We start from the raw sequence: 115,343 nt of genomic DNA, 5'->3' as shown, positions 1-115,343 counted from the left end.
CGGCCGCGGACGACACGAACACCACGTCGCCGTCTCGGACCTGCGCGATCCGGTCGATCCCCACCCAGGCCGTCATCCCCGGGATACCGAGGACACTCAGGTGAAGAGCCGCGGGCAGGTCGTCGTGCCGGAGCCTGCGGCAGTCGGTCACGTCGACGAGACTTTCCGTGCGCCAACCGTATTCGTGGAGAACGAGCGAGCCCACCGGCAGCTCCGGCCGATCCGAGCGGGACACGACGCCGACCGTCGGCGCGAGCATGGGCGCATCGAGCTCGTACGGTTCGGCGTAGGAAGCCCCTCCCCCCATCCGGCCCCGCATGTAGGGCTCGACGGACATGACGAGATTCCGCACGCGGACCTGCCCGGGAGCAGGTTCGCCGAGAGTCGTCTCGACCAGTTCGACGTCGGTGGCGCGGGGGCGCCCGTTCGGACGTGCCCGAAGGACCCACTCGCGCCGGAGGAGTTCGGTGTCGACGGTGTCGGTCACGGCAATGCCTGTTCTCTCCACGATGCGGACGGCGGGGTCATCCTGCGAGGCCGGCGGTGACCTGTTCGACGAGGTCGCGGCGCACGAGTTTGCCGGTCGGGGTACGAGGCAGATCGTCGACGAACACCACGTCGTCGGGAGTCCTCGAGCCGCGCAGGCGCTCGCGGCACCACGTCCGGATCGCGTCGGCGTCGTCGTGGGCGTCCGCCGCCGGGACGATCACCGCGCAGATCCGTTCACCCCACTCGTCGTCGGGGGTGCCGATCACGGCCACCTCCCGCACCTGGGGATGACGCGCCAGCACGTCCTCGATCTCGGCCGGCGCGATGTTCTCACCACCACGGATGATGGTGTCGTCCGCGCGGCCACCGATGTAGAGATAGCCGTCCTCGATCCGGGCGCGGTCCCGGGTGGGGAACCAACCGTCCGCGTCGAGCACCGAACCGTTACCCATGTACTCGCCGCTGACCTGCGCTCCGCGCACCCACAGCAGGCCCGTCTCCCCCTCGGGCAGTACGCGATCGCCGTCCTCCGAACGGATCTGCGCCTCGATACCGGGCACGATCCGGCCGGTCGAGGCGAGCCGGCCGCGCAGTTCCGGATTCGCGAAGGCCTCCCGATGGTCCTCGGGGCCGAGGACCGCGATCGTCGAACTGGTTTCGGTCAGGCCGTAGGCGTTGACGAATCCGGTGTCGCCGAACGCCGCGAGAGCACGTTCGAGGACCGGTTGGGGCATCCGTGCGCCGCCGTAGGCGAGCGACCCGAGCGTGGGGACGTCGGCGGGCGCGCCGTCGAGGTGGTCGACGATGCGGGCGAGCATCGTGGGCACCACCATGGCGCTGGTGACCCCCTCCGTCCGGACGAGGTCGAGCCATCCCTGCGGCGTGAAATCGGGCAGGTAGACCATGCGGCGACCCGAGTAGACGTTGCTCAGGACGGCCCCGAGGCCTGCGATGTGATACGGCGGGGTGCTCACCAGGGTCGCGTGTTCCTCTGCCGCGGAACCGAATTCGACGGTGTTGAGGAGGTACGACAGAAGGTGCCGGTGACGGAGCAGCACGCCCTTCGGAGCCGAGGTGGTACCGGAGGTGAACAGCACGATCGCCGTGCCCTCGTCCTCCGAGCGATCGGCCTCCAACGGCTCCGTCGCGTTCGCCAGTCCGAGAAATTCGTCCGTCGAGACGATGCGGCTCGCGCATCCGTCGAGTTTGGTCACGTACTCGGCGTCCGCCACGACCACCGGATCGTCGAGTCGGTCGATCAGTTCGAGCAATTGCGGGGCCGGAAGCCGGTAGTTCAAGGGAGCCAGGGGGATTCCGGCGCGCCCCGCTGCGAACATCAGCGTGGGGAGCACCGGACTGTTGACGCCGACGAAGACGACGTGGCGGGCTCCGAGCTCGGCGAGCAGGCCCGCACCGCGCGAAGCGAGTTCGTCGAGTTGCCGATAGGTCGTGCCGTTCGCCCGCGGACCCAGAGCGATCCGATCGGGGGTGGCGGCAGACGCCATGTCGAGGACCATCCCGATGCCCATATGACCACCTGTCTGTAGATGCCGTTGCCGTACGAGAGAAGAGACGAGTCGACCGGTGGTCCCGATTCGTCGGAATGCGAAATCACCGATGCGCGCCGGTCGAAAAACCGTGTGACCCACACCATAGCAATTATGCCTATATTTGTGAAGGTATCTGACGATCTTTTCCGATATGGCCTGTGACCTGCGAAAACAACCCGACATGCTCACGCACCCGCAGCCATGACATACTTGACGCCACAACTGAACAGCCACCCGAACCGCGGCGGGAGAGTCCCGCACAGCAGCGGGCGCCGAAGGAGCAACCTCCCCGGGAATCTCTCAGGCCCCCAGACCGCCGTGGCGAGGCTCCTCTGGAAAGCAACCCGTCCGGGTTCACCGAAGGTGTAAGCGGATCACGTCCGCGAAAGCTCTCAGGTCAATGACAGAGCGGGGAAACGACATCACCCGCTGGTGCCGCAGTGCACCCTGGCCTGAGGAATACGTGTGACCGTTTCCCTCGGCGCGCCGCCGCGCGCCCAAGTTTCCGCCGCGCCGCCGCGCGCCCAAGTTTCCGCCGCGCCGCCGCGCGCCCAAGTTTCCGCCGCGCCGCCGCGCGCCCAGCTTCCCGCTCCCGCTCCCCGATCCGCGCCCTCCCGCGACCGGCGATTCGGCGTCGTCGCCATCGTCCTGTCCGCCACGGCGATGGGCGCGGCCGGTCTGTTCGGACGCATGGCCACGCCCGACGGCGCGGTGCTCGGTGAGGCCCTGACCTTCGGGCGCATGGCGGTGGGCGCGGTGGGCATGCTGGTGCTGCTCGCGTTCACCCGCCGTCTCGGGCAGGTGCGGCGAGTCCGCCTGTCCGCGTCGGTCGTCGCAGGTGGGGTCTTCCTCGGCCTGTCGCTGGCCACCTACCTGTCCGCGACCGTCCTGACCGACCTGTCCCGGGCCGTCGTGTTGCACTATCTCGGACCGGTCGTCGCGACCGTCCTCGCCCGCGTGGTGTTGAAGGAATCGATCACGCGCCTCGACGCGTTGTCACTCGGCGCGGCGTTCGTCGGCATGCTGTTCGCGGCCGGTTTCGTCGGCGGGACTTCCGGCGGTGGCGAGCAGGAGACGCTGGGGACCGTGCTCGGGGTCGCGTCGGGGATCTTCTACGGCGCCGCCCTGCTGTGCTACCGCTACCGGAGCGACATGCCGTCCGACGTCCGGTGCTTCTGGAACTTCGCCTTCGGCGCGATCGCGACCGCGGCGATGGTCGTGGTGACGCGGCCCGATCTGTCGGGCATGACGGCGAGCAACTGGGCTTGGGCGGCGGGGTTCTTCGTCGTCTGCGGTCTGTTCGCCCTGGGGTTGCTGGTGGTCGCCGGTAAGCACCTGCGTGCCGCCGAGCTCTCGGGTCTGTCCTATCTCGAAGTGGTGGTGGCCCTGACGATCGGCGTGCTGGCATTCGGCGAGGCCGCGTCCACCCCGGCCGTGTTCGGTTCGGCGCTGATCCTGGTGGCGATGGCGCTGCCGCTGCTCGCCCGGCGATAACCCCTCGTGCGTGGTTTCGGTAGCACCCGCTACCGAAACCACGCACGAGCGGGGGGTCAGTCCTGGCGGTGCCGCGGTTCCTCCGACGCGGGAGGCGCGAGGTCCGGTGCTGCGGGCGGCACCCAGCCGGCCGAGAACTGCTCCGACGCCGGCAGCGCCCCGGGCGTGCCGAACTCCGGTCCTCCGGCCGGTTCCCCGCTCGTGCGCACCGCCGGCTCGACCGGCTTGCGCGCGACGGCCTCGGCCTCGGCGACCGCCTGCGCGACCTCCGGGTCGCGGGCGGTGGTGAACCAGTCGGCGACCTCGGCGGTGTCGTCCTCCGGCCGGGGCAGTTCCTCCTCGACGGCCGTCGGCTCGAAGCGGAAGACCCCGTCGTCGCCGGGCGCGCCGAGGGTCTTCGCGAATCCCTTGAGCGCATCACCGAAGTCGCTGGGCACCAGCCACACCTTGTTCGCGTCACCCTGCGCCATCTGCGGCAGCGTCTGCAGGTACTGGTACGCGAGCAGTTCGGGCGTCGGCCTACCGGACTTGATCGCCGCGAACACCTTCTCGATGGCCTTCGCCTGCCCCTGCGCCTCGAGATACTTCGCGGCCCGATCGCCCTGGGCCCGCAGGATCCGGGACTGGCGGTCGGCCTCGGCCTCGAGAATCGCGGCCTGCTTGGCGCCCTCGGCCGACAGGATCCGCGACTGCTTGTCGCCCTCGGCGGTCTTGATCGCGGCCTCGCGGTGACCCTCGGCGGTGAGGATCATCGCGCGCTTCTCGCGATCGGCCTTCATCTGCTTCTCCATCGATTCCTGGATCGACGGCGGCGGATCGATGCTCTTCAGCTCGACACGGGCGACCCGCAGCCCCCACCGGCCGGTCGCTTCGTCGAGCACGCCCCGAAGCTGACCGTTGATGGAGTCGCGCGAGGTCAGGGTGTCTTCGAGGGTCATCCCACCGACGACGTTGCGCAGCGTCGTCACCGTCAGCTGCTCGACCGCGGCGATGTAGTTGCTGATCTCGTAGACCGCTGCCTGCGGGTTGGTGACCTGGAAGTACACGACGGTGTCGATGCTCAGCGTCAGGTTGTCCTGGGTGATCACCGGCTGCGGCGGGAACGAGACGACCCGTTCGCGCAGGTCGACCTTCGCGCGGATCCGGTCGACGAACGGCACCAGGAAGGTGAGCTGTCCGGACGCGGTCCGGTAGTAGCGACCCAGCCGTTCGATCACCGCGGCCTCGGCCTGCGGCACCAACGCGACCGACTTGACCACGACCAGCACCACGAGTGCCACCAGGACGGCGAGCACGATCAACGCTTCCATCGTCAGACACCCCTCCATACGACGGCCGTCGCGCCGTCGATCTGCATCACCGTCACAGTGGTTCCCGGTTCGTACACCGCGGTTTCGTCGAGCGGGCGCGCCGTCCAGACCTCACCGTCGATCTTCACCCGGCCCGAATGCTCGTCGACCTGCTCGAGAACGAGGGCATGTTTGCCCGGCAGCGCGTCGACACCCGTGGTCAGCGCGGGCGGAGCCGAATAGCGCCGGCGCAGCGCCGGTCGAACCCCGAGCAGCAGCACCAGCGAGGACAGCGCGAACACCACGGCATCGGCCCACACGGGAAAGTCCGTCGCAGCCGAGACGCCCGCGGTCACCAGGGCGGCGCCACCGAGCATGAGCAGCACGAAGTCTCCGGTCAGCGCCTCGGCTGCGGCGAGGGCCACACCCGCGATCAGCCAGATCAATGCCGTCACGTCACCATCGAACCACAAATCGGACACCGGGGCAGACGCCCAGGCAGAGCGGTCCTCGCGGGCACCGTCGGCAGCAACGCCAATTGGCGAATTGCTAAGATTCGCAAATAGCTCTTCCGCATGGCATGATTCCGCCGAGCGTGAGGGTGCACGAATGCGTTCCCACGACGAGGACGAGAACCCCTCGACCGGAAGCCGCCGGCCGACGGAGACCACAGGAGGCGCCATGGCCACGAACGCGCGCCAACCGCTGTACCAGATGAAGGCGGACTTCTTCAAAACACTGGGGCACCCGGCGCGGATCAGGGTGCTCGAACTGCTGAGCGAGCGTGATCACGCCGTCTCGGAGATGCTGCCGGAGGTCGGGATCGAACCGGCGAACCTGTCCCAGCAGCTGTCGATCCTGCGCCGCGCCGGACTGGTGACGGCCAGGCGGGAGGGCCTCTCGGTCTCCTACACGTTGACCTCGCCGCAGGTCGCGGATCTGTTGAAGATCGCCAGGGGGATCCTCACGGGCGTGGTCGCGGGACAGGCCGAGCTGCTCGAGGACCAACCGGAGTCCCCGACACTGGTGGGCAACTCGGCAGGCTGACCGGCCGAGCTTCGGCGCGGCGCAGCCCGCACCCGCTGATTGCGGTTTTTCTAAACTTCATACCTTGCATGATTCCTAAATACACACCTTGCACGAACGGACGATGAGGGTGAGCGACAAGGACCACGACGCGCGCGGATCCACCGGTAGCACGAAACTGCCGCCGCGAAGCCTGACGGCCGCAGCGCCGGGCCCATGACCCAGGCGCGGAACGCATCACGTCGATCTGCCCGCGTTCCGCGCCTTCCCCCGGGCCCCGGCACGGAGGAGAGGGATCGCCTCCTCCCTGCCGGGGCCGCGTCTCCCCCGGCCGGGCCTGTGCCCCTCGACAGGCCCGGCCGGGGGAAACGATCCGCAACACCCGTCCACCACAGTCGACCGAACCGCGCACCACGCATCACCCGGCTTTCCCTCGCCGGAAAGGTTCTCGGCACACTGAGGAAGCTGCACATGTCTGTACTGGGAAGCCCGAACGAGCCCGCGAACACGACCGGCCCCACCGGTAACCGCGTCTCCGGCGTGGTTCGGTCGGTCGCCGCACTCCTGCCCCGATGGAGCGAGTGGAAACCCGCGCTCCGCGCTCCCGGCGCCGATCTGCTCTCCGGCCTGATCGTCGCGCTGGTGGCACTGCCGCTGGCGCTGGGCTTCGGTGTCAGCTCCGGCCTCGGTGCCGCCGCAGGCCTGACCACCGCGGTCATCGCCGGAGCCGTCGCGGCCGTGTTCGGCGGTTCCCGATTCCAGGTGTCGGGCCCCACAGGCGCGATGACGGTGGTCCTGGTGCCGATCGTGGCCCAGTACGGCCCGACGGGTGTGCTCGCGGTCGGGCTGATCGCGGGTGTGGTCCTGGTCGCGCTGGCATTCGCGGGCATCGGCCGAGCCGTCCGCTACATGCCGGCCCCCGTGATCGAAGGGTTCACCGCCGGCATCGCCGTCGTCATCGCTCTCCAGCAGGTCCCGGCCGCCCTGGGCATCTCCGGCGCCGAGGGCGAGAAGGTGTGGCAGTCCGCGTTCGACGCGGTGCACAAGTTCGTCGCGGACCCGTCGATCCTGACACCGTCGATCGCGCTGGTGGTCGCGGTGGCGATTCTCATCGGCGGACGCTTCTTCCCGCGGATTCCGTTCTCCCTCGTCGCGGTCGCCGCCGCGACCGTCGTCGCGCAACTGTTCGGCTGGGACATCGCCCGGATCGGCGCCATTCCGTCCGGGTTCTCCGCACCGACCCTGAGCTTCCTGGACCTGGGGAATCTCACCTCGCTGATCGCACCGGCCCTCGCCGTGGCCGCCTTGGCGGCGCTCGAGTCGCTCCTCTCGGCGACCGCCGCGGATTCGATGGCCGTCGGCACGCGCCACGATCCCGACCGGGAACTGTTCGGGCAGGGCCTGGCGAACATCGCCGCACCGCTGTTCGGCGGTGTCCCGGCGACCGGCGCGATCGCCCGGACCGCGGTCAACGTCCGCTCCGGCGCCCGGACCCGGCTCGCGGCCCTGACCCACGCGCTCATCCTCGCCGCGATCGTGTACCTGGCCGCCGGTCTCGTCGCCGAGATTCCCCTCTCCGCGCTCGCCGGGGTGCTCCTGGCCACCACCGTCCGGATGGTCGAGACCGCCTCCGTCCTCGCCATCGCCCGCGCCGGCCGCGCCGACACCGTGGTGATGATCGCGACGTTCCTCGTCACGGTCGTCTTCGATCTGGTCACCGCGGTCGCCGTCGGCGTCGGATTCGCCGCGCTCCTCGCGCTGCGGGCAGTCGCCAAGTCGGCGCGGATCGAGCAGGTCCCGCTCGAACAGGGCGATCACCTGGCCGAAGAGCACGAACTCCTGCGCGAGCACATCGTCGCCTACCGCATCGAGGGCGCGTTGTTCTTCGCCGCGGCGCACCGATTCCTCCTCGAACTCGCCGAGGTCGCGGACGTGAAGGTGGTGATCCTGCGCATGTCGCGGGTGACCGCCCTCGACGCCACCGGCGCGATCGTCCTCAAGGACGCCATCACCAAACTCGAGCACCGTCACATCACCGTGTTGATCTCCGGTACCAAGCCCGAACACGTACGCCCACTCGAAGCTGTCGGCGTGTTCACCACCAGCGACGGCCAGGAACGACCCGTCTTCGAGACGACCCCGCGCGCGATCGGCTTCGCGCGCATGCTCGTCCTTCCCGACAGCCACTACGCCTCCACCGGCACCGGCACCGGCACCGGCACCGGCACCGAGGACTGACCGACGCCGGAGATCCACTCCGGCACCACCACACCGACGCCGCGCCTCGGGGCCCGGTGCAAACCGACGCTGCCCGACCCCTCGTCGGGGTTCTCGCGGCCCCCGGTGTTCGTCCCGGCCGTGACCGGTCCGCGTCGGGAGCGTCCGCATCGCACCGATCGCGCCCTCGACAACCGCTCGGGCCCGCGGCCGCTCCCGTGCGAGTCCCGTGGTCCATCGGGGGCAGCTGTCGAATGAACTCTGTTTCAGGCCCGGTGGCAAGAGGCCTGCACAAACATAAGTTCGGTTAGCTAGAACTTGTTATTTGCACTCGGTGAGATCGGTGATACCGTTCCCGAACTATGGGTATCACCCCGGTCCGCTCGCTCCTGGTCGGAGCACTCGTCGGCCACAGCACCGACCTCGACCCCACCGACGCCGCCATCCTCGCGGCGACCATGCGGTGCCTGGCTCGTCACGGCCTGGAACGGACCACCGTGACCGACGTGGCGGCCGAAGCCGGCGTGGGACGCGCGACGGTGTTCCGCCGCTTCGACACCAAGGAAGAGCTGCTCTCCCGCGCGTTCGCCTGGGAACTCGATCGCCTCGTCACCGAGTTCCACGCCGCGATCGACTCGATCGAGGACCCCCTCGAAAGGTCGGTCGAGTGGCTCGTCGAAGCCGTGCGCACCGTCCGGAACCATCCGGTGGGCCGGCGCTTCGTCGACGACGGCGCTGCACTCCCCCTCATGCACGACCCGCAGATCGCCACCATGCTGCTCACCTCCGTCCGCGAGGAGCTCGAATCCACGGCGCGGGAGACCGGCATCGAGTTCGACACCGAGACCGCCGCGGAGATCATCTCCCGCTTCTTCGCGAGCGTCTGGCTGGCTCCCGACCTCGGACCCGCCACGGCGACCGACGACGGAGTACGACGCATCGCCAGGACGATGCTGTCGTTCCTCGTCGTGCCGCCCACACCGCCTGCCGGATGACCCCGTCCCGGCCCCCGCTCACCGAACCCGAGGAGATCGCGATGGAAACCACTCCGGCACAACGTGTTTCGGTGGACATCGAGGAGGACGTTCCCGTCGCCGACCGCACCTTCGTCCGCCTGCTGGCGGATCGGCGGATCTGGCCGCTGTTCCTGTTCCGGGCACTGTCGCTGCAGGGCACGCATCCCACCGTCATGGTTGCGCTCGAACAACATTCGAAGTCGTTCAGCCGGCCGTCGGTGCGCGCGGAGAACACCCTGGCCTACACCTACCGGATCTACTTCGGCGAGAACGTGGCCGAATCCGCGCGTGAACTGCGCGAGATGCACCGGCCCATCACCGGACTCGACTACGAGGGGCGCAAGTACCACGCGTGGAACCGCGACGTGTGGACGTGGGTGCACCTCACCACGATCGAGTCCCTGATCTACGCGATCACGGTCTGCTTCGGTCCGCAACCCGAGGCCGAGGTGGAAGCGTTCTACCGGGAGAGCCGCCGCCTCGGCCTGCTCTTCGGGGTGCGCGAGCAGGACATGCCCACCGATGCCGCGGGTCTGCGCACGTACGTCGAGCAGGGGGTCGTGGAGAAACTCGCCATGTCGCCCGGCACCCGGCGGATGCAGCAACTCGTCGACGAGCAGGACGTGATCGCAACTCTCCAACCGAAACTCGCGGCACTGCCCCGTCCGCTGCCGGCGCTGCTGGAGAAGCTGACGGGCCGGCCGGTCGAGACCCTGATGTTCGGTGCCTTCCCCGAGCACGTCCGGCAGATCTGGGGTGTGCCGTGGAGCCCGGCCCGCGAACGCGAGTTCCGGGCACTGATCGCGATCGTGCGCGCCGCCGGCCGCATACTCCCCGCACGTGTGCGGATGATCCCCGAAGCCCGCGCTGCCCTGGAGGTCTGACACCCGGTTCCACCGTTCATCGAACGCGTCCCCGGATTCGTCCCGGACGCGGTACCGACGCTGCGGTCGTCGACGCGGTCCCGCCGGACCCGCCCGCTGCGCGCTCGGCTCTTCACCACCAGTTTTCTCAGGGGGATCAACGTGACTTCACGAACCGTGGACGACGCCGCGCCGGGGGGCCGGCCGTTCGGCGGGGCCGTCGCCGCACGCGGCGCCGAGGCGACACGCACCTTCGGGCGCACGCTCCGGTTGGCCTTCCGCGCCACCGCATACCTCGTCGTCGACATCGCCACCGGCCGCTTCCCGCTGCGGGAGGCGATCGTTCAGGGCTGGTTCTTCATCTCGGTGTCGGCCGTACCCGCGATCCTGGTCGCCCTGCCGCTCGGTGTGGTCATCGCCGTGCAGGTCGGCAGCATGACCGACAACGTCGGCGCCAACTCGATGGCCGGCGCGGTCGGCGGCATGGGCGTCATGCAGCAGATCGCGCCGCTGGCCGCGGCCCTGCTCATCGGCGGGGCGGGCGGGTCGGCGATCTCCGCGGACCTGGCCTCCCGCACCATCCGGGAGGAGATCGACGCGCTGCGCACCCTGGGTATCGACCCGCAACGCCGGCTGGTCTCCCCCCGCATCCTGGCGATGGTCGTCGTCGCCCCCATGCTGTCCGTGCTGATCATCCTGATGAGCATCCTCGCGAGCTTCGCGGTCGCCTCCCTCGGCCAGGGGGTGGCCCCGGGCTCGTACTGGTTGTCCTTCGGCAGCTTCGCCTCGACCACCGACCTGATCGTGTGTCTGCTCAAGGCCGCGGTCTTCGGTTACGTGGTGGCCGTCATCTCGAGCCAGCGCGGGCTCGAGGCCAAGGGCGGCCCGAAGGGCGTGGCCGACAGCGTCAATGCGGCCGTGGTGCTCAGCATCATCGCCTGCATGGTCGTCAACCTCTTCATCACCCAGGTGGTCCTGATGTTCGTTCCGATGAGGTTCCTCTGATGAGCGCCGCACAGAAGACCCCGGTCGCGGCGCCGTCCCCCTATCTGCCCAGGGGCCTGCGGTGGACGCGTCACGCACGCCGGGCCTGGGACCCGATCGAGTCCCTCGGGCTCTACCTGCACTTCGTCGTCGTCTCGTTCCGCGGGATCGGACACGCCCTGCGCCGCAACCGGCGCCAGACCGTCGCGATCTTCACCGACCTGACCTGGGGTAACGGCCGCGCCGTCATCGTCGGCGGCGGCGTCGCCCCGGTCCTGGCCATCCTCGGCATCGTCGCGGGTGCGATGGTCGGTCTCGTCGGGTTCTCGGCGCTGGACATGCTCGGGATGGGACCGCTGACCGGTGCGATGTCGGCGCTGGCCAACCCGCGCGAGCTCGCGCCGCTGATCGCCGCGATCGGTTTCGCCGCGCAGGCCGGGTGCCGGATCACGGCCGAGGTCGGTGCGATGCGGATCTCGGAGGAGATCGACGCGCTCGAGGCCCAGGCCATCGACTCGATTCCGTACGTCGTGTCCACCCGGCTCATCGCCGCGGTCGGTGCCGTCGTCCCGTCCTATCTCATCGCGCTCGCGCTCGGGTTCGCCGCCACCGGCGTGACCGTCACCGTGGTGCAGGGCCAGGGTTCGGGCGCCTACGACCACTACTTCCACATGTTCACCGAGCCGGTCGACCTGATCTACTCGCTGATCAAGGTCGTGGTGTTCGTCCTGGTCGTGACGCTCGTGCACGCCTACCAGGGCTATCACGCGAGCGGCGGTCCCGAGGGGGTCGGGATCGCATCCGGGCGGGCCATCCGCGCGAGCCTCGTCCTGATCGTGACCACCGACATGGTGCTCACGCTCGTGATGTGGGGACTCGACGCGACGATCAGTTTCTCGGGGTGAGGGAGTAAGTGAGCACAGCACAGTATTCGGGCTTCGGGCCCGGTCGCCGGGGGTTACGGATCCGCGGGCTCGCGGTTGTCGTCGCGGCCGCGCTCGTCGTCACCGCGGCCTGGTGGGCGACGGAGCCGGATCGGTCCGGTGAGGTCGAATTCGCGGTCACCGCGACGAATCTCGGTGACGGGGTCTCCACCGACACCGCGGTTCGCCTGCGGGGCATGTCGATCGGCACGGTGATCGACGTCGAGCCCCAGGGGCCTCAGAATCAGATCGTCAGGCTCAGCGTGGACGAGAACCACTTGGACGAACTGTCGACGTCGATGCACACCCGGTTCGTCTCGTCGAACATCTTCGGTTCCACCGCACTCGAACTCATCCCGATGCCGGGCGGAGAGCCGATCGAACCGGGCAGCACCCTCGCCCTCGGCGACGTCGGGGACTTCACCGTGACCACGGTGCTGCGCGATTCCGGCCGGCTGCTGCTGGATGTGGTGACGCCGCAGCTGTCGGACTCGATCGACAGTGCCGCGGAGCTGACGCAGCAGATGGCGCCGTTGCTCGCCTCGTCGCTGCTGGTGATGCGCAACATCGCCCGCACCCAGAACGAGCCGCTGAGCGAGCTGCTGCCGAAGTTCGCCGACGTCTCCGAGGGCATCGCCGTGTTCACCCCGTCGGCCCTGAACACCCTGTCGGCGATCGCGTCCGTCGAGGAACTCGAGGACGATTTCCGCACCCGGCAGGCGAGCGAGACGATCACCGAGGTCTCGCATCTCGTGCTCGCGCTGTCCGGTGAGATCGTCGGCGCCCTGGGCCCGACCTCGGATGCCGTGGACATGCTGCTCGACATCCTGATCCCGATGAACCAGAGCCTGCGCACCGTCTCCCCCGACCAGGTCGCCCGGCTCGTGGACGGCGCCGACGGTGCCCTGCACCAGCAGGGTGACCGGGTGGTCCTGGGGGTGGACGTCCTCGTGGAGACCTTCCCGGCCTTCCGGGTTCCGCTCGAGAACACCGGGGGTGTCCGATGAGAACTCCCCGCCAGGCAGCCGTCCGGCTGGCGCTGCTCGCGACCGTCGTCGCCCTGATCATCGTGCTGATCGTGCAGGCGATCGAACGACCCGTCGGCGGCTCGACCGTCGCCTACCAGGCCCAGTTCGGAGATGTCTTCGGTCTCAAGGAGAACGCCGACGTGCGCCTGCGCGGCGTGCAGATCGGCAAGGTTGTCGACATCTCGGTGTCCGACGGCAACCGCGCGATCGTCGACTTCACCGTGCTCGACGAGTACCGGCTGCGTGACTCGGACCGGCTCCTGGTCAAGTTCCAGAACCTGACGGGCCAGCGCTATCTGGAACTCGATCGCAGCGAGGACGGCGGCCAGGAACTCGACCCGGCCGAGCTGGTGGTGAACACCGTCGACTCGTTCGACATCACCACCGTCTTCAACGGCCTCAAACCGCTTCTCCGCGAAGCGGATCCGGCCGTCTACAACCGGCTGGCGACCAATGTCGCCGCGCTGATCGAGGGCAGCGAATCCAGCCCGACCCCGGTCATGCGCGACATCGCCGAACTCGCGAGCTACGCCGAGGACCGCAGCGCTCTGATGAGCACCCTCCTCGACAACTTCACGGCCCTGAACGAGCAACTCGAAGGCCGGTCCGAGAACCTCGAGAACATCCTCGAGGTGTTCCATTCGATCTTCACCCCGCTGGTGACACGCATGACCGAGTTCCTGTCCCTGACCAAGCTCGGCGCCCTCGAGATGTCGGAGGTCGACCGCACCGTGAATCTGCTCGCCCAGCTCGGTCTCGGTGCCTATCCCGGCCACGAGGACTTCCTCGAGCGCAACGACGACTTCATCATCCGGGTGGACGAGGTGATCCCGGATCCGGAGACGGCCATCAATACCCTGTCGGTGCTGCCCGGGATCTTCGAGGGGATCAATTCCCTCGTCCCGCGCGTCGACGCGGCCCGGCAGTGCAGCAACGGCGCGGTGCAGTTGCCGATCGAGGCCGACGTGCTGCTCGAGGGCCGTCCCCTGACCATCTGCAACGGAGGTGCCTGATGCGCACCCGCATGTTCGGACGCCTCGATTTCGGATCCGAGGATGCCGATCCCCGCACCCAGATGTGGTGGGCGCTGTCCGGTCTGCTCGTCCTCGCCCTGATCGCCGGCCTCGTCCTCGCGCTCTATCTGCGCCCGGTCGGGGCGTCGACCTACCGGCTGCAGCTGCCGGAATCCGCGGGGCTCGCCGCCGGCGACGACGTGCGCATCGCGGGTGTTCCGGTCGGCTCGGTCACCGGGCTGACCCTGGCCGACGACCACGTCGACGTCGAGTTCACCGTCGACTCCGAGCATTTCCTCGGGGACCAGACCTCGGTGTCGGTGCGGATGCTCACCCCCATCGGGGGCCTGTACCTCGCGGTGCACCCGGCGGGCAGGCAGCCGCTGACCGAGCCCATCCCGCAGAATCGCGCGGCCCTCCCGTTCCTGGTGAACGACATGTTCGAGGAGGCCACCGAGGTGGTGGAGGAACTCGACACCGAGGCGTTGCGCACGGCCCTGGACGAGACCGCCGCGATGCTCGGCGAATCCCCGGACGCGGTGCGCATGACGGTCACCGATATCGAAGCCGTCATGGACGTCATGGCGAACCAGAAGGACCAGATCGAAAGTCTGCTCGAACTGTCCAACGAATATCTCCGCACGGCCAACGACAACCAGGAACTCGCGCTCGAGATCATCCGGGGCTACGCCATCCTCGGACCGAAGATCGTCGAAGCCCACCAGGACGTGAAGATCTTCGCCGACGGGCTATCCGGGCTCGCCGGACTCCTGTTCGACTTCCTCAGCGGCCCGTACCAGGAGAAGGTCGAACCCCTCATTCCTCACCTCGTGGAGGCCGCGGACAGCAGCGCGGAACTGTCGGCGTCCGTCGAGGAGATGACGAATTCCATGCGTGCCACGCTGACCGGACTCGCCGCGATCGCGGGTCCCGAAGGGCAGGCACTTCTCGATCAGAGCGGGCTGACGGTCCAGCGACCCGATGTCTGTCTCCCGATGCCGGGAACACGGTGCTGAGATGCGAACACTGACGACGAATTCACGACGACTCGTGCCCGCGGTGACCGTCGTGGCGCTGGCCGTGGCCGGCGCGACCGCCTTCGCCGCGACCTCCCGGGACGACGACGCGATCTGCGCCTATTTCGAGGACTCCTACGGCCTGTATCCCGGCTCTCCCGTCACCATCCGGGGAATCTCCGTCGGGACCGTGGACCGGATCGAACCCGACGGCGCGCGCGTGCGCGTCGACATGACCGTCGGCGACCGGGAGCTTCCCGCCGAGACCGGTGCGGTGATCACCAATGCGTCGATCCTCACCGATCGGCGCGTCGAACTCGTCGATGCCGATCCCCGACCGGGCCCGGCGCTCACCTCGGACATGTGCATCGACACCGCCCGTACCCGCACCCCGGTCAGCGTGTCGGAGGCACTCGGATCGTTCTCCGAGCTCGTGCGGCAGATGACCGAGCGTGGCCCCGACGGAACGGCGCCGCTCGAATCGGCCCTGAAGGACGCCGGACGCGAGTTCGAGGGTCTCGGCCCGACGCTGAACCGCGAACTGCGCGACCTCGCGGAACTGCTGTCGTCGCCGGACAACTTCATGGACCAGCTCGGGCAGATCCTCGACAACTCCGCCGAGATGACCACCTTTCTCACGGGTGACTGGGAGAACGTCAAGTCCACCATCCAGACGTTCGCTCCCGGTCTGGCCGGCATCGAGCAGATGCTCGTCGTGGCGAAGATCCTCGTCGAGAAGCTGTCCCTGGCCGTCGGCCCGCTCGACCGGCTGTTCAACGAGCACTTCCCCTACCTGATGAACGCCTTGAACTCCACGCTGCCCACCCTGACGATGCTGCGGACCGGGGCCGAGAACTCGAGCGAACTGCTCGCGACGATCCCCGGCACCGTGACGATGCTCGCGACGATGGTGCAGACCCGGCCCGGGTCGGTGTCCGTCGAGCTCGATCCGGCCCGAGCCGAGGTGCCGACCCCCGACGCGACGCTGACCTGCGCGGCCCTCGAGCAGATCGCCCCGGACACCTGCTCGGTGGTGTCCTCCCGCTCGGTGTCGGTGCCGCTGCCGCAGCTGGTCCTGTCGACGATCGGAGCAACCCCGTGACCCGTTCGTTCACCCGCTCGCGCCGGCTGGCAGGCGTGGTCCTCGCCGCCGTGGTGGCGTTGTGCGGCTGCAGCTTCGACCCCAGCGACCACGCCCTGCCCGGCTCCGGGGTGCGCGGACCGACCTACCGGCTGAACCTCGAGTTCGAGTCGCTGCTGAGCCTGCCGGCCGGAGCCGACGTCCGCAGCGAGGGCATCTCCGTGGGCACCCTGCGGGCGATCGACCTCGGGCCGCACAGCGCGGTCGCGCGGATCGACGTGCGCGAGTCGGTGGTCGTGCCGGAGGGAACCCGCGCCGAACTGCGGCAGAACACCGTGCTCGGCGACATCTACATCGCCCTGGTGCCGCCGGTGGACGGGAGCGGCGCTCCGTTGCGGGACGGCGACACCATCCCGCTGAGCGACACGGATCCGGGTCCCCAGATCGAGGACATGCTCGAGCGGATCGCGATGTTCGTCAACGGCGGCAGCCTCACCCGGCTGCAGGATTCGATCGCGCGCCTGAACGAGGTGCTGCCCGAGGACCCCGCGGAGACCCGCGAGCTGTCCGCGACGATCTCCACCGATCTGAGCGACGCGGCCGCGAACATCGACCAGATCGATCGCATCGTCGTTGCAACGGACGAGCTGTCCCAGCGTCTCGACGCCGCCCGCGACGAGGTGGGATTCCTGTTCTCCGACACCGCGCGACGCCGACTGGATCGGGTGCCCTACTTCATGGAAGCCGTGCTCAACATCGTCATCGACGTCAACACCATGGTCACGGGCCTGGAGTGGCTGATCCCCCGCCTCCCGCACATCAACGACAATCTCGAGCTGCTCACCCCGTTGCTGCGCGAACCGTCGCCGACCGCCGGTGAGCTGCGGGGCAACGCGGCCGAGCTGGTCGAGCTCGTCGACGAGAAGCTGGTCCCCTTCCTGCTCGAACCCGGCATCGACATTCGTCAGGTGACGATCGCCGGCGACGAGGGAGGCCCGGCGGCCGACGGATTGGTTCTCCTGCGCATGATCGGAGCTCTGCCGTGACCCGTATTCCCGCGTGGATGTCCGCGCTCGCCCTGGTCGTGGTGATGATCCTGGGCACCTGGTATCTCGTGGTCGGCGTGCTGCAGATGGATCCGACGCAGCGCCGCCTGCACGCCGTGGTGGACATGCGCGACGCGGCGGGTCTGCGCACCGGATCGTCGGTGGTCTACCGCGGGGTGAACATCGGGCGTGTCGACGGTTTGGAGAACCTCGACGGGTTCGTGCGCATGAACCTCTCGTACGAGGCCGAGCACCGCATCCCCGTGGACAGCACGATGCGTGTCGAGAACCTGTCGTCGCTGGGCGAACCGGTGTTCTCGTTCCTCCCGGCGTCGACCGAGGGCCCCTATCTCGAGGACGGGGCGCACCTGACCGAGGTCGTCGAACTCCCGACTTCGGTGCCCGATCTCCTCGCGACGACCTCGGAACTGCTCGAGCAGACCGATGCGGAGTCGCTGAACGAACTCGTCGCCACGTTCACCGAGTCGGTGGAAGGACTCGAGGAGACGATGCCCGCGGCGGGTCGCGGTGCCGAACTGCTGCTGTCCACCCTGACCCGGCACGAGGGCTCGCTGGAAACCGTTCTGAGCGACCTGATGTGGATGATGGGCGATGTGGAGTGGGTGCGACCGGCGATGGTCGCCGCTCCTCCCATGCTGGACCAGTTCGGTGAGACCCTCGGCATCTCGTACGAGTACCTGTTCGAAGGATCCTCGGTGCTCAAGGGCGAGGAGATCCTCGGCTCCTGGCGTCAGCAGGAGATCGAACTCGCCGAGTTCCTGTCGAAGATGGCCCCCGAACTCGGCGCGATCGGGGTCGCGCTGCGGCCCGTCACCCAGGCCACCGGATCCGTGGTCGGCCGAATGGACCTCGGTACCCTGCTCGAACAGGCCATCGCGACCATGCCGGGCGACAGTGTTCGTTTCACCGTGAGCGTGCCCCGATGAAGAAGGAAGACAGCGTCATGTCGAAAACCGATGTCACCGAACAGGATCCAGCCGAGGCCGGGCCGAGCACCGGGGAGACCGGCAGCCGCGGCCCGTGGTGGTCGTCGTTCCGCACCGTCGCGATCGTCGCGGTGCTCGCGCTCGTCGCCGCGGTGACCTTCGGGGTGCTGTGGGCGACCGACGACTCGTCCGAGCAATTGCAGGCCCTGCAGAGCCGGCTGGACACCGAGGCCGAAGCCGAGGCCGTCGCCTCGGAATATGCGCTGAACGTCTCGGAGGTCGACTTCCGTGATCTCGACGCCTGGCGGGACGCGCTGACCGACGGTGTCAGTGAACAACTCGTGCCGAAGCTCGAGGGGGCCGTCGACGTCGTCGCGCCGTGGCTGACCCAGATGGAGTACACCTCCACCGCACGTCTGCTCGCCGCCGAGGTGGCGAGCAACGACGGCGACACCTTCGTCGTGCAGGTGTTCGTCGACATGGTGTCCAAGAGCAAGCAGACCCCGGACGGGGTGGCGGCCACCGCGACCTACCGGGTGACCATGGACCGCGCATCGGACTGGACCATCACCGATGTCGGGGGCGTCGGGGCCGGGCTGCCCGGAACGGGCGAGGCCGAACCCGCACCCGAGACCGGCGGCCGCTGACGGATCGCGTCGGGCGGCTCAGCCCTCCTCGGGTTCGGTCACGAAGTCCACGAGCCGTTCGACGGCACCGATCAGCGGCGCCTCGAGATCCCGGAACGACGACACCGCACCGTAGACCCGGCGCCAGCCGTCCTGCGGGCTGCCCCAGCCCAGTTCCCGGCACACCCCGGTCTTCCAGTCCTGCCCGCGCGGCACCTTCGGCCACGCCGCGATGCTCAAGGTCTTGGGCCGCACCGCTTCCCACACGTCGATGTACGGGTGGCCGGTGACCATGACGTACGGGCCGAGGTTCGCGGTCAGCCGTTCCTCCTTGGACCCGGCGACGAGGTGGTCGGCGAGCACCCCGATCCGCCGGCCGGGTCCCGGTTCGAACTCGGCGAGCCGCTCGGCGAGGTTGTCCAGGCCCTCGAGCTGCTCGACGACCACCCCTTCGACGCGCAGGTCGTGACCCCACACCCGTTCGACGAGCGCGGCGTCGTGCACGCCCTCCACCCAGATGCGGCTGCCGCGCGCGACCCGCGCCTTCAGTCCCTCGACGCGGGTCGACCCGGACGCGGACCGCGCCGGTTTCTGCGCGGCCGGACGGGTTTTCGGCCGCACCAGCGTGACCGGTTTGCCGTCGACGAGGAACGCGGCCGGGCGCATCGCGAACAGTCGGGTGCGACCCTGCCCGTCCTCGAGGCGCACGAAGTCCCCGTCGTAGGTGCGTTCGAAGCCCACGACGGCGCCGCACCAGCCCGAGGCGGCGTCCTCGACGACGAGATCCCTCTCGGCCGCCAGTTCCGGGACCGTCGGCTTGCGGGTGCGGGCGTGGCCGGCGTAGATGTCGCCGCCGTACATGTCGCGTGGGCTCACGCCCGACGACGTTAGGACACGGCGTGGTGCCGTTGCGGCTGCCACGCCGGGATGCCGGTGTGACGTGCCGCCGTATGCTGTGCCGGTGAGTTCCCCGAGCCTGACCCTGACCCTGTGGGCGGGCGTGTGGCTGTCCGGCGACGCCGCGCCCGACGAGGTGATCGATGCCCTCAACACCTGGGCCCCGCTGCACCTGGTGTTCGCGGACGACGACGCGGCCGCATCGGCCGCGGGCCTGCCCGGCTCCGGCGCCGGTGCGGCGACGGGGGCCGCGGCGCTGCTGACGGCGGTGCGTCGCGCCGATCCGGCGGACACCGCCGGCATCCGGCTCGTGCTGCCCGCCCCCGGCGACGTCTCCGGGCTGCCGGCCGGGACCGCGTTCGCGACGGCGGCGCTGGCGGCCGGTGAAGGCGTCCTGGTCGGGGCGCCCGGGGCGCCGGGGATCGGGCTGGTCCCGACCGTGGAGGGTCCGGATGTGCTGCGCTGGACCGTGTTCGCGGTGCCGGCCCTGCCGGATGCGCCCGCCCGTCCCGGTCTCGGCGAGGCCGAGTTCACGATGCGCGAGGCGGTGCGCGATGCTGCGGCGACCCTGACCGGTATCCCGACCGTCGGCACGGACGGTCGCCGATCCGACCCGCGCGCGGAGATCGCCGAGGCGATCGCCCAGCAGGCCCGGCACCGCTATCCCGAATCGCTTCCGGTGCGTGCCGTGCGCATCCTCGACTCCGCCGACCAGGTGTCCGCGATCCTGGACGTCGCGGCGCGCGGCGCCGGACTGCAGGCCGGGTCGATGTCCGCGGCGACGAGCCGCGAGGCGGCGCTGCGGCCGCTGTTGACCACCGTGCGGCAGGCCCGGCTGGGCGCGGTCGCCGCGGCGCTCGAAGCCGGTCGTCACAGTCGCCGGACAACCGGCGGCTGACGCCGCCCGTGTGCCTTTGTGGCGGCTGGGACCGCCACAAAGACACACCGCCGAGGACACGGTTGCGTCACGGTCCCGCGGTCGGCCTTCCGCATCTGCTGTCACACGAGTCACATCCGTATACATTTGTCGCACTTCGGGCGGGTTGGGCCGACATCGAGGAGCGACGTGCAGAACCATCGGATCACCGTGCCGCGGGCGCGTCGTACACCCGTCGCCCGACACCGCTCCGGAGGACGGTGGATCGCGGCGGCGATCCTGGGGTTGCTCGCCGCCCTGATCGCACCCGCCCAGGTGGCGCACGCGAATCCGGTCGTCGAACCGGTGGCCGCGGACCCGTCGGTCCTGCGCGCCCCGGACGGCACGTTCTACCTCTACAGCACGGCCGACGACTGGGGTGACGGCCGCGGGATGCACACGATGGGGATGTTCACCTCCCACGACCTCGTGGACTGGATGTACGTCGGTGACGTGTTCGATCAGCCTCCCGCGTGGCACGATCCCGGCAAGCACCCGTGGGCGCCGAGCATCCACGAATTCGACGGGGTGTACCACCTGTACTACTCGCTGAACGACGTCTCGAATCCGTGCATCGGCCTGGCGACCTCCCCCGACCCGGCGGGACCGTGGACGGATCTGGGCCGGCCGGTGTTCTGCGCCGAGGACGTCGGAATCGAGGGCACGATCGATCCGTTCGTCTGGGACGACGGCACCGGGAAGACGATGCTCGTCGGAAACTTCAAGGGCGTCTACGCGATCCCGCTCTCCCCGGACGGCACCGCGCCGGACGGCACCCCCGTGAAGGTCGCCGACGAACGGTTCGAAGGCCCGTTCGTGGTGCACCGCAACGGTTTCTACTATCTGTTCGTCTCGGCCGGGAACTGTTGCAACGGCGGCAACACCGCCTACCGGGTGATCGCCGGCCGGTCCACCTCCCTGACCGGGCCGTATCTCGACCGCAAGGGCCAGGATCTCGGCGACGGGGGCGGCGCACTGATCCTCGCGGGCAGCGACCGCTGGGCCGGACCCGGCCACAACAGCGTCGTCACCGACGACGCCGGGGACGACTGGATCGTCTACCACGCGAGCCCGCGCCGGGACATCAAGCTGCCCAGCGGCGCTCAGCGACGCGAGGCTCTGATCGACCGGATCGTGTGGGCGGACGACTGGCCCGATATCGGGGACGGATCACCGTCGTCCACCCGCCCGCAGGTCCCGGACATCGACCTTCCGGTGGAGGTGTCGCTGGAGATCGAAGCCGTGCCCGCCCCGACCGGGGAGGCCGAGGCCACGGTGGTTCTCACCGCCGGCGACGAGCCGTTCTCCGGCCGGGTGTGGCTCGGTGTCGGTGCGCCCGAGGGCGGACTCGGCGCGACGGTCGCCGACCCGATCGAGGTGACGCTGCAACCCGGCGAGGTGCGCGAGGAGAAGCTGACGTTCACCCCGCCGGCGTCGTCGACGGGCACCTACGATCTCTACGCCCTTGCCGGCACCGACGCTGCGGACGTCGTCGACTTCGGTGCGGTGCACGGCCTCGACGCACCCCCGCAGCCCCTGGCACCCGTCGCGCAGACCGGCTCCGCATTGTGACCTCGCGTCCGGTCAGCCGGCGCGTCGTGCGGTGAGCAGCAGGTATTCCCACTCCATCGCTCCCCCGCCCTGGTCGAAGCTGCGGCCCAGCTCCGCCAGGTCGCGGTCGAGTGCGGCGACGCGGTCGGGTTCGTCGGCGATCGCCCGGTAGACCGCGATGGTCGGCCCGTACGCCGCCTTGAAGAAGTCCCGGAACTCCTCGCCGCTGCCGAAGCATTCCACCCGCAGCTTCTCCTTGTGCGCCTGCACGTCGGTGACCCGGTCCCCCAGCAGCGACCGCACGTGCTGCTCGTCCCCCCACAGCGGCGGCGGCTGGGCACCGGGCGGGGGCGGCGGCGCGTACGGCTTCATGGTCGCGAACATGCGGCCGATGAATCCCTCGGGGGTCCAGCTCAGCAGCCCGATGCGGCCGCCGGGCCGGGTGACGCGGACCAGTTCGTCCGCGGCCGCCTGGTGGTGCGGCGCGAACATGACACCGACGCAGGAGAGCACGACGTCGAAGCTCGCGTCGTCGAACGGGAGCGCCTCGGCGTCGGCCTCCTGCCAGGTGAGGGTCGCGCCCGCGGCGGCGGCGTCGCGGCGGCCCGTCTCGAACAGTTCCGGCGTCAGATCCGTCGCGACCACCGTGGCCCCGGTGAGCGCGGCGGGGATCGCCGCGTTGCCCGACCCTGCCGCGACGTCGAGAACCCGGTCTCCCGCGCCGACTTCGCACGCGGACACCAGAATCGGGCCGAGTGTCGGGATCACCTCGGTGGCGACCGACGGGTAGTCCCCGAGCGCCCACATCGCCCGATGCTTCGCCTTCAACGCGCGGTCGTCGATCGCTGCTGTCGTTGATTCGCTCATCGTGTGTTCCGGCGCGGACCCTCCCGCGTTCGTGCGGGAGGGTGAGTGCGCCGGCCTCCTTTCTCGTGCTTCGGGATACGTCCCGATTCGTGATTCGAGGAGATGATCGGGTCGTGCTTCGACTGTAGGAACGGGCGACGCAGCGCTTCCAGTACAGGATCTGTACCGCGATCGCCGGGTACGGCCGGTCGCGTCGGCCTAACATTCGAGCATGGGCGCGTCCTATCACCAGTTCTGCCCGGTCGCGAAGGCGATGGAGCTGTTCGACGAACGGTGGACGCTGCTGGTGGTGCGCGAGTTGGTGCTCGGCAGCGAACGATTCAACGAACTGCGGCGGGGGCTGCCGCGGATGTCGCCGTCGCTGCTGTCCACCCGGCTGCATCAGCTGACGGCCGCGGGCATCGTGCGTCGGGTCACCGACGGTGGCGACATCCGCTACGTGCTCACCCCCGCCGGCCGGGATCTCGAGGCGGTGGTGGACGCCCTCGGCGCCTGGGGGTCGCGGTGGACCGGGCGGCTCGGCGACGAGGACCTGGATCCGAAGCTGCTGATGTGGGACATGCATCGCAACGTCGACCGCTCCGCGATCCCTCAGGACCGGGTGGTGGTGCGGTTCGCTTTCACCGGTGCACCGCGCGGGTCACGACGGTGGTGGCTGGTCATCACCCCGGACGAGGTCGACGTGTGCGACGTGGATCCCGGTTTCGAGGAGTCGGTGGCGGTCACCGCGGATCTGCGGGCGCTCACCGAGATCTGGCGCGGTGAACGGCAGTGGTCGGAGGCATTGCGCTCGGGTGCCGTCGCGATCGACGGGCCGGTCACCCTGCGCCGCAGCCTGCCGCGCTGGTTCGCCTCCCCGCTCGCCGCGCAGAGCAGCGGGTGACCCGGGATCAGGGAGCCGTCGGTCGAGTCGGCCGAGCCGGCAGCTGACAGCACCCGGCCGCGCACAACGCGCCGTTGCGGCCGGCGCCGAGCAGCGGTTCCGAACCGAGCCGCTCCGGCTCCCGACCGGTCGCCGCTTCCTCGACGAGCACCCGGACGAGCTGCGGGAAGCGGGCGTCGGCCCCGGCGGTCGCGGCCCGCACGAACCCCATGCCGAGCTCGGCGGCCTTCTGCTTCGCCTCGGTGTCGAGGTCCCACACGACCTCGAGGTGGTCGGACACGAAACCGACCGGCACCACGATCACGGCGCTCACGCCGCGCGCGTGCAGGGCGTCGAGGTGATCGACGATGTCCGGCTCGAGCCACGGCACCTGCGGCGGCCCGGAACGGGACTGCCACACGAGGTCGTGGTCGTCGATGCCGACCGCGTCGGCGACGAGCCGGGCCGCCTCGGCGACCTGCCGGCTGTAGAGGTGGCCGCCGCCGTCGGCGGGGCCGCCGGTGCGGTCCGCGGACAGCGGGATCGAGTGCGCGGTGAACACCACCCGGGCGTCCTCGCGCACGTCCGCGGGCAGTTCGGCGCGGGCGGCCCGGACGGCGTCGGCGACCGCTCCGACGAACAGCGGATGGTCGTAGAACTGCCGCAGTTTCGTCAGTGCCGGGCCGTCCGGGACGACGGCGCGGGCCCGCGCGATGTCCTCGTGGTACTGGCGGCAGCCGGAGTATCCGCCCCACGCCGAGGTCGGGAACACCAGGGCGTTGCGGACGCCGTCGTCGCGCATCGCGGCGACGGTGTCCTCGATCATCGGATGCCAGTTCCGGTTGCCGAAGTACACCGGCAGCCCGATCCCCGCCGCGGCGAACTCGGCTTCGATCCGGGTGATCAGCTCCCGGTTCAGGGCGTTGATCGGCGAGACACCCCCGAAGTGCAGGTAGTGCTGCACGACCTCCTCGAGCCGCTCCGGGGGGATGCCGCGACCGCGGGTGACGTTCTCGAGGAACGGACGCACGTCCTCCGGGCGTTCGGGTCCGCCGAACGACAGCAACAGCAGCGCGTCGTAGGGCTCGGGGGTGTTCGTCATGATCGGTGTCCCGCTCAGGCGCCGAAGCCGACCTGGGAGTGGAAGCCGCCGTCGACGTAGACGATCGAACCGGTGGTGCCCGGCAGCCAGTCCGACAGCACGGTGCACACGGTCTTGGCGACCGGGGTCGGGTCGTCGACGTCCCAGCCGATGGGCGAGGCCGCGGACCAGCCCTCGTTGAGCCGGTTCATCTCGGCACCCGGTCCGGTGGCGTCACCGGCGATTGCCTTGGCAGCGAGGGTCTTGATGGGCCCGGCCGCGACCAGGTTGGAGCGGATGCCGCGGCTTCCGACCTCCTTGGCGACATACCGGTTGACGGCCTCGAGGGTCGCCTTGGACACGCCCATCCAGTTGTAGAACGGCACGGCCCGCGCCGGATCGAAGTCCATGCCGACGATCGACGCGTTGTCCTTGAGCACCGGCAGCAGCGCCTTCGCGAGCGCCGAGTACGAGTACGCCGAAACCTCCACGGCCACGGCCACATCGGACCAGGGCGCGTCGAGGAACGGGTTGCCCAGGCACGAACGCGGCGCGAATCCGATGGAGTGCACGACGCCGTCGAGGCCCTCCGGCGCGAGTTCGCGCACCTTGTCGGCGAGCCCGGCGAGGTGCTCGGGATTCTGCACGTCGAGTTCGATCGCCGGCGGCACCGGCTGCGGGAGCCGCTGCGCGATCCGGTCGATCAGCCGCAGCCGGTCGAAACCGGTGATGATCACCTTCGCGCCCTGTTCCTGCGCCACCTTCGCGGTGTGGAACGCGATCGACGAGTCGGTGATGATGCCGGTGACGAGAATGGTCTTGCCCTCGAGCAGTCCGCCCATGAGTGTGTCGGTCCTCCAGTGAGTGTCGGTTACGGTCGCGGCGTTCGCGCCGTCAGTGCCCCATGCCCATGCCGCCGTCGACGGGGATGACCGCGCCGGACACGTATGCGGAGTCCTCTGAGGCGAGGAAGCTGACGACGGCGGCCACGTCCTCCGGTCGGCCGAGGCGCTGCAGCGGGATGAACTTCTTCGCGGTGTCGCGCAGATCGTCGGACAGCTCGGCGGTCATGTCGGTTTCGATGAAGCCGGGGGCCACGACGTTCGCGGTGATCGACCGCGACCCGAGTTCGCGGGTCACCGAGCGGGCGAGGCCGATGACGCCGGCCTTGGAGGAGGCGTAGTTGATCTGGCCGGCCTGCCCGGCCATGCCGACGACGGAACCGAGGAAGATCATCCGGCCCCAGCGGCCGCGCAACATCGCCCGGTTGGCGCGCTTGGCACAGCGGAACGCGCCGGTGAGGTTGGCGTCGAGGACCTTCGTGAACTGTTCCTCGGTCATCCGCATGAGCAGCGTGTCGTCGGTGATGCCGGCATTGGCGACGAGCACCTCCACCGGCCCCTGGTGCTCTTCCACCTGCTTGAAGGCGGCATCGACGGAGTCGCTGTCGGTGACATCGCAGACGACGCCGAACAATCCGTCGGGCACTCCCGAGCCGCGGTGGGTGACGGCGACCTTGTGGCCGTCGGCCTGCAGCCGCCGGGCGACGGCCAGGCCGATGCCGCGGTTGCCGCCGGTGACGAGAACCGAGCGTGGGGTCTCGGCGGGGCGGGACGGGCCGGCGGGAGCGGAAACGTCTGTCGGTGCGTCGGTCATGGTGTCGAACCCTATCTGGTGATCGATCGAGATCCGCCGGGACCTCGAAGGGGAAGGAAGCTGTCAGGGCAGCCGCTGGCGCAGGACCAGCGCCGCACCGAGACCCACCGCGGCGGCGAGCACACCGAGCACCAGCCAGGGCCGGCTGGCGTCACCGCGGGTGGTTTCGAACCCGATCTGTTCCTCGAGCGTGTCGTAGGCGTCCTCGAGTTCCTCGAGGCTGGACGCGGTGAAGAAGGCGCCGCCGGACAGGTTGGCGATCTCCTTGAGCGACGGGTCGTCGACGGGCACCGGGATCCGTTCGTCCTCGATGGTCACGGTGCCGTATTCGGTCCCGAAGGAGATCGTCGACACGGGGATGCCCTTGTCGGCGGCCTGCCGTGCGGCGGTGAAGCCGCCGCGCGGGTCGTCGGGGCTCTCGGGCACGGTCTGCTTGCCGTCGGAGAGCAGCACGATCCGCGCCGGTGGCGCCTGGTCACCGCCGCCGAGCACCGCGGCGAGGGTGTCGATGGACTGCATCGCCGTGAAGATCGCCTCGCCCGTGGCGGTGCGTTCGCTGAGGGTGAGCTGGTCGATGGCCGACTTGGTGGCCTCGCGGTTCGTGGTCGGCGACACCAGCACGGAGGCGGTACCGGAGAACGCGACCAGGCCGAGGTTGATGCCGGGGGTCAGGTCGTCGGCGAACTGTTTGGCGGCCTGCTGCGCGGCGACGAGCCGGTTCGGCGCGACGTCGGTGGCCTCCATCGACAGCGACACGTCGATGACCAGCACCACCGTCGCCCGATTGCGCGGGACGCGCTGCTCGGCGGTCGGGCCCGCCAACGCGACGGTGAGCAGCGCCAGCGCGGACAGCAGCGCGATGACCGGGATGTGCCGGGCGGGGCCGGGCCGGTTCGGCGCGACCTTCTCGAGCATCTCGAGATTGCTGAAGCGCAGCGCGTGCCGCTGCTTGCGGCGCTGGACGAGGACGTAGCCGACGGCGAGCGCCGCGACGACGACGAGGAACAGCAGCCACCACGGTGACGAGAAGTCGGAGAAGCTCATCGGACCCCCTTGGCCGGCGCGCCGAAGCTGTGCCGGCGGGCGGCGACGAACCGGACGATGTCCTCGATCCAGTCCCGGTCGGTGCGCAGCGTCATCTGCGGGGCGCCGCAGCGCCGCAGGGCCTGCTGCACCTCGGTCCGGTGCTCGGCGGCGGCCGCGGCGTAGTCGGCACGCAACCGTTCGGTGGTGGTGAACTCGCGGGTGCGTCCGGTCTCCGGGTCGTGCAGCACCACGTCGCCCAGATCCGGGAGTTCGAGGTCGCGGGGGTCGAGTACCTCGACCGCGAGCAGGTCGTGCCGGCCGGACAGTGCGCGCAGGGAACGTTCCCAGTCGACCGGTCCGAGGAAGTCGCTGACGACGACGACCAGGCCGCGCCGCCGCTGGGGCCGGCGCAGCGCCTCGATCGCGCCGCGCAGGTCGCCGCGGGTGCCGTCCGGCGCGTGCGGGGTGGTCGCGATCGACCGCAGCATCGCCTGGGCGTGCAGGCGGCCGCCGCGCGCCGGGAACCGCGTGATTTCGTGCCCGGTGCTCACGACCGCGCCGATGCGGTTGCCGCCGCCGCTGGTCAGGTGCGCGACGGCCGCGGCCGCCGCGACCGCCAGATCGCGTTTCTCGCAGACGCCGGTGCCGAAATCGAGGCTGGCGGACAGGTCGACGGCCAGCCACGTCTCGAGTTCGCGGTCGGCGACGGACTGCCGCACGTGCGGATGCGTGGTCCGGGCGGTCACCGACCAGTCCATCTGCCGCACGTCGTCGCCGGGCTGGTATTCGCGGGCGTCGCCCGGTTCGGACCCGGGTCCCGGGATCAGGCCGAGGTGATCACCGTGCAGCACGCCGTCGAGCCGGCGCCGCACGGTGAGCTCGAGGGTGCGCAGCGCCGCGGTCAGTGCGGGATCTCGCAGTTCGCCGGACCGGAACGTCGGCGGCGACCCGTGCGCGCGTGGGCTCACCGCTGCCCCGCACCCGCCTCGGGGCCGGCCGGGACACCCACGGCCGGTGCCGCCGGTGCGGGAGCCGGCGGGTTGGGCGCGTTGACCTGCGGTGCGACGTGCGGCAGGCCGACGGTCTGCAGGATCCGGTTGATGATCTGGTCGGCGGTGACCTCGTCGGCGAGCGCGTCGTACGACAGCACCAGTCGGTGGCGCAGCACGTCCGGGATGACGTCGAGCACGTCCTGCGGAACGACGTAGTCGCGGCCGCGGACCAGGGCCAGCGCCCGGGCCGCCGAGATGATGCCGAGGGTCGCGCGCGGCGAGGCCCCGTACGCGATCCAGCCGTCGACGTCGACGAGGCCGAGTTCGGCGGGGGCGCGGGTCGCGAAGATCACCCGCACCACGTAGTCGACGAGCGCGTGGTGCACGAACACCCGGCTGGCGACGTCCTGCAGGCGCAGCAGCTCGGCGTTGTCGAGGATCTGCTTCGGTTCGGGTGCGGACACACCCATGCGGTAGACGATCTCGCGTTCCTCCTCGACCGTCGGATAGTCGACGAGGACCTTGAACAGGAAGCGGTCGCGCTGCGCCTCGGGCAGGGGGTACACGCCTTCGTTCTCGATCGGGTTCTGGGTGGCCATCACCAGGAACGGTTCGGGCATGGGGAACGTCTTGCCGCCGATGGTGACGTGCCGTTCCGCCATCACCTCGAGCAGCGCGGACTGCACCTTGGCGGGCGCGCGGTTGATCTCGTCGGCGAGCAGGAAGTTCGCGACCACCGGCCCGAGCTCGGTGTCGAACTCCTCGCGGCCCTGCCGGTAGATGCGGGTACCGACGAGGTCGGTGGGCACCAGGTCGGGGGTGAACTGGACGCGGGAGAACGAGCCGCCCACCACCTTCGCGAACGTCTCCACGGCCAGGGTCTTCGCGACGCCGGGGACACCTTCCAGGAGCACGTGGCCCTTGGCGAGGACACCGACGAGCATTCTCTCGACGAGCCGGTCCTGGCCGACGATGACGCGCTTGACCTCGTAGATCGCTCTCTCGAGGAGCTGCGCGTCCGACACCTGGCCGGGTGTGGCGGGCGGTTTCGTCCCGTCCTTCGACAGGGCCGGAGCCGAACCCGGGCCCTGCGTGGTCGCACCCTGCTCGGTCGCGCCCTGGGTATTCGCGCCCTGGGCATTGCCCTGGGTATTCGTGCCCGACGTCCCACCCTCACGTGAGGTCACCAAGAATCCACCGCTTTCGCCTAGGTCGTTCCGCTGGAGATCACATTCGGGCACCACTATTCCAGGTGTGGCTGCCCGGCGCCGCCACCGTGCCCCGCGCATGCTGCCCTGCGCGGAGCGGCGATCGAGAAGTACCAGGTCAGGACGCTGTCACGACACCATCCGCACCACATACGGCGTCATTCCGGCCCAGCGAACCGGGGAGATCTTCACGTGCGAACCCGATTGCGGGGCCTCGAGCATCTGCCCGTCCCCGAGGTACAGCGCCACGTGCTGGCTCGCGTTGGGGCCGTAGAAGATCATGTCGCCGCGCTTCATCTCCGCCGACGGCACCTGCTTGCCTGCGGTGTACTGGTAGCCGGTGTAGTGCGGCAGGGAGATCCCGATGCCCGCGAACGCGTAGATCATCAGTCCGGAGCAGTCGAAGCCGACCTTGTTGTAGTCGCCGTAGCTGTCGGCGACGCCACCGTCGCGGATGCCGCGCGTGGGGCCGTTCTCGTCGCCGCCGCCCCACGCGTAGGGCACACCGATCTGCGACATCGCGCGATCGATCACGGTTTCGACGGCGGCGGGGCCGGTGATCGTCGTCCGCGGGGTGGTGCGGGGCTTGGACTTCGGCGTCGACGGCGAGACGGAACTCTCGTCGATCGGGTCGCCGGGGTCCGGGTTGCCCCAGTCCCGGCCGCTGCTGCTCGGCTCCTCGGTGTCCTCGGTGTCCGTGCCCTCCCCGGCGTCCGAGCTGTCTCCGGTGTCCGAGCCGTCCCCAGTGTCCGTGTCGTCCTCGGTCGAGGAACCTCCGGTCGAGGAACCTCCGGTCGACGAATCTCCGGTGGAGGAGTCCCCGGTCGACGAATCCCCCGACGAATCCGCGGTCGAGGTGTCGTCCTCGTCCTCGTCGTCCGGCAGCGGGGTTTCGGCGCCCGCCCAGTCGCCGGGGTCGACGCGATAACCGTCGATCTGGGTGTGCGGGCGCTGGCCGTTGGCGAGCTCGGCGGCGCGGGCGCGCGCCGCGGCATCCGCCGCGACCCGCTGCGCCGCCTCCACTGCCGCCTGCCGTGCCGCCTCCTCGGCGGCGGCGCGGGCGGCCTCCTCGGCCTGCCGCTGCCGGTCCCACGCCGCGTATTCGGCGCGCTGGTTCTCGAGCCCGGCGACGTTCTGCCGGGCCGCATCCAGTTCGGCCTGCGCCGCCGCACGCTCGATCTCGATCCGCTGCTTGTCCGCCGCCTGCTGGTCCAGTGCCGACCGGGCCTGCGCGATCGCGGCCTCGGCGTCGGCCTTGCGCTGTTCGGCCGCCTCGGCCGCCGCGTCGGCCTCCTGCTTGGCCGCCCGCGCACGGGAGTTGTTGTTCGCTTCCTCGGTGCGGGCACGTTCGAGCGCGTCGAGCACGGCATTGCGCCCCGCCGACAGCAGGCGCATCACCTGGGCACGATCGAGGAGCTCGTCCGGGCCCGCCGAACCGAGGAACGCGGACAGCGACGCGGCGTTGATGCCGCGGGTGTAGCTGCTCCGGGCGAAAGCGTCGAAATCGCTCTGCGCCTGCTGGATCCGGATGCCGGCGTCGCGGAGCGCCTGCTGCGACTGCACGACGGCGTAGGCGGCCGCGTCGGCGGTATCCCGGGCGTTCTGCAGGTCCACCAGCGCGCGGTTGACGTTCTCGCGTTTGATCGCGACCTGGTTCTCCAGCTCGGCGAGCTGCTGATCGGCGGACGCGATGCGCACGATCAGCTCGCCGACGCGGCCGAGGCCCGTGTCGACGGCCGCTCCGGCGGCAGCGAGTGCGTCGTCGCTCGGGTTCGGAGGTGGTTCCGGGACCGCCCCCACCGAGGCCGCGGTCCCCACGAGCAGTGATGCGACAAGTCCGAGTGCGATCAACAGCCGGCGTCCGATGAACGGCCGTCCGGCCGACAGCCGCGATCCGGCCCACGGCCGTGGGCCGGTTCCCCCACCGCGACGATGCCGCCGCGACCCGAACCGTCGCGAATCCCCCCCGTGGAAACCGAAGCGCCTCACATCATTTCTCCCTCGGTGGTGTCGGGGACGAACCCGATCCGCCGCGCCGAGGGAAGGACTGCACGCTGCATCGGATCGCGCGCCGCGCGATCTGTCCGCAGAGCCGTTCCCGCCGTCGTGGACTGCGGTCCCACGACGGCAAGTGCGACACTCCTTCCCCAAGAGCGCCAAAGGCACCGTACGACACAAAGGGCTCATTTCGCGCGACAGTCACAGATAAAGCCGCAAAATTTTGTCCGTGTCGACGAAGCCGCGGCCCGGGTGAGGGCACGGAAAAACGGCCGCTCGGATGCGGAGCGGCCGGGTGAGGGGTGTTCGCTACCGCGCGTCGGGTTCGACGAACGCGGCCTCGTCCTTGCGGCGGCGCACGGCCTTGGCGGCCGCGGTCGCGCCGGCGGCGGCCGCGACGAGGACGATCAGCACGACGGTCCAGGCGGTCCAGTCCGGACCGGGTTCGGTGATCGAGTCGACGAAGTTGCGGGTGGAGACGACCGGGTCGCCGGTGTACGTGCGGTCCTGTGCCGCCTCGAGGGTCACCCGATCGAGGCTGTCGCTGTAGGCGCCGACCCAGCCGGGGCTGAGCACGAGCACGGTGCCGCCCTGCTCGCTACCGACCTCGGTCGCGAGGTCGCGCAGTTGCGAATCGATCCGCGGGTCCCGGTCGACGACGATCACGCGCAGCTCGATGCCGTGGTCCTGGGCGCGTTCCACCTGCTCGACCAGGTCGTCGACGCGGTCGGACGGCGCGGAGACCCCGTCGTCGGCGAGGTCTGCCAGCACCTGCTCGAGCGTGACGCTCGGCGGGAGGTCCGTGGCCGATGGCACAGGAATTCGTGGCAGTGGCGCAGACATCTCTCTCCGGTGGTGCGGGGACGGGACCGGCGGTCGGGTCCCGGTGAGTCGGGTGGACTCGCAGAACCCGCGCGCGGCGACATCCGCACCCTACGCGATCGTCGCGGACGGCCGGCCCGCACCGGCACCCGGGCGCGGTGCAGAACACAACCGAGGGTTGCGCCGCGCGCATTGCAGGACAAGCGTACTGTTAAACTCGGTGCGAGACGCCACGACACCACCACCCCCGCCCCCCTGGGACCACGGTGCGGTTTCGTGTGCCTCGCTTCGGCCGTCGACACAGCCCCGTCGGCGGCGAGCCTCATCTACGAGTGGAGCTGACGTGAGCACCAGTATTGATTCGTTCGGCGCCAAAGGGACGCTGGAGGTCGGAGAGAACTCGTACGAGATCTTCCGCCTCTCCGCCGTTCCCGGCACCGAGAAGCTGCCCTACGCTTTGAAGGTTCTCGCGGAGAACCTGCTGCGCACCGAAGACGGTGCGAACATCACCGCTGACCACATCCGCGCCATCGCGAACTGGGATCCCTCGGCCGAGCCGAGCGTCGAGATCCAGTTCACCCCTGCCCGCGTGATCATGCAGGACTTCACCGGTGTGCCCTGTGTGGTCGACCTCGCCACCATGCGTGAGGCCGTCACCACGCTCGGCGGCGACCCGAACAAGGTCAACCCGCTGTCGCCGGCCGACATGGTCATCGACCATTCCGTCATCCTCGACTACTTCGGCACCGCCGACGCGCTCGAGCGCAACGTCGACCTCGAGTACCAGCGCAACGGCGAGCGCTACCAGTTCCTGCGCTGGGGCCAGGGCGCGTTCGACGACTTCAAGGTCGTCCCCCCGGGCATGGGCATCGTCCACCAGGTCAACATCGAGTACCTCGCGCCGACCGTCATGGTCCGCAACGGGCAGGCCTACCCCGACACCTGCGTCGGCACCGACTCGCACACCACGATGGTCAACGGCCTCGGCGTGCTGGGCTGGGGCGTCGGCGGCATCGAGGCCGAGGCCGCGATGCTCGGCCAGCCGGTCTCCATGCTCATCCCGCGCGTGGTCGGCTTCAAGCTCACCGGTGAGATCCAGCCCGGTGTGACCGCCACCGACGTCGTGCTCACCGTCACCGACATGCTCCGCAAGCACGGTGTGGTCGGCAAGTTCGTCGAGTTCTACGGCGCCGGCGTCGCCGAGGTGCCGCTCGCGAACCGCGCGACGCTGGGCAACATGAGCCCCGAGTTCGGTTCCACCGCCGCGATCTTCCCGATCGACGGCGAGACCATCAACTACCTGCGCCTCACCGGCCGCAGCGACGAGCAGCTCGCGCTCGTCGAGGCGTACGCCAAGGAACAGGGCATGTGGCACGACGCCGCGAACGAGCCGGCCTACTCCGAGTACCTGGAGCTGGACCTGTCGACGGTCGTCCCGTCGATCGCCGGCCCGAAGCGCCCGCAGGACCGCATCCTGCTGTCGGAGTCGAAGATCGCCTTCCGCAAGGACATCCACAACTACGTCGAGGAGCAGCTGCCGGCCGAGCACAGCAAGCTCGACGAGGCCGTCGAGGAGTCCTTCCCGGCGTCCGATCCGGCCGTCCTGTCCTTCGCCGACGACGACGCCGTCGTCGTCCACTCGGCCGCCAACGGCGCCCACGGCCGTCCGTCGAAGCCGGTCAAGGTCGTCTCCGAGGATCGCGGCGAGTTCATCCTCGACCACGGTGCCGTCGTGGTCGCGGGCATCACGTCCTGCACCAACACCTCGAACCCGTCGGTCATGCTGGGCGCTGCCCTCCTGGCCCGCAACGCGGTCGAGAAGGGCCTGTCCACCAAGCCGTGGGTCAAGACCAACATGGCTCCGGGCTCGCAGGTCGTCAACGACTACTACGAGAAGGCCGGCCTGTGGCCGTACCTCGAGAAGCTCGGCTTCTACCTCGGCGGTTTCGGCTGCACCACCTGCATCGGTAACACCGGCCCGCTGCCGGAGGAGATCTCCAAGGCCGTCAACGACAACGACCTGTCGGTGACCGCGGTGCTCTCGGGCAACCGCAACTTCGAGGGCCGCATCTCCCCCGACGTCAAGATGAACTACCTGGCGTCCCCGCCGCTGGTCATCGCGTACGCGCTCGCGGGCACGATGGACTTCGACTTCGAGCACGACGCGCTGGGCCAGGACCAGGACGGCAACGACGTGTTCCTGAAGGACATCTGGCCGTCCGCGCAGGAGATCGACGACACCATCAAGTCGGCGATCAGCCAGGACATGTTCCGCAAGTCCTACGCCGACGTGTTCAAGGGTGACAGCCGCTGGCAGAACCTGGAGACCCCCGAGGGCGACACGTTCGCGTGGAACCCGGACTCCACCTACGTCCGCAAGGCCCCGTACTTCGACGGCATGCCGCTCGAGGCACAGCCGGTCAAGGACATCAAGGGCGCCCGCGTTCTCGCGCTGCTCGGCGACTCGGTCACCACCGACCACATCAGCCCGGCCGGCCCGATCAAGCCCGGGACCCCGGCCGCGCAGTACCTGGATGCGCACGGCGTCGAGCGCAAGGACTACAACTCGCTCGGTTCGCGTCGTGGCAACCACGAGGTGATGGTCCGCGGCACGTTCGCGAACATCCGTCTGCAGAACCAGCTCCTGGACGGCGTCTCGGGCGGCTACACCCGCGACTTCACCCAGGAAGGCGCTCCGCAGTCGTTCATCTACGACGCGTCGCAGAACTACCAGCAGGCCGGCATCCCGCTGGTCGTCCTGGGCGGCAAGGAGTACGGCTCCGGTTCGTCGCGTGACTGGGCCGCCAAGGGCACCCGTCTGCTCGGCGTGAAGGCCGTCATCACCGAGTCGTTCGAGCGCATCCACCGCTCGAACCTCATCGGCATGGGCGTCATCCCGCTGCAGTTCCCCGCCGGCGAGTCCGCGAAGTCGCTGGGCCTGACGGGCACCGAGGTCTTCGACATCGAGGGCATCGAGAAGCTCAACGAGGGCGTCACCCCGGAGACGGTGAAGGTCACCGCGACCAAGGAGAACGGCGAGAAGGTCGTCTTCGACGCGGTCGTGCGCATCGACACCCCCGGCGAGGCGGACTACTACCGCAACGACGGCATCCTGCAGTACGTCCTGCGCAACATGATTCGGGGATAGAGACGGCTGTGCGGCTGCCTCGCCGTTCCGGTGGGGCAGCCGCCCATCCCGTGCGCGTCGCGCCCCCGGGGCGCGACGCGACGGTGAGCACTCTCGGCCCGAACAGGCGCCAAGCGCTCACGACCACGTTTCGCGGTGCTACACCGTCGAATCGGCCGTGGTCGTGAGCGCTTTGCTCCACGCGGGCCTTCCACGGCCCCAGGGCCCTTGCCACGGATGCCGGAGTGCTCACACCGCACACGACGAAGGAGGTGCCGGTGCCCAAGGTCAGTGAGGACCATCTCGCCGCGCGGCGGAGCCAGATTCTCGACGGCGCGCGGCGCTGCTTCGCCGAACACGGCTACGAAGGCGCGACGGTTCGGCGTCTCGAGGACGCCACCGGACTGTCGCGCGGCGCGATCTTCCATCATTTCAAGGACAAGGACGGACTCTTCCTGGCGCTCGCCCAGGAGGACGCCCGGCGGATGGCGGAGGTCGCGGCCGACGAAGGTCTCGTCCAGGTGATGCGGGACATGCTCGCCTCGCCCGAACAGTTCGACTGGCTCGGCACCCGGCTCGAGATCACCCGCAGGCTGCGGACCGATCCCGAGTTCGCGCGGGCGTGGACCGAGCATTCGGCGCAGCTGACCGAGGCGACCGAACGCCGGCTCGAGCGGCAGCGGGAAGCCGGCCGGTTGCGCGACGACGTGCCCACCGGTGTGCTGCTGGGCTATCTGGATCTGGTGCTCGACGGTCTCGTCGCACGGCTCGCGTCCGGGCACGCGGAGAAGGAACTCACCCAGGTCCTGGACCTGGTCGAGGAGTCGGTGCGCCGCCGCGACTGAGCGCGGCGGGCCCCGGGTCCGGCGGTGCCGGTCAGGCGGTGCTGCCCGAGGCCGCTGCGCGCCGACGGTTGGGGCCGCCGCGGCCGCGGAGCGCGACGTGGGATTCGACGAGCACGTTGTGCACAAATCCGTAGGACCGGCCCGTCTCCTGCGCGAGCGTGCGGATGCTGGCCCCGGCCTCGTAGCGGCGCTTGAGTTCCTGTTGGAGGCGGTCCCGGGACTCCCCGGTGACGCGTGTTCCCTTGCTGAATGTGGACTGCCCGTCTTCGGATCTGCGTGCCATCGGATCCCTCCCGTCGGCTCGACAAGGCTCCGCTTACCAGGCTAGTTCACGTAGACGAAACCCGAGGCAGATCGCTGCGCACCGCAACGATTCCGCCCCATCCGTCACCGGAGTTACGCCAGCTGGATCAGCTCGAGGTACTCCTGCGACCAATGGTCCTCGGTGCCGTCGGGCAGCAGGATCACCCGTTCGGGGTTCAGCGCCTCGGCCGCACCCGGGTCGTGGGTGACCAGCACCACCGCTCCCTCGTAGCTGCGCAGCGCGTCGAGCACCTGTTCCCGCGAGACCGGGTCGAGGTTGTTGGTGGGCTCGTCGAGCAGCAGCACGTTCGCCGCCGACGACACCAGCCCGGCCAGCGCCAGGCGGGTCTTCTCACCGCCGGACAGCGTGCCGGCGGGCTGGTCGAGCTGCGGCCCGCTGAACATGAACGCGCCCAGGAGCCCTCGCAGATCCTGCTCCCCCGCGTCCGGCGCGGCGTGCCGGATGTTCTCCCACACGGTGTCGTCGTCGTCGATCGTGTCGTGCTCCTGCGCGAAGTACCCGATCTTCAGCCCGTGGCCGGCGACGAGTTCCCCGAGGTCCGGCTTCTCGACGCCGGCGAGCAGCCGCAGCAGCGTGGTCTTGCCGGCACCGTTGAGACCGAGGATCACGACGCGGCTGCCGCGGTCGATCGCCAGGTCCACGCCGGTGAAGATCTCGAGCGACCCGTAGACCTTGGTCAGTTCCTTCGCCATGAGCGGGGTCTTGCCGCACGCGGCGGGCGTCGGGAACCGGATCTTGGCGACCTTGTCGGCGACGCGCACGTCGTCGAGGTCGTTGAGCAGTTTCTCGGCGCGCTTGGCCATGTTCTGCGCGGCGGTGGCCTTGGTGGCCTTCGCGCCGAGCTTCGCGGCCTGCTTCTGCAGCGCCGCGGCCTTCTTCTCGGCGTTGGCGCGCTCGCGGCGGCGACGCTGCTCGTCGGTGGCGCGGGCGTCGAGGTACTTCTTCCAGCCCATGTTGTAGATGTCGGCCTCGCCACGGACCGCGTCGAGGAACCACACCTTGTTGACGACGTCGGCGAGCAGGTCGACGTCGTGGCTGATGACGATGAGCCCGCCCTCGTGGTTCTGCAGGAAGCCGCGCAGCCACGTGATGGAGTCCGCGTCGAGGTGGTTGGTCGGCTCGTCGAGCAGCAGCGTGGTGTCGGACTTGCCGCCGGACCCGTCCGATGCCGCGAACAGGATGCGGGCGAGTTCGACGCGGCGGCGCTGACCACCGGACAGGGTGTGCAGCGGCTGACCGAGGATCCGGTCGGGCAGGCCGAGGCTGTGGCAGATGCGCGAGGCCTCGGACTCGGCGACGTACCCGCCGAGGGTCGAGAACCGCTCCTCGAGCGAGCCGTACTTGCGGACGGCGCGGTCGCGGATCTTCTCGTCGACGGCTTCGGCCATCAACGCCTGCTGTTTCTCCATGCCGCGCAGGATCTCGTCGAGGCCGCGTGCGGAAAGCACCCGGTCCTTCGCGAGGACGTCGAGGTTGCCTTCCTTCGGGTCCTGCGGGAGGTATCCCAGCTCGCCCGAGCGCACGACAGTGCCCGCATAGGGTTCGCCCTCCCCCGCGAGGATGCGCAGGGTGGTGGTCTTACCGGCGCCGTTGCGGCCGACCAGGCCGATCCGGTCGCCCGCCTGTACCCGCAGCGCCGACCCCGGTGCGGTGAGCAGCGTCCGCACGCCGGCGCGGACTTCCAGGTCGGTGGCAGTGATCACGCGTGGGACTCCTCGGGGGACGAGCGGGACGGGGGTCGTGATGCCGGGCGAGCGGGCACACGAACCATTGATTTTACCGTGGCTCCGGCCCTGCCCCGGGGTGAGATGCGCTACGTTCCGGCCATGACGAGTACCCCCGCATCCCCCGTCACCCGCGATTTTGCCGGGCGCGTCGCGCTGATCACCGGCGCGAGCCGCGGTATCGGTTTTGCCGTCGCCGCCGAACTGCTCGCCCGCGGTGCCCACGTCGCGATCACCGCGCGGAAACCGGAACCGCTCGCCGAGGCCGCCGCGAGCCTGCGTGCGCTCCGTCACGGCGGCACGGTGCTCGAACTGCCCGGCAACGCCGGTGATCCGGACGCGCGCGCCGGGGCGGTGCGGCGCGCCGTCGACGAACTGGGCGGGTTGCACGTGCTGGTCAACAACACCGGGATCAACCCGACGTTCGGGTCGCTGATGGACGCCGATCTCGACGCGGTGCGGAAGATCTTCGACGTCAACGTGGTTGCGGCCCTCGGGTATGTGCAGCAGGCGCATCGGGCGTGGATGGCCGAGCACGGCGGGGCGGTCGTCAACGTCGCGAGTGTGGCCGGGCTGCGCTCGACCGGGGTGATCGGCGCGTACGGCGCGTCCAAGGCGGCGCTGATCCGGTTGACCGAGGAACTCGCGTGGGAACTCGGCCCGTCGATCCGCGTCAATGCGATCGCGCCGGGCATCGTGAAGACGAAGTTCGCCGCGGCACTGGTCACGGCCGGTGAGGATGCGGCGGCGGCGCGATACCCGCTGAAGCGGCTCGGCACCCCGGAGGACGTCGCGCAGCTGGTCGCATTCCTCGCCTCGGACGCGGCGCAGTGGATCACCGGCGAGACCGTGCGGGTGGACGGCGGGCTGCTCGCGACCGGGTCCATGTGATCGCGTGACCGCCGATCTGGTAATCGCCGGACTCGGGCCGGCCGGTCGTGCGCTCGCGTTCCGGGCGGCGGCCGGCGGTCTGGAGGTGACGGCCGTGGACCCCCGCCCCGAGCGGGCGTGGAGGGCGACGTACGCGGCGTGGGCGGACGAGTTGCCCGGCTGGTTGCCCGCGACCGCGGTCGCCGCGCGGGTGGAGACGCCGTCGGCGTGGACGGTGCGCGAGCACCGCATCGCGCGCCCGTACCGGGTGCTGGACACCGCGGCGCTGCAGCGGGCGCTGCCGCTCGACCGGGTGAGGGTCGTGACCGGACGCGCGGTCGACGTGGACCGCACCGGTGTCACGCTCGCCGACGGCGAGACGTTGCGTGGGCGCTGTGTCGTCGATGCGCGCGGGCTTCCCCCGGCCCCCGGGCGGGCGCAGCAGACCGCGTTCGGGCTGGTCGTGGACGCCCGGTCGGCGGCGGCCGCGCTCGACGGCCAGGAGGCCTGGTTCATGGATTGGCGGCGGGACAACGGCACCGACCGGGGGGATGCCCCGTCGTTCCTGTACGCGGTGCCGGTCGGTCCGGGCCGGGTGCTGCTCGAGGAGACCTGCCTGGTGGGGCGGCCGGCGCTGGTGCTTCCGGAACTGGAAGGGCGCCTGCGGGCCCGGCTCGCGGCGCGCGGTGTGGAGCTGTCCGGTGCCGAACCGGCCGAACACGTCCGGTTCGCCGTGGAGGGCCCCCGACGGCGGCGCGGTGGCCCGGTCGGGTTCGGGGCGCGCGGGGGGCTGATGCATCCGGCCACCGGATACGCGGTGGCCACCGCGCTGTCGGCCGCGGACCCGGTGGTGGCCGCGGTGCGGGCGGGACGCGACCCGGATCGGGTGCTGTGGACCCCGACGGCCCGGACGGTCGCGGCCCTGCGCGCCCGCGGACTGGCGGTGCTGCTGGGCCTCGGCGGCGAGAATGCGGCCGAGTTCTTCGCTGCCTTCTTCGAACTGCCCGTCGACCGGCAGCGCGCCTACCTGTCCGGGCGCGACGATCCGGCCGGTGTCGCGGCGGCGATGTGGTCGTTGTTCGGGTCCGTCCCTCCCGCACTGCGGCGGACGATCCTGCGGTCGATGATCTGAGGACGAAGATCGAATTCGGTCGGTCGACTGCACAGTCGCGTGTTGTCCCGCATGATGGAGCCATGCGGTCGATCTGGAAGGGTTCCCTCGCGTTCGGCCTGGTGAATGTGCCGGTGAAGGTGTATTCCGCGACGGAGAGCCACGACATCCGGTTCCATCAGGTGCACGCGAAGGACGGCGGGCGGATCAAGTACGACCGGATCTGCACCGAGTGCGGCGAGTCGGTTCCGTACCCGGAGATCGACAAGGCGTACGACTCGGACGACGGTACGCGGGTGGTGCTCACCGACGAGGACTTCGAGAAGCTGCCGGCGGCGGAGAAGCACGAGATCCCGGTGCTGCAGTTCGTGCCGACCGAGCAGATCGATCCGATCCTGTTCGAGAAGTCCTACTATCTCGAGCCGGATTCGTCGTCGCCGAAGGCATACGCGCTGCTGGCGGCGACGCTCGAGCAGAGCGACCGCACCGCCCTCGTGCATTTCACGTTGCGGCAGCGCACCCGGCTGGCGGCGCTGCGCAACCGGGACGGGCTGCTGGTGCTGCAGACGCTGTTGTGGCCGGACGAGGTTCGGGCCGCGGAGTTCCCGGTGCTCGACGACGTGCAGAAGCCGTCGTCGAAGGAACTGGCGATGGCCGAGACCCTCGTCGAATCGATGTCCGACGATTTCGATCCGGACGAGTTCACCGACGAGTACCAGGTCGAGCTGCGTGCGTTGATCGACGACGCGCTGGCGCGGGGCGGCGAGAAGGTGTTCCAGGTGCCCGAGACCACGACCGAGGGCGAGGACGCCGAGGTGCTCGACCTCGTCGCGGCGCTGCAGCGCAGCGTGGATGCGGCCGGAGGCAAGAGCGCCGACGAGGACGAGTCGTCGAAGCGCCGCACGCCCGCGAAGAAGGCGTCCGACCGCAAGGCCCCCGCGAAGAAGACCCCGGCCGAAAAGACCGCCGCGAAAAAGACTCCGGCAAAAAAGACTCCGGCGAAGAAGAGCGCGTCGAAGTCGGCGTCCTCGCGGAAGAGCCAGGCGGACAAGCCCGCGGCGAAGAAATCCGCCGCGCGCAAGCGCGCCTGAGCCCGACCGGTCCCCGATCTAGTCGCCGACCGTCGCCGTGTCGGCGGCGGCCTTGCGGGCGTCGTCGAGTTGTTCGAGGCCGGTGCGGGTGTTGAGCGCGACCTCCTTGATGAACAGGATCGCGACGAGGGCCAGCGCGCCGAGGACCGCGGCGATCAGGAAGATCCGGGCGGTCGCGTCGCCGTAGGCTCCGCGCACGACCGCCGCGATCGGCGCCGGGAGTTCCTGCAGGTTGGACAGTCCGGCCCCGCCGGAGCCGGCGGGAACCTCGATGCCCAGGGCGGCGAGACCCTTGGCGATCAGGTCGACGATGTGGTTCGACAGGACCGCGCCGAGCACGGACACACCCGCGGCGCCGCCGAGCGACCGGAAGAAGGTGACCGTGGAGCTGGCGGCGCCGAGATTGTGCGGGGCGACGGAGTTCTGCACGGCGAGCACCAGGTTCTGCATCGTCATGCCCATGCCGAGGCCCAGGACGAACAGGTAGACCAGGATCAGCCCGATGTCGGTGCTGTGGTCGATCGTCGCGAGCAGCCCGAAGCCGACGGTCATCGCGACCGCACCGACGACGAGATAGATCTTCCAACGGCCGAAGCGGGTGATGAGCGCGCCGGACAGGGCCCCGGACACGGTCGAACCGAGCACCATCGGCACGGTGAGCAGGCCCGCGGCGGTGGGGCTGTAGCCGCGGGCGATCTGGAAGTACTGCCCGAGGAACACGGCACCGCCGAACAGGGCGACACCGACCGCGATGCTCGCCAGGGTCGCCAGGGTGGTGGTGCGGTCCCGGAACAGCTTCAGCGGGATGATCGGGTCCGTCGCGCGGCTCTCCACGAACACCGCCACGGCCAGCAACACGACGCCGAGCGCGACCAGGCCGTAGGACGTGCCCGATCCCCACGCAAAGTTCTTGCCGGCCAGGGTCACCCAGATCAGCAGGACGCTCACGCCGGCCGCGATGAGGGTGGCGCCGAGGTAGTCGATGCTCACCTGCTTGCGCACGACCGGCAGGTTCAGGGTGCGCTGCACGACGACGAAGGCGGCGACGGCGAGGGGCACACCGATGAAGAACGTCCAGCGCCAGCCGAGCCAGCTCGTGTCGACGATGACACCGCCGATCAGCGGCCCGGCCACCGTGGCGACGGCCATGACCGCCGCGATCGGGCCCTGGTAGCGACCGCGTTCGCGGGGGCTGAACATCGAGGCGATGACGATCACGACGAGGGCCTGCAGCCCGCCGAGGCCCAGCCCCTGGATCACGCGGCAGCCGATGAGCATGCCGACGGACTGGGACAGCCCGGCGAGGATCGAGCCGAGCGTGAACAGGATCAGCGACAACTGAACCAGCAGTTTCTTGCTGACCAGGTCGGCGAACTTGCCCCAGATCGGGGTGGTCGCGGTGGACGCGAGCAGGGTCGCGGTCACGACCCAGGTGTACTGGTCCTGGGTGCCGTGCAGGTCCATGATGATCGTCGGCAGCGCGTTGGACACGATCGTCGAGGACAGGAACGCCACGAACATGCCGAGCAGCAGGCCGACGAGCGCGTTGATGCGCTGACGGTGGGTCATCCCCGTCTGCGTGTCGTCCGGCGGGGTGGCCTCGGTGTCGGGAGCCGGGGGCACGGATGCGGTCATGGTCGCTCCTCGTCGGAAGTGATGTCGATGTCGGGGACGGACGGGACCGTCAGAGGGGGGCGTCGCGGAAGCGATCGACGGCGGCACCGAGCCGGTTGAGCCGGTCGACCAGGTCGCGGCCCTCCTCGTCGGTCCAGTCGGGCACGACCTCCTGCAGCAACCGCACGAGCCGCGCGCGGTGGCTGCGCAGCGCCTCGGCGCCGCCCTCGGTGAGGGTCAGGCACGCGGCGCGGCGGTCGTCGGGATCGGCGCCCCGCCGCGCGTATCCGAGAGATTCGGCGTAGGCGACCTGCCGGCTGAGCGTCGAGGCGGTCACCCCCAACCGGTCCGCGAGGTCGCCGAGCCGGCATCCGCCGCCGTGCTCGAGGTGGGCGAGCAGGGCGACCAGCCAGTTGGGCATGGCCTCGGGGTCGGCCTGCTGGGCGCGGACGTTGAGGCTGCGGCTGCGTCGGACCAGCGCGCGCACTGCCGCGATCAGGTCTTCTGCGGTTTCCGGAGCCAGCATGTCCATCCCTTGTCGATCGATCCTGTGCCACCATAGAAAATTTGGTTGATCGATACAACTAACGACCGGTGACGAAGGCCCCGTATCCTTGCCTTCACCGCGCGGCTCGCAGGGACCGTCAGTCCAGAATGCCGCCCAGACGGTGCATCAGTGTCGCCAGCTGACGGACATCGTCCGGGTCCCACGCCGACAGGCGTTCACGCCACCGCCGGAACGTCTCCGCCCGCTGCTGCTCCAGGCGCCGCCGGCCCTCGGGGGTCAACGCGACGAGCCGGGCCCGCGCATCGTGCGGGTCCGGGATGCGCTCGACCAGGCCGAGCCGTGCGGCGCTGTCGATGCGCCGGGTCAGCGTCGACTTCTCGATGCCCAGCGCACCGATCAGTTCGGACATCGCGATCGCGTCGGCGTCGCGCAGCAGCACCAGCAGCGGGTAGCACACCGGATCCAGCTTGGGATCGACCGCGCGGGCGCTCGCGGCCATGTACGAGCGGCCGCGGCGCCACAGCGCGAACACCTCCTGTTCGAGCGCTGCGGCCGCCACTCCGGGCGCGGCCTCACCGAGCGGATCCGTCATGCGATCCCGGGAGGTGGTCACCGTGTCGTCAGACGGTGAAACCGAGCGCCCGCAACTGCTCGCGTCCGTCGTCGGTGATCTTGTCGGGACCCCACGGCGGCATCCACACCCAGTTGATGCGCAGTTCCTCGCACAGTCCGCTCTTCACCAGGGCGTTGCGGGACTGGTCCTCGATCACGTCGGTGAGCGGGCAGGCGGCCGAGGTGAGGGTCATGTCGATGGTGACCGCTTCGTCGTCCTCGGTGATGCCGTACACGAGGCCCAGGTCGACGACGTTGATGCCCAGTTCGGGGTCGACGACGTCGCGCATCGCCTCCTCGAGTTCGTCGAGGCGCTGCGGGTCCATCGGCGGTGCGTCGGTGGTCGTGGTCGCCGCTTCGGGGGCCGCTGCTTCGGGGGCCGATGCCTCGGCGGCAGGGGTGCCGGTCTCGGAAGCCTGTTGGGTCATCAGTTCTGTCCTCCGCTCGGAACGGGTGCGCCGTCCACGATCTGCACCACGGCGTCCTTGAACGCCATCCAGCCCAGCAGCGCGCACTTCACGCGCGCCGGGTACTTCGACACGCCGGCGAACGCGATGCCGTCGCCGATCACGTCCTCGTCGCCTTCGACGGTGCCGCGGCTGCCGACCATCTCGGCGAAGCTGTCGACCGTCGCGAGCGCCTGCTCGACCGGCAGCCCGATCACCTGATCGGTCAGCACCGAGGTCGCGGCCTGGCTGATCGAGCAGCCCTGACCGTCGTAGGAGACGTCGCCGACGATCCCGTCGTCGGTCACATGCACCCGCAGGGTCACCTCGTCGCCGCAGGTCGGGTTCACGTGGTGCACCTCGGCGCCGAACGGTTCCCGCAGACCGCGGTGATGCGGGTGCTTGTAGTGATCCAGGATCACTTCCTGGTACATCTGTTCCATCCGCATGTCAGGACGCCCCGTCGATCGTGGTCTCGTGAATGTCCAGCGGCGGGTGGGTTCCGAAGAACTCCTGGGCCCGCCGGATCGCCGCAGCCAGGGCACGCACCTCGTCGGTGGTGTTGTAGACCGCGAACGACGCCCGCGCGGTCGCGGCGACACCGAAACGCCGGTGCAGAGGCCACGCGCAGTGGTGCCCGACGCGGATCGCGACACCCTCGTCGTCGAGGATCTGCCCGAGATCGTGGGCGTGGATGCCGTCGACGACGAAGGACACCGCTCCCCCGCGACGCTCGGTGGTGGTGGGGCCGATGATGCGGACCCCGTCCATGGCGCCGAGCAGTTCGAGCGCGAGGGCGGTCAGTTCGTGTTCGTGCGCGGCGACCGCGTCCATCCCGATCTCGTTGAGGTAGCGCACGGCGGCGCCGAGCCCGACGACCTGCGAGGTCATCGGCACCCCGGCCTCGAACCGCTGCGGCGGCGCCGCGAAGGTGGTCGCCTCCATCGTCACGGTCTCGATCATCGAACCGCCGGTGATGAACGGCGGCATCGCGCTGAGCAGCGCCCGCTTGCCGTACAGCACGCCGACGCCGGACGGACCGAGCATCTTGTGACCGGAGAACGCCGCGAAGTCCACGTCCAGGGCGTGGAAGTCGACCGGCATGTGCGGCACCGACTGGCACGCGTCGAGCACGACCAGCGCACCGACCGCGCGGGCGCGGCGCACCAGTTCCTCGACCGGCGCGACCGCACCGGTCACGTTCGACTGGTGGGTGAACGAGACGACCTTGACGGCGTCGGACAGCTCCAGCGAATCGAGGTCGATGCGGCCGTCGTCGGTGACGCCGTACCAGCGCAGCGTGGCGCCGGTACGCCGGGCCAGTTCCTGCCACGGCACCAGATTCGCGTGGTGCTCGAGTTCGGTGATCACGATCTCGTCGCCGGGGCCGACCGCGCGGGTGAACCGCTCGTCGCCGAGCACGTGGGTGACCAGGTTCAGCGACTCGGTGGCGTTCTTCGTGAACACCAGCTCGTCGGTGTCGGCGCCGACGAACTCGGCGATCGCGGCACGGGCCCCCTCGTACGCGTCGGTGGCTTCCTCCGCGAGCTGGTGGGCGCCGCGGTGCACGGCCGCGTTGCACGTGGTGAGGAACTCGCGTTCGGCGTCGAGCACCTGGATCGGCCGCTGAGAGGTCGCACCCGAATCGAGGTACACCAACGGCTTTCCGTCGCGCACCGTACGGGCCAGGATCGGGAAGTCCTTCCGGATCCTGGTGACATCGAGTTCCCTCACCGGGATGGTCATGTGTCTAGGCTCCTGCCGCGGCCTGGGTGAAACGGACGTAACCGTTGGTCTCGAGCTCGTCGGCGAGTTCCGGTCCACCGGACTCGACGATCCGGCCACCGACGAACACGTGCACGAACTGCGGCTTGATGTAGCGCAGGATGCGGGTGTAGTGGGTGATGAGGAGGACGCCGCCGTGCTCGCGCTCCTGGTAGCGGTTGACCCCCTCGGACACCACGCGCAGCGCGTCGACGTCGAGACCGGAGTCGGTCTCGTCGAGGATGGCGATCTGCGGCTTGAGCAGGCCGAGCTGGAGGATCTCGTGGCGCTTCTTCTCGCCGCCGGAGAATCCCTCGTTGACGCTGCGCTCACCGAACGCCGGATCGATGTCCAGCTCGGTCATCGCCTCCTTGACCTCCTTGACCCAGGTCCGGAGCTTGGGGGCCTCGCCGCGGACGGCGGTGGCGGCGGTGCGCAGGAAGTTCGACATCGACACGCCGGGCACCTCGACCGGGTACTGCATGGCCAGGAACAGGCCGGCGCGGGCACGCTCGTCGACGCTCATCTCGAGCACGTTCTCACCGTTGAGGGTGATGCTGCCGGAGGTCACCTCGTACTTGGGGTGGCCGGCGATCGCGTACGACAGGGTCGACTTGCCGGAGCCGTTGGGGCCCATGATGGCGTGCGTCTCGCCGGAGCGGACCGTCAGGTTGACGCCCTTGAGGATGTTGATGGGCTCGGCGTTCTCGTCGGTCTGGGCGACGCGAACGTGCAGGTCCTTGATCTCGAGGACGTTCTGGGGGGTGGACATCGGTGAATCGGTTCCTTACGAAAGTGTGTGGGCGGTTCGCGCTCAGGCGCCGACGGCGGCGAGTTCGGCTTCGACGGCGGCCTCGAGCCGTTCCCGGACCTCGGGGACGGTGATCTTCTCGATCAGTTCGTGGAAGAAGCCGCGCACCACGAGCCGGCGGGCCTGATCCTCGGGGATGCCGCGGGCGCGCAGGTAGAACAGCTGCTCGTCGTCGAAGCGGCCGGTCGCCGAGGCGTGGCCGGCGCCGACGATCTCGCCGGTCTCGATCTCGAGGTTCGGCACCGAGTCGGCGCGGGCGCCGTCGGTGAGCACCAGATTGCGGTTGAGCTCGAAGGTGTCGGTGCCCTCGGCCTCGGCGCGGATGAGCACGTCGCCGATCCACACGGTGTGGGCGTCGGGCTTGCCGGACTCGGGGTCGCCCTGCAGCGCGCCCTTGTACACCACGTTGGACTTGCAGTGCGGCTGCGAGTGGTCGACGAGCAGACGCTGCTCGAGGTGCTGACCGGCGTCGGCGAAGTACAGGCCGAGCAGCTCCGCGTCGCCGCCGGGCGCGTCGAACTTGACGGTCGGCGAGATGCGCACCAGGTCGCCGCCGAGACCGACGGTGAAGTGCCGCAGGGTCGCGTCGCGGTGCAGTCGCGCGTGGTGCGCGGCCACGTGCACGGCGTCGTCGGCCCAGTCCTGCACGGCGACGACGTTCAGGTGTGCGCTGTCGCCGACGACGAACTCGACGTTCTCCGCGTACGTGCCGCTCCCCCGCTGATCGAGGATCACGGTGGCCTTCGCGAACGGCTCGAGCCGCAGCTGCAGGTGCCCGAAGGCGACCTGTCCTTCACCCGGGCCGGTGATCGTGATGGTGACCGGATCGGCGACCTCGACCTCGCGGCCGACGGTGACGACCGTGGCGGATTCGAACGACGAGTACGCCTGGGCGGCGATGCGGTCGAACGGGACCCCGCCCTGTCCGAGGCGCTCGTCGTCGCGGCCGACGGTCTCGACCTGCACGCCCTCGACCTCGGAGACCTCGACGGTCGCGGTGCCGGAGGCGACGGCGCTGCCGTCGTGCAGCCCGCGCAGGCGGCGCAGCGGGGTGAACCGCCACGCCTCGTCGCGGCCACCGGGGATCTCGAAGGCATTCACGTCGAAGGACGTGAACAGCTCACCCTTGTTGGCGGCCGGCACACGGGTGTTCTCGCCGCGCACGGCGTCCTGCACCCCCGAGGGGGTGTTTGCGGTATTCGCAGCCATTTAGCCGACTGCCCCTTCCATCTGCAGTTCGATCAGTCGGTTCAACTCGAGGGCGTACTCCATGGGGAGTTCCTTGGCGATCGGCTCGACGAAGCCGCGCACGACCATCGCCATCGCCTCGTCCTCGGTCAGGCCGCGGCTCATCAGGTAGAACAGCTGGTCATCGCTGACCTTCGACACGGTCGCCTCGTGACCCATCGTCACGTCGTCCTCGCGGATGTCGACGTACGGGTAGGTGTCCGAGCGGCTGATCTGGTCGACCAGCAGCGCATCGCACTTGACCGTCGACTTCGAGCCGTGGGCACCCTTGTTGACCTGCACCAGCCCGCGGTAGGAGGCCCGACCGCCGCCGCGCGCGACCGACTTGGAGACGATCGTCGAGGAGGTGTGCGGCGCCAGGTGCAGCATCTTCGCGCCGGTGTCCTGGTGCTGGCCCTCGCCTGCGAAGGCGATGGACAGGACCTCGCCGCGAGCGTGCTCGCCCATCATCCACACGGCCGGGTACTTCATCGTCACCTTGGAACCGATGTTGCCGTCGATCCATTCCATGGAGCCGCCGGCCTCGACCTTGGTGCGCTTGGTAACCAGGTTGTAGACGTTGTTCGACCAGTTCTGGATGGTCGTGTAGCGGCAGTGGCCGCCCTTCTTGACGATGATCTCGACGACCGCCGAGTGCAGCGAATCCGACTTGTAGATCGGCGCGGTGCAGCCCTCGACGTAGTGCACGGACGCGCCCTCGTCGACGATGATCAGGGTCCGCTCGAACTGGCCCATGTTCTCGGTGTTGATCCGGAAGTAGGCCTGCAGCGGGATGTCGACGTGCACTCCCGGCGGCACGTAGATGAACGAGCCACCCGACCACACGGCGGTGTTCAGCGCGGAGAACTTGTTGTCGCCGGCGGGGATGACCGTGCCGAAGTACTCCTTGAAGATCTCCGGGTGCTCACGCAGGCCCGAGTCGGTGTCCAGGAAGATCACGCCCTGCGACTCGAGGTCCTCGCGGATCTGGTGGTAGACCACCTCGGACTCGTACTGGGCGGCGACACCGGCGACGAGGCGCTGCTTCTCCGCCTCCGGGATACCCAGCTTGTCGTAGGTGTTCTTGATGTCCTCGGGCAGTTCCTCCCAGGAGGTGGCCTGCTTCTCCGTGGAACGGACGAAGTACTTGATGTTGTCGAAGTCGATGCCCTCGAGATTCGAACCCCACACCGGCATCGGCTTCTTGTCGAACGTGCGCAGCGCCTTGAGGCGGATGTCGAGCATCCACTCCGGCTCGTTCTTCTTCGCCGAGATGTCGCGCACGACCGCCTCGGACAGGCCGCGCTGCGCGGCAGCGCCGGCCGCGTCCGGGTCCGACCAGCCGTAGCCGTAGTGACCGAGGGACGCGATGGTCTCCTCCTGCGTCAGCGGCGCACCTGCGCCGGACGCCTGGTCCGATGTGAGGGTCATGCGAGCTCCTTCCGGAGTCTTGTTCGTTGTCGGCACGGACTGGGATGCCGACGGGCTGGGCTGCTGGGGGTTACCGCTCGCGGCGGTCAGGGGTCGCTGTCGGTCCGGGCGTGGGTCGCCGGATCCGGGAGCAGCGGCACGTGGGTGGTGCAGAAACTGTCGCCGTTGGCGATGGTCGCGAGCCGCTGGACGTGGGTGCCGAGGATCTCGACGAATGCTTCCTGTTCCGCCTCGCACAGTTCCGGGAACTGTTCGGCGACGTGCGAGACCGGGCAGTGATGCTGGCAGACCTGCACGCCGGTGCCGACCCGCCGCGTGGACGCGGCGAATCCGGCGGCGCTGAACGCCTCGGCGATGTCCTCGAGGGTCGCTTCGATCTCGTCGGATCCGGCGGCCGGTTCGACACCGGCGAGGATCGAGCGCACCCGTCGGCGCGCGAAGTCCTCGATGGCGGCGTCGCCGCCGAGTTCGCGCAGGTGCCGCATCGCGGCGCCGGCGAGGTCGTCGTAGGTGTGCCCGAGCCGGGCGCGGCCGACTGCGGTCAGCTGGAACCGGCGGGCCGGACGCCCGCGACCGCGGTCCTGCCGCCGCGGCGGGGCCGCTGCCTGGGCTTCACCGCTGTCGATGAGCGCGTCGAGGTGCCGGCGGACACCGGCGGCGCTGAGTCCGAGTCGCTTGCCGATCTCCGGGGCCGTGATCGGGCCCTCCTCGAGCAGCAGCTGCACGACCGCCGCGCGGGTCTGGCCCTCGTGCTGTGCGTGCTGCGGCGACGAATCGCGGCCCGAACGCGACGCGGCGAGGCCTGCGTCAGGCACGTGACCTGCGCATTTCTCGTCGACGGGGTGTTCGGTCGCTGATTTCACAACACCAGTGTGACGGAATTCGGAAACCCGGTCCACCAAGGGTGCCCTTCCCCACACCCCGGGCCGGACCGGGAATAGGCCCGTGACCGGCCCGATAGGCTGCTCGGGTGCCGCCGACCATCGACGAACCCAGCACGGCCGGCCCGGCCCCGAAAACGGGCCGCTCCGAGACCGCCCGTGCCTTCGAAACCGTCGGCATCCGGGCCGTGACGCTGGGCAAGCGCGCGCTCGGGCTCGACGGTCGCGGTCACCACACCGACGTGGTGACCGTGCTGCACGGCGACGAACGCGAAGGCCGCGGCCTCGACGCCACCGAGACCACCCAGTTGCACCGGATCCGGTTGTTCGGTGCGACCGGCGCGGTCCTGATGTGCGTCGGCGCCCTCGGCGCGGGCGCCCAGCCGGTGCTGCAGAACCCGGTTCAGGGCGTGCGGCTGCTGGGGTTGCCGGCGCGGATGCCGAGCGCGGCCCTGACCCTGGCGATGACCGGCACCGTCCTGGTCGTGCTGGCCTGGCTGCTGCTCGGCCGCTTCGCCGTCGGCCGGCGCGATCCCGACGGCCAGCCCCGCCGGCTGTCCCGATCGCAGCTCGACCGCACCCTCCTGCTGTGGATTCTGCCGCTGACCGTCGCGCCGCCGATGTTCAGCAAGGACGTCTACTCCTATCTGGCGCAGAGTGAGATCGCCGCGCGCGGGCTGGATCCGTATGCGATCGGGCCGGCCGGCGCGCTCGGCGTCGACCACGTGCTCACCCGGACCGTGCCGAACATCTGGCGCGAGACCTCCGCGCCCTACGGGCCGGCGTTCCTGTGGATCGGGGAACGCATCACGTTCCTGACCGGCGAGAACATCGTGTTCGGCATCTTCCTGCACCGGCTGCTCGCGCTCGGCGGTGTCGCCCTGATCGTGTGGGCGCTGCCGCGGCTGGCCCGGCGCTGCGGTGTCGCGTCGGTGACCGCGCTGTGGCTCGGCGCCGCCAATCCGTTGCTGCTGTTCCACCTGGTCGCCGGCATCCACAACGAGGCGCTCATGCTCGGGCTGATGCTCGCCGGGCTCGAACTGGCGTTGCGCGGCATCCACGCCGGCGGTCCGGGGACGCCGTTGCGGGGCCGCTACCTCGCGTGGCTCCTCGCCGGTGCCGCGCTGATCGCACTGTCGTCGATGATCAAGGTCCCGTCGCTGCTCGCGCTCGGATTCGTGGGCATGGCGCTGGCACGACGCTGGGGCGCCACCGCGCGGGCGGTGCTGGCGGCGGCGGCCCTGCTGGGGGCGGTGTCGCTGACGGTGATCACCGTGGTGAGCTGGGGCAGCGGACTCGGGCTCGGCTGGACGAACACGTTGGGCACCGCGACCGAGGTGCGCAGCTGGATGTCGATCCCCACGCTGCTCGGGGTCGGGACCGGCCTGGCGGGGGTGCTGCTCGGATTGGGCGATCACACCACCGCGATCCTGTCGATCACCCGGCCGATCGCCGCCATGATTGCGGCATTCGTCACAATCCGGATGCTACTGGCGGTGCTCGTCGGGCGGATCCACCCCGTCGGCGGGCTCGGGGTCTCGCTCGGCGCGATCGTTCTGCTGTTCCCCGTCGTGCAGCCCTGGTACCTGCTGTGGGCGGTGATCCCGCTCGCCGCGTGGGCCACCCGGCCGATCTTCCGGATCCCCACGGTGGCCTTCTCGTCGCTGGTCAGCGTGATTCTGATGCCCAACGGCGGCGAGTACCAGCCGTTCATCATCGTGCAGGCCGCGATCGCGACGGTCGTCGTCGTCGGGCTGCTCATCGTGTTCACCCGGAACCGGTTGCCGTGGCGCGAGGAGGACCGCACACCACCGCGCCCCGCCGAATCCCCCGACGCCTACGCTGGAAACCCGTGACCTCGAGATCCCCTGCCGGTACGGCGCCTGCGGTGCGCCTGAACGGCGTCGTCAAGAAATTCGGCGACACAACCGCCGTGAACGAGCTCGACCTCACCGTCGAGCGCGCCCAGGTGCTCGCCCTGCTCGGCCCCAACGGCGCCGGCAAGACCACCACCGTGGAGATGTGCGAGGGTTTCGTGACCCCCGACGCCGGCACCGTGCGCGTGCTCGGCCTGGATCCGATCGTCGATTCGGAGGCACTGCGACCCCGGATCGGGGTCATGCTGCAGGGCGGCGGCGCCTACCCCGGTTCCAAGGCCGGCGAGATGCTCGACCTAGTCGCCTCGTACTCGGCGAATCCGATCGACCCGGCGTGGCTGTTGAACTGCCTCGGGCTCGACGAGGCCCGCCGCACCCCCTACCGCCGGCTCTCCGGCGGTCAGCAGCAGCGGCTGGCGCTGGCGTGCGCGCTGGTCGGACGCCCGGAACTGGTGTTTCTCGACGAGCCGACCGCGGGTCTAGACGCCCAGGCCCGGCTGCTGGTGTGGGAACTGATCGACGCCTTGCGCCGCGACGGCGTCTCGGTGCTGCTGACGACGCATCTGATGGACGAGGCCGAGGAACTGGCCGACGAGGTCGTGATCATCGACCACGGGCGGGTCGTCGCCGCCGGAACGCCCGAGGAGGTGGCCCGGACCGGGTCCGAGCAGCAGCTGTGGCTGTCCGCCTCCGCGGGGCTCGATCTCGCGCCGCTGCGGACGGTGCTGCCCGACGGGTTCCGCGTGCGGGAGCCGCAACCGGGCCGCTACCTGGTCGAGGGCGCGATCGATCCCGCGGTGGTCACCGCGGCCGCGTCGTGGTGCGCCGACCAGGGGGCGCTGGTGAGCGAGATCCGCGTGTACCAGCGCAGCCTCGAGGACGTCTTCCTCGACCTGACCGGACGGGAGTTGAGAGGGTGAGCGTGACGCATCACGATCGACTGGCGGGCAACCGGTTCGAGGCCGGGACCTTCGCGCCCGCCCCGCGACCGAACACGCCGGCGGCGATGCTCGCTGCGCAGACGCGCATGGAGCTCAAGCTGCTGCTGCGCAACGGCGAGCAGTTGCTGCTGACGATGTTCATCCCGATCACCCTGCTCATCGGCCTGACCCTGCTGCCGATCGGTGATCTCGGCGATCCCCGCGTGGAACGGGTCCTGCCGGCGGTGATGATGGTCGCGGTGATGTCGACCGCGTTCACCGGTCAGGCAATCGCGGTCGGATTCGACCGCAGATACGGTGCACTGAAAAGGATCGGCGCGACCGCCCTCCCGAAGTGGGGCATCATCGCAGGTAAGAGCGCCGCGGTGGCGATCGTAGTGGCGATGCAATCTATTCTGCTCGGTGCTATCGGAGTGGCCCTCGGATGGCGTCCGAGCCCGCTGGGACTGCTGCTCGGCGCCGTCGTCATCGCGCTCGGCACGGTGATGTTCGCGACGCTCGGGCTGCTGCTCGGCGGCACCCTGCGCGCCGAGATCGTGCTCGCCCTGGCGAACATCATCTGGTTCGTGCTGCTCGGCATCGGCAGCGTCGTGCTCGCCGGGGGCGGCCTGCCCGACGCCCTCGTGCACCTGGCGCGGGTGACCCCGTCCGGAGCGCTGGCCCTCGGCCTCGAGGAGGCCGTGCTCGGCGGCATGGACTGGCTCGCGATGACGATCCTCGCCGTCTGGGCCGTCGTCGGCGCGGTGCTGGCCCGGCGCTTCTTCCGATTCACGTGACGGCCGGACCCCACCAGCCCAACTACAGCGCGTAGTGGACGGACCCGTACCATCGTGAACGTGCTGTATCGCGGCTACCTGAACCTCGTCGACCGACTTCCGCTTCCGTCGCTGCGGATCCAGCGGATCATCGCCTTCCTCACCATCGTCGTGCAGGGCGGCATCGCCGTCACCGGCTCGGTCGTGCGGGTCACCGCGTCGGGCCTCGGATGCCCCACCTGGCCGCAGTGCTTCCCCGGCTCCCTGGTGCCGGTCGGCGTGTCCAGCAACGTGCACACCATCCACCAGATCGTCGAGTTCGGAAACCGCCTGCTGACGTTCGTCGTCGTCGCCGTCTCCGCCGCGATCGTGCTCGCCGTGACCCGCGCCCGTCGCCGCCGCGAGGTCGTCGCCTGGGCGTGGCTGATGCCCGCCGGCACCGTGCTGCAGGCCGTGATCGGCGGCATCACGGTGCTCGCCGGGCTGGCGTGGTGGACCGTCGCGATCCACATGCTCGCCTCGATGCTGATGGTGTGGCTCGCGGTCGTGCTGTTCGTCAAGGTCGGCGAACCCGACGACGGGGTCGTCGAGCAGGTGCTCCCCCAGCCGCTGCGGTGGCTGACCGCGCTGTCCGCGGCCGTGCTGGCCGGCGTCCTGATCGCCGGAACGATGGTCACCGGCGCCGGCCCGCACGCCGGCGACAAGGGTGTCGAACGCCCGGTGCCGCGGCTCGACGTCGACATCACCACGCTCGTGCACCTGCACGCCGAACTGCTCGTCGGCTACCTGGCGCTCCTGGTGGGCCTGGCGTTCGCGCTGTACGCCGTCGCCGCCCCGGCCGCGGTGAAGCTGCGGCTGAAGGTGCTGATCGGCCTGGTCCTGGCCCAGTCGCTCATCGGCCTCGTCCAGTTCTGGACGGATGTGCCCGCGGTGCTCGTGGTGCTGCACGTGGCCGGTGCCGGTCTGTGCACGGCCGCGACCGCCGCGGTATGGTGCGCCGGCCGCGTCCGCGTCGCCGCCCCGCGCCCGGAGGCCGTCACCACCGCCTGACTACGATCCGACGCTGCGGGCCCACCTCCTGGAACGGAGGTGGGCCCGCGGCGTTTCGCGTGTCGGCGGCGTCAGCGCTCGTTGCGCGCCTTCGGGAAGCGGGTCTGGTTCGCGACCCAGCCGGCCATCTTCTTCCAGTGGCCCTGCTGCGGGGTGGCGATGCTGGTGACCTCGCGATCCCAGTCCGAGACCGTGACATTCGGCAGCGCCTCGACGACCGCGTGCGCGGTCGCCAGGTCGGCGACGACACGATCGCCCAGGGTGCCGTCGGCGGCGACGACGGTCACGCGCACCCCGGCTTCCCCGATCGGCTGCAGGACCGCCTTGGCGGTATCACCGTGCGCGGCGACGAAGGAACGGAGAGAGGAGACGACGTCGGCGGGTGCGGGTGCGGCCGCGACCTGAGTTTCAGCGCTCATGCCTGCAGAATACTGTGGGCCCATGCGCGCAATCGAAGTGACACGGTTCGGTGGTCCCGACGTCCTCGTTCCCGCCGAGCTCCCCGATCCCGTTCCGGGGCCGGGTGAGCTGCTGGTCCGCACGGACGCCATCGGCGTCAACTACATCGACACCTACTTCCGCACCGGCCTGTACGCGACGGATCTGCCCTACGTACCCGGGTCCGAGGGCACCGGCCGCGTCGAAGCCGTCGGGCCCGGAACCAGCGAGTTCGCGGTCGGCGACCGGGTGTGCTGGGCCGCGGCCCCCGGCTCCTACGCGGAACTGGTCGTCGTGCCGGAAGCGGTCGCGGTGCCGGTCCCGGACGAGGTACCCGCGGACCAGGCCGCTTCCGCGCTGCTGCAGGGCATGACCGCGCACTACCTGCTCGAGTCGACGTATCCGGCGCAGCCCGGGGAGACGGTGCTCATGCACGCGGGCGCCGGCGGGGTCGGCCTGATCCTGACCCAGCTCGCGACCGCGAAGGGGGTACGGGTCATCACCACCGTGTCCTCGGACGAGAAGGAGGCGCTGTCGCGGGAGGCCGGCGCCGCGGAGGTGCTCCGCTACGGCGACGACCTTCCCGAGCGGGTGCGGGAACTGACCGGCGGCGAGGGCGTCGCCGCCGTGTACGACGGGGTCGGCAAGGACACCTTCGAGGCGTCGCTGGCGTCGCTGCGGATCCGCGGCACGCTCGCGCTGTTCGGTGCCGCGAGCGGCCCGGTGCCCCCGTTCGATCCGCAGCGGCTCAACCCCGCCGGATCGCTGTTCCTGACCCGCCCCACCCTGGTGCATTACACGCGGGACCGCCAGGAGCTGCTGTGGCGCTCCGGTGACGTCTTCGCGGCCATCGCCGCCGGTGATCTGAAGATCCGCGTCGGGGCGCGCTATCCGCTCGCGGAGGCGGCGCAGGCCCACCGCGACCTCGAGGGCCGCAAAACCACCGGTTCGATCGTGCTGGCGCCGTAGGCGCCCGTGTGCCTTATTGGCGGCCCTGGCCGCCACAACGGCACACCGCGCAACGAACGCCGCCCTTCCGTCGGGAAGAGCGGCGCCGTTGCTGTCGGTTCAGCAGATCAGAGGTACGAGGCGATGGTGGGCAGGTCCAGCACGGAGTCGACGGCCAGGCCCAGGCACACCACCGCGAGGTAGTTGTTCGACTGCAGGAACAGCTTGAGCGGCTTGACGGACGCGCCCCCGCGCACGCTGTTGTACAGCTGGTGGGCGATGAACACGAACCAGGCACCGGCGAGCACCGCGACCGCCGCGTACACGACGCCTGCCGCCGGGACGAGCACCAGCGTGGCCAGCACCGTCGCCCACGTGTAGATCAGGATCTGCTTGGTGACGTGCTGCTCGGTGGCGATCACGGGGAGCATCGGCACGCCGGCCGCCTTGTAGTCCTCCTTGTAGCGCATCGCCAGCGCCCAGGTGTGCGGCGGAGTCCAGAAGAAGATCACCAGGAACAGCACGATCGGCTCCCAGCTCAGCGACCCGGTCACCGCGGCCCAGCCCACCATCACCGGCATGCAGCCGGCAGCGCCGCCCCACACCACGTTCTGCCAGGTACGACGCTTGAGCACCATCGTGTAGACGAGCACATAGAACGCGATGGTCGCGACGACGAGCGCCCCGGCGAGCAGATTCGCGCGCCACCACAGCCACGCGAACGACGCGATGCCGAGCACCATGCCGAACACGAACGCGTTGCGCGTGGGCACGGCCTGCCGCGCCAGCGGACGCCGCGCGGTGCGCTTCATCACCTTGTCGATGTCGGCGTCGACGACGCAGTTGAGCGAGTTCGCGCTCGCCGCGCCCATCCAGCCGCCGAACAGGGTGCTGAGGATGAGAACGAGATCGACGTTGCCGCGGTCGGCGAGCAGCATCGCCGGGATGGTCGCGACCAGCAGCAACTCGATGACGCGCGGCTTGGTCAGCGCGATGTAGGCGAGCACGGTGCCCGAGATCCGGCCCCACGGGGTGTCCGGCCGCGGGGCGCTGGGGGCTTCCGGGGCACCGAAGCCGTGTCCTCCCGGCCGTCGCCCTGCCCGCACACTGTCTCCTTGCACCACGCGAATACACACCTTCGCTCGCCCGCCGACCGCCGCCCGATCACGGACGCGCACTACTACGGTCGATGGTAGACCGCGGACAGGCCTCGGCCGAATCGACCCGTAGGCCGCACGGGGCCGCCGCGGCCATTAGGCTGGGAGGGCGCGCGACGCATTCGCGGTCGCAGGCATCCCGTACACCCATGTCAGGAGACTTGAAGCTCGTGTCGATCACCGACGAGATCCGCACCCTCACCGCGGCGGTTCACCCCGCCGACTGGACCGATCTGGACACCAAGGCCGTCGACACCGCCCGTGTGCTTGCTGCGGACGCCGTGCAGAAGGTCGGCAACGGGCATCCGGGCACCGCGATGAGCCTGGCGCCGCTGGCGTACACGCTGTACCAGCGGGTGCTGCGCCACGACCCCACCGACCCGCAGTGGGTCGGCCGCGACCGGTTCGTCCTGTCCTGCGGCCACTCGAGCCTGACCCTCTACATCCAGCTCTACCTGTCCGGCTACGGCTTGGAGCTGGCCGACCTCGAGGCGCTGCGCACGTGGGGTTCGCTGACCCCCGGCCACCCCGAGTTCGGGCACACCGCGGGTGTCGAGATGACCACCGGCCCGCTCGGCCAGGGTCTGGCCTCCGCGGTGGGCATGGCGATGGCCGCTCGGCGGGAGCGCGGCCTGTTCGACCCGGAGGCGGCGGAGGGCACCAGCCCGTTCGACCACCACATCTACGTCGTCGCGTCCGACGGTGACATCGAGGAGGGCGTCACCTCCGAGGCGTCGTCGATCGCCGGCGTGCAGGAACTGGGCAACCTGATCGTCTTCTACGACGACAACAAGATCTCCATCGAGCACGACACCGCGATCGCGCTGAGCGAGGACACCGCCAAGCGCTACGAGGCGTACGGCTGGCACGTGCAGACCGTCGAGGGCGGCGAGAACGTCACCGCGATCCTCGAGGCGGTCGAGGCGGCGAAGGCCGTCACCGACAAGCCGTCGCTGATCCTGCTGCGCACCGTCATCGGCTACCCGGCCCCGACGAAGATGAACACCGGCGACGTGCACGGCGCGGCGCTCGGCGCGGACGAGGTCGCCGCGGTCAAGAAGTTCCTCGGGTTCGATCCCGAGAAGAACTTCGACGTGGACCCCGCTGTGATCGAGCACACCCGCCGCGTCGTCGACCGCGGGGCGAAGGCCCGCGCCGACTGGCAGGCCGCGTTCGACGCGTGGGCCGAGCGGGAGCCGCAGCGCAAGGAACTGTTCGACCGCCTGCAGGCCGGCGAGTTCCCGGCAGGCTGGACCGACGCCCTGCCGACCTACGAGCCGGCCGAGAAGGGCCCGGCGACCCGGAAGGCGTCCGGCAACGCGCTCGCCGCGCTCGGCCCGATCCTGCCGGAGCTGTGGGGCGGGTCCGCGGACCTGGCGGGTTCGAACAACACCACTATCCCCGGTTCGGAGTCGTTCGGTCCCGAGTCGATCTCGACCAAGGACTGGACGGCCACCCCGTACGGCCGCACCCTGCACTTCGGTGTCCGCGAGCACGCCATGGGCTCGATCCTCAACGGCATCGCGCTGCACGGGCCGACCCGCCCGTACGGCGGCACGTTCCTCGTGTTCTCCGACTACATGCGTCCCGCGGTGCGCCTGGCCGCGCTCATGCAGACCCCGTCGATCTATGTGTGGACGCACGATTCGATCGGTCTCGGCGAGGACGGCCCGACCCACCAACCGGTCGAGCACCTCACCGCGCTGCGCGCGATCCCGAACCTCGCGGTGATCCGCCCCGCGGACGGCAACGAGACGTCGTTCGCGTGGAAGGCCGCGCTGGAGAACAAGACGGGCCCGACCGCGCTCGCCCTGACCCGTCAGGACGTGCCGGTGCTCGAGGGCACCCGCGAGAAGGCCGCCGAGGGTGTGGCCCGCGGCGCCTACGTGCTCGCCGAGGCGTCGACCGGCACCCCCGAGGTGCTTTTGCTCGCCACCGGTTCCGAGGTGCAGCTCGCCGTCGCCGCGCGTGAGGTCCTCGAGGCCGAGGGCGTCCCGACCCGCGTCGTGTCGGTGCCGGTTCTCGACTGGTTCCTCGAGCAGGAGCAGGCGTACCGCGACGAGGTGCTGCCGCCGTCGGTGAAGGCCCGCGTGTCCGTCGAGGCGGGGCTGGCGCTGCCGTGGTACCGCCTGATCGGCGACGCCGGCGAGGCCGTGTCGCTCGAGCACTACGGCGCTTCCGCCGACTACAAGACCCTGTACCGCGAGTTCGGCATCACCGCCGAGGCCGTCGCCGACGCTGCACGCCGCTCGCTGACGCGACTGAAGGGATAGATCGTCATGACGCAGGAAACCACCACGCAGAACGCGAATCTGGCAGCACTGTCGGCCGCAGGCGTGTCCGTGTGGCTCGACGACCTGTCCCGCGAGCGCATCGAGTCCGGCAACCTGGCCGAGCTCGTCGCGACCCGTTCGGTCGTCGGGGTCACCACCAACCCGTCGATCTTCCAGGCGGCGCTGTCGAAGGGCCACGCCTACGACGCGCAGATCACCGAACTGGCTGCCGCCGGCTCGGACGTCGACACCACGATCCGCACCGTCACGACCGACGACGTGCGCGCCGCGTGCGACGTGCTGGCACCGGTGTACGAGGCGACCGACGGTGTCGACGGCCGGGTCTCGATCGAGGTCGATCCGCGACTCGCCCACGAGACGGACGCCACCGTCAAGCAGGCGATCGAGCTGTGGAAGATCGTCGACCGCCCGAACCTGTTCATCAAGATTCCTGCGACGGTCGCCGGCCTGCCCGCGATCGCCCGGGTGATCGGCGAGGGCATCAGCGTGAACGTGACGCTGATCTTCTCGGTGGACCGGTACGAGCGGGTCATCGAGTCCTACCTCGACGGTCTGACCGCGGCGAAGGCCGCCGGGCACGACCTGTCGAAGATCCACTCGGTGGCGTCGTTCTTCGTCTCCCGCGTGGACACCGAGATCGATGCGCGGCTCGAGGAGATCGGCACGGACGAGGCACTGGCCCTGCGCGGCAAGGCCGGGGTCGCCAACGCTCGCCTGGCGTACGCGGCCTACCGGAAGGCCTTCGAATCCGGTGCGCGTTTCGAGCAGCTCGCCGCCGCCGGGGCCCGGCCGCAGCGCGCGCTGTGGGCGTCGACCGGTGTGAAGAACCCCGCATACCCGGACACGCTGTACGTGACCGAGCTGGTGGCGCCGCACACCGTCAACACCATGCCGGAGAAGACCCTCGAGGCGGTCGCCGACCACGGTGAGATCACCGGCGACACCGTCACGGGCACCGACACCGCCGCCGAGCACGTGTTCTCCGCGCTGAAGAAGGCCGGGATCGATCTGAACGACGTGTTCCGCAAGCTCGAGGACGAGGGCGTCGAGAAGTTCGAGGTGTCCTGGAACGAACTGATCGCGGCCACGGCCGAGCAGCTTGCGGCGCACACCGCCGGCGCGGAGGGCTGACGGTGAGCGAACCCGCGGCGGCGGAGTGGGTCAATCCGCTTCGTGACGAGAGGGATCGGCGGCTTCCCCGCATCGCGGGCCCGTGTGCGCTGGTGATCTTCGGGGTCACCGGCGACCTGGCCCGCCGGAAGCTGATGCCGGCGGTCTACGACCTCGCCAATCGTGGCCTGCTGCCGCCCGGGTTCGCTTTGATCGGCTTCGCCCGAAGGGACTGGGTGGACGAGGATTTCGGCCGGATCGTGCACGACGCGGTCAGGGCGAACTCGCGCACCCCCTTCCGGGAGGAGGTGTGGCAGCGACTCGCCGAGGGGATCCGCTTCGTCCAGGGCAGCTTCGACGACGAGGACGCGTTCGCCCAGCTCGCGACGACCCTCGCCGAGCTCGACAAGATCCGGGGCACGGGCGGCAATCACGCGTTCTACCTGTCGATTCCGCCGGATTCGTTCCCGGTGGTGTGCTCGCAGCTGTCGCGTTCGGGTCTGGCCGGCTCGGAGGACGGGCGCTGGAGCCGCGTCGTGATCGAGAAGCCGTTCGGGCACGACCTGGCCAGCGCCCGCGCGCTCAATGCCGTTGTCGGCGAGGTGTTTCCCGAGGATTCGGTGTTCCGCATCGACCACTACCTCGGCAAGGAAACGGTGCAGAACATCCTGGCGATGCGATTCGCGAACCAGCTGTTCGATCCGCTGTGGAACGCCCACTACGTCGACCACGTGCAGATCACCATGGCCGAGGACATCGGGCTCGGGGGCCGCGCCGGATACTACGACGGCATCGGCGCCGCGCGCGACGTCATCCAGAACCATCTGCTGCAGCTGCTCGCGTTCATCGCGATGGAGGAACCGATCAGCTTCGATCCGGCCGAACTGCGGGCCGAGAAGATCAAGGTGCTCTCGGCGACGCGGCTCGCCGAACCGCTCGACGAGACCACCGCGCGCGGACAGTACGTCGCGGGCTGGCAGAACGGCGGCGAGGTCGTCGGGTTGCACGAGGAGCAGGGTTTCGCGCCGGACTCGACGACGGAGACGTTCGCGGCGATCACCTGTGAGATCAACACCCGCCGTTGGGCGGGCGTGCCGTTCTATCTGCGCACCGGCAAGCGGCTGGGGCGTCGCGTCACCGAGATCGCGATCGTGTTCAAGCGGGCGCCGCACCTGCCGTTCGACGACACCATGACCACCGAGCTGGGCCAGAACGCGCTGGTGATCCGGGTGCAGCCGGACGAGGGCGTCACGCTCCGGTTCGGGTCGAAGGTGCCCGGGTCCTCGATGGAGGTCCGGGACGTGAACATGGACTTCAGCTACGGCCAGGCGTTCACCGAGTCGTCGCCGGAGGCGTACGAGCGGCTGATCCTCGACGTGCTGCTCGGCGAACCGTCGCTGTTCCCGGTCGACGAAGAGGTCGAGTTGTCCTGGAAGATCCTCGATCCGGTGCTCGAGCACTGGGCCGCCCACGGTGTCCCGGAACCGTACGAGGCCGGGACCTGGGGCCCGCCGTCGGCGGACGAGATGCTGCGCCGCTCCGGCCGCGAATGGAGGCGACCGTGAGGGTTCAGCTGCGCAACGCGACCGCGATCGACATCGGCAAGAAGCTCGTGGAGCTGCGCCGCAACGGTGGGGTCGTCACGCAGGGCCGCGTGCTCACGCTCGTGGTGTGCACCGACGGCGGTCGCGGTCTCGAACCGGCGATCGCCGCCGCGACCGCCGCGGCCCGCGAACATCCGTGTCGCGTCATCGTCGTCGGCCGGGTCAACGACGGCGACGTCCCGCGCATGGACGCCGAGATCCGTCTCGGTGGCGATGCCGGCGCGTCCGAGGTGCTGATCCTCGCGTTGCACGGACCCCTCGCGGACCATCAGGAGTCGGTGATCGTGCCGTTCCTGCTGCCGGACACCCCGATCGTCGTGTGGTGGCCGACGTCGCCGCCGGAGGTTCCCGCGAAGGACCCGGTGGGTCGCCTGGCGGTGCGCCGGTTGACCGATGCCACCAACGACGCCGATCCGATGGCCTCGATCGCTTCCCGGCGCGCCGGATACACCCCCGGCGACACCGACCTGGCGTGGGGCCGCATCACCTACTGGCGGGCGCTGCTGGTGTCGGCGCTCGACCAGGCCCCGCACGAGCCGATCGAGTCGGCGCGTGTGTCGGGGCTGGCGAACGAGCCTGCGCTGGATCTGCTCGCGGGCTGGCTCGCCAGCCGGATCGACGGGCCGGTGCAGCGTGCGATCGGCAAGCTGCAGGTGGAGCTGCGCACCCGGTCGCAGACGATCGAGCTGGTGCGTCCGCAGGACGGGCGCGTCGCCACGCTCAAGCGCACCGGGAAACCGGATTCGCTGATCACCCTGGCGCGTCGGGACTCGTGGGAGTGCCTCGCCGAGGAACTGCGACGGCTCGACCCCGACGAGGTCTACCACTCTGCACTCAACGGCATCTCGAAGGTGGAATATGTCTGATGCACCGGTCCGCGTCGAACGTTTCGCCTCGAGCGAGGCACTGGTCGGCGCGGCGGCGTCCGCGTTCGTCGACGCGGTGGTCACCGCGCAGCGTGAGCGGGTGAGCGCGTCGGTGGTGCTGACCGGCGGCGGCACCGGCATCGCGGTGCTCGAGCAGGTGTGCCGGGAGCAGGGCGGCATCGACTGGTCCGCGATCGACGTGTACTTCGGCGACGAGCGGTTCCTGCCCCCGGGCGACCCGGACCGCAACGAGGTGCAGGCGCGGGCGGCGCTGCTCGATCGGGTGCCGATCGATCCCGCGCGCATCCACGTGATGCCGGCGCTCGGGGAACCGGGCGGCGCGTCCCCAGCGACTTCCGCCGAGGCGTACGCGCGGGTGCTGGCCGCGCACTCCCCCGACGGCACGGTGCCCACGTTCGATGTGCATCTGCTCGGGATGGGCGGGGAAGGCCACATCAATTCGCTGTTCCCGGACACCGCCGCGGTGCGCGAGTCCGAGAAGTTCGTCGTCGGCGTCGACGATTCCCCGAAGCCGCCGCCGGCGCGGGTCACGTTGACGTTGCCCGCGGTTCGCCGCTCGCGGCAGGTGTGGTTCCTGGTGACCGGCGCGGCGAAGGCCGACGCGGTCGCGGCTGCGGTGGCCGGCGCCGATCCGGTCGATATCCCGGCGGCCGGGGCGCGCGGTCTCGAGCAGACGGTGTGGTTCGTCGACACCGAGGCGGCGGCGGGTCTGCCGGACGCCTGAGCACGCGGGCGGTCATCGTTCCCGTCCGTCGCTGCGGGTGTCGTCCGGGCGGGTGTCCGAGCCCGGCGTTCCGTCCCCGGCCGGCGTGCCGCATCCCAGCCTGATCGCGCTTCGCGGCCGGGATGCCGTGCGCAGCAAGCCCATTCGCGATCGTGTGCGTACGCAGTGCGTCGAGCGTGGTTCCATGGTCGGTGTTCCTCCCCCGTCGGGGACGACAGTGCTCGTCCTTACCTCTTTCGACGCGGCGCTCACTCGGTCGGTTCCACTCCGTTCGCACAACCCGAATCCCCCGTACCGTTGTGGTCGACAGATGACGGTGGCGCCCCCGTGTCCGACGGCAGGGCACCGCTCAGCGTGGAAGTGCCGACCGATCCGGTCAACCGACGCAATCCGCATTGTCCTGACCGGAACGACCGATTCAGCACGCTCTCACCGGCCGTTGCGTAGAACCCGTTCGATCGGATGCAAGAACTCACCTCACCGCGCCGCGAGCACGGGGCTCGTCTCCTTCCTCTCGGTGGATGCTCTGAGACTGCGCCAAGTAGTACCTCCGGCGCAGGCAAGGAGGATCCCGGTGACGATGAATACCGCACCGATACCCGTAATCCCCGACGCAACGCCTGCGCCCGCAGGGATGACAACCTGTCCGAGCCGATTGGCAGTCAAACGCAGCGACAAGGCCGCGGCTTGATCGGATCGCCCCGCGATCTCCACAACCCAGGTCATGGTGAGTGGTTGACCGACTCCCCAGAAGAATCCCGCGACCGCCAGCAGCACACCGATGACAACCTGATCGGACACCACGGCGACCAGTGCCATCGGGGCAGCAGAGAGGATCGGAGCGCTGATCAACAGCGATTTTCGATCGATATATCGCAGCATTGTCGGCAGCAAGAGACGGGAGACAATGGCTGCGAGGGTGCGGACAGTCAGCAGAACTGTCACTGCCAGCACGCTCAACCCCAACTGTTCCCCCAGGACCGGCAGGTAAGCTGCCAGCAGATCGAGTGCTACCAACACCATCAGACTGCTGTAGATCGCCGGTTTCATACCCCTTTCGCCCAAAAGCGAGGGCAGCGAACGTTTTTGGTACTCCAATAGGCTGGAATCGGCGCGGCGGTCCTGGCGGGAAATCAACCACCCGAACGGGACCGCAACGAGTGCTACGGCCGCCATGGCACCGAGGGCGACCGTTGTTCCCGTTGTCCCGCCTCCGACTCCTGTTGCTGCCAGTACTCCAGCGAGGGGAATTCCGACGAGCTGCCCCAGGGACACTGCCAGACTCCAACCCCCGAAACGACGGTCCCTGCGTCGCGGTGAGGACATCGCCGAGACGATGCCCTGACCGGCGACGGTGGTCAGCATCTGCGCGAATCCGAGAAGAACGAATCCCGCGGTCGTGGCAGTGAGGCCGGGACCGATGGCTATGAGCGCCGGAGCGACGACCGTGAGAACGACACCGGATCGCAGCACGGCCAGTGCGTGCCGCCGGTCCACAGCCCGTCCGGTCGGCACGGCCAGCAGGAGTGGCGCCAAGGAGAACACTGCGGTCAGTATGCCGATCAGAGCGACGCTGCCTCCGAGTTCGAGGACTCGGTAGGAGACGAGGACTCGGGCACCGGAGTAGGTCGCCTGAGTGAAGGCCGTCAGAATCAGGACGTGGGTATACCAGTGCTTCATTCCGGACTCGTTCCTGTACGCGGAGGGTTACCAGGCGTAGAAGCCCTGCCCGGTCTTCTTTCCCAGATCGCCGCGGGCGACCATGGTGCGCAACAGGGACGGCGGCGCGAATCGCTCGCCGAGTTTGTCGTGCAGATATTCGGCGACTGCGAGTCGGATGTCCAGACCCACCAGGTCCGTGGAGCGCAGTGGACCCACGGGGTGTCGATATCCGAGTTCCATTGCCCTGTCGATGGATTCGACGTCGGTGACACCTTCCTCGACCATACGGATAGCCTCGAGCCCCAGCATCACGCCGAGCCGGCTGGTCGCGAATCCGGGTGAGTCGTTCACGACGATCGGCGTCTTTCCGAGTTCGGTTGCCCACTCGGTTGCAGCAGTGACCACCTTGTCATCGGTGCTGTCGGTCCGGACGATCTCCAGGAGAGCCGAGGCCGGTACCGGGTTGAAGAAGTGGGTACCCAGGAACCGCTCCGGTCGTCGTAGTACCGATGCCAGCTCCCCGATGCTCAAAGAGCTTGTGTTGCTGGCGAGAACGGCCGTATCGGCGATCCGGTTCTCCGCTTCGGCCAGCACCGCAACCTTGATCTCGGGTACCTCGGGTACTGCCTCGATCACGAGTTCGGTCTCGGTCGGCAGTTCCGACGGTGTACCGACGACCTCGATGCGCCGGAGAATGTTCTGAGGCGTGTCGTCGAGCAGTCCTCGTTTGTCCGAGTGCTCGAGCCCTCGGGCGACGCGGTCGAGGACCCCGGTGGGATCGGCGGGTTCGGTGACCACCAGTTGAGCACCGGCGGCGGCGAACACCTGGGCGATTCCGGCGCCCATCCTGCCGCCGCCGAGGACACCGACGGTCTTCGGGATAGTGTTCATATCTTCCTCTTCTGCTGAGATCTGTTCCATGGCGAGAGTCGATCGCGGGTTCGATGACCTCAACTGAGATCGACTCGTTGTGGCGTTTCGACAAGTTCGTCGAAGACGAGGGCGTCGGAGCGCGAGCGCAGCCGGCCGGCTGGACCCTGGTTCGGGCCGACCAGCATCGGTGCGGCTGTAAGCAGACTCGAGGCGCCGAGAATCAGGCAGGACGTGGCAAAGCGCACCTGTAGGCCCTGTTCTCGGCATTCGGCAGCTGATATGTCAGCGACGTGCGCCTACGCGGCTTCGATGAGCAGGCTGACTCCTTGACCTACCCCCACGCACAAGGAGGCCATGGCGCGGCGCGCACGTTCCTGTTTCATTCGGGCCAGCAGTGTCACCACGATCCGGGCGCCGGAACTGCCGAGCGGATGCCCCAGAGCGATGGCACCACCGTTGCGGTTGACAATTTCGGGATCGAGGTCGAGTTCGTCGAGGACGGCCAGGGCTTGGGCGGCGAAAGCTTCGTTGAGTTCGACCGCGTCCAGATCGTTTGTGCTCCAGCCGGCGCGGGCGAGTGCCTTGTGTGTGGCAGGTACCGGCCCCAGCCCCATCAGATGGGGGGCGACCCCGGCGGCAGCGTTGGCAACGATGCGAGCCTTGGGGACCAGCCCGTGGCGGGTGACCGCCTCCGCGCTGGCCAGAACGACGGCCGCGGCTCCGTCCGCCAGCGCCGATGACGACCCGGCGGTGACGATGCCGTCGGTGCGGAACACGGTCCGCAATCCGGCCAGGGTATCCAGGTCCAGAGCGCGCCGTGGATTCTCATCCTGAGTCACCGACTTGTCCCCGTGCGGGACGGGGACGATTTCGTCGTCGAAGCGGCCGTTGTCGATGGCGTCGACAGCTCGGGCATGGCTGCGCAGGGCGAAGGTGTCGCTACGAGTGCGGGTGATGTTGTGCAGAGCAGCGACCTCTTCGGCGGTTTCTCCCATGCTCAGGGTGATCGGTTCGTCAGTGGCGGCGTCGTGGTCGAGGAAGGCCGGATTGGTGAAGCGCCAGCCGATGGCGGTGTCGAAGGTCGGGCCGGGCCCGGCCCAGGCCTTGGTCGGTTTGGCCGAGACCCAGGGTGCGCGAGTCATCGATTCGGTGCCGCCGGCAACGACGACGTCGGCGTCACCGCAGCGAATCGACTGGGCCGCAGTGATAATCGCTGTCAACCCGCTGGCGCAGAGTCGATTTACCGTGTACCCCGGGATGCTGTGCGGAAGTCCTGCGAGCAGGAGCGCCATCCGTGCGACGTTGCGATTGTCTTCTCCGGCCTGGTTGGTGGCACCGAAGATCACTTCGTCCACGCACTCGGTGGGCACTCGAGCGCGTTCGAGGACGTTACCCAATACCTGGGCGGCGAGATCGTCCGGGCGCCGGTGCGCCAGGGCACCACCGTATTTGCCGATCGGTGTGCGGACACCGTCGATCAAGAACACCTCTGTCATATGGTTCCTTCGGAAGGTAGGTCAGCTGTTGTAGTTGAAGGCGTCTTTCCATACGGCGACGACATCTTTCTGACGTGCGGCTTGATCTTCTGGAGTGAACACCTGGAAAGTCGGATCGTCGGGTCCGGGGAGCACGTAGCCGTTGCTGGCGAGTTCTCCCAGATCCGAACGGGAGGGGACGAATCCCTGAGCGGCAGCGAAACGTTGGCCGGATTTCGACATCTGCCAGTTCATGAAGACTTGTGCGGCGGGGTTGTCCTGCCCACGAGTGGTCAGCCCGAGGGGGGTGTAGGCTCCCGAGGCTCCTGCGGCGGGGAGGACCATCGTCACCGGTGCTCCCGAGCGGGCCAGCGCGACTCCGTTGTTCAGCCCGAGTGTCGCCACCGCGATCTCGCCGCGTGTGAGCGCTTCGATCTGCACCGAGGCGCTGTCGTAGACGCGGGGAGACAGCTCTCCCATCTGCGCGAGATAGTCTTCGCCGAAGGTGCGGATCAGAAAGTCCATCAGCGCCAGGTTGTAGCTGCCGGCGCCGACCTGGACGAGACCGATGCGTTCGCGTAGGGATTCGTCGAGCAGGTCTTCCCAGTTCGCGGGTACCTGGTCACCGGTAAGCACGCGGTTGTTGAACGCGAACGAGTACAGCGAATAGAAGCTCGAGACGAACTTCCCCTCGTCGAACACGACGCCGTCGGCGTTCAGCTGCTCCTGATTCGGGGTGGTGTACGCAACGAGGACGTCGTTGTCGGCGAGCGTGGTGGCCGCCTTCATGTCTGTGGTGCGGATGACGTCGACCGAGAGACGGCCTGCTCCTGCCTCGCTGAGCACCCGTTCGAGGAGTTTGTTCGAGGGCATCCGGGTGAATTCGACCTCGATACCTGTCTCCTGGGTGAACCGCTCGACGGTCAGTTGTTCGGCTTCGTAACTCATTCCGCTGGCCAGGCTGACGGAGTGTTCGCGGGCGGCGGCGTAGAGTTCGGCGTCGGCGATTTCTTCCCCGTCGATCACCAGACCGTTGTCGGTGCTGATCGACGGCAGCGGAAGCAATTCCTCGACGGTGGACTGCGGGGCTGTACCGCAGGCGGTCAATGTCAAGGCCGTAGCGGTGGCCAACGCTGCCAGAGCGATGCGCTTCATGTGTGAACCTCGATGGTGTCGGAGCCGTATCGGCTCACTCGGCGATGCTCTTGCCGAACCGGCGTGGCAGGTAGGACAAGATGAACACGATCACGCAGTAGACCAGGCTCAACGCTGCTGCCTGCTGAAGTGCGCCACCGTTTTCGAACTGGTCGAAGATGGCAATCGACAAGATCTTGGTGTCGTTGGTGTAGAGGAACAGCGGAACGGTCAGCTCGCGCATGCTCAACATCAGCAGCATCAGGAAACTGGACGAGATCGCGACGCGCATCAACGGAACGGTGACGAAGGAGATGGCACGGTGGCGGCGCGCCCCGAGCAGCACTGCGGCGTCTTCGAGATCGCGATCCGTGGACTGGATCGCGGCCGCGATGCTTCGCACGCCTTGCGGCATCTGCACGGCGATGAAGGCGATGACCAATACCCACAGAGTGCCGTAGAGCTTGACCGGCATCATCAGCCACGTCCACAGAAGACCCATACCCAACACGATGGCCGGCACCGCCAGAGGCAGCATGGCGACCGACTCGATCAGGCCCCGGCCGCGAGCAGAGGTGCGGTAGACGACGTAGCCGACCAGGAACGCGATCACCGTCCCGACCGCGGCGGCGGCGAGTGCGACGACGATGCTGTTGCCGGCGATCTTCCAGAACGAGGCGGAACCGAGCACCGCGTGGAACGATTCGAGACCGAGCGCGCCGGGGGCGAACAGTTCGGAAAGCGATCCGGTGTACTGGGCGCGGCGCACCGCGATCACCGCGAGTGCGATCAGGGGCAGGATCACGGCGAGCATCAGGTATCCGAGGGCGAGGACGAAGGCCGGCCACCGCATGGCACCGAGACGAATCCGACGGGCCTTGACGCCTTTACCGGACACCGTGGTGTAGGAGCGCTTCGACAGGGCTCGACGCTGGAGCCACGTCGCGAAGAGCACCACCGCGACCATGAGCACGGCCAGGGCGGCCGCTTCGTTGCCCCGGGACGGGTAGCTGTTCATCATGCGGTAGATGAACGTGGGGACGGTGTCGATTCCGCCGGGGCTGGCCAGTACCTGAGCGACCGGGAAGTTCTCGAAGACGAGGACGAAGATGAGCAACGTCGAGCCCAGGATTGCCGGCAGGGCCAGCGGTATGGTCACCTGGCGGATCATCCGCCATGTCGAGCTGCCATGGACGACGGCGGCGTCCTCGAAATCGGGATTCATCATCGACATCGACGCATGGATCAGCAGAAAGGCGTACGGCGCGTAGAACATCGCCATGATCAGCACGATGCCGGGAATACTGTAGACGTTCATTTCGATGCCGAGGCCGATGTCTCGCGAGGCGATGTTGAGCAACCCGGCTCCGGGACTGCCGAGAATCGACCAGGCCAGTGCTCCGACGTAGGACGGTAGGAACATCGGGGTCAGACCGATGAGGTAGACCAGCGGCCGCATCGGAATGTCGGTGCGGGCCGTCAGGAACGCCACACTTCCACCGATGAGGACGGCGAGTACCGCTGACAAGACCGCGATGAGCAGTGAATTCGACGCGGCTCCGCGGATCGCCGGGTCGGCGAGGACAGCGAAGTTGCCGAGGGTGAAATCGAGCGAGATGCTACCTGGGCGAGGAATGTTGACGCTGAATGCGCCGAGAAGCACGAAGCCTGCCGGTATCAGGATCAGGAAGCCGAGAACGAGGAGCAGCGGCAGGCTCGGGCGCCAGCTGCTTCGTGTGCGTGCGCGCTTGTTCGGCATCGGCGTCGTCGAGGAGCTACTCGATGGTGACGGTGGTGCCGGCGGTGCCACGGTGTCGATACTCATGCTGCAACCTCGAGAGTCTCGGTGGGGACGGTGTCGTCGGGCAGGACGAGTACGCGTTCGGGACGCACCCGCACGGTCACGGGCTCGCCTGCGGCTCTTGCGGAGCCGGGCGTTTCGGTGCAGGTGGCTTCGATCCGCGCTCCACCATCGAGTTCGATCTGGTACCGGACGGTCGCTCCCTGGAAGACCGCGACGGTCACCGTGCCGCTCCAACTGTTGGGTGCGCCGGCCTCCGGGAGAGCCGGGGCGGACTCGACCAGGACGTCCTCGGGCCGGAAGCAAACACTCGCCTCGCCGTGAACGCGCTGGTCCTCGGCAACGACACTCATGGGGTACCCGGAGAGCTCGTAGTGCCCGTTGCCGTGTATCGCTCCGACCGAGAAGACATTGGCGACGCCGAGGAAACGTGCGATCGAGGCGCTGTTGGGTCGGCGGTACAGCTCGGCAGGGGCGGCGAGCTGCGTGATGTATCCGGACTGCATGATCGCGATCCGATCGGCCAGAGCGAGCGCTTCCTGCTGGTCGTGGGTGACGTACATACTGGTCAGCCCCCGCTCGAGTTGGATCCGGCGAAGTTCGACGCGCAGGTCGTCGCGCAGTCGTGCGTCCAGGTTCGACAGTGGTTCGTCGAGCAGGAGCACACTCGGTTCCATTGCCATCGACCGTGCCAGCGCGACTCGCTGCATCTGCCCACCGCTGAGCTGGCTGGCGCCGCGGTCGGCGAGATGGGCCAGGCCCACCATCTCCAAAGTGGCCAGAGCGCGGCGCCGGATGTCCTTCTTCGGGACCTTCTTCAGCTGCAACGGGAAGCTGACGTTCTCCAGCACTGTTTTGTGCGGCCAGACCGCGTACGACTGGAACACCATGCCGACGTTTCGTTTGAACGACGGCACGTTGGTGTTCGAGTTGTAATCGAACACCGTGGTCTCGCCGATGGCGATGGACCCTCCGGTGGGTTGTTCCAAACCGGCGATGCACCGCATGGTGCTGGTCTTTCCGCAGCCGGATTGTCCCAGCAGTACCACGGACTCACCATCATCGATGGTGAGATCCAAGCTCTTGACGGCGGTGAAGTCTCCGTAGGTGAGGTTCAGCTTCGACAATGAGACTTTCATCGTTGATCCTTTCCGGGTGGTCCCGAAGGAATTTCCGATGGGCTGTCCCGCAGAATTTGGCAGATTCGCGCGCCGACTTATTCGTGTTCGGCGAGAACCTTTCGCACACCGAGGGAGTTTGCCCATAGTTGGGTCAAAGTGTTGTAGGCGACTTGCTCATCGAATTCCTCGCCGAGCGCCAGCCAGAAATACGCGAAGTTTCCTACCATCGCAGACAGGGCTGCAGCGGCCGTGTGTGCATCGAGTGTCGGATCCACCATGCCCAACTGCTGCAGTCTCGAAATGCTGCGTTCGATGCGGGCGGTGCTGCGGCGCCGGCCGATCAGACGCTGCTCTTCCAGGTACGGATCCATGGCGGAGACGAGTTCGTAGATCTTCATCATCCCGCGATTGCGGCGGTACACCTCGAGAAACCGGCGGTTGGCTGTATCGATTCGGAGCCATTCGCGACGTACCGGATCGGTCTCCTCGGTGAGAGTGTCCGCGTCCGATCTGGTCGCGGCGGCGTACTCGTCGGAGATCTCCGCGATGATTGCCCGCAGGATTTCCTGCTTCGATTCGAAGTAGGTATAGAAGGTGCCGTGGGAGACGCCGGCCTCCTTTGCAATGTCGGCGACTCTGGCGTCGATGTATCCGTCCCGTTCGAACACGGTGCGGGCATGTTTCATCAACAGGGCACGCGTGCGCTTTCCCTTGGCGTTTTCACCCTTGCCGTACTGTTCGCGGCGCGCGGCCGACGTTCCCGGTCCTTCTGTTGCCACTTCAGTCACCTCTCCGCTGCGACCGGTTCCGATTGAGCCTCCGCCTGGCCGAGTGCTCAGCGGATGCAGATTCTCCGGTCAGTGCCCGACCGAGAACCAGTTGGTGCACTTCGGAAGCGCCTTCGTAGGCCGGAACCGATTCGAGATTGTTGATATGTCGGATGACAGGGTATTCGAGGTTGATTCCGTGGGCGCCGAGCGGTACGTGGAGTATCCGAGGTGCCGAGATGCGGGCCATGGAACGTCCTTCGAGGAGGCGGCGCAGCAGGTGATGTCAGCGGGAGATCAAGTCCCACAGTCGAGCGGCACCGGCCGTGGCTGCGATGCGGCCGAGGCGTCGGGACCAGAAGGTGTGGCTGCCGAATTCCTCCCGCCATGACCACATTCGGCGGGTCGACAGTTGCAGGTCGTATTCGACGGTGGTGCCCATCGCCCCGTGCATCTGGTGTGCCATCCGGGCGACGGAGGTCGCCGCCTGGGAGGTGAGGATCTTCGCGGTGGCGGTGTCCGTTTCAGCGGCGCGAAGCGCCTGCTCCCAGGAGTGCTCGGCGAGGAGCCCAGCCACGCTGTTGATCGCCGATTCGGTGGCCAGACGGGCAGCGGCCGTGTCCTCGGCGGTGCGAGCGAGCATGTGGCCGACGGCCTGGAACTTGCCGAGCGGACGGCCGAATTGCTCGCGGACCTTCACGTAGTCGATGCTCAGGTCCAGGGCGCGTTGTGTGGCACCGGCCAGCGCGACCGAGCGAACCAGGGCACCGGCAAGGGTCCAGGCGACCGGATCGACAGGACCGACGACCATCGAATCGGTGACCGCCAGCGCCGACGCCGTGACGGTATCGCGTGGTTCGGCAGCGAGGTTGCGGCGCCCGGTGATGTCGAGTGCCGCGCTGTCGACCAGCACCAGGACGTGCTCGTCGTCGCGGCGGCACGGAATCAACACCTGGTCGGCGTCGCGCGCCCACGGTACCCGTCGCACGGTGCCTTCGAGAACGGTGCCGGTCGGGGTATCGGTGAGGGTCATCGTGTGTGGATCCGGGACGACGGTGACGACGTGTTCGTGCTGCACGTCGCTGTATCTCCCTGCGGCACCGAGCCATTGCCCAGCGAGAACGACATGTTCGGCGTAGGGCACGGGCACCGATCCGGCTGCGCACAGCCGGAGTACTTCCAGTGCGTCGGCGAGGTCTCCGCCGGAGCCGCCTTGGTCTTCGGGTACGGCCAGACCGAGCAGACCCAACTCGAGGAAGGTCTTCCAGATCGTGGGAAGTTCGGTGCCGGTGCGTTCCCACGCTCGCACGGTCTCGGTGTCGCATTCGGCGGCGGTGGCGCGAACCACCGTGTCGGTCAGCATCGGGTCGACGGTGGTCGTCATCGCATGAGCTCCTTCGCAGCGACCGAGCGAAGGATTTCGCTGGTTCCTCCGCGGATGGTGAGAATGGGTGAGCGCTGGACGGCGCGGGCGAGTAGTTCTTCGAAGGTGTCCTCGGAGTCGGGATCGAGCTCGAGATCGGACAGTTCGCGGATGCGGTCGATGACGTCCTGCTCGAACGTCGTGGCCAGGTCCTTGACCAGCGCGGCTTCCGCGGCCGGCGCTTTCCCCTGGTCGATCATCCGGGCTACCGACAAGGACATGTTCCGCAAAGTGCGGTAGCGAGCGGTCAGATCGCCGACTGCTGCGAGTATGTCGGCCGGTGAGTCGGCGTCGAGGCGATCGACGAATTCGCGGAGCAGGACGAACGGGGTCATCCATCGATCCGGCCCGGAGCGCTCGTAGGCCAGTTCGTTACTGACCTGTTTCCATCCTTCTCCGATGGTGCCGACGACGTGCCGGTCCGGGACGAACACGTCGTCGAGGATGACCTCGTTGAAGTGGTGGCGGCCGTCGAGGGTGATGATCGGATTGACGGTGACCCCGTCGGCTCGCAGGTTGACGATCAGCTGGCTCAGTCCCTGGTGGCGGGTTGTTTCTGGAGGACTGGTACGGCACAACACGATGGAGTAGTCGGCCCAGTGCGCGCCGGAGGTCCATACTTTGGTGCCGTTGACGGTCCATCCGCCGTCGACCTTGACGGCCGTGGTGCGAACCGAGGCGAGATCGGAGCCTGCACCGGGTTCGCTCATTCCGATGGCGAATCCGCATTCGGCTTTGGCGATTGCGGGCAGGAACTCACGACGCAACTCCTCCGAGCCGAACTTGAGCAGGGTGGGTGCCGTCTGCCGATCGGCGGTCCAATGAGCGGAGATCGGGGCGCCGGCCGCCAGCAACTCCTCGCTGACGACGAAGCGGTCGACAGCAGTGCGACCCGAACCGCCGTACTCGACGGGGATGGACATACCGACCCAGCCGCGAGCGGCCAAGGCCCGGCTGAACTCGTGGTCGACAGTCCCCATTCCGAGGGCGGGGGTGCCGGGCGGAAGATTCTCGGCAAGGAACTCGCGCACTTGGTAGCGCAACGTGAGTTCGTCACCGGTGAGGGTGGTGGGAGGAAATCTCATGAAAAGTCCTTCACAGGGAACTTGAGGGCGGATGGCTCACCGCAGGCGTAGAACGAGATCGACTGCGGCAGCGCCATGTTCACGAACGATGAAGGGGTTGATCTCGAGATCGACCAGTCGTTCGTCGAGGGCGATTGCTACATGGGACAACGTGACGAGGGCATCGACGACGGCGTCGATGTCCGCTGGGGCGCTTCCACGGTAGCCTTCGAGCAGCGGCCAAGCGGTCAGGCTCCGCAACAACTGCAGGGCTCCTGCAGGGGTGACAGGGCACAGGTCCGATGCGATGTCGGCATAGATCTCGGCTCGGGATCCGCCGAATCCGACGGTGAGCACCGGGGGGTATCCGTCGCGGGGACCGTCGATCCCGATGATCAGTTCGAGGCCGGGCTCGGCCATCTGTTGAATCATGACCCCGTCGATCTCGGCGGTGGGCTCGGCCGCGGTGACCGTGCTGCGGATCTGTTCGACCGTCGCGGGCACATCGGCCAGGTGCACACCGATCCGGACGCCTCCGATCTCGGTCTTGTGGACGACATCGGGAGACTGGATCTTCAGGGCGAACGGGCCCCAACCGAGCGAGTCCGACACGGTCGTGGTGGTTGCCACGGAATTCTCGTCGATCAGAACCGCGTCCGGGACTTCGATGCCTGCAGCCGCGAGAAATCGACGGCCGGCCCATTCGGTGACGGAACCGGTCACTCCGGCCATCGATCGGACCGCTGCCTCGACGCGCGGGCGCGCTTCGTGGGCGGCGGGGGCGGGCGTCGCGCTGCGGCGCACCTTGCCGTGAGCGACGGCCATGTCGCGCATCGAGTTGAAGACCCCTACGCCGCTGCGGTGAAGGATGTCGTCGACGTCGGCACGGCCGTCCGGTGCGGCCATGTACACGAAGCTGATCGTCGTGTCGGTGGTGTCGGCGACTGTTGCCAGCTCGCGTGCCACTCGGGTTGCGCGGATCTTGTTCAGCCCCGTCAGCAGAACCACGAGATGATCGACTCCGGGGTCGTCGGCAACCATGCGGCAGACGGAGACGAACGCGGGATTGTCGGCGGTGAACAGTTGTGCGGTGACGTCCACGGGATTGGCCACCGAACCGAATTCCGGAACGATCTCGCCCAACGCTGCCGTGGTCTCGGGACGGAGTTCCGCCGTGTGAAGCCCCTGTTCGTGGAGGTGATCGACCAGGATGCTGCCGGCACCACCGGAGGTCGTGACGATGCCGACACGCTCGCCACGGGTAGCCCGGGAATCGAGAAGGGCGGCGAACACGTCGACCATCTCGTCGAGGTCGTCGACCATGATGGCACCGCGATTGCGGGAGAGCAGGACGAATGCGGCGTCGGATCCGATCATCGCCCCGGTATGGGACGCTGCTGCCTGTTTTCCGGCGTCGGTGCGACCGGAGCGCAGCACAACAACTCGCTTGCCGTATGCAGATGCAGCATCGAGGACCGCTTCCCAGGCGTGCCCGTCGGGCATTTCCTCGAGATAGATGCCGAGCACGGAAATTTCGGGTTCGGCAAGCAAGGTCAAGGCGACATCGGTGACCGAGAGGTCGGACTGGTTACCGGTCGATACCCATGCAGACAGCCCGATCCCCCGCCCGCGGCACTCGTAGACCAAGGCACCACCCAGGGCGCCACTCTGACCGACGTAGGCGATACCCGACGGGACTCCGAGATCTGAGGCCGGGGTCGAGAAAGTCGCCGTCAGATCCGTCGGGGTGAAGGCATAACCCTGGCAGTTCGGACCCAGCACGCGGATGCCGAGTCGGCGGGCAGTGGCGCCGATACGGTCCTGCATTTGTCGTCCCTGTTCCCCCAACTCGGCGAATCCGGAGGAGAACACCACAACTACCCTGACTCCGATGCTGCCGCAATCCTCGATCACGGATTCGACCTGCGCAGCACGCACCATGATCAGAGCGACATCGACCGGGTCGGCGATCTCCCGAACCGAGCCGTAGCAGCGCAGCCCCAGCAACTCCTCCTCTTTGGGGTTGACGGGATACAACGCGCCCTCGAACGTCGAATCCACCAGGTTCCTCAACGTTCGGAACGCCACACTCCCCTCGCGTCGCGAGGCACCCACAATTGCTATCCCTCTCGGGCGCAGCAACATCGGCACGGAATCACGATCGTCTGCGCGCTGCGGATCGAGGTCGGCATGGGGAAGGGTGTGGGTCATTGCAGCTCCTACGTGAGTCGACGGGAATACGGTCAGCAGCCGACGAAGTTCGGACGACGCCGTTCCGCCGCCGCCTTGACACCTTCGGTCCAGTCCTGGGTTTCGGAAAGGATCTGTTGCTCGACCTTCTCGCGGGCCATCGCAGCTTTGACGCGGTCCGCGAGGTCGCCGCGCATCGTGGCGCGGATCGCCCGGACGGCCAGTGGTGCAGCGGAAGCGATCTCCGTGGCGAATTCGATTGCAGCGCTGCCGATTTCCGATTCAGGCACAAGTCGATCGAGAAGTCCGATGTTCATCGCCTCCTCGGCGCCGACGTTCCGGCCGGTCATCAGCATCTCGAGGGCACGTTGCTGCCCGGTCACCGCGGGGAGCGTCTCGGTGAGCCCGAAGCCGTGATGGAACCCGATGGCGGCGAAGTTGGCGGAGAAACGTGCGCGACTCGAGCCGATCCGAAAGTCGGCGGCAAGAGCCAACCCGAGTCCGCCGCCGATGGCGGCGCCCTGGATGGCAGCCACAACCGGCAGCGGCTGCTCGAACAGGCGTTGCGCCTGGTCATAGGTATGCACGCGGTCGGCGTCGTATCGAGGTTTGCGGTTTCCGCCCTGGAAGTTCGCGCCGGCGCAGAAATGCTTTCCCTCACTGCACAATACGATCGCCCGGCATTGCGCGTCCTGCGACAGTTCCTCGAACGTGTCCGCCAACGCGCCGATCAGATCGGTGTCGAAGAAGTTGTTCGGGGCTCGGTGGATGCGAACGGTCGCCACATGTTGCACGAGTTCGACGGACAGATCGGAAGATGCATCGTTCATCGGAGTCATCCTTCAAGTCACAGCAGCCGCATCATCGTGATCGGCGCCACAAGGAGGACTCTAACTCGATGTCGACGTCGAAAACAAGGGGTGGGGCAATTTGCGTAGATTTGGGCGCGCGGCGAGACCGGAAATCGACATCAGCAATGCCGACCGTGGCGACGTAACGAGCGGAAAGCTGTCGTATCCGCTTGCCGCAACATGGTTGTCGCCCGAATGCTGCGCTGCCGAAGCCGAGCCCCCCGCCGCGGCCCCGCTGTGCGCCTCGCCTGCCGACACGCGGCTTGGCCGGATGCGAGTACCACTGGCCCCACGGCGCCGAAACCGCGTCGAGAAAACGGACTTTCCGAACCGAAGAGCGTCGTCCGACTCGACATTCGTTCCCCCGGTGGGTTCGCTCTGTTGATAGGCGCCCCGGTCGGGGCGCATGCCGCTTGCTCGTGCGTGCCCGCGCATTGGTCGAGTCCGCGCTCACGTCCCGCACGATCGTGCAAGCCACGTCGACACAGGTCCGCACGTTGCCTGCTGCGACAGGACAGCCGGTACACGGTCTGCCGATGCAACACAGCACCGAGGCCGGACGATCGACCATCCACAGGGTTTCCCGGCGGGCCCATGCCGTCCGATAACCATGCCGTCCGATAACGAAGTGGCAAGTCTTCCCGACCACGCGGCGTGCAGCGACCCCAACCGTCCGGTTGCGCCGGCGCAACCGGACGGCACCCGGACGCACGGATCGCGCCCAGGCACCGTGTTCCCAAACGCCGATCCCAGGCTTGTGGATCGGGCCGACGCATCGCTACCGGGACGGCATGACGCCGCTGAATCCCTCGGGCGTGAAGCAAGGCACATCCGCGGGGTGGGGAATGCTGACACCGGGCTGCACCGGAATGCAGGCGGGGTCGACGATCGGCGCGATGTAGCCCGGTTCGACGGACGGTCCCGGGACCCAGCCGTCGGGGGCACCGCCCGCCTGAGCCACACCGGCCGCCGCCAGGGCCACGCCGGCCGTTGCCGTCGCCAGAATCGCGCCGCGAATCAGCTTCGTGCCCATGAGGTTTGTCCTATCCTTCTCGTTACGGCGGAACCCTGTTGCCCGCCACCTACTTGGAGGAGCGAGACCAGCAAAAGGTTCCGGCGAACGAACTCGGCTCCGACGCGGGCGTGCTGCATGCCGGCGCCCGAAGGTGAGGACCTTCTCCCCTACGGCAGAGCGCGCTGCCGCAACGACGATAGGCAGTGACGGATTCCAGCCGGCCGACCCCAGGAGGCCAACGTGACCGCACCTCAACCGATAGTCGTCGGAGTGGACGGCTCACCCTCGTCTCTGCAAGCGGTCGCGTGGGCCGCGAAGGAAGCAGCACGACGGGGGGCTCCCCTCACCCTTGTCACCACGGCGATCGTGTCCGGCGGCTACGTCGTCCCCATCGGAATGCCGGACACCTTCTACGAGGAGGAGCAGCTCGAGGCGGAGCGGCGGCTCGCCGAGGCCGAGAGCCTGGTCGCGCAGGTGACGGCGGGACACACCGTCGAGGTCGAGAAGGCCGTGTCACAGGATGCACCGGCCCGCGAGCTGATCGAGCGATCCAAGTCCGCCCGGATGGTGGTCCTCGGTGCGAATCGGCGCGGCCTGATCGAACGTGCGATTCTCGGCTCGGTCAGCTCCGCGGTGGTCACCCACGCCCGTTCACCGGTGGCCGTCGTACGGGGTCTCCCGCATGTCGACGTCAACGATATTTCCGGTCCGGTCGTCGTCGGGGCCGACGGGTCGAAGCACAGCGAGCCCGCGATCGCGATGGCGTTCGAGGAGGCGGCCATGCGCGGTGCCGAGCTCGTCGCGGTCCACGCGTGGTCCGACGTCGATGTGCACGCCCCGTTCCCCAGCGACTTCGACTGGGCCCAGGTGGAGGAACGCGAGCGGGCGACGCTGTCCGAGAGCCTGGCCGGATACTCCGGGGAGTTCCCCGACGTCCCGGTCCGGACGGTGGTGGTCCTGGATCGGCCCGTCCGGACCCTGCGTGACGAGTCCGAGCACGCCCAGCTGTTGGTGGTCGGAAGTCGCGGACGGGGCGGGTTCACGGGCCTGCTGCTGGGCTCGACGAGCCGCGCGCTGCTGCACCACGTGACCTGCCCGATGCTGGTGGTGCGCTAGACGCGGGTAATTTCCTCCAGCACCGCCGCGACCACCCGGTCGGCTGCTCGGGCGGCGGTGCGGGACAGGCCGCAGCCGAAGCCGACGTCGGCGGCGTCGACGGTGTACAGCACCCATCGGCGGGGCATGCGATCGAGCAGACGCCCCAGCTCGAGGGCGGTGATCAACCCGAAGCCGTGGGTACTGGTCGCCGCCCCCGGCGACAGCGTCAGGTCCTGCGAGTCGAAACGGTGCACGGTTCCCGGAGTCACCGTTCCCGAACGAGCGGAATCTCCTACCGCGGAATCGATCAGAATCGCCAGATCCGCGCCGTCCCACGCGTCGAGCATCCGCGTCGGTTCGCCGTCCACCGCGTACACCCCGACGTCCGGTGCCACCCGGGCGGCGACGTCGCGCGCGACCGCGGGTCCGACCCCGTCGTCCCTGCGGTAGTCGTTTCCCAACCCGAGCACCACGGTTCTCATCGGCACATCATCGGCGCTGCACCGTGAGGGTCAGGAAGTGCGTGGCGCACGAGATGCACGGATCGTAGTTGCGGATGATGTGCTCGCACATCATCGTCAGATCCTCGTCCGAGGCGGCGAGATTCGCCTCGACGGCGCGGCGCAGATCGTGCTCGATCGCCGCCTGATTCTGGGAGGTCGGCGGGACGATCGCGGCCGCGGTGACGAGGCCGGCGGAGTCCAGTTCGTAGCGGTGATAGAGCAGGCCACGGGGCGCTTCGCTGACACCGTGCCCGACGCGACGCACCGGCGAGACAGCGGTGGCGGGTGGAGCGGGCCGTCGGTAGCGGTCGATGATCCGCAGCGCCTCCTCCAGCGCGTACACGACCTCGACGGCGCGGACGACGATGCTGCGGTAGGGATTGCGGCATCGGGGGCCGAGTCCCGCCGCGGCCGCGGACGCCGCGGCCTGCCCGGTCAGTTGCCCGGAGTTGAGCGAATACCGGGCCAGCGGGCCGGTGAGGTAGCGGCGCCCGTCGAGCGTAGCGTGCAGTGCGGTCGAGTGCGGCACCTGGTGTTCGGTCACGTGCTTCGGGAATTCGCTTGCTGTGCAATGCAACCCGGAAGTGGAGACGACGTCGCCGTCCTCGATGGCGTAGCGCGACGGGTGCTGCAACGCGAGGAACTCGTGGTCGACGTCGATGTCGGGACAGTCGAAGGAGGACACCCAGTCGACCGTTGCCACCGCGTCGTCGAGGGCGGCGTCGAGTTGCGTTGCGAGCGGGGCGAGTTCGGCCCGGGTCGGGGCGTGGTGGAATCCGCCGACCCGCACGTTGACGGGGTGAATCGGGCGCCCACCGACGACGTCGAGGACGGCGTTTCCCGCCTTCTTCAAGGCCAGTCCCCGTTCGACCGCGGCACGATCCCTGCGCGCGAGTTCGATCGAATCCGGGACGCCGAGGAAGTCTGGGGCGTGAAGGAAGTAGATGTGCAGCACGTGGCTCGCGATCCACTCCCCGCAGTACAGGAGCCGGCGAAGGTCGGTGATGTCGTCGTCGACGATCACTCCGCACGCGTCCTCCAGCGCGTTGCAGGCGCTCACCTGATACGCGACGGGGCAGATCCCGCAGATCCGGGAGGTGATGTCGGGCGGCTCCAGGAAGTGCCGGCCACGCAGGAACGATTCGAAGAATCTCGGCGGCTCGTAGATCGCGAGATCCACCCGCTCGGCGCGGCCGTCGCGGACGGTGACGTCGAGCCGGCCTTCGCCTTCGACGCGGGCGAGCGCCCGGACGGTCATTTCCCTACGGGAGTCGGTCATCGCGTGCTCCCGCCGTGCCGGTGTCGAACGCCGCGACGTTGAACGTCGCGAAGATCCGGGAGATGTCCGCCTCGCTCATGCCGCAGGTCCGCAGCCACCCCGTCATGGACGCGAGGTTGGGATCGGGCGCCGGACCGAAACAGCCGTAGCATCCCCGGGAGACGGCCGGACACAGTGCGCCGCAGCCGGAGTGCGTCACCGGTCCGAGGCAGGGTGTGCCCTCGGCGACCATCACGCAGGTCAGACCGCGTCGTTTGCACTCCGTGCACACGGTGGTGTTCGGGATGTTCGGCTTCCGTCCGGACAGGTAGGCGGTGATCACCTCGAGGAGCTGGCGGCGATCGATGGGACATCCGCGCAGTTCGAAGTCGACCGGCACGTGCGCCGAGACGGGGGTCGAGGTGGCGAGCGTGTCGATGTAGTGGGGGTCGGCGTAGACGACCGACAGGAACTCGTCGATGTCGGCGAAGTTGCGCAGCGCCTGGATCCCGCCCGCGGTGGCGCAGGCCCCGATGGTGACCAGGGACCGGGATTGTTCCCTGATCCTGCGGATGCGGTCGCGGTCGGCCGCGGTGGTGATCGATCCTTCGACCAGCGACAGGTCGTACGGTCCACCCGCGACGGCGTCGGACAGCTCGAGGAAATGGGCGATCGACACCTCCTCGGCCAGCGGCAGCAGCTCGTCCTCGCAGTCGAGAAGGGTGAGCTGGCAGCCGTCGCAGGAGGCGAACTTCCACACCGCGAGGGTCGGTGTCGGTTTCGAGGGTGTACTCATCTACAGCTCCGGTACGCGCAGAAGCGGTTCGGCGACGGTGTAGTCGACGACGGGCCCGTCCCGGCAGAGCAGGAGCTCCCCGAGTTGGCAGTGGCCGCACTGCCCGGTGCCACACTGCATGTTCCGTTCGAGGGACAACTGGATGGCCTCGGCGGGAACTCCCCGCGACATCAGGGCGCGGGCGCAGAACCGCATCATCGGTTCGGGCCCGCACAGCAGTGCGGTGGTGCGGGCGGGGTCGACGTCGATTCTCTGTAGGGCTTCGGTGACGAATCCGACCGCACCCGTCCACCCGGACACCGGTTGGTCGATCGTCAGCTCGACGGTGAGGTCGTCCCGGGTCGCCCAGGCGGACAGGTCGGATGGGAACAGGATGTTCGCCGGGGTCCGCGCCCCGACGACGAGGGTGAGCCGCCGGAACCGGTCGCGTGCGGCGAGCGCGGCGAGCACGGCGGGCCGCAGGGGCGCCAGCCCTACCCCTCCGGCGACGACGACCAGATCACCGCCGGGGCGGGTGTGCATCCGCCATCCGTTCCCGAACGGGCCCCGGACACCGATCACCGTGCCGACCGGTGCGTCGTGCAGCGCCCGGCTCACGGCCCCCACGCTGCGGATGGTGTGGACGAGCGTGTCACTGTCGGGCGTCGGGTCACCGCTGACCGACACCGCCACCTCCCCGACGCCGTGGGCGTACAGCATCATGAACTGTCCTGGTGCAAAACGTCTTTCGGCGGGTTCCATGAGGGGCTGCAGCGTCAGCGTGACGGTGTCGTGTGTTTCCCGCGCGCGTGCGACAACCCGGTAGCCGAGGGGAATCGCGGAATCCGGAGTCACGGTGTCACTCCGAGGAACGGCCGGCGTAGAGGTCGAGCAACCGGGCCCGCGTCGAATGCAGGCGGGCGACGATCATCTCCGACAGGGCGCGCGTCACCGCGTAGGTGAACGCCGGATCGTCGGCGGCCGTCGCCTGCAGGGCGACGACGTCCAGCTCGGTGGCCTCGGTGACGGCCGCGGCGTGCGCGGTGAACTGCCAGCGGGGACGGGCAGCGAGCCAGGAACAGCCGAGGATGTCGCCGCCGTGCACGGTTTCGAGGACCACGGTGCCTCGCCCCGGTACCACCGTGCTCAGCACGACGCTGCCGGTGTGCAGCAGCCAGCACCGGGTGGCGGGTTCGTCCTCCCGGAAGACGAGCTCGCCGGGGGCGAACCCGACGGCGACTGCGAAGTCCGCGAGCCGGGTGCGGTGTTCCTCGGAGAGCCCGGCGAGCGCGGCCGGGAGAACGGGCTCGGGAGCGTTCACCGGTCGTCCTCTCCCCACGCCGGGAGCAGCTGTGACAGTCGTGCCGCTTCCTCGGTGATGTCGATGCCGACCGGGCACCAGTCGATGCAGCGTCCGCATCCCACACATCCGGAACTGCCGAACTGGTCGAACCACGTGCCGAGTTTGTGCGACATCCACTGGCGGTACCGGCTCTCGCCGGAAGTGCGGACATCGCCGCCGTGCAGGTGGCTGAAGTCGAGTTCGAAGCAGGACGACCAGTGCTGCCAGCGCTGCGCGTGCTCACCGGTCAGGTCGGTCGTGTCCTCGGTGGTGGTGCAGAAGCAGGTGGGGCATACCATCGTGCAGTTCCCGCAGGTCAAGCATCGGTCGGCGACGTCTTCCCAGACGTCGGCGTCCCGGGCACGCCGGAGGAGCTCGCGCAGATCCGTGTCGGGCATGTGGCGGCCCATGTGCCGGGCCGCATCGGCGACCGCGCGGCGTGCACCCTCGACGTCGTCTGCTTCCGCGACACGGGACTCGACGTCGCCGAGGACTGCCGCACCGGATTCGGTTCCGACGTCGACGAGGAATCGGTGGCCGTGGTTGTCGAGGAGTTCGGTCAGCGCCAGGTCGTATCCCGCCCCGGCCGCCGGCCCGGTGCCCATGGAGGCGCAGAAGCACACACCGCCGGGTTCGGTGCAGTGCGCGGCGACGACGAACAGGCTGCGGAAACGGCGCGCGGTCGGTGTATCGGCGTCCGGGTCCGGACACAGGACACGGCGCAGCACCGCGATCGCCGCGAGATCGCAACCGCGCACACCGACGAACGCACAGGGCGTCTCGTCGACGACGGGCGGTTCCCACGGACCGTCACGGGTGGTGGACCACAGTTGCCGTCGCGGTGGATGCAGGTACTGCTTCCAGGATTGGGGACCCGACGAATGCGCGAACACGGCGGCGTCGTCGCGTCGATGCAGCCGGTAGCGGCCGGGAGCGGTCTCGACGCCCCATCCGGCCGGCAGGTCGGCCCCCGATTTCAGCTCACCGAGGACGATCGCGGTGTCACTCACGGTGGGGCCGACGACCCGATATCCCCGCTCTCGCAGTACGTCGATCAGCAGATCGAGACCCCGGCGGTCCAGGATGCGTTCGTCCACCCGCGGGATGCGTGCGCCGTCCATGCGCCTGCTCCTTCGTCGGCCGCGTCGGCCGTCGACAGTTCACCTTCCATTGAGCCAGGTCACATGCCCTCGGCGATAGGGGCCCTTCGTCCCTTCCTCGGCTCATCGGTGCCGACCGGCACCGCAAGAGGGGAAAATTGACGGTGCGACAGTTACACACACGGAAGGGGGAACACGATGTCTGTGCCCGCTCGCCAGCCCCGTTCGGTCTTCCCGGAGCTGTCCGAAATCTTCGACACGCTCCGATGGCCTTCCTTCGGTACCGTCTTCGGCAACAACCTCATTCGCGTCGAAGACCACATCGACAACGGTCGCTACATCGTCCGAGCCGAGATTCCCGGAGTGGACCCGGACAAGGACATCACCGTCACGGTCGACCGCGGCCGCCTCGACATCCACGCGGAACGCACCGAGGAGAAGACCGAGAAGGGCCGGTCCGAGTTCTCCTACGGTTCGTTCCATCGCTCGGTGACCCTGCCGCCCACCGCCGACGACGAGGACGTCGAGGCGTCCTACGACAAGGGAATTCTCACCGTCTCGATCGGGCTTGCCGAGGGAACCGAATCCGCCAAGAAGATCGACATCAAGACCACGAAGTGATGCCGTCGAGCGCTCCCGGGGCCCGTCCGAGAGCGCCGACGCGCTGAGTGGAACAACGCACTGCCCGGCTCGAGGATTGCCTCGAGCCGGTTCGGTGCGGTGCCTCACAGCGAGGGCGGGTCATCGCGATGCTCGCCCGTTTCGACGAGGGTGAAGTAGTTCTCCTCCTCCTGAAGGAAGTGCAGGCGCAGCAGCGCGTGCAGGCCGTACAGACATGCGAGGAGGTCGTCGCACCGGTCCGGGTCGACAGCGCCGCGCGAGTCGATCTGCCGGCGATGGGTGTGCAGTCGGCGAGCGAGCCGCTCGATCTCGGCGTGCATCCGGCTCATCGTCGCGGTGGCCTCACCGCTGCCGAGTGGCGCGGCCAGCGCCGGATAGAGTTCGGTCTCCTCGGCCTGCTCGTGCGGAAGCAGAGTTCCGGTGAGGAAGTCGTCGACGTCCCGCAGCGATTCCACCGCTCGTTGCCGGTCTCCGGCCGCCAGGAGCTGCGCGGTGACGCGCAGTATCGAGAGCCGGTCCCTCATCTCCTCGTGCTCACACGAGAATCGCTGCAGCATCTTCTCGGTGTCCTCGGGCAGCACCGCGTCGCGGGTATGTTCGCCGCGCAGCGCCCGGAGCGCATTGAGGATGACGGCGACGTCGATGGCTTCCTGCAACAACGCGCCCACTGCCGGAGCCAACCAGCCGGCTGCCGCACATCCCATCGCCACCACAGACAACGTCATCCCGATGCCGGCGCTCTGGAGAGCGATGCGGCGGGATCGGCGCGCGATTTCCATCGCGTCGGCGATGCGGTCGAGCCGGTCCGTGGTCAGGACGATGTCGGCAGCCTCGGAGGTTGCCGTCGACCCGCGCGCACCCATCGCGACCCCGACCGTTGCGGCGGCCAGGGCAGGAGCGTCGTTGACGCCGTCGCCCACCATGACCGTCACCGCCGACTCGCACTCGGCTCGCACCCGGGACACCTTGTCCGCCGGCGTCTGTTCCGCATAGACGTGGTCGAGGCCGAGAATCGCGCCGATCTCCGCGGCGGGCGCACGCCGGTCGCCGGTCAGCATCACCAGCCTGTTCAGACCCGCCGACCGTAGGCGTCTGAGCGTGCGCGGCGCGTCCCGGCGCAGGGGGTCGGTCAGCAGGATCGCGCCGGCCAGTTCGCCGTCGACGGTCACCCACACGACGACCGCGCCGTCGAGAACGCTTCGAGCCACCACCGCGCGGGCCCACGACGGTGCGTGTGCCGGCAGGACCAGCGTGCCGACGGTCACGCGGCGACCGTCCACGGTGGCCGCGATCCCCGTGCCGGGTTCCTCCACGACCTCGGTGGGATAGGACAGCGTCAGACCCCGGATTCTCGCATCTTCGACGAGGGCGTCGGCGAGGACGTGTGCGGAAACCTGGTCGGCGGACGCGGCCAACCGCAGAACCTCGGGAGCGTCGTAACCGGGCGCCGTGACCATGTCGGACTCCGCGGGCCGGCCGGTGGTCAGAGTCCCGGTCTTGTCCATGACGAGTGTGGTTGCCTGGCCCAGGTTTTCGAGAGCGCCCCCACTACGGATCACCACTCCCCTGCGAGAAGCCCGAGAGAGCCCGGACACGATCGCGACCGGGGCTGCGAGCAGCAGTGGGCACGGGGTCGCCACCACGAGGACAGCGACCGCCCGCACCGCAGTACCACTCGCCACCCACGCGACGGCAGCGAGGATCAGTGCGACCGGGAGGAACCACGCTGCGATCCGATCGGCCAGCCGCACGACCGGGGCGGATTCCGCAGCAGCATCGCGGGCGAGCCGGACCACTCCGGCGTAGGTGCTCTCCTCGGCGGTCGCGCGTGCCTCCATTTCGAAGACGGCGCCGGCGTTGACGACACCGGACCGCACGGCCTCGCCGGCGCCGCGCCGGACGTTCATCGGTTCACCGGTGAGCGTCGATTCGTCGAGGACGGCGACAGGACCGATGATCCAGCCGTCGACCGGAACCGTTTCACCCGATCCGACGACGAGGACGTCGCCTGCCGCGATGGCGTCGATGGCCACGGTCTCGACGATCTCCCCGCGCCGGCGCCGGGACGAGCGCGGCGCACGGTCGAGCAGGCTTCGCAGGTCCTTGGACGCGCGGCGGTTCGCCGCGGCGTCGAGACTCTGGCCGGTGGCCAGCATGACGGCGATGAGGGCGCCGGCAAGGTACTCGTCGACCAGCAATGTGCCGAGCAGCGACAGCACGGCGATCAGATCGACCCCCACCCTCCCGCGGCGCAATGCCGTCAGCACCCACCACACCGCGGGCACGATCGCGATCACCGTGCCGGTGATCCAGAACCTGTTCGCGACCGCGGCTGCGCCCGCGAGCCAGGCGACAACGCCGCCCGTCAGAAACGTCAGGGTGAGAACCAGCAGAGCCGGTTCCACGAATCGCCGCCATCGTTCCCGCCCGGTCGGATGCGGTACCGGATCTCCCGCCACTGCTGTGCTCCTCGTCCGCCGATCGCGATCACCGTCCGCCGATCGGAATCACCATCCGCCGATGGAGATCACTGCGGATGACGGCCGGGTGGCGTCGGGAATCTCGGTGATCGGGCGGGCGCGACCGATACGACTCGATATCACCGTAGTGGTCCGACCCGTACCGTGCAGCCGGACCACGGCACGGCAGGTCCAGCTCGAAGCGAGCCCCGCATCCCCGGCCCGTCGCCGGTGAGAGTGCCACCGTGCACGGTCGCGAGCCCGCGCGCGATGATCGGTCCGAGACCCGTGCCGGCGGTGCTGCGTGCGGGATCGACCCGGTGGAATCGCTCGAAGATCGCCTCGAGCCGGTCCGGTGCGGCGCCCTCCCCCGTATCCGCGGCGGCCGGTCTCGCGTCGGTCACGGATCGCGCCGGAAACCGCACCGGTGGATGTCTCGCACGGAAGAATTGTCGGTGTCCGGCATCCGACGACCGGAGGGAGCATTCCGATGAGCACCCCGTCCACCGTGCTCGGCGAGGTCCGCCCCGAGCACGACTGTCCGCACGGTTCGATCCTCGTAACCTTGCACTATCAGCGCAGTTTCGCGCTGCCGATCGGCGAGGTGTGGGCGGCGCTGACCAAGCCGGACGTGCTCGCCCGCTGGTACGGACGGTGGACCGGGGATTCGTCGTCGGGCCGGGTGCGTTTGACGATGACCGACGAGCACGACTCGACGACAACGGATGTCACGATCGTCGAGTGCGCGGGTCCGCGGATGCTCGTCGTCGACGTGGACGGGTGGAGGCTCGAGCTGCGGTTGCGTCAGGTCGGCCGGGTCACGACCCTCGAGTTCACGCATCGGCACGTTCCCCGTTCGGAGGCGGCCGAGATCGGTCCGGGCTGGCAGTACTACCTCGATCGGCTCGACGCGCTGCTGGCCGGGCAGCGGGAGCCGCGCTGGGCGGACTATCCGGAACTCGGCGAGGCGTACCGCTGAACACAGGAGCCCTGTACGACGGTGGGTGCACCGATATTTCGGTACACCGACCGTCGTTTCGGGCGTCAGCCACTGTCGCCTCCGGCGTCAGCCGCTGTTACCTCCGGCGTCAGCCGCTGTTACGCAGTGCGGTGGCCAGGCCGTTCATGGTGAGCTGGATGCCGCGCCGTACCTCGTCGGTGTCCTCCCCCGCGCGCAGTCGCCGCAGTAACTCCACCTGCAGGTGGTTGAGCGGTTCGAGGTACGGGAACCGGTTGTGCACCGACCGCGCCAGCGCCGGGTTGTCCGCCATCAGGTCCGGTCGTCCGGTGATCGCCAGATAGGTGCGGACGGTGCGCGCGTGTTCGTCGACGATCTTGCCGAAGACGCGGTCGCGCAGGTCGGTGTCGGGGACGAGTTCGGCGTAGCGGGCGGCCAGCCCCATGTCGGATTTGGCGAGCACCATCGCCATGTTGGACAACACGGTGCGGAAGAACGGCCACCGCTCGTACAGGTCGGTGAGCGTGGCACGGCGGGTGTCGTCGTCGCCGATCCACGATTCGAAGGCGGTGCCGGTGCCGTACCAGCCGGGGAGCATGACGCGGGACTGGGTCCAGGCCAGCACCCACGGGATAGCCCGCAGATCCGCGATCGACGACGTCGGTTTGCGTGAGGTGGGACGGCTGCCGATGTTGAGTTGCCCGATTTCGCCGACGGGCGTGGCGGTGCGGAAGTATTCGACGAATCCGGGGGTCTCGTGCACGAGTTCGCCGTAGGCCGCGCGGGCCCGGGCGGCCAGGTCGTCGAGGATCGCGTAGGCGGCGGGCGCGTCGGCGCCCAGGCCTTCGACGTCGAGCAGCGTGGATTCGAGGGTCGCGGCGACGAGGCTTTCGAGGTTGCGGCGCGCCGAGCGGGGTTCGGCGTACTTCGCGGCGATCACCTCGCCCTGCTCGGTCAGCCGCAGTGACCCGGTGACCGCGCCCGGGGGTTGCGCAAGAATCGCGTCGTAGCTGGGGCCGCCGCCGCGGCCCACGGTGCCGCCACGGCCGTGGAACAGCCGCAGCCGGATACCGTGCTCGCGGGCGCATTCGACGAGGTCGAGTTCGGCGCGGTACAGCGCCCAGTTCGCGGCGAGGTAGCCGCCGTCCTTGTTGGAATCCGAGTAGCCCAGCATGACCTCCTGCACCGACCCGGCCGAGTCGACGAGGCTGCGGAACTCCGGGATCGACAGGGCTGCACCGAGAATGGCGGCGCCGCGCTGGAGGTCTTCGATGGTTTCGAACAGCGGGATCACCGCGACCGGGCAGCGCGGGCCGGTGTCGGTGTGGTCGACGAGCCCGACCTCCTTGAGCAGCACCGCCGCTTCGAGGAGGTCGCTGACCGACGCGCACATGCTGATGATGTAGTGCGGCACGGCGTGGGCGCCGAGCAGCCGGATGGCCTCGGCAGCGGCGCGGAGCACCCCGAGTTCGGCGGTGGTGAGCTCCCCGAGCCGGGCGCCGGGGGCGCTGAGCGGGCGCCGGGTGGCGAGCTCGCGGGTGAGCAGTTCGACCTTGCGGTCTTCGGGCAGCGCCTCGTAGTCGTCGGTGACGCCGGCCCAGGCGAGCAGTTCGGCGACGACCCGGCCGTGGACCTCGGAGTTCTGCCGCAGATCGAGGGCGCTGAGGTGGAACCCGAACACCTCGACGGCGCTGCGCAGGTGGGCGAGGCGGTCGTCGGCGATGACGTCGTCGCCGGCGGCCCGCAGCGAGGCGTCGAGGACGTCCAGGTCGGCGAGCAGTTCGGCCGGGCCCGGGTAGGGCTCGAGGAGGGGGACACCGAAGTTCGGCGGGTCGTCGAGCAGACGCTGCGCGGTGGCGGCGAGGCGGCCGCGGATGCCGTGGATCGCGCGCCGGTAGGGTTCGTCGGCGCGTGCGGGCACGTCGTCGGCGGCGGCCTCGACGAGCGCCTTCAGTTCGGCGGTGATCGGGACGAGCCGCTCGGACATCGACAGTTCCTGCTCGAGTTCGGCGAGTTCGGTGCGGTAGTGGCCGAAGACCGTGGTCGCGGCGCGGTCGGTGGCGCGGTGGACGACCTCGGCGGTGACGTTCGGGTTGCCGTCGCGGTCGCCGCCGATCCACGAGCCGGTCCGCACGATCGGTTCGGTGAGCAGGGCGGTGCCGGGCCAGCGGGACCGCAGTTCGCGGCGGACCTCGGCGTCGAGGGCGGGCACCACCGCGAACAGCGAGGCCTCGTAGTAGCGCAGACCGGTTTCGATCTCGTCCTGGATCCGCAGGCGCGCCAGGCGGATCAGCGCGGTCTGCCACAGCGTCAGGATGTGCCGCCACAGTTGCCGGTCGATCTCGGCGATCTCGGTGGCGTCCTCGGCGCGACCGCGGCGGCGCATGAGATCGGTGATCCGTGACTGCACGACGAACACGGTGCGTCGGCGGGTTTCGGTGGGGTGCGCGGTGATGACCGGCGAGACCAGCGCGTGCTCGAGCGCCGCAGCGACCGCATCCGGGTCGAGGTCGGCGGCGTCGAGTTTGGCGTAGGTAGCGGCCAGCGAGCTGTCCTGCGGCGGTTCGCCCGCGGCGACGTGCAGCGCGCGGCGCCGCTCGCGGTGCAGGTCCTCGGCGAGGTTCGCGAGCAGCGCGAAGTGACTGAAGGCGCGGATGACCGGAATCGTGTCGGCGGTGGCGACCTCGCGGAACATGGCGGCGAGGTCGGCGCGGTCCAGTTCGGAGCGGCGCACCCGGAAGCTCTCGATCCGGGCCTTCTCGACGAGTTCGTAGGCGGCTTCCCCGGCGTGCTTGCGCACGATCTGTCCGAGGATGCTGCCGAGCAGGCGGATGTCGTCGCGCAGCGGCTCGGTGGCGGCTGTTCCGGTCGGGACGCTCATCCGGTCAGTATCGACTGAAGGCGCTGGTCGCGCGACCGGAAGCCGGTCAGCTGAACTTGATCTGCAGCCCGATGCCGAGGATGGAGATCAGCCAGATGATGCCGGTGAAGACGGTGAGGCGGTCCAGGTTCTTCTCCGCGACCGTCGATCCGGAGAGGCTGGACTGGACGCCACCGCCGAACAGGCTGGACAGGCCGCCGCCCTTACCGCGGTGCAGCAGCACCAGCAGGATCAGCAGCAGGCTGGTGACAATCAGCAGGATGTCCAGGAACAGTTCCATGCGGCGCTCGGTGTCCTTCGATGGTCGGTGACGTCGGCCGTCAGCTTACCCGGTGATCCCCGCCGTCCGTGCCGGCGGTACCTTCCGGTCGGAAACGTGATTCTCGAAAACGAGAGCAGAATTCGGACGAATGTGATCTAAATGAGACGCAAGAAAAACCATACCCCGAAGGAAGGTTTGTGTTGTCTCGCACTGTCCTCCCCGCCGGGCGCCGCAGCGCCCGGCTCGCCGCAACGGTCACCCTCAGCGCCGCACTGCTGCTCACCGGCTCCGCCACGGTCGGCGCCGCCCCCTTCGATCTCCCGACCGGGTCGTCCGGCATCGGTGCACCGGCCGTCGTCGAGACTCCCAGGCTGTCGTCGGTCGACAACTTCCGCGATCTCGCCGGATCCGGCGGCGGCTACCCGGCGGCGTTCGGGCTGCGGGTACAGCCCGGCGTCTTCTACCGATCCAACGCCCTCACCAGCAACGACGAAGACGCCGCGGTGCTCGACTCCCTCGGCATCGCGGCGGTGTACGACCTGCGCACCGACGGCGAGATCGCCGATGCCCCGGACCGCATCCCGGCCGGTGCCCAGTACATCCGGCACCCGCTGCTGTCCGGGAACCTGAGTTCGACCTCGATCCTGGCGAGCCTGAGGACACCGGAGGACGCGCGCGCGGTCATGCAGGACATCAACCGCGCATTCGTCGCCGATCCCGAGATCCGCGCGGAACTCGGCGCGATGTTCACCGAGTTCGCCCGCACCGACGGACCGCAGCTGTTCCACTGCACCGCCGGGAAGGACCGCACCGGCTGGACCGCGGCCGTACTGTTGTCCCTCGCCGGCGTGGACCGCGAGACCGTGTACACGGACTACCTGCTGTCGAACGAATACTCCGGCGACCACATCCGCGCGACACTTGCTGCGCTCGCCGAATCCCGGGGTCCCGAGGTGGCGGCGATCTACGCGCCGCTCCTCACCGTCGAACGTAGTTACCTCGAGGCCGGATTCACCCAACTCGAACACGACTTCGGCACCGTCCACAACTACCTGATCACCGGGCTGGGTTTGAGCCCGCAGACCGTCGCGGCGCTGTCCGCCAAGCTCGTCGGCTGACCGACGCGCAGGCCGGCCGGGCAGCGGCCCGGCCGGCCGAGCAGGGTGATCGACGGTGGGGGTCGGCCACCGCAGGTGACAGTGCCGCCGATCTCCACCGCACTGCCGTCGCCACCGGGCATCATCGGAGTCGATGAGTGCACCCCTGCACGGGAAGATCGCGGTGGTGGCCGGAGCGACCCGCGGCGCCGGCCGCGGCATCGCGGCCGGGCTCGGCGAGGCCGGCGCCACCGTGATCTGCACCGGCCGGAGCAGCAGGACGCACGGTCGCGAGACGTCCGACTACGACCGGCCGGAGACCATCGAGGAGACCGCCGAGCTCGTCACCGCACTCGGTGGAACCGGTGTCGCGATCCAGGTCGACCACCTCGATCCCGACCGGGTGGCCACGCTCGCGGGGCGTCTCCGTGCCGAGTTCGGGCACATCGATGTTCTCGTCAATGACATCTGGGGCGCGGAGATTCTCAAAGGCGCACCGGCGCAGTGGAACACCCCGATCTGGGAGCACGATCTCGACGCCGGGCTCCGGATCGTGCGACTCGGCCTCGACACCCACCTGATCACGTCGCATCACCTGCTGCCGTTGCTCGTGTCCGAGCCCGGCGGTCTGCTCGTCGAGGTCACCGACGGGACGGCGGGCTACAACGCCACCCACTACCGCATCTCCGTCTTCTACGACTTGGTGAAGAACGCGGTCAACCGGCTGGCATTCTCGCAGGGGCACGAACTCGCCGCACACGGCGGCACCGCCGTCTCGGTCACGCCCGGCTGGCTGCGCTCGGAGATGATGCTCGACAACTACGGTGTCACCGAGGACAACTGGCGCGACGCCCTCGACCCCGGCAGGCCGGACGGGTTGCCCACGGCACCACCGGGTTTCGCGAACTCGGAATCACCGCGGTATGTGGGCCGTGGCGTTGCGGCGCTGGCCGCCGACCCCGCGCGGGCCCGCTGGAATCAGCGGTCGGTGACGTCGGCCGATCTCGCGCGCGCCTATCGCGTCACCGACGTCGACGGGTCCCGGCCCGACGCCTGGGCCGACTCGTGACGGCCCGCGCTACCCGGCCGCCGCGTGGGTGTAGCGGTCGCGCCCGGCGAACCCACCCACCAGGCTCTGCCCGACCGCGCACACCGCGATCAGGATCAGCACGGGCGTCCAGGTCCCGGTGACGTCGAAGAGCACGCCCGCCGCGATCGGACCACACATCGCCAGCAGGTAGCCGACGCACTGCGCCATCCCGGACAGCTGCGCCGTCTGCGCGACCGTGCGGGTGCGCAGCCCGAACAACGCCATGGCGAGCACGAACGTCGTACCCGAACTGATCCCGGCGACGATCGCCCACAGCAGCACCAGATCCGGGACGAGCAGCAACCCGGCCACCGCGACCACGAGGATCGCCCCACCGACGATCGCGAGCATGCGCTGGTCGGCGCGCCGTCCCATCAGCACGGTCGCACCGAGCCCGGCCACGATCCCGACGACCTGGTACGCGAACGAATGCCAGCCGGCGGTGGCCGCGTCGACACCGAGACTCGCCTCCACCGACGGCAGCCAGGTCACCAGTAGATAGAAGGTGGTCGACTGCAGGCCCATGAACGCGGTGACCTGCCACGCGACACCCGAGCGCCACATCGACCGGGCCGGCCCGGATTCCGGTGCCGGCGGCGCGGTCGCCGCGACCGCGCGCAGCGCGCGGCCGCGCAGGAACCACACCGCGGCGGCGACACACGGCAGGATCGCCCACACCGCCAACGCGGTCCGCCAGTCACCGGTCGCGTCCGCCAGCGGCACCGCCAGACCCGCACCGAGCCCCGCGGCACCGGTGGTGACCGACGAGTACACACCGGTGACGGTCGCGAGCCGGCCCGCGTGGTCGCGTTTGACCACTGCCGGCAGCAGCACGTTCGCGACCGCGATCCCGGCGCCGATCGCCACGGTGCCCGACCACAGCCAGACGGCACCCGGCAGCGACCGCACGAGGATCCCGGCGGCGAGCACCCCCAGTGCGAGCAGGATCAGCAGTTGCGATCCGAACCGGGCCGCGGGCCGGTGGATCCATGGGGACACCACCGCGAAGCACAGCAGCGGGACCGCTCCGAGGATCCCGAGCCCGGTGCTACCCAGGCCGGTGTCGGCCCCGATCGAGCCCAGGAGTGGGCCGACCGCGGTGATCGGCGGACGCAGGCACGCCGCGACGATCAGCACGGCGAGCAGGCCGAACAATACGGTTCGGCGGGTCGGGGCGGAAGGTACGGAACCGACGGCAGTCATGGGTGTCGAGTCACGATACCCGCCGCGGGTTTGCACGACCGTCGGCAGGACTGGGGCGGCTCGACGACCGAGGACTCCCCGTTGATGTACCCGCGCGTAGTGTTACAACCACGGTTGCATCGGCTCAGGAGGTGGAGATGCGGCCGCACCAAGACGTCGCGACACTACTGGGCCTGATAGCCGTCCTGGCACTCGGATGCTCGTCGACGGTGCCGTCCGAGTCCCCGCAGACGGGCGATCTACCGCTGCGGCAGGTCGCGCAGACGGAGTTGACCGGTGGCCCGGCACGGTTCGACTACACCAGTCTCGATCCCGCACTCGGACTGATGTTCATCGCCCATATGGGTGCCGGAGAGATCATCGACGTCGACGTGCACGGCCGTCGGGTCGTCCGCACCATCACTGACGTTCCGGACGTACACGGAGTGCTCGTTGTCCCGGACATCCGACGCTGTACGCCACCGTCACCGGACGCGACCAGCTGGTCGCCTTCGACGAGGACACCGGCGAGGTCCTGTTTGCCGCGCCGACCGGCGACTACCCCGACGGGTTGGCCTACGATCCGGTCCGCCACGCGGTGTGGACCACCGACGAGCACGCCGGAACGGAAACCGTGGTGGACGCGGATTCGGGGGCGGTGCGAGCGACCGTGGACCTCGGTGGCGAGGTCGGCAACGTCGTCTACGACCCGGCCATCGACCGCATGGTGGTGGCGGTGCAGGGCCGCGGCCATCTCGCGGTGATCGATCCGGCCGGGTTCACCGTCACCGACCGCATACCTACGCCCGGATGCGACGGTCCGCACGGTGAAGCCCTCGACGCCGCCGATCAGGTGATGTTCGTCGGTTGCGAGACCGGCGCCGCCATGGCGACCGTCGACCTGGCCGCCCGTACCGTCACCAGCCAGGACCCCGTCGGAGACACCCCTGACGTTCTGGTCTACGACCCCGGCGCGCACCGGGTCTACGTTGCAGCCGAAAGCGGAGTGGTCAGCGTGTTCGACCGCCGCGACAACAACACCGTGACGGTCGGCGCCGCACATCTGGCCGACGGGGCCCATACGTTGGCACTCGATCCCGCAACACATCACACCTATTTCCCGATCCCGAAGGGCGCCGGCGACGGGCCGGTGCTGTACGAGTTCGAGCCCACGACCTGAAGCCACGTATTCGGGACGGCTTCCGCAGACGGCCGGTCGAGCGGTCGTGGCCGGGACGTCGGCGATTCCGCGTAGGAGGTGTTCGATGTGGTCCACAGCCTCGTCGAGCAGCAGCGCGACCTGTTGTCGTGGCAGCTGCAGATCACGCTGTGCCCCGTGCGGGTGCCGGTGACGAGCCCCGACGCCCACCGGTCGGATGAATGCCGTGGGGCGCAGGATCGGTGCCGATCCTGCGCCCCACGAAATGGAACAGTCGTCCGCTACAGCAGCGGACCGCCCGCGGCGATCGCCGAGAGCTGCGCGAACTCGTCGGCCTTGAGCGACGCACCGCCGACCAGGCCGCCGTCGACGTCGGTCTGCGCGATGAGTTCGCCGACGTTCTTGGCGTTCACCGAGCCGCCGTAGAGGACGCGGACGGTCGCGGCCACCTCAGGCGAGGCCAGCTCGCCGAGCGTGGCGCGCACCGCGGCGCACACCTCCTGCGCGTCGGCGGCCGAGGCCACCTTGCCGGTGCCGATGGCCCACACCGGCTCGTACGCGATCACGGTCTTCGCGATCTCGTCTGCGGTCAGGCCCTTGAGCGAGCCCTTCAACTGCTCGACGTTGTACTCGACGTGGTTGCCGGCCTCGCGGATGTCGAGACCCTCGCCGATGCACACGATCGGCGTCAGGCCGTGCCGCAGCGCGGCCTTGGCCTTGTCCCGCACGATCTCGTCGGTCTCCCCGTGCAGCGTGCGCCGCTCCGAGTGGCCGACGACGACGAACGTGCAGCCGAGTTTGGCGAGCATCGCGCCGGAGATCTCCCCGGTGTAGGCGCCGGAGTCGTGGACGGACAGGTCCTGCGCACCGTAGGTGAACTTGATCTTGTCGCCCTCGATCAGGGTCTGCACCGAACGGATGTCGGTGAACGGCGGGAGCACCGTCACGTCGACCTTGTCGAGGTACTTCTCCGGGAGCGTGAAGGCGATCTTCTGCACCAGGGCGATGGCCTCGAGATGGTTGAGGTTCATCTTCCAGTTGCCGGCGATGAGCGGCTTGCGTGCCATCCGATCAGCCCTCCAGAACCGCGATGCCGGGGAGTTCCTTGCCCTCGAGGTACTCGAGGGAGGCCCCGCCGCCCGTGGAGATGTGCGAGAAGCCGTCCTCGGGCAGACCCAGCAGACGCACGGCCGCGGCCGAGTCGCCACCGCCGACGACGCTGAACGCGCCCTTGCCGGTGGCCTCGATGATGGCCTCGGCGACACCCTTGGTGCCGTCGGCGAACTTCGCGAACTCGAACACACCCATCGGGCCGTTCCAAAACACGGTCTTCGCGCCCGCCAGGTGGTGCGCGAACCGGGCCACCGACTCGGGGCCGATGTCCAGGCCCATCCACCCGTCCTCGATTTCGGTGACGGGCACCGTCTTCGCCTCGGCGTCGGCGGAGAAGCTGTCGGCGATCACCACGTCCTGCGGGATGTGGATGACGTCGCCGAACCGCTCGAGCAGGTCCTTGCAGGTCTCGATCATCGATTCCTCGAGGAGCGAGTTGCCCACCGAGATGCCCTGCGCGGCAAGGAAGGTGAAGCACATGCCGCCACCGATGACGAGGGTGTCGACCTTCGGTGCGAGCGCCTCGATCACGGCCAGCTTGTCGGAGACCTTCGAACCGCCGAGCACGACCGCGTAGGGACGTTCCGGATCGGCCGTCAGACGGGCCAGCACCTCGACCTCCGCGGCGACGAGCGTGCCCGCGTAATGCGGCAGCAGCGTCGCCACGTCGTACACCGACGCCTGCTTGCGGTGCACGACACCGAAGCCGTCGGACACGAACGCACCGTCGTCGCCGACCAGCTCGACCAGGTCGCGGGCCAGCGCCAGGCGGTCCGCGTCGTCCTTGCTGGTTTCGCGCGGATCGAAGCGGATGTTCTCCAGCAGGAGGATGTCGCCGTCGGTCAGGCCCTCGGACCGGGCCAGGGCGTCCTGCCCCACGACATCACCGGCGAGCTGGACGTTGCGGCCCAGCACCTCCCCGAGCTTCGCCGCGACGGGCGCGAGCGAGAACTTCGGGTCGGCCTCGCCCTTGGGGCGGCCGAGGTGCGCGGTGACGACCACCTTGGCGCCGGCATCGGCGAGCGCCTTGATCGTCGGGGCCGACGCGAGGATCCGACCGGGGTCGGTGATCGTCGCGCCGTCCAGCGGGACGTTGAGGTCCGAGCGCACGAGCACACCGCGCCCTTCGACCCCCGCGTCCAGCAGATCCTTCAGGGTCTGAACTGCCACTGTTCGAGTGTCCTATTCAATCGTTGTCAGAGGGACTTGCCGATGGTGTCAGAGGGACTTGCCGACGTCGTCAGAGGGACTTCCCGATGAGGCCGACGAGGTCGGCCAAGCGGTTGGAGTAACCCCACTCGTTGTCGTACCAGGCCACGACCTTGACCTGGTCGTCGATGACCTTGGTCAGTGGCGCGTCGAAGATCGACGAGTGCGGATCGGTGACGATGTCCGAGGAGACGATCGGATCGGTGTTGTACTTCAGGATGCCCTCGAGCGGGCCCTCCGCGGCGGCCTTGACCGCGGCGTTGACCTCGTCGACGGTGGCCTTCCTGGTCAGGGTCGCGGTCAGGTCGGTCACCGAGCCGGTCGGGACCGGAACGCGCAGCGCGTAGCCGTCGAGCTTGCCCTGCAGCTCGGGCAGCACGAGGCCGATGGCCTTGGCGGCACCGGTGCCGGTCGGGACGATGTTCAGGGCCGCGGCGCGGGCGCGACGCAGGTCCCGGTGCGGCCCGTCCTGCAGGTTCTGGTCCTGGGTGTACGCGTGGATGGTGGTCATCAGCCCCTTCTCGATGCCGAACGCGTCGTTCAGCACCTTGGCGAGCGGGCCGAGGCAGTTCGTGGTGCACGAGGCGTTCGAGATGATGTTCTGCGTGCCGTCGTACTTGTCGTGGTTGACGCCCATGACGATGGTGATGTCCTCGTCGGTGGCGGGCGCCGAGATGACGACCTTCTTGGCGCCGGCGTCCAGGTGACCCCTGGCCTTGGCTGCGTTGGTGAAGATGCCGGTGGACTCGACGACGACGTCGACCCCCAGCTCGCCCCAGGGCAGGGCCGCCGGGCCTTCCTTGATCTCGAGGGCGGTGATCTTCCGGTCGCCCACGTAGATGTAGTCACCCTCGGCGCGGACGTCCTCGTCGAGACGCCCCAGGATCGAGTCGTACTTCAGGAGCGTCGCGAGGGTGTCGTTGTCGGTGAGGTCGTTGACAGCGACGATCTCGATATCGGTGCTGCCGAGTGCCTTCTGCGCCTCCACCGCACGGAAGAGGTTCCGCCCGATGCGACCGAAGCCGTTGATGCCTACGCGCACAGTCACGATGAAGCTCCTTTACCTCGATGGTGGTGCAGCTTGTGTCTCGATGGTGGTGCAGCTTGTGCCCTCACCCTAATCCGCCGAGTCGAGGAAGGTGGGATTTGAACCCGGCGTCGAAGAACCCCGCGCCGGGTCCTAAGCCTCGTCGAGCAGCTCCATCGTCACCGCGGACTCGGTGTCGGGGATGCCGAGTTCCTTGGCGCGGCGGTCCGCCATCGACAGCAGCCGCCGGATGCGGCCGGCGACGGCGTCCTTCGTCATCGGCGGATCCGCGAGCTGCCCGAGTTCCTCGAGGGACGCCTGCCGGTGCTGCACGCGCAGCGACCCGGCGGCGGCGAGGTGGTCGGGCACGTCGGAGCCGAGGATCGTCAGTGCCCGCTCGACCCGCGCGGCGGCCGCGACCGCGGCCCGCGCCGACCGCCGCAGGTTCGCGTCGTCGAAGTTCGCGAGCCGGTTGGCGGTGGCCCGCACCTCGCGGCGCATGCGCCGTTCCTCCCACGTCAGCCTCGTGTCCTGGGCGCCCATGTGGGTGAGCAGGGCGCCGATGGCCTCCCCGTCGCGGACCACGACGCGGTCGGCGCCACGCACCTCGCGGGCCTTCGCAGTGATGCCGAGGCGCCGCGCCGCGCCGACGAGCGCGAGGGCCGCCTCCGGACCCGGGCAGCTGATCTCGAGCGCCGACGACCGCCCCGGTTCGGTGAGGGAGCCGTGCGCCAGGAAGGCGCCGCGCCAGGCGGCTTCGGCGTCGGAGATGCTGCCGCCGACGACCTGGGCGGGCAGCCCGCGCACCGGACGTCCGCGCAGGTCGAGCAGACCGGTCTGGCGGGCGAGCGCTTCCCCGTCCTTGGCGACCCGGACGACGTACCGCGAACTCTTGCGCAGACCACCGGCGCCGAGCACGTGCACTTCCGCGGAGTAGCCGAACAGCTCGAAGATCTCGCGACGCAGTCGACGGGCGATCGAACCGAGGTCCACCTCGGCCTCGACCACCACCCGGCCGCCCACGATGTGCAGGCCACCGGCGAAACGCAGGAGAGCGGACACCTCGGCCTTGCGGCTGCTGGTGCGGGTCACCACGAGCCTGCTCAGCTCGTCCTTGACCTCCGCTGTCATTGCCACGAGACGTTCTCCCTTCGGCTGCTGTCGCGTGCGCCGGCGGTGCCGGACGCGGCAGGCAGATGTGTTGCCAGAACCTCCGCCAGTTTGGCGGGGTCGTGTCGATGGGTACCGGGTTCCGCGACGTCCGCGTAGACGACCTCGGCGCCGAAGCCGGCGGCGGCCCGGCACAGGTGTTCGCGTTCCCGTCCGGGCGGCACCGTCGTCGCGTCGACCACGATGTGGTCGACGCGGAAGCCCGGGGCGTGTTGCGCCAGCACGTGCAGGTGACGCTCGGTGGAGAACCCGGCGGTCTCCCCCGGTTCCGCCGCCAGGTTCAGCACCAGCACCTTGTGGGCCGGGGTGCGGATGAGCGCGTCGAGCAGATCGGGCACGAGGACGTGCGGGATGACGCTCGAGAACCACGAGCCCGGACCGAGCACCACGAGGTCGGCGGCGTCGACGGCGTCGAGCGCGTCCGGGCACGCCGGCGGATCGGCCGGGATGAGCCGGACCCGGCGCACCTTGCCGGGGGTGGTCGCGACCGCGACCTGACCGCGGATGCCGCGGCTGACCCGGGGATCGGATTCGAGACCGGAGACGTCCGCCTCGATGTCCAGCGGGATCGGCGACATCGGCAGCACGCGGCCGTGGACGTGGAGGACGGCGGCGAGCCGGTCCAGCGCGGCGACCGGGTCGCCGAGGACCTCGGTGAGCCCGGCAAGGATCAGATTGCCGACCGAGTGCCCGGCGAGCGCACCGGTGCCCCCGAACCGGTGTTGCACGGTTTCGGTCCACACCCGGATCTCCGGGGTCTCGGCGGCCAGCGCCGCCAGCGCCATGCGCAGGTCGCCGGGTGGGATGACGCCGAGTTCGGCGCGCAGGCGTCCCGACGATCCGCCGTCGTCGGCGACGGTGACGACGGCGGTGACCCGGTCGGTGAGGCGTCGGACCGCGCTGAGGGTCGCGTACAGTCCGTGACCGCCGCCGAGTGCAACGATCGCGGGCCCGGTCATTCGCGGCCCAGATCCCGGTGCACGACGTGCACCGTCAACGCCGGGTCCTGCTCGAGACGCGCGGCGAGCGCTTCCGCCATCGCCACGCTCCGGTGTTTGCCGCCGGTGCAGCCCACCGCGATCGTCATGTAGCGCTTTCCCTCCCGACGGTAGCCGGCCGTGGTCAATCGGAGCACTCGATGATAGGTCTGCAGGTATTCGTCCGCGCCGTCTCGGGACAGCACGTAGTCGCGCACGTCGGCGTCCTGCCCGGTGTGGTCACGCAACTGCGGCACCCAGTGTGGGTTCGGCAGGAAGCGCACGTCGCACACCAGGTCCGAGTCCATCGGCAGACCGTACTTGAATCCGAAGGACTCGACGGTGACCTGGATGGTGTCGGCGGCCGCGTCACCGAACGCCGATTCGATCTTGCGGCGCAGTTCCGGCCCGGACAGCGCGGACGTGTCGACCACCAGGTCCGCGGCGGCCTTGACGGGGGCGAGCTGGGCGCGTTCGGCGGCGATGCCGTCGGCGAGGGTGCGGTCGGCGGTGTCGGCCTGCAGCGGATGACTGCGGCGCACCTGCTCGAACCGCCGGATCAGCACGGCATCGGTGGCTTCGAGGAACAGCACCCGGGTGCGCACCGGTCGGGCGGCGAGTTCGGTCACGACCCATCCGAGGTCGCCGGTGAACAACCGGCTGCGCACGTCCATCACGACGGCGAGCCGCTCGAGCGGCGGTTCCGCCTGCACCGCCAGATCGACCATGGCGATGACCAGCTGCGGCGGCACGTTGTCGGACACGTACCAGCCGAGGTCCTCGAGGGCGGTGGCCGCGGTGCTCATGCCGGCCCCGGACAGCCCGGTGACCAGCGTCACCTCGGCACGTCGATCCCCCGGGACGGCCTCGGCGCTGCCCGGCTCCGTCTCGATCGCAGATTGTTGGTTCACAGTTGCGGCTCCGCTCCCGTTCCCGACACGCCGACGATGTCATCATCACGTACCGGCGTGTCCTGCGCAGCCTCATCGGCGACGGGCAGGACGGACGGCGTGTCGGCGGCGCCCGGATCGTCCGCGCGCAACGCGTCGAGCACCGCGCGGGCGGTGGCCGCTCCGATGCCCGGGACGGCGGTGATCTCCTCGACGCTCGCTTCCCGCAGCCGCGCCACCGACCCGAAGTGCTTGACCAGCGCGGTGCGCCGGGTCTGCCCGAGTCCGCGGACCCCGTCCAGGGCGGACGCGGTCATCCGCCGGGACCGCTTGCTGCGGTGGAAGGTGATCGCGAAACGGTGCGCCTCGTCGCGGACCCGCTGCAGCAGGTACAGCGACTCGCTCGTGCGCGGCAGGATCACCGGGTCGGATTCGCCCGGGACCCACACCTCCTCGAGTCGTTTGGCCAGGCCGATCACCGACACGTCGGTGATCCCGAGTTCGTCGAGGACCTTCGCGGCCGCGGCGACCTGCGGGGCGCCGCCGTCCACGACGAACAGGTTCGGTGGGTACGCGAAGCGCCGCGGCTTGCCGGTCGCCGGGTCGAGCGCGGCCTCGGTGGAGAAATCGCCCCCGTCCCCACCTTCGGCACCCTCCGTCCCCGCGACGTCGCGACGGTGCCGCAGGAAGCGGCGGCGGGTGACCTCCGCGATGGACGCGACGTCGTCGGAGCGGCCGTCGCCGGCGGCTTCCTTGATCGCGTAGTGCCGATAGTCCGACTTGCGGGGCAGGCCGTCCTCGAACACCACCAGCGAGGCGACGACGTCGGTGCCCTGGACGTGGCTGATGTCGACGCACTCGATGCGCAGCGGCGCCGAGTCCAGGTCGAGCGCGTCCTGGATGCCCTGCAATGCCGCGGACCGCGCGGTGAAGTCTCCGGCGCGGCGCAGTTTGTGCTGGGAGAGGGCCTCCTGCGCGTTGCGCTGCACCGTCTCCGCCAGGGCCTTCTTGTCACCGCGCTGCGGCACCCGCAACCGGACCGGTCCACCGCGCAGCCCGGCGAGCCAGCGGCTCATCTCCTCCGGGTCCGGGGGCAGTGCCGGCACCAGGACCTCGCGCGGCACGGCACTGCCGGTCGGTTCGGCGTCCCCGCTGTCGGTGGGCGCTGTCGCGGTGAGCGCGGCTTCCTCGCCGTAGAACTGGGTGAGGAACTGCTCGACGAGCAGCGACTCCTCCGTGTGTTCGCCGGTGTGCTCGGTGTCGATCCGGTCGGCGGAGTCGGGACGATCGACGACGTCCCCGGACTTCTCCACGACCCACCCACGCTGCCCGCGGACCCGGCCCCCGCGGACGTGGAAGACCTGTACCGAGACCTCGAGGTCGTCACCGGCGAACGCCACCAGGTCGGCGTCCGTGCCGTCGCCGAGCACGACCGCCTGCTTCTCGAGTGCCCGGCGCAGCGCCCCCAGGTCGTCGCGGAGCCGAGCGGCGGTCTCGAAGTCCAGTTCCGACGCCGCGGCCTGCATGCGTGCCTCGACGTCGCGGACCAGCTTGTCGGTGCGGCCGGCGAGGAAGTCGCAGAAGTCCTCGACGATGCGGCGGTGTTCGGCGGCGTCGACCCGTCCGACGCACGGCGCCGAACACTTGTCGATGTACCCGAGCAGACAGGGCCGGCCGATCTGCGTGTGCCGTTTGAAGACCCCGGCCGAGCATGTCCGGGCGGGAAACACCCGCAGCAGCAGATCCAGTGTTTCCCGGATCGCCCACGCGTGCGAGTACGGACCGAAGTAGCGCACCCCCTTGCGCCGCGGACCGCGGTAGACGAACAGCCGCGGATACTCCTCGTTCAGGGTGACCGCGAGCATCGGATAGGTCTTGTCGTCGCGGTAGCGGACGTTGAATCGCGGATCGAATTCCTTGATCCAGTTGTATTCGAGCTGCAGCGCCTCGACCTCGGTGCTGACCACCGTCCATTCGACGCTGCCCGCCGTGGTGACCATCTGCCGGGTCCGCGGATGCAGCGACGCGACATCGGCGAAGTACGAGTTCAGGCGCGAGCGGAGGCTCTTCGCCTTGCCCACGTAGATGACGCGGCCGTGCGGATCACGGAACCGGTAGACACCCGGCTCGGTGGGGATGGATCCGGGAGCGGGGCGGTAGGTGGAGGGGTCGGGCACGGGTCCAGGCTAGTCGCCGGTACCGACGCGTCCGCCGTACCGCGCGCGCAGCTCACGGAACGAATCGACGGCGTCGACCGCGTGCTGCCCGTCCCGCACCTGCAGCGCCGCGACGGGCACGTACTCGTCGTGGGGCAGTTCGAGGCGGGCCCACGGGCCACCGTGATCGAAGCTGAGGTCACCGACCTCGTCCCAGCTCAGGCGACGTTCTCCGAACACCTTGCGGACCTCGACCCCGGCCGCCCCGGCCCGTAACCGGGGCCGGGCGTACAGCAGGGTGAACCCCGACACCACCAGCCCGATCGCGATCATCGCGATCTGATCGGCCAGGCGCAGATTCGCACCGGTGTACTCGCCACCGCGCAGGACCAGCGCGGCACCGATGTGACCGAGCATCAGAACCGAAGCACCGATGATGATCCAGCGCCGCATCTTGACGCTCTGGACGTCGAGCTCCCATTCCGTCGTGCTGGTGGTGTGCGCGGTCATCGATCCGTCTCCCGGAGGCGCCGGAGGGTCACCGCGGTGTCGAGCGCGGCGGCGCACGCCTGGCCGCCCTTGTCCTCGGCGGAGCCGGGCAGCCCGGACCGGTCCAGGGCCTGCTGCTCGGTGTCGGTGGTGAGCACACCGTTGCCGACCGGGGTGCCCTCGTCCAGGGCGACCCGGGTCAGCCCGTAGGTGACCGCATCGCACACGTACTCGAAGTGCGGGGTGCCGCCGCGGATGACGACGCCGAGCGCCACGACGGCGTCGTGGGTGCGGGCCAGCTGCTGCGCCACGACCGGCAGCTCGATGGCACCGGCGACCCGCTCGAGGGTGACGTCGGTGATGCCGGCCTCGTCGGCGACGCGCTGCGCCCCGGCGATCAGGGCGTCGGAGATCTTCTGGTGCCAGCTACCCGCGACGATCGCCAGGCGCAGTCCGCGCGCGTCGGCGAGCTGCAGGTCGGGCAGACCTTCCCCACTCATCAGGCGTCACCGGCCTCGAACTCGTCGAGCCCGATCAGGTCGTGGCCCATACGGTCGCGCTTGGTGCGCAGGTAGGTGATGTTCTCGCGGTTCGCGCGCAACGGCATCGGCACACGCTCGGTGATCTGCAGGCCGTAGCCGTCCAGGCCCACGCGCTTGGCGGGGTTGTTGGTCAGCAGCCGCATGGAGGTGATGCCGAGGTCGACGAGGATCTGCGCGCCGATGCCGTAGTCGCGGGCGTCGGCGGGCAGGCCGAGCTGCAGGTTCGCGTCGACGGTGTCCGACCCGGAGTCCTGGAGCTGGTAGGCCTGCAGCTTGTGCATGAGGCCGATTCCGCGGCCCTCGTGCCCGCGCATGTACAGCACGACACCGCGCCCTTCGGCCGCGATCATCTCGAGTGCGGCGTCGAGCTGGGGGCCGCAGTCGCAGCGCAGCGAGCCGAACACGTCGCCGGTCAGGCACTCGGAGTGGACCCGCACGAGCACGTCCGCGCCGTCGCCGTCGGGTCCGGCGATGTCGCCGCGGACCAGCGCGACGTGCTCGACCTCGTCGTAGATGCTCTGGTAGCCGACGGCGGTGAAGTCGCCGTGACGGGTCGGGATGCGGGCCTCGGCGACCCGCACGACGTGCTTCTCGTGCTTGCGGCGCCACGCGATGAGGTCGGCGATGGAGATCAGGGCGAGTTCGTGCTCGTCGGCGAAGACGCGCAGTTCGTCGGTGCGGGCCATCTCCCCCTCGTCCTTCTGCGAGACGATCTCGCAGATGACGCCGGCGGGACGCAGATCGGCCATGCGGGCCAGGTCGACGGCGGCTTCGGTGTGGCCGGGGCGACGCAGCACGCCGCCTTCCTTCGCGCGCAGCGGCACGACGTGACCGGGGCGGGTGAAGTCGTCGGCGCGGGTGTTCGGATCGGCCAGCAGGCGCATCGTCGCGGCCCGGTCGGCCGCGGAGATGCCGGTGCCGATGCCTTCCTTCGCGTCCACGGTGACCGTGTACGCGGTGCCGTGCTTGTCCTGGTTGGTGGAGTACATCGGCGGCAGCCCGAGCCGGTCGCAGTCGGCGCCGTCGAGCGGCACACACAGGTAACCCGACGTGTACCGCACCATGAACGCCACCAGTTCGGGGGTGGCCTTCTCCGCCGCGAAGATGAGGTCGCCCTCGTTCTCCCGATCCTCGTCGTCGACCACGACGACGGCCTTACCGGCGGCGATGTCTGCAACCGCGCGCTCGATCGTGTCGAACCTCGTCACTTGCCTGGGCTCCAAATCTCGATTTCCAACAACTGCTTGCACAACCGCGGCACGCGGAAACTGCCGCATTCAACAGTACGACTCAGCGGCCCGCGTTCTGCAGGCGCTCCACGTACTTGGCGATCACATCCACCTCGAGATTGACGACGGTGCCCGGTTCGGCGGTGCCGAGGGTCGTCAGCGACAGGGTGGTGGGGATCAACGAGATCTCGAACCATTCCGCGCCCGGCTCGCCGCCGAGACCGGAGACGGTCAGCGACACACCGTCGACGGTGATCGACCCCTTCTCCACGACGTAACGGGACACGGTGTCCGGCAAGGAGATCCGCACGACGGTCCAGTTCTCGGAGGGGGAACGGGAGATCACCGTGCCGGTGCCGTCGACGTGACCCTGCACCAGATGACCCCCGAGACGGCTGCCGAGCGCGGCGGCCCGTTCGAGGTTGACGCGGCTGCCGGCGGCGAGCTGCGCGAGGCTCGAACGGTTCAGTGTCTCCTGCATCACATCCGCGGTGAACTTGTCTCCGTCGACGACGTCGACGACGGTCAGGCACACGCCGTTGACGGCGATCGACTCGCCGTGCTTCGCGTCCGAGGTCACCAGCGGCCCGCGGACGGTGAAGCGTGCCGCATCCGCCAGGTCCTCGCGCGTGACGATCTCACCCAGTTCCTCGACGATCCCGGTGAACACCTACCCGCTCCTTTGCTCCCGGTCGGGGACCAGGGTCATCAACACGTCGGCGCCGACCGTTTCGACGCGCTCCCGACGAAACCGTATCGCCTCGGAGATCGTGTGCACTCCGGCGTCCCTCACAGCGGACCAGCCGTCGCCGAGAAGTACCGGTGCGATGTACGCCTGGATGCGGTCGACACGCCGGGCGGCGAGGAATGCCCCGGCCAGCCGCGGACCGCCTTCGAGCAGCACGTCGGGGTGGTCGGTGAGTGCGTCGAGGACCTCGTCGACGTCGTGGGTGCGCAGCACCAGCGTCGGCGCGGCGTCGTCGAGCACCCGGGCCCGGGTCGGCAGTTCGCTGGTACCGACCACGACCCGCAGCGGCTGGTGCGGGGCGAGGGAACCGTCGGGCAGCCGGGCGGTGAGCCACGGGTCGTCCGCGAGGACGGTGCCGGTGCCGACGACGATCGCGTCGAGGCGGGCCCGCTCGGCGTGCACGATCGCGCGGGATTCCGGGCCGGAGATCCACTGGCTGGTGCCGTCGGCGGCGGCGATGCGCCCGTCCAAGGTGGCCGCGTACTTCCACGTCACGTGCGGACGCCCGGTGCGGGTGCGGTGCAGCCACGCCCGGAGCGGGCCGGCCGCGACGACATCCGCGCCGAGCCCCTCGTGCACGACGATTCCGGCGGCGCGCAGCGCGGCGGCTCCCCCGGCGGCGGACGGGTTCGGGTCGGGCACCGAGTAGTAGACGGTCGCGATGCCCGCGTCGATCAGCGCCCGGGTGCACGGGCCGGTACGGCCGGTGTGGTTGCACGGTTCGAGGGTGACGACGGCGGTGCCGCCGCGGGCCCGCTCCCCTGCCGCGCGCAGCGCCATCACCTCGGCGTGCGGCCCGCCGGGGGGCTGGGTCGCGCCGACCCCGGCGATCCGGCCGTCGGCGTCGAGCACGACGGCGCCCACCGGCGGGTTCGGGCTGGTTCGTCCCCGCACGTCCTCCGACGCGTCGACGGCACGCCGCAGGGCCTCGACCAGCGCCGAATCGGTCACGGGGCCAGGGTCAGGTGGGCGGAGGCGGCACCGGCCTGGGCGCGCAGCTTGCGGACGGCCTCGCCGGGATCCGCCGCCCCGTACACCGCGGAGCCGGCGACGAAGCAGTCGACACCGGCCTCGGCGGCCGCCTCGATGGTGTCGGTGTTGATGCCGCCGTCGATCTCCACGAGCAGGGTCAGTTCCCCGGAGTCGACGAGGCGACGGACGGCACGGGCCTTCCCGAGCACGTCCGGGATGAACGACTGACCGCCGAAGCCCGGCTCGACGCTCATCACCAGCAGCGTGTCGAATTCCTTCAGGATTTCCAGGTACGGCTCGATCGGGGTGCCCGGCTTGATCGACAGCCCGGCCTTGGCGCCCACCGCGCGGATGTCGCGGGCGACGGCCACCGGGTTGTCGGTGGCCTCGGCATGGAAGGTCACGTTGTGGGCGCCGGCCTCCGCGTACGGGGGTGCCCACCGGCCCGGATTCTCGATCATCAGATGGCAGTCCAGCGGGATGTCGGTCGCGGCGAGCAGCGACTGCACGACCGGCAGGCCCAGCGTCAGGTTCGGAACGAAGTGCGCGTCCATGACGTCGACGTGGAGCCAATCGGCACCGGCGACGGCGGCGGCCTCGTCGGCGAGGCGCGCGAAATCCGCGGACAGGATGGAAGGAGCGATCATCGGGTGGGCCACGTCGGCCTAGTCTAGTCGGGTCCGATCTTCCCGCCGTGCAGCCGGTGCGCTCGCGTGCAATGCTTCCGGCGCGGCGAGATGCCACGCGTCGAACAGCAGGTCACGCAGTTCCTCGGGGTCGACGCGGTCGAGGTCGACGAGGATGGCGCCGTAGCCGTCGTAGCTTTCTGTGGTGAAGTAGGCCGGATCGCCGGACGCGAGCAGTTCCTTCTTCTTCGCCATCTCGCACAGCACCATCAGCGCGCCCTCCGATTCGGAACACAGCCGCGCGAACCCGCGCCCGCGCACCGTCAGCGCCGGGGTCCGGTACCACGTCGATTCGGTGACCTCCGGCAGGTCCGCGACTGCTTCCACCACCTCGGCCCAGTTCGTCATGTAACCAGTGTGCGCTGTACACGCGGCGATCGAGACCGACTCCTCCACATGTGCGACCCCTTGGTGAATTCCGGCTGGACGGATTTCGAGGATTTACATCGCCACCGGTGCGCTCGTGCGGGATGCATTCGGCGTTCGGAATCAGACTGCCCGTGTCCTGCCGGAATCCCGGTCCCGCCGGACTCAGTGAGCCCGTTCGCGGGCGAGTTCCTCGAGCGAACACAACGCGTCGAACGCGGCGAGCAGGTTCCGGCACTGATCGTCGGGGAGGTTGCGGATGTGTCCGCTGATCCGGTCGATTCCGCCTTCGCGGCGGGCGACGACGTAGTCGAGTCCCTTGTCCGTGAGTTCGATGAGGGTCGCGCGGGCGTCGGCCGGATCGTCCCGCCGCGTCACCATCCCGGCCTTCTGGAGCGACGTGACGAGCGAGGTCATCGACGGCTGGGTGATGCCCTGTGCCGCAGCCAGGGCAGTGATGCGCAGCGGACCGCGACGACGCAGCGTCGCGAGGGTGGACGAGGCCGTCAGGCTCAGGTCGCGCGGGAGCTGACGCAGGAAGTCGGACATCAGGGAGTACAACACATCCGCGGTGGCTTCCACGGTGCCGACGCCGTCCGCCGTCTGCCGGTTTCGGGTGTCGGCGGGGACGTCGGAGCGAACGGGCATATCGGTCATGGATATCAGTGTAGGCGGACCGCGGCCGATTGCATAGAGCTTCTATATAGAGTATCTATGTATTTGTGTCTTCAACTTCCCTCGCCAGCTCCTTCCGTCAACCCAGGGCGGTGTGGGCGGTCGCGTTCGCGTGCGTGATCTCCTTCATGGGGATCGGCCTGGTCGATCCGATCCTCCCCGCCCTGTCCAGCGAACTGGACGCCACGCCGTCGCAGGTCACGCTGCTGTTCACGAGCTACCTCGTCGTCACCGCGGTCGCCATGCTGTTCACCGGCTGGGTGTCCGGCCGGATCGGCGCCAAACGCACGCTGATCGTCGGGCTGATCCTGATCGTCGTGTTCGCCGCCGCGGCCGGCGCCAGCGGCTCGATCGATCAGATCGTCGGATTCCGGGCCGGATGGGGACTGGGCAACGCCCTGTTCATCGCGACGTCTCTGGCCGTCATCGTGGGCGCAGCGAGCGGTGGCTTCTCCGGCGCGATCGTGCTGTACGAAGCGGCGCTCGGCATCGGTATCGCCACCGGCCCGCTGCTCGGCGGGCTGCTCGGCGACATCAGCTGGCGCGGGCCGTTCTTCGGTGTCGCCGCCCTCATGCTCATCGCGCTGGTCGCCACTGCAGTGCTCGTCGAACCGACGCCGGTACCGAAGGACAAACCGTCGATCGTCGAGCCGATCGTCGCACTGAAGCACCGCAGCCTCGCCACCACGAGCGTCACCGGCCTGCTCTACAACTGGGGCTTCTTCACAATCCTCGGCTACGCGCCCTTCCTGATGCACCTGACCGCGATGCAGCTCGGGTTCGTGTTCTTCGGCTGGGGCCTGCTCGTCGCCCTGTTCGCGGTGTTCGGCGCCCCACTGCTCAAGACGCGGTTCGGCACGCCGCGCACGCTCTACGGCGCGCTGCTCGGCATGGCGGTGGTGTCACTCGTGATCGGGATCTGGGCGGAGAACCGATGGATCGTCGTCGGCGCCGTGATCGTCTCCGGCATCTTCGTCGGCCTGAACAACACGCTCGTCACGACCGCGGTGATGAGCATCGCTCCGGTGCCGCGGCCCGTCGCATCCGCCACCTACGGTTTCGTCCGGTTCATCGGCGGCGGTCTTGCTCCGTTCGTGGCGGGAAAGCTCGTCGAACACTTCGACGCGCACGTCCCGTTCGTGCTGGGTGCGGTCGTGGTGCTGGTCGGCGCCATCGTGCTGAGCACGGTCCGGCCGGCGCTCGACGCCGCCGACCGGGAGGAACAACAACCGGAATCCGCCGAGCGTCGCGCGGCCGAGGATGCCGTGCACTCGGTACCGACCGTCGAGGAGGAAGCAGTCCTCGCCGAAACCGCACTCCTCGAGGATCGGCGATACGGGGCCCGGCGCTCCTGACGGATACGGCGCCGGAAGGGCGGCGCCGCGGACCGGGCCTCGACCGGCCGCACGCCCCGAGCGAATCGATTCGGGGTGAACGGGTACCCCAGGGCATGTCCCGCGCGTGAGGGAGCCCACCCGATGCCCGAGTCCCGCGCCGAATCCGGACGTCACCCTGTGCGACGTGTTCGGCGGGGAGACCGGTCGAATCGTGCGCCATCTGCTCGAAAAGGAGGTGTCGTGTCCACACACGGGTGCGCGAGGAACTCACCCGACGGGGTCGACGACGGGACGCCGCGACCTGGCCACCCGCCTCGTCGAATCGGTCGGCGTTCGGCGCGCCGACGGTAAGGAGTCCTGATGCGCGCGTTGGTGACCAACGACGACGGTATCGACAGCCGCGGCCTCGGTGTTCTCGCCCGGCTCGCGGTCGAGGCCGGACTGGACGTGGTGGTGGCGGCCCCGCACACCGAGCGCAGCGGTGCGAGCGCATCGCTGACCGCGCTCGCCGAGGACGGCCGGCTGGCGGTCACCGAACGACAGTGGCCGGATCTGCCCGAGGTGCCGATCCGAGCGGTGGAGGCCTCGCCGGCGCTGATCGGTTTCGTCGCGGCACACGGGGCGTTCGGCCCCGCACCCGACGTGGTGCTGTCCGGAATCAACCACGGCCCCAACACCGGCCACGCGATTCTGCACTCGGGAACCGTCGGGGCCGCGCTGACCGCGGCAACACACGGCGCGCTCGCGCTCGCGGTATCCGTGGCCTCGGCGGATCCGCAGCACTGGGACACCGCCGAACAGGTTTCCCGCCGCGCGTTGGAATGGGTGATCGAGTCCGGGCAGCGCGGTTCGGTGCTGAACATCAACGTTCCGGATGTTCCGCCGGACGAGTTCCGTGGGCTCCGGTTGGCTCCGTTGGCCGCGTTCGGCGCGGTCCAGGCCGACATCGGGGAGATCGGCAAGGAGTTCGTGACGGTGACCTTCCGGGAGATCCGTGCCGACGAGCGCGACGAGACCGACGCGGGTCTCGTCGCGCAGGGGTGGGCGACGGCGACGGCGTTGCGGGCGCCCGTCGAAGCGGCCGACGTCGACCTGGAGGCACTCCCGTGGACGGGTCCCGGGCTCCCCTAAATCAGCGGGATCGGGCGAGCTCGTAGAACCGGTCGATGTCCTCGCGCCGGCACACGTGACTGCCGGCGGTCAGCAGCGCGGCCGATCCGCAGGCGATGCCGAGCGCGAGCGCATCGCGCAGCGACCGTTCCTGCAGCAGACCCACGACCAGGCCCGCGACCATGCTGTCGCCCGCGCCCACGGCGCTGCGCACCGGCACGTCCAGCGCCGGTACTTCGACGGCGTTGTCGGCGGACACCATGATCGCGCCCTGCGCGCCGAGGGACACCACGACGATCTCGGCGACCCCGGCGTCGACGAGTTCCCGGGCCGCGGCGGACCGGGTCTCGGTGTCCGGCAGGTCCCGGCCGACCCACTCGCACAGCTCGTCGAGGCTCGGCTTGACGAGGAAGACCCCCGATTCGATGCTGGTCAGCGCGTCGCCGGAGGAGTCGAGCACGAATCGGGCGCCGACCTTGTGCGCGACGTCCGCGATGCGCCGCACGAACGTGCCGGGCACGCCCGGAGGGAAGCTGCCGCTGGCGACGACGTAGCGGGCGCCGGAGGCGGCGGCCACCAGCGCCTCGAGGCAGCGTTCCTGTTCGTCGGCGGTCAGCTCGGGACCGGGGGTGACGAACCGGTATTCCTTCCCGGTGCTGCGGTCGATGGCGGTGAAGCACTCGCGGGTGTCGTCGGCGATCTCCACGATGTGCTCTTCGACGTCGTCGTCGTCGAGCAGCCCGCTCATCTGCTTACCGCGTGCCCCACCCGCCGGGTACACCGCCGCAGCGGACGCGCCCAGCACCCGGGCGACCTTCGCGACGTTCACC

The 115,343-nt window shown here is 69.2% G+C and carries 107 protein-coding genes, 1 pseudogene and 1 riboswitch (1 of these 109 running past the window's edge); of the genes and pseudogenes, 40 read left to right on the top strand and 68 right to left on the bottom strand.

The genetic code is table 11. The annotated features are described in order from the left end of the window. Both M1M07_RS09415 and M1M07_RS09410 read right to left on the bottom strand, forming a co-directional pair. On the bottom strand, positions 1-487 hold part of the coding region annotated (locus tag M1M07_RS09415; protein WP_197253289.1) for an NADP-dependent oxidoreductase (this coding region is incomplete at its 3' end). Its footprint begins 553 nt before the window's first position; 487 of 1,040 annotated nt are visible. 37 nt (positions 488-524) lie between these two features. Then, entirely contained in the window at positions 525-2,018 is a 1,494-nt protein-coding gene (locus M1M07_RS09410) for a class I adenylate-forming enzyme family protein (RefSeq protein WP_197253290.1), read from the bottom strand. A gap of 256 nt (positions 2,019-2,274) precedes the next feature. Next, a riboswitch (glycine riboswitch) is annotated at positions 2,275-2,365 on the top strand. 139 nt (positions 2,366-2,504) lie between these two features. On the opposite strand from M1M07_RS09410, the gene M1M07_RS32995 reads away from it, so the two are divergent. Then, the gene (locus M1M07_RS32995; protein WP_248673937.1) at positions 2,505-3,533 is read left to right on the top strand and encodes a DMT family transporter; all 1,029 of its coding nucleotides are present in this window, start codon (positions 2,505-2,507) and stop codon (positions 3,531-3,533) included. A 56-nt stretch (positions 3,534-3,589) separates the two neighbouring features. Here M1M07_RS32995 and M1M07_RS09400 read toward each other — a convergent pair whose 3' ends face one another. Continuing rightward, the gene (locus tag M1M07_RS09400) at positions 3,590-4,843 is read right to left on the bottom strand and encodes an SPFH domain-containing protein (RefSeq protein ID WP_197253292.1); all 1,254 of its coding nucleotides are present in this window, start codon (positions 4,841-4,843) and stop codon (positions 3,590-3,592) included. Between the two features lie 2 nt (positions 4,844-4,845). Then, a complete protein-coding gene (locus tag M1M07_RS09395) occupies positions 4,846-5,277 on the bottom strand; it encodes an NfeD family protein (protein ID WP_197253293.1) in 432 nt (143 codons plus the stop codon). 226 nt (positions 5,278-5,503) lie between these two features. Here M1M07_RS09395 and M1M07_RS09390 point away from each other — a divergent pair, with 226 nt between their 5' ends. The 13 genes from M1M07_RS09390 to M1M07_RS09330 all read left to right on the top strand — a co-directional run bounded on the left by M1M07_RS09390 (position 5,504) and on the right by M1M07_RS09330 (position 18,629). Continuing rightward, positions 5,504-5,869, top strand: a complete 366-nt coding sequence (locus tag M1M07_RS09390; RefSeq protein WP_197253294.1) for a helix-turn-helix transcriptional regulator — start codon at positions 5,504-5,506, stop codon at positions 5,867-5,869. A 450-nt stretch (positions 5,870-6,319) separates the two neighbouring features. Further along, on the top strand, positions 6,320-8,086 hold the full coding sequence (locus M1M07_RS09385) for a SulP family inorganic anion transporter (protein WP_248673936.1): 1,767 nt from the start codon (positions 6,320-6,322) through the stop codon (positions 8,084-8,086). A gap of 341 nt (positions 8,087-8,427) precedes the next feature. After that, positions 8,428-9,060 carry a TetR/AcrR family transcriptional regulator gene (locus tag M1M07_RS09380; RefSeq protein ID WP_197253298.1) on the top strand — a complete coding sequence of 211 codons (633 nt, stop codon included), beginning with the start codon at positions 8,428-8,430 and terminating at the stop codon, positions 9,058-9,060. After that, entirely contained in the window at positions 9,057-9,965 is a 909-nt protein-coding gene (locus M1M07_RS09375; protein WP_197253299.1) for an oxygenase MpaB family protein, read from the top strand. Before M1M07_RS09380 ends, M1M07_RS09375 begins: the two co-directional genes overlap by 4 nt. A 249-nt stretch (positions 9,966-10,214) precedes the next feature. Further along, on the top strand, positions 10,215-10,949 hold the full coding sequence (locus M1M07_RS09370) for an ABC transporter permease (RefSeq protein ID WP_231610964.1): 735 nt from the start codon (positions 10,215-10,217) through the stop codon (positions 10,947-10,949). After that, positions 10,949-11,833, top strand: a complete 885-nt coding sequence (locus M1M07_RS09365; RefSeq protein WP_197253300.1) for an ABC transporter permease — start codon at positions 10,949-10,951, stop codon at positions 11,831-11,833. The genes M1M07_RS09370 and M1M07_RS09365 overlap by 1 nt, the downstream gene beginning before the upstream one ends. Positions 11,834-11,841: 8 nt before the next feature. Continuing rightward, the gene (locus M1M07_RS09360) at positions 11,842-12,858 is read left to right on the top strand and encodes an MlaD family protein (protein WP_248673935.1); all 1,017 of its coding nucleotides are present in this window, start codon (positions 11,842-11,844) and stop codon (positions 12,856-12,858) included. Then, positions 12,855-13,892 (top strand): MlaD family protein, encoded by a 1,038-nt coding sequence (locus M1M07_RS09355; RefSeq protein ID WP_197253302.1) that lies wholly within the window; start codon positions 12,855-12,857, stop codon positions 13,890-13,892. The genes M1M07_RS09360 and M1M07_RS09355 overlap by 4 nt, the downstream gene beginning before the upstream one ends. Then, positions 13,892-14,908 (top strand): MlaD family protein, encoded by a 1,017-nt coding sequence (locus tag M1M07_RS09350; RefSeq protein ID WP_197253304.1) that lies wholly within the window; start codon positions 13,892-13,894, stop codon positions 14,906-14,908. Before M1M07_RS09355 ends, M1M07_RS09350 begins: the two co-directional genes overlap by 1 nt. Position 14,909: 1 nt before the next feature. After that, a complete protein-coding gene (locus tag M1M07_RS09345) occupies positions 14,910-16,010 on the top strand; it encodes an MCE family protein (RefSeq protein ID WP_197253306.1) in 1,101 nt (366 codons plus the stop codon). Next, a complete protein-coding gene (locus M1M07_RS09340; protein WP_248673934.1) occupies positions 16,007-17,035 on the top strand; it encodes an MlaD family protein in 1,029 nt (342 codons plus the stop codon). Before M1M07_RS09345 ends, M1M07_RS09340 begins: the two co-directional genes overlap by 4 nt. Next, the gene (locus M1M07_RS09335) at positions 17,032-17,982 is read left to right on the top strand and encodes an MlaD family protein (protein ID WP_248673933.1); all 951 of its coding nucleotides are present in this window, start codon (positions 17,032-17,034) and stop codon (positions 17,980-17,982) included. The genes M1M07_RS09340 and M1M07_RS09335 overlap by 4 nt, the downstream gene beginning before the upstream one ends. A 17-nt stretch (positions 17,983-17,999) precedes the next feature. Next, complete coding sequence (locus M1M07_RS09330) at positions 18,000-18,629, top strand: hypothetical protein (RefSeq protein WP_197253310.1); 630 nt, start codon at positions 18,000-18,002, stop codon at positions 18,627-18,629. A gap of 18 nt (positions 18,630-18,647) precedes the next feature. Here the strand turns inward: M1M07_RS09330 and M1M07_RS09325 are convergent, their stop codons facing one another. After that, complete coding sequence (locus M1M07_RS09325; RefSeq protein WP_248673932.1) at positions 18,648-19,484, bottom strand: DUF3097 domain-containing protein; 837 nt, start codon at positions 19,482-19,484, stop codon at positions 18,648-18,650. A gap of 85 nt (positions 19,485-19,569) precedes the next feature. Between M1M07_RS09325 and M1M07_RS09320 the strand changes: the two genes are divergently transcribed. Both M1M07_RS09320 and M1M07_RS09315 read left to right on the top strand, forming a co-directional pair. Beyond that, positions 19,570-20,403 carry a hypothetical protein gene (locus M1M07_RS09320; RefSeq protein ID WP_248673931.1) on the top strand — a complete coding sequence of 278 codons (834 nt, stop codon included), beginning with the start codon at positions 19,570-19,572 and terminating at the stop codon, positions 20,401-20,403. A 243-nt stretch (positions 20,404-20,646) separates the two neighbouring features. After that, positions 20,647-21,993, top strand: a complete 1,347-nt coding sequence (locus M1M07_RS09315) for a family 43 glycosylhydrolase (RefSeq protein WP_248673940.1) — start codon at positions 20,647-20,649, stop codon at positions 21,991-21,993. Positions 21,994-22,005: 12 nt separating this feature from the next. Here M1M07_RS09315 and M1M07_RS09310 read toward each other — a convergent pair whose 3' ends face one another. After that, positions 22,006-22,839 (bottom strand): class I SAM-dependent methyltransferase, encoded by an 834-nt coding sequence (locus M1M07_RS09310; RefSeq protein ID WP_248673930.1) that lies wholly within the window; start codon positions 22,837-22,839, stop codon positions 22,006-22,008. Positions 22,840-23,050: 211 nt separating this feature from the next. On the opposite strand from M1M07_RS09310, the gene M1M07_RS09305 reads away from it, so the two are divergent. Beyond that, positions 23,051-23,722, top strand: a complete 672-nt coding sequence (locus M1M07_RS09305; protein ID WP_248673929.1) for a helix-turn-helix domain-containing protein — start codon at positions 23,051-23,053, stop codon at positions 23,720-23,722. Between the two features lie 7 nt (positions 23,723-23,729). Here M1M07_RS09305 and M1M07_RS09300 read toward each other — a convergent pair whose 3' ends face one another. The 8 genes from M1M07_RS09300 to M1M07_RS09265 all read right to left on the bottom strand — a co-directional run bounded on the left by M1M07_RS09300 (position 23,730) and on the right by M1M07_RS09265 (position 32,478). Continuing rightward, on the bottom strand, positions 23,730-24,803 hold the full coding sequence (locus M1M07_RS09300) for a ferrochelatase (RefSeq protein ID WP_248673928.1): 1,074 nt from the start codon (positions 24,801-24,803) through the stop codon (positions 23,730-23,732). 14 nt (positions 24,804-24,817) lie between these two features. Then, complete coding sequence (gene inhA, locus M1M07_RS09295) at positions 24,818-25,624, bottom strand: NADH-dependent enoyl-ACP reductase InhA (RefSeq protein ID WP_197253316.1); 807 nt, start codon at positions 25,622-25,624, stop codon at positions 24,818-24,820. Between the two features lie 52 nt (positions 25,625-25,676). Next, positions 25,677-26,438, bottom strand: a complete 762-nt coding sequence (gene fabG1 / locus M1M07_RS09290) for a 3-oxoacyl-ACP reductase FabG1 (RefSeq protein WP_197253318.1) — start codon at positions 26,436-26,438, stop codon at positions 25,677-25,679. Positions 26,439-26,501: 63 nt separating this feature from the next. Then, complete coding sequence (locus tag M1M07_RS09285) at positions 26,502-27,482, bottom strand: VWA domain-containing protein (protein WP_197253320.1); 981 nt, start codon at positions 27,480-27,482, stop codon at positions 26,502-26,504. After that, positions 27,479-28,432, bottom strand: a complete 954-nt coding sequence (locus tag M1M07_RS09280; protein WP_248673927.1) for a DUF58 domain-containing protein — start codon at positions 28,430-28,432, stop codon at positions 27,479-27,481. The genes M1M07_RS09285 and M1M07_RS09280 overlap by 4 nt, the downstream gene beginning before the upstream one ends. Beyond that, positions 28,429-29,643 carry a MoxR family ATPase gene (locus tag M1M07_RS09275; RefSeq protein ID WP_197253325.1) on the bottom strand — a complete coding sequence of 405 codons (1,215 nt, stop codon included), beginning with the start codon at positions 29,641-29,643 and terminating at the stop codon, positions 28,429-28,431. The genes M1M07_RS09280 and M1M07_RS09275 overlap by 4 nt, the downstream gene beginning before the upstream one ends. 150 nt (positions 29,644-29,793) lie before the next feature. Next, on the bottom strand, positions 29,794-31,482 hold the full coding sequence (locus tag M1M07_RS09270; protein WP_248673926.1) for an NlpC/P60 family protein: 1,689 nt from the start codon (positions 31,480-31,482) through the stop codon (positions 29,794-29,796). A gap of 489 nt (positions 31,483-31,971) precedes the next feature. Further along, positions 31,972-32,478 (bottom strand): DUF6676 family protein, encoded by a 507-nt coding sequence (locus M1M07_RS09265; protein WP_368862561.1) that lies wholly within the window; start codon positions 32,476-32,478, stop codon positions 31,972-31,974. A gap of 349 nt (positions 32,479-32,827) precedes the next feature. Here M1M07_RS09265 and acnA point away from each other — a divergent pair, with 349 nt between their 5' ends. Both acnA and M1M07_RS09255 read left to right on the top strand, forming a co-directional pair. Further along, entirely contained in the window at positions 32,828-35,632 is a 2,805-nt protein-coding gene (gene acnA / locus M1M07_RS09260; protein ID WP_248673924.1) for an aconitate hydratase AcnA, read from the top strand. A gap of 257 nt (positions 35,633-35,889) precedes the next feature. Then, positions 35,890-36,456 carry a TetR/AcrR family transcriptional regulator gene (locus tag M1M07_RS09255; RefSeq protein WP_197253181.1) on the top strand — a complete coding sequence of 189 codons (567 nt, stop codon included), beginning with the start codon at positions 35,890-35,892 and terminating at the stop codon, positions 36,454-36,456. A gap of 31 nt (positions 36,457-36,487) precedes the next feature. Here the strand turns inward: M1M07_RS09255 and M1M07_RS09250 are convergent, their stop codons facing one another. Both M1M07_RS09250 and M1M07_RS09245 read right to left on the bottom strand, forming a co-directional pair. Beyond that, a complete protein-coding gene (locus tag M1M07_RS09250) occupies positions 36,488-36,739 on the bottom strand; it encodes a helix-turn-helix domain-containing protein (protein WP_197253179.1) in 252 nt (83 codons plus the stop codon). A gap of 113 nt (positions 36,740-36,852) precedes the next feature. After that, entirely contained in the window at positions 36,853-38,484 is a 1,632-nt protein-coding gene (locus M1M07_RS09245; RefSeq protein WP_248673923.1) for an ABC-F family ATP-binding cassette domain-containing protein, read from the bottom strand. Between the two features lie 123 nt (positions 38,485-38,607). On the opposite strand from M1M07_RS09245, the gene M1M07_RS09240 reads away from it, so the two are divergent. The 3 genes from M1M07_RS09240 to M1M07_RS09230 all read left to right on the top strand — a co-directional run bounded on the left by M1M07_RS09240 (position 38,608) and on the right by M1M07_RS09230 (position 41,577). After that, entirely contained in the window at positions 38,608-39,396 is a 789-nt protein-coding gene (locus M1M07_RS09240; protein WP_248673922.1) for an SDR family oxidoreductase, read from the top strand. Positions 39,397-39,400: 4 nt separating this feature from the next. Beyond that, positions 39,401-40,507: a lycopene cyclase family protein gene (locus M1M07_RS09235; RefSeq protein ID WP_248673921.1), complete on the top strand. Its 1,107-nt coding sequence runs from the start codon at positions 39,401-39,403 to the stop codon at positions 40,505-40,507. 62 nt (positions 40,508-40,569) lie between these two features. Next, entirely contained in the window at positions 40,570-41,577 is a 1,008-nt protein-coding gene (locus tag M1M07_RS09230; RefSeq protein ID WP_197253175.1) for a Ku protein, read from the top strand. An 18-nt stretch (positions 41,578-41,595) separates the two neighbouring features. Here the strand turns inward: M1M07_RS09230 and M1M07_RS09225 are convergent, their stop codons facing one another. From M1M07_RS09225 to M1M07_RS09180, 10 genes are all read right to left on the bottom strand, one after another. After that, positions 41,596-43,146, bottom strand: coding sequence for an MFS transporter (locus tag M1M07_RS09225; protein ID WP_231610933.1), 1,551 nt, complete (start codon positions 43,144-43,146; stop codon positions 41,596-41,598). Positions 43,147-43,261: 115 nt separating this feature from the next. Continuing rightward, positions 43,262-43,717, bottom strand: coding sequence for a MarR family winged helix-turn-helix transcriptional regulator (locus tag M1M07_RS09220; protein WP_197253171.1), 456 nt, complete (start codon positions 43,715-43,717; stop codon positions 43,262-43,264). A 118-nt stretch (positions 43,718-43,835) separates the two neighbouring features. Next, the gene (locus tag M1M07_RS09215) at positions 43,836-44,291 is read right to left on the bottom strand and encodes a MarR family winged helix-turn-helix transcriptional regulator (protein WP_197253169.1); all 456 of its coding nucleotides are present in this window, start codon (positions 44,289-44,291) and stop codon (positions 43,836-43,838) included. A 28-nt stretch (positions 44,292-44,319) separates the two neighbouring features. Continuing rightward, entirely contained in the window at positions 44,320-44,739 is a 420-nt protein-coding gene (locus M1M07_RS09210; protein ID WP_197253167.1) for a metal-sulfur cluster assembly factor, read from the bottom strand. Then, a complete protein-coding gene (gene sufU / locus M1M07_RS09205; protein WP_197253165.1) occupies positions 44,739-45,206 on the bottom strand; it encodes a Fe-S cluster assembly sulfur transfer protein SufU in 468 nt (155 codons plus the stop codon). Before sufU ends, M1M07_RS09210 begins: the two co-directional genes overlap by 1 nt. Position 45,207: 1 nt before the next feature. Beyond that, positions 45,208-46,503 carry a cysteine desulfurase gene (locus M1M07_RS09200; RefSeq protein WP_197253164.1) on the bottom strand — a complete coding sequence of 432 codons (1,296 nt, stop codon included), beginning with the start codon at positions 46,501-46,503 and terminating at the stop codon, positions 45,208-45,210. Positions 46,504-46,507: 4 nt separating this feature from the next. Beyond that, complete coding sequence (sufC, locus tag M1M07_RS09195) at positions 46,508-47,293, bottom strand: Fe-S cluster assembly ATPase SufC (protein ID WP_248673920.1); 786 nt, start codon at positions 47,291-47,293, stop codon at positions 46,508-46,510. Positions 47,294-47,335: 42 nt separating this feature from the next. Further along, a complete protein-coding gene (sufD, locus tag M1M07_RS09190) occupies positions 47,336-48,541 on the bottom strand; it encodes a Fe-S cluster assembly protein SufD (RefSeq protein WP_197253162.1) in 1,206 nt (401 codons plus the stop codon). Then, positions 48,542-49,990, bottom strand: coding sequence for a Fe-S cluster assembly protein SufB (sufB, locus tag M1M07_RS09185; protein WP_197253161.1), 1,449 nt, complete (start codon positions 49,988-49,990; stop codon positions 48,542-48,544). An 86-nt stretch (positions 49,991-50,076) separates the two neighbouring features. Then, the gene (locus M1M07_RS09180) at positions 50,077-50,889 is read right to left on the bottom strand and encodes a transcriptional regulator (protein ID WP_308200788.1); all 813 of its coding nucleotides are present in this window, start codon (positions 50,887-50,889) and stop codon (positions 50,077-50,079) included. A 176-nt stretch (positions 50,890-51,065) separates the two neighbouring features. On the opposite strand from M1M07_RS09180, the gene mptB reads away from it, so the two are divergent. The 4 genes from mptB to M1M07_RS09160 are packed head-to-tail and all read left to right on the top strand — an operon-like array spanning position 51,066 to position 55,494. Then, the gene (gene mptB / locus M1M07_RS09175) at positions 51,066-52,727 is read left to right on the top strand and encodes a polyprenol phosphomannose-dependent alpha 1,6 mannosyltransferase MptB (protein ID WP_248673939.1); all 1,662 of its coding nucleotides are present in this window, start codon (positions 51,066-51,068) and stop codon (positions 52,725-52,727) included. Next, positions 52,724-53,668 carry an ABC transporter ATP-binding protein gene (locus M1M07_RS09170; protein WP_197253158.1) on the top strand — a complete coding sequence of 315 codons (945 nt, stop codon included), beginning with the start codon at positions 52,724-52,726 and terminating at the stop codon, positions 53,666-53,668. The genes mptB and M1M07_RS09170 overlap by 4 nt, the downstream gene beginning before the upstream one ends. Then, entirely contained in the window at positions 53,665-54,465 is an 801-nt protein-coding gene (locus tag M1M07_RS09165) for an ABC transporter permease (protein ID WP_197253157.1), read from the top strand. The genes M1M07_RS09170 and M1M07_RS09165 overlap by 4 nt, the downstream gene beginning before the upstream one ends. A gap of 60 nt (positions 54,466-54,525) precedes the next feature. Then, on the top strand, positions 54,526-55,494 hold the full coding sequence (locus M1M07_RS09160; RefSeq protein WP_197253156.1) for a COX15/CtaA family protein: 969 nt from the start codon (positions 54,526-54,528) through the stop codon (positions 55,492-55,494). A 71-nt stretch (positions 55,495-55,565) separates the two neighbouring features. Here the strand turns inward: M1M07_RS09160 and M1M07_RS09155 are convergent, their stop codons facing one another. Beyond that, positions 55,566-55,913 (bottom strand): hypothetical protein, encoded by a 348-nt coding sequence (locus M1M07_RS09155; RefSeq protein WP_197253155.1) that lies wholly within the window; start codon positions 55,911-55,913, stop codon positions 55,566-55,568. A 22-nt stretch (positions 55,914-55,935) separates the two neighbouring features. On the opposite strand from M1M07_RS09155, the gene M1M07_RS09150 reads away from it, so the two are divergent. Beyond that, a complete protein-coding gene (locus M1M07_RS09150; protein WP_197253154.1) occupies positions 55,936-56,901 on the top strand; it encodes a quinone oxidoreductase in 966 nt (321 codons plus the stop codon). A gap of 107 nt (positions 56,902-57,008) precedes the next feature. On the opposite strand, the gene M1M07_RS09145 is transcribed toward M1M07_RS09150, so the two are convergent. After that, positions 57,009-57,986 (bottom strand): heme o synthase, encoded by a 978-nt coding sequence (locus M1M07_RS09145; protein WP_197253153.1) that lies wholly within the window; start codon positions 57,984-57,986, stop codon positions 57,009-57,011. A 221-nt stretch (positions 57,987-58,207) separates the two neighbouring features. Between M1M07_RS09145 and tkt the strand changes: the two genes are divergently transcribed. Genes tkt through pgl form a run of 5 tightly spaced genes read left to right on the top strand, consistent with a single transcriptional unit; the run spans position 58,208 to position 64,656 of the window. Then, positions 58,208-60,310, top strand: coding sequence for a transketolase (tkt, locus tag M1M07_RS09140; protein ID WP_248673938.1), 2,103 nt, complete (start codon positions 58,208-58,210; stop codon positions 60,308-60,310). Positions 60,311-60,316: 6 nt separating this feature from the next. Then, the gene (tal, locus tag M1M07_RS09135) at positions 60,317-61,462 is read left to right on the top strand and encodes a transaldolase (RefSeq protein WP_197253152.1); all 1,146 of its coding nucleotides are present in this window, start codon (positions 60,317-60,319) and stop codon (positions 61,460-61,462) included. Between the two features lie 2 nt (positions 61,463-61,464). Beyond that, complete coding sequence (zwf, locus tag M1M07_RS09130) at positions 61,465-63,006, top strand: glucose-6-phosphate dehydrogenase (RefSeq protein WP_248673918.1); 1,542 nt, start codon at positions 61,465-61,467, stop codon at positions 63,004-63,006. Then, positions 63,003-63,911 (top strand): glucose-6-phosphate dehydrogenase assembly protein OpcA, encoded by a 909-nt coding sequence (opcA, locus tag M1M07_RS09125; protein WP_368862560.1) that lies wholly within the window; start codon positions 63,003-63,005, stop codon positions 63,909-63,911. The genes zwf and opcA overlap by 4 nt, the downstream gene beginning before the upstream one ends. Beyond that, positions 63,904-64,656, top strand: coding sequence for a 6-phosphogluconolactonase (pgl, locus tag M1M07_RS09120; RefSeq protein WP_197253150.1), 753 nt, complete (start codon positions 63,904-63,906; stop codon positions 64,654-64,656). Before opcA ends, pgl begins: the two co-directional genes overlap by 8 nt. Before the next feature lie 477 nt (positions 64,657-65,133). Here the strand turns inward: pgl and M1M07_RS09115 are convergent, their stop codons facing one another. The 13 genes and pseudogenes from M1M07_RS09115 to M1M07_RS09055 form a co-directional block, all read right to left on the bottom strand. After that, positions 65,134-66,336 carry an MFS transporter gene (locus tag M1M07_RS09115; RefSeq protein WP_197253149.1) on the bottom strand — a complete coding sequence of 401 codons (1,203 nt, stop codon included), beginning with the start codon at positions 66,334-66,336 and terminating at the stop codon, positions 65,134-65,136. 27 nt (positions 66,337-66,363) lie between these two features. After that, the gene (locus M1M07_RS09110) at positions 66,364-67,209 is read right to left on the bottom strand and encodes a 3-hydroxyacyl-CoA dehydrogenase family protein (RefSeq protein WP_197253148.1); all 846 of its coding nucleotides are present in this window, start codon (positions 67,207-67,209) and stop codon (positions 66,364-66,366) included. Between the two features lie 278 nt (positions 67,210-67,487). Next, positions 67,488-68,687, bottom strand: a complete 1,200-nt coding sequence (locus M1M07_RS09105; RefSeq protein WP_197253147.1) for a thiolase family protein — start codon at positions 68,685-68,687, stop codon at positions 67,488-67,490. Between the two features lie 21 nt (positions 68,688-68,708). Beyond that, the gene (locus M1M07_RS09100; RefSeq protein ID WP_197253146.1) at positions 68,709-69,821 is read right to left on the bottom strand and encodes an ABC transporter substrate-binding protein; all 1,113 of its coding nucleotides are present in this window, start codon (positions 69,819-69,821) and stop codon (positions 68,709-68,711) included. A gap of 34 nt (positions 69,822-69,855) precedes the next feature. Further along, positions 69,856-71,625: an iron ABC transporter permease gene (locus tag M1M07_RS09095; RefSeq protein WP_248673917.1), complete on the bottom strand. Its 1,770-nt coding sequence runs from the start codon at positions 71,623-71,625 to the stop codon at positions 69,856-69,858. Then, positions 71,622-72,740: an ABC transporter ATP-binding protein gene (locus tag M1M07_RS09090; protein WP_197253145.1), complete on the bottom strand. Its 1,119-nt coding sequence runs from the start codon at positions 72,738-72,740 to the stop codon at positions 71,622-71,624. Before M1M07_RS09090 ends, M1M07_RS09095 begins: the two co-directional genes overlap by 4 nt. Before the next feature lie 77 nt (positions 72,741-72,817). Next, a complete protein-coding gene (locus tag M1M07_RS09085; protein WP_197253144.1) occupies positions 72,818-73,501 on the bottom strand; it encodes a TetR/AcrR family transcriptional regulator in 684 nt (227 codons plus the stop codon). Position 73,502: 1 nt separating this feature from the next. Then, a pseudogene (locus M1M07_RS09080) lies at positions 73,503-73,700 on the bottom strand (hypothetical protein); the annotation flags it as partial. Between the two features lie 75 nt (positions 73,701-73,775). After that, positions 73,776-74,873: an acyl-CoA dehydrogenase family protein gene (locus M1M07_RS09075; protein ID WP_197253143.1), complete on the bottom strand. Its 1,098-nt coding sequence runs from the start codon at positions 74,871-74,873 to the stop codon at positions 73,776-73,778. Next, positions 74,870-75,997, bottom strand: a complete 1,128-nt coding sequence (locus M1M07_RS09070) for an acyl-CoA dehydrogenase family protein (RefSeq protein WP_197253142.1) — start codon at positions 75,995-75,997, stop codon at positions 74,870-74,872. Before M1M07_RS09070 ends, M1M07_RS09075 begins: the two co-directional genes overlap by 4 nt. Positions 75,998-76,033: 36 nt before the next feature. Then, positions 76,034-78,121 (bottom strand): acetate--CoA ligase family protein, encoded by a 2,088-nt coding sequence (locus tag M1M07_RS09065; RefSeq protein WP_231610926.1) that lies wholly within the window; start codon positions 78,119-78,121, stop codon positions 76,034-76,036. 98 nt (positions 78,122-78,219) lie between these two features. Further along, positions 78,220-78,996 carry an enoyl-CoA hydratase/isomerase family protein gene (locus M1M07_RS09060; protein WP_197253140.1) on the bottom strand — a complete coding sequence of 259 codons (777 nt, stop codon included), beginning with the start codon at positions 78,994-78,996 and terminating at the stop codon, positions 78,220-78,222. Positions 78,997-79,795: 799 nt separating this feature from the next. Continuing rightward, the gene (locus tag M1M07_RS09055) at positions 79,796-80,050 is read right to left on the bottom strand and encodes a hypothetical protein (protein ID WP_197253139.1); all 255 of its coding nucleotides are present in this window, start codon (positions 80,048-80,050) and stop codon (positions 79,796-79,798) included. Positions 80,051-80,272: 222 nt separating this feature from the next. Here M1M07_RS09055 and M1M07_RS09050 point away from each other — a divergent pair, with 222 nt between their 5' ends. Beyond that, a complete protein-coding gene (locus tag M1M07_RS09050) occupies positions 80,273-81,148 on the top strand; it encodes a universal stress protein (protein ID WP_197253138.1) in 876 nt (291 codons plus the stop codon). On the opposite strand, the gene M1M07_RS09045 is transcribed toward M1M07_RS09050, so the two are convergent. From M1M07_RS09045 to M1M07_RS09020, 6 genes are read right to left on the bottom strand one after another with little or no spacing between them, the layout of a single operon-like run. Next, positions 81,145-81,612, bottom strand: coding sequence for a hydrogenase maturation protease (locus tag M1M07_RS09045; protein WP_197253137.1), 468 nt, complete (start codon positions 81,610-81,612; stop codon positions 81,145-81,147). The genes M1M07_RS09050 and M1M07_RS09045 overlap by 4 nt on opposite strands. Before the next feature lie 7 nt (positions 81,613-81,619). Further along, a complete protein-coding gene (locus M1M07_RS09040) occupies positions 81,620-82,912 on the bottom strand; it encodes a Ni/Fe hydrogenase subunit alpha (RefSeq protein WP_197253136.1) in 1,293 nt (430 codons plus the stop codon). Beyond that, entirely contained in the window at positions 82,896-83,687 is a 792-nt protein-coding gene (locus M1M07_RS09035; RefSeq protein WP_197253135.1) for an oxidoreductase, read from the bottom strand. Before M1M07_RS09035 ends, M1M07_RS09040 begins: the two co-directional genes overlap by 17 nt. Beyond that, positions 83,688-84,521, bottom strand: coding sequence for an FAD/NAD(P)-binding protein (locus tag M1M07_RS09030; protein WP_248673916.1), 834 nt, complete (start codon positions 84,519-84,521; stop codon positions 83,688-83,690). It lies immediately after the preceding gene. Positions 84,522-84,525: 4 nt separating this feature from the next. After that, positions 84,526-84,987 (bottom strand): cyclic nucleotide-binding domain-containing protein, encoded by a 462-nt coding sequence (locus M1M07_RS09025; RefSeq protein ID WP_248673915.1) that lies wholly within the window; start codon positions 84,985-84,987, stop codon positions 84,526-84,528. After that, positions 84,984-86,129: a 4Fe-4S dicluster domain-containing protein gene (locus M1M07_RS09020; RefSeq protein WP_197253134.1), complete on the bottom strand. Its 1,146-nt coding sequence runs from the start codon at positions 86,127-86,129 to the stop codon at positions 84,984-84,986. The genes M1M07_RS09025 and M1M07_RS09020 overlap by 4 nt, the downstream gene beginning before the upstream one ends. 177 nt (positions 86,130-86,306) lie before the next feature. Between M1M07_RS09020 and M1M07_RS09015 the strand changes: the two genes are divergently transcribed. Further along, positions 86,307-86,729 carry an Hsp20/alpha crystallin family protein gene (locus tag M1M07_RS09015; protein ID WP_197253133.1) on the top strand — a complete coding sequence of 141 codons (423 nt, stop codon included), beginning with the start codon at positions 86,307-86,309 and terminating at the stop codon, positions 86,727-86,729. Between the two features lie 104 nt (positions 86,730-86,833). On the opposite strand, the gene M1M07_RS09010 is transcribed toward M1M07_RS09015, so the two are convergent. Both M1M07_RS09010 and M1M07_RS09005 read right to left on the bottom strand, forming a co-directional pair. Next, a complete protein-coding gene (locus M1M07_RS09010) occupies positions 86,834-89,188 on the bottom strand; it encodes a heavy metal translocating P-type ATPase (RefSeq protein ID WP_248673914.1) in 2,355 nt (784 codons plus the stop codon). A 140-nt stretch (positions 89,189-89,328) separates the two neighbouring features. Beyond that, positions 89,329-89,592 (bottom strand): sensor histidine kinase, encoded by a 264-nt coding sequence (locus tag M1M07_RS09005; RefSeq protein WP_282581913.1) that lies wholly within the window; start codon positions 89,590-89,592, stop codon positions 89,329-89,331. A gap of 86 nt (positions 89,593-89,678) precedes the next feature. On the opposite strand from M1M07_RS09005, the gene M1M07_RS09000 reads away from it, so the two are divergent. Next, positions 89,679-90,167 (top strand): SRPBCC domain-containing protein, encoded by a 489-nt coding sequence (locus M1M07_RS09000; protein WP_197253131.1) that lies wholly within the window; start codon positions 89,679-89,681, stop codon positions 90,165-90,167. A 109-nt stretch (positions 90,168-90,276) separates the two neighbouring features. Here the strand turns inward: M1M07_RS09000 and ppc are convergent, their stop codons facing one another. Together ppc and secG are read right to left on the bottom strand one after the other, a co-directional pair. Beyond that, positions 90,277-93,027, bottom strand: a complete 2,751-nt coding sequence (gene ppc / locus M1M07_RS08995) for a phosphoenolpyruvate carboxylase (protein WP_248673913.1) — start codon at positions 93,025-93,027, stop codon at positions 90,277-90,279. A gap of 46 nt (positions 93,028-93,073) precedes the next feature. Next, positions 93,074-93,307: a preprotein translocase subunit SecG gene (gene secG, locus M1M07_RS08990; protein WP_197253130.1), complete on the bottom strand. Its 234-nt coding sequence runs from the start codon at positions 93,305-93,307 to the stop codon at positions 93,074-93,076. A gap of 179 nt (positions 93,308-93,486) precedes the next feature. On the opposite strand from secG, the gene M1M07_RS08985 reads away from it, so the two are divergent. Then, positions 93,487-94,407: a tyrosine-protein phosphatase gene (locus M1M07_RS08985; RefSeq protein ID WP_248673912.1), complete on the top strand. Its 921-nt coding sequence runs from the start codon at positions 93,487-93,489 to the stop codon at positions 94,405-94,407. A 133-nt stretch (positions 94,408-94,540) separates the two neighbouring features. After that, positions 94,541-95,455 (top strand): SDR family oxidoreductase, encoded by a 915-nt coding sequence (locus M1M07_RS08980; protein ID WP_197253129.1) that lies wholly within the window; start codon positions 94,541-94,543, stop codon positions 95,453-95,455. A 9-nt stretch (positions 95,456-95,464) separates the two neighbouring features. Here the strand turns inward: M1M07_RS08980 and M1M07_RS08975 are convergent, their stop codons facing one another. Beyond that, complete coding sequence (locus M1M07_RS08975; RefSeq protein WP_248673911.1) at positions 95,465-96,679, bottom strand: MFS transporter; 1,215 nt, start codon at positions 96,677-96,679, stop codon at positions 95,465-95,467. A 550-nt stretch (positions 96,680-97,229) separates the two neighbouring features. Here M1M07_RS08975 and M1M07_RS08970 point away from each other — a divergent pair. Next, the gene (locus M1M07_RS08970) at positions 97,230-97,838 is read left to right on the top strand and encodes a YncE family protein (protein WP_248673910.1); all 609 of its coding nucleotides are present in this window, start codon (positions 97,230-97,232) and stop codon (positions 97,836-97,838) included. A 260-nt stretch (positions 97,839-98,098) separates the two neighbouring features. Here M1M07_RS08970 and tpiA read toward each other — a convergent pair whose 3' ends face one another. From tpiA to M1M07_RS08895, 15 genes are all read right to left on the bottom strand, one after another. Beyond that, the gene (gene tpiA, locus M1M07_RS08965; RefSeq protein WP_197253127.1) at positions 98,099-98,884 is read right to left on the bottom strand and encodes a triose-phosphate isomerase; all 786 of its coding nucleotides are present in this window, start codon (positions 98,882-98,884) and stop codon (positions 98,099-98,101) included. A 4-nt stretch (positions 98,885-98,888) separates the two neighbouring features. Next, on the bottom strand, positions 98,889-100,100 hold the full coding sequence (gene pgk, locus M1M07_RS08960) for a phosphoglycerate kinase (protein ID WP_197253126.1): 1,212 nt from the start codon (positions 100,098-100,100) through the stop codon (positions 98,889-98,891). 70 nt (positions 100,101-100,170) lie between these two features. Beyond that, the gene (gene gap, locus M1M07_RS08955) at positions 100,171-101,187 is read right to left on the bottom strand and encodes a type I glyceraldehyde-3-phosphate dehydrogenase (protein ID WP_248673909.1); all 1,017 of its coding nucleotides are present in this window, start codon (positions 101,185-101,187) and stop codon (positions 100,171-100,173) included. Positions 101,188-101,319: 132 nt separating this feature from the next. Continuing rightward, positions 101,320-102,297 (bottom strand): DNA-binding protein WhiA, encoded by a 978-nt coding sequence (whiA, locus tag M1M07_RS08950; protein WP_197253185.1) that lies wholly within the window; start codon positions 102,295-102,297, stop codon positions 101,320-101,322. Continuing rightward, the gene (gene yvcK, locus M1M07_RS08945; RefSeq protein WP_248673908.1) at positions 102,294-103,295 is read right to left on the bottom strand and encodes a uridine diphosphate-N-acetylglucosamine-binding protein YvcK; all 1,002 of its coding nucleotides are present in this window, start codon (positions 103,293-103,295) and stop codon (positions 102,294-102,296) included. The genes whiA and yvcK overlap by 4 nt, the downstream gene beginning before the upstream one ends. Beyond that, a complete protein-coding gene (gene rapZ, locus M1M07_RS08940) occupies positions 103,292-104,119 on the bottom strand; it encodes an RNase adapter RapZ (RefSeq protein ID WP_231610922.1) in 828 nt (275 codons plus the stop codon). The genes yvcK and rapZ overlap by 4 nt, the downstream gene beginning before the upstream one ends. A 101-nt stretch (positions 104,120-104,220) precedes the next feature. After that, positions 104,221-106,380 carry an excinuclease ABC subunit UvrC gene (gene uvrC / locus M1M07_RS08935; RefSeq protein WP_248673907.1) on the bottom strand — a complete coding sequence of 720 codons (2,160 nt, stop codon included), beginning with the start codon at positions 106,378-106,380 and terminating at the stop codon, positions 104,221-104,223. A gap of 9 nt (positions 106,381-106,389) precedes the next feature. Further along, the gene (locus M1M07_RS08930; RefSeq protein WP_197253122.1) at positions 106,390-106,869 is read right to left on the bottom strand and encodes a PH domain-containing protein; all 480 of its coding nucleotides are present in this window, start codon (positions 106,867-106,869) and stop codon (positions 106,390-106,392) included. Next, on the bottom strand, positions 106,866-107,348 hold the full coding sequence (gene ribH / locus M1M07_RS08925) for a 6,7-dimethyl-8-ribityllumazine synthase (RefSeq protein ID WP_197253121.1): 483 nt from the start codon (positions 107,346-107,348) through the stop codon (positions 106,866-106,868). Before ribH ends, M1M07_RS08930 begins: the two co-directional genes overlap by 4 nt. Then, on the bottom strand, positions 107,348-108,598 hold the full coding sequence (locus M1M07_RS08920) for a bifunctional 3,4-dihydroxy-2-butanone-4-phosphate synthase/GTP cyclohydrolase II (protein ID WP_197253120.1): 1,251 nt from the start codon (positions 108,596-108,598) through the stop codon (positions 107,348-107,350). Before M1M07_RS08920 ends, ribH begins: the two co-directional genes overlap by 1 nt. An 82-nt stretch (positions 108,599-108,680) precedes the next feature. Beyond that, the gene (locus tag M1M07_RS08915) at positions 108,681-109,289 is read right to left on the bottom strand and encodes a riboflavin synthase (protein ID WP_197253119.1); all 609 of its coding nucleotides are present in this window, start codon (positions 109,287-109,289) and stop codon (positions 108,681-108,683) included. After that, positions 109,290-110,318, bottom strand: coding sequence for a bifunctional diaminohydroxyphosphoribosylaminopyrimidine deaminase/5-amino-6-(5-phosphoribosylamino)uracil reductase RibD (gene ribD / locus M1M07_RS08910; RefSeq protein WP_248673906.1), 1,029 nt, complete (start codon positions 110,316-110,318; stop codon positions 109,290-109,292). Beyond that, entirely contained in the window at positions 110,315-110,998 is a 684-nt protein-coding gene (gene rpe / locus M1M07_RS08905; RefSeq protein ID WP_197253118.1) for a ribulose-phosphate 3-epimerase, read from the bottom strand. The genes ribD and rpe overlap by 4 nt, the downstream gene beginning before the upstream one ends. A gap of 6 nt (positions 110,999-111,004) precedes the next feature. Continuing rightward, positions 111,005-111,373: an MmcQ/YjbR family DNA-binding protein gene (locus M1M07_RS08900; protein ID WP_197253117.1), complete on the bottom strand. Its 369-nt coding sequence runs from the start codon at positions 111,371-111,373 to the stop codon at positions 111,005-111,007. 183 nt (positions 111,374-111,556) lie between these two features. Beyond that, positions 111,557-112,048 (bottom strand): MarR family winged helix-turn-helix transcriptional regulator, encoded by a 492-nt coding sequence (locus M1M07_RS08895; protein ID WP_248673905.1) that lies wholly within the window; start codon positions 112,046-112,048, stop codon positions 111,557-111,559. Positions 112,049-112,113: 65 nt separating this feature from the next. Here M1M07_RS08895 and M1M07_RS08890 point away from each other — a divergent pair, with 65 nt between their 5' ends. Both M1M07_RS08890 and surE read left to right on the top strand, forming a co-directional pair. Beyond that, positions 112,114-113,421 (top strand): MFS transporter, encoded by a 1,308-nt coding sequence (locus M1M07_RS08890; RefSeq protein ID WP_197253116.1) that lies wholly within the window; start codon positions 112,114-112,116, stop codon positions 113,419-113,421. A gap of 342 nt (positions 113,422-113,763) precedes the next feature. Further along, on the top strand, positions 113,764-114,534 hold the full coding sequence (surE, locus tag M1M07_RS08885) for a 5'/3'-nucleotidase SurE (RefSeq protein WP_197253115.1): 771 nt from the start codon (positions 113,764-113,766) through the stop codon (positions 114,532-114,534). 1 nt (position 114,535) lies between these two features. On the opposite strand, the gene M1M07_RS08880 is transcribed toward surE, so the two are convergent. Next, the coding region (locus M1M07_RS08880) for a 1-phosphofructokinase family hexose kinase (protein ID WP_248673904.1) at positions 114,536-115,343 on the bottom strand (808 nt) is incomplete at its 5' end.

The sequence above is a fragment of the Rhodococcus sp. HM1 genome (genome assembly GCF_023218075.1).
Classification (GTDB): domain Bacteria; phylum Actinomycetota; class Actinomycetes; order Mycobacteriales; family Mycobacteriaceae; genus Rhodococcus.
Note: the sequence above shows the minus strand (reverse complement) of the source record. Positions and strands in the feature narration are given on the sequence as shown.

Coding starts and splice junctions, on each gene's coding strand:
- M1M07_RS09410 (WP_197253290.1), bottom strand. CDS start 2,018: ATGGGCATCGGGATGGTCCTCGACATGGCGTCTGCCGCCACCCCCGAT.
- M1M07_RS09400 (WP_197253292.1), bottom strand. CDS start 4,843: ATGGAAGCGTTGATCGTGCTCGCCGTCCTGGTGGCACTCGTGGTGCTG.
- M1M07_RS09390 (WP_197253294.1), top strand. CDS start 5,504: ATGGCCACGAACGCGCGCCAACCGCTGTACCAGATGAAGGCGGACTTC.
- M1M07_RS09385 (WP_248673936.1), top strand. CDS start 6,320: ATGTCTGTACTGGGAAGCCCGAACGAGCCCGCGAACACGACCGGCCCC.
- M1M07_RS09380 (WP_197253298.1), top strand. CDS start 8,428: ATGGGTATCACCCCGGTCCGCTCGCTCCTGGTCGGAGCACTCGTCGGC.
- M1M07_RS09375 (WP_197253299.1), top strand. CDS start 9,057: ATGACCCCGTCCCGGCCCCCGCTCACCGAACCCGAGGAGATCGCGATG.
- M1M07_RS09365 (WP_197253300.1), top strand. CDS start 10,949: ATGAGCGCCGCACAGAAGACCCCGGTCGCGGCGCCGTCCCCCTATCTG.
- M1M07_RS09355 (WP_197253302.1), top strand. CDS start 12,855: ATGAGAACTCCCCGCCAGGCAGCCGTCCGGCTGGCGCTGCTCGCGACC.
- M1M07_RS09350 (WP_197253304.1), top strand. CDS start 13,892: ATGCGCACCCGCATGTTCGGACGCCTCGATTTCGGATCCGAGGATGCC.
- M1M07_RS09345 (WP_197253306.1), top strand. CDS start 14,910: ATGCGAACACTGACGACGAATTCACGACGACTCGTGCCCGCGGTGACC.
- M1M07_RS09330 (WP_197253310.1), top strand. CDS start 18,000: ATGTCGAAAACCGATGTCACCGAACAGGATCCAGCCGAGGCCGGGCCG.
- M1M07_RS09310 (WP_248673930.1), bottom strand. CDS start 22,839: ATGAGCGAATCAACGACAGCAGCGATCGACGACCGCGCGTTGAAGGCG.
- M1M07_RS09305 (WP_248673929.1), top strand. CDS start 23,051: ATGGGCGCGTCCTATCACCAGTTCTGCCCGGTCGCGAAGGCGATGGAG.
- M1M07_RS09300 (WP_248673928.1), bottom strand. CDS start 24,803: ATGACGAACACCCCCGAGCCCTACGACGCGCTGCTGTTGCTGTCGTTC.
- inhA (WP_197253316.1), bottom strand. CDS start 25,624: ATGGGCGGACTGCTCGAGGGCAAGACCATTCTCGTCACCGGCATCATC.
- fabG1 (WP_197253318.1), bottom strand. CDS start 26,438: ATGACCGACGCACCGACAGACGTTTCCGCTCCCGCCGGCCCGTCCCGC.
- M1M07_RS09285 (WP_197253320.1), bottom strand. CDS start 27,482: ATGAGCTTCTCCGACTTCTCGTCACCGTGGTGGCTGCTGTTCCTCGTC.
- M1M07_RS09250 (WP_197253179.1), bottom strand. CDS start 36,739: ATGGCACGCAGATCCGAAGACGGGCAGTCCACATTCAGCAAGGGAACA.
- M1M07_RS09240 (WP_248673922.1), top strand. CDS start 38,608: ATGACGAGTACCCCCGCATCCCCCGTCACCCGCGATTTTGCCGGGCGC.
- M1M07_RS09230 (WP_197253175.1), top strand. CDS start 40,570: ATGCGGTCGATCTGGAAGGGTTCCCTCGCGTTCGGCCTGGTGAATGTG.
- M1M07_RS09225 (WP_231610933.1), bottom strand. CDS start 43,146: ATGACCCACCGTCAGCGCATCAACGCGCTCGTCGGCCTGCTGCTCGGC.
- M1M07_RS09220 (WP_197253171.1), bottom strand. CDS start 43,717: ATGCTGGCTCCGGAAACCGCAGAAGACCTGATCGCGGCAGTGCGCGCG.
- M1M07_RS09215 (WP_197253169.1), bottom strand. CDS start 44,291: ATGACGGATCCGCTCGGTGAGGCCGCGCCCGGAGTGGCGGCCGCAGCG.
- M1M07_RS09210 (WP_197253167.1), bottom strand. CDS start 44,739: ATGACCCAACAGGCTTCCGAGACCGGCACCCCTGCCGCCGAGGCATCG.
- sufU (WP_197253165.1), bottom strand. CDS start 45,206: ATGCGGATGGAACAGATGTACCAGGAAGTGATCCTGGATCACTACAAG.
- M1M07_RS09200 (WP_197253164.1), bottom strand. CDS start 46,503: ATGACCATCCCGGTGAGGGAACTCGATGTCACCAGGATCCGGAAGGAC.
- sufC (WP_248673920.1), bottom strand. CDS start 47,293: ATGTCCACCCCCCAGAACGTCCTCGAGATCAAGGACCTGCACGTTCGC.
- sufD (WP_197253162.1), bottom strand. CDS start 48,541: ATGGCTGCGAATACCGCAAACACCCCCTCGGGGGTGCAGGACGCCGTG.
- sufB (WP_197253161.1), bottom strand. CDS start 49,990: ATGACCCTCACATCGGACCAGGCGTCCGGCGCAGGTGCGCCGCTGACG.
- M1M07_RS09155 (WP_197253155.1), bottom strand. CDS start 55,913: ATGAGCGCTGAAACTCAGGTCGCGGCCGCACCCGCACCCGCCGACGTC.
- M1M07_RS09150 (WP_197253154.1), top strand. CDS start 55,936: ATGCGCGCAATCGAAGTGACACGGTTCGGTGGTCCCGACGTCCTCGTT.
- tal (WP_197253152.1), top strand. CDS start 60,317: ATGACGCAGGAAACCACCACGCAGAACGCGAATCTGGCAGCACTGTCG.
- pgl (WP_197253150.1), top strand. CDS start 63,904: ATGTCTGATGCACCGGTCCGCGTCGAACGTTTCGCCTCGAGCGAGGCA.
- M1M07_RS09115 (WP_197253149.1), bottom strand. CDS start 66,336: ATGAAGCACTGGTATACCCACGTCCTGATTCTGACGGCCTTCACTCAG.
- M1M07_RS09110 (WP_197253148.1), bottom strand. CDS start 67,209: ATGAACACTATCCCGAAGACCGTCGGTGTCCTCGGCGGCGGCAGGATG.
- M1M07_RS09105 (WP_197253147.1), bottom strand. CDS start 68,687: ATGACAGAGGTGTTCTTGATCGACGGTGTCCGCACACCGATCGGCAAA.
- M1M07_RS09100 (WP_197253146.1), bottom strand. CDS start 69,821: ATGAAGCGCATCGCTCTGGCAGCGTTGGCCACCGCTACGGCCTTGACA.
- M1M07_RS09095 (WP_248673917.1), bottom strand. CDS start 71,625: ATGAGTATCGACACCGTGGCACCGCCGGCACCACCGTCACCATCGAGT.
- M1M07_RS09090 (WP_197253145.1), bottom strand. CDS start 72,740: ATGAAAGTCTCATTGTCGAAGCTGAACCTCACCTACGGAGACTTCACC.
- M1M07_RS09075 (WP_197253143.1), bottom strand. CDS start 74,873: ATGACGACCACCGTCGACCCGATGCTGACCGACACGGTGGTTCGCGCC.
- M1M07_RS09070 (WP_197253142.1), bottom strand. CDS start 75,997: ATGAGATTTCCTCCCACCACCCTCACCGGTGACGAACTCACGTTGCGC.
- M1M07_RS09065 (WP_231610926.1), bottom strand. CDS start 78,121: ATGTTGCTGCGCCCGAGAGGGATAGCAATTGTGGGTGCCTCGCGACGC.
- M1M07_RS09060 (WP_197253140.1), bottom strand. CDS start 78,996: ATGAACGATGCATCTTCCGATCTGTCCGTCGAACTCGTGCAACATGTG.
- M1M07_RS09055 (WP_197253139.1), bottom strand. CDS start 80,050: ATGGGCACGAAGCTGATTCGCGGCGCGATTCTGGCGACGGCAACGGCC.
- M1M07_RS09045 (WP_197253137.1), bottom strand. CDS start 81,612: ATGAGAACCGTGGTGCTCGGGTTGGGAAACGACTACCGCAGGGACGAC.
- M1M07_RS09040 (WP_197253136.1), bottom strand. CDS start 82,912: ATGACCGACTCCCGTAGGGAAATGACCGTCCGGGCGCTCGCCCGCGTC.
- M1M07_RS09035 (WP_197253135.1), bottom strand. CDS start 83,687: ATGAGTACACCCTCGAAACCGACACCGACCCTCGCGGTGTGGAAGTTC.
- M1M07_RS09020 (WP_197253134.1), bottom strand. CDS start 86,129: ATGGACGGCGCACGCATCCCGCGGGTGGACGAACGCATCCTGGACCGC.
- M1M07_RS09015 (WP_197253133.1), top strand. CDS start 86,307: ATGTCTGTGCCCGCTCGCCAGCCCCGTTCGGTCTTCCCGGAGCTGTCC.
- M1M07_RS09000 (WP_197253131.1), top strand. CDS start 89,679: ATGAGCACCCCGTCCACCGTGCTCGGCGAGGTCCGCCCCGAGCACGAC.
- ppc (WP_248673913.1), bottom strand. CDS start 93,027: ATGAGCGTCCCGACCGGAACAGCCGCCACCGAGCCGCTGCGCGACGAC.
- secG (WP_197253130.1), bottom strand. CDS start 93,307: ATGGAACTGTTCCTGGACATCCTGCTGATTGTCACCAGCCTGCTGCTG.
- M1M07_RS08980 (WP_197253129.1), top strand. CDS start 94,541: ATGAGTGCACCCCTGCACGGGAAGATCGCGGTGGTGGCCGGAGCGACC.
- M1M07_RS08975 (WP_248673911.1), bottom strand. CDS start 96,679: ATGACTGCCGTCGGTTCCGTACCTTCCGCCCCGACCCGCCGAACCGTA.
- tpiA (WP_197253127.1), bottom strand. CDS start 98,884: ATGGCACGCAAGCCGCTCATCGCCGGCAACTGGAAGATGAACCTCAAC.
- whiA (WP_197253185.1), bottom strand. CDS start 102,297: ATGACAGCGGAGGTCAAGGACGAGCTGAGCAGGCTCGTGGTGACCCGC.
- yvcK (WP_248673908.1), bottom strand. CDS start 103,295: ATGACCGGGCCCGCGATCGTTGCACTCGGCGGCGGTCACGGACTGTAC.
- rapZ (WP_231610922.1), bottom strand. CDS start 104,119: ATGAGCACCGCGGCCACCGCCCTCGAGGACCTCGGCTGGTACGTGTCC.
- M1M07_RS08930 (WP_197253122.1), bottom strand. CDS start 106,869: ATGACCGCGCACACCACCAGCACGACGGAATGGGAGCTCGACGTCCAG.
- ribH (WP_197253121.1), bottom strand. CDS start 107,348: ATGAGTGGGGAAGGTCTGCCCGACCTGCAGCTCGCCGACGCGCGCGGA.
- M1M07_RS08900 (WP_197253117.1), bottom strand. CDS start 111,373: ATGACGAACTGGGCCGAGGTGGTGGAAGCAGTCGCGGACCTGCCGGAG.
- M1M07_RS08895 (WP_248673905.1), bottom strand. CDS start 112,048: ATGACCGATATGCCCGTTCGCTCCGACGTCCCCGCCGACACCCGAAAC.
- surE (WP_197253115.1), top strand. CDS start 113,764: ATGCGCGCGTTGGTGACCAACGACGACGGTATCGACAGCCGCGGCCTC.